Source organism: Mesorhizobium sp. P2_E9, assembly GCF_056403815.1.
Genome location: NZ_JBFUET010000003.1, coordinates 280007 through 392986, shown reverse-complemented (window position 1 = coordinate 392986; position 112980 = coordinate 280007). Strand labels below are relative to the sequence as shown.

The 112980-nt window shown below is 63.6% G+C and carries 105 protein-coding genes and 2 other RNA genes (2 of these 107 only partly in view); 72 read left to right on the top strand and 35 right to left on the bottom strand.

Annotation, left to right across the window (positions count from 1 at the left end):
- Nucleotides 1-11, top strand: partial view of an ArsR/SmtB family transcription factor gene (locus tag AC1D05_RS07910; RefSeq protein ID WP_477439761.1) — the 3' end only. The gene continues 1006 nt to the left of window position 1, outside the view; only the last 11 of its 1017 coding nucleotides appear in the window; its start codon lies beyond the left edge, outside the window; its stop codon occupies nt 9-11.
- The gene (gene metF / locus AC1D05_RS07905) at nt 11-928 is read left to right on the top strand and encodes a methylenetetrahydrofolate reductase [NAD(P)H] (protein WP_477439759.1); all 918 of its coding nucleotides are present in this window, start codon (nt 11-13) and stop codon (nt 926-928) included. Before AC1D05_RS07910 ends, metF begins: the two co-directional genes overlap by 1 nt.
- A 473-nt stretch (nt 929-1401) precedes the next feature.
- On the opposite strand, the gene AC1D05_RS07900 is transcribed toward metF, so the two are convergent.
- Nucleotides 1402-2319: a DMT family transporter gene (locus AC1D05_RS07900; RefSeq protein WP_477439757.1), complete on the bottom strand. Its 918-nt coding sequence runs from the start codon at nt 2317-2319 to the stop codon at nt 1402-1404.
- A gap of 209 nt (nt 2320-2528) precedes the next feature.
- On the opposite strand from AC1D05_RS07900, the gene AC1D05_RS07895 reads away from it, so the two are divergent.
- A complete protein-coding gene (locus AC1D05_RS07895) occupies nt 2529-3749 on the top strand; it encodes an alanine racemase (protein WP_477439755.1) in 1221 nt (406 codons plus the stop codon).
- On the opposite strand, the gene AC1D05_RS07890 is transcribed toward AC1D05_RS07895, so the two are convergent.
- The gene (locus AC1D05_RS07890; protein ID WP_477439753.1) at nt 3746-4477 is read right to left on the bottom strand and encodes an SDR family oxidoreductase; all 732 of its coding nucleotides are present in this window, start codon (nt 4475-4477) and stop codon (nt 3746-3748) included. The two genes, AC1D05_RS07895 and AC1D05_RS07890, sit on opposite strands and share 4 nt — an antisense overlap.
- 129 nt (nt 4478-4606) lie before the next feature.
- Between AC1D05_RS07890 and AC1D05_RS07885 the strand changes: the two genes are divergently transcribed.
- Nucleotides 4607-5515 carry a LysR family transcriptional regulator gene (locus tag AC1D05_RS07885; protein WP_477439751.1) on the top strand — a complete coding sequence of 303 codons (909 nt, stop codon included), beginning with the start codon at nt 4607-4609 and terminating at the stop codon, nt 5513-5515.
- A 41-nt stretch (nt 5516-5556) separates the two neighbouring features.
- Here the strand turns inward: AC1D05_RS07885 and AC1D05_RS07880 are convergent, their stop codons facing one another.
- A complete protein-coding gene (locus AC1D05_RS07880) occupies nt 5557-6735 on the bottom strand; it encodes a lytic murein transglycosylase (RefSeq protein ID WP_477439749.1) in 1179 nt (392 codons plus the stop codon).
- Nucleotides 6736-7031: 296 nt separating this feature from the next.
- On the bottom strand, nt 7032-7829 hold the full coding sequence (locus AC1D05_RS07875; protein WP_477439747.1) for a glycoside hydrolase family 25 protein: 798 nt from the start codon (nt 7827-7829) through the stop codon (nt 7032-7034).
- 220 nt (nt 7830-8049) lie between these two features.
- Between AC1D05_RS07875 and AC1D05_RS07870 the strand changes: the two genes are divergently transcribed.
- A complete protein-coding gene (locus tag AC1D05_RS07870; protein WP_477439745.1) occupies nt 8050-9429 on the top strand; it encodes a serine hydrolase domain-containing protein in 1380 nt (459 codons plus the stop codon).
- 16 nt (nt 9430-9445) lie between these two features.
- A complete protein-coding gene (locus AC1D05_RS07865) occupies nt 9446-9766 on the top strand; it encodes a hypothetical protein (protein ID WP_477439743.1) in 321 nt (106 codons plus the stop codon).
- Here the strand turns inward: AC1D05_RS07865 and AC1D05_RS07860 are convergent.
- Genes AC1D05_RS07860 through AC1D05_RS07850 form a run of 3 tightly spaced genes read right to left on the bottom strand, consistent with a single transcriptional unit; the run spans nt 9753 to nt 15627 of the window.
- A complete protein-coding gene (locus AC1D05_RS07860; RefSeq protein ID WP_477439741.1) occupies nt 9753-10427 on the bottom strand; it encodes a class I SAM-dependent methyltransferase in 675 nt (224 codons plus the stop codon). The two genes, AC1D05_RS07865 and AC1D05_RS07860, sit on opposite strands and share 14 nt — an antisense overlap.
- Entirely contained in the window at nt 10424-11722 is a 1299-nt protein-coding gene (locus tag AC1D05_RS07855) for a BtaA family protein (RefSeq protein ID WP_477439739.1), read from the bottom strand. The genes AC1D05_RS07860 and AC1D05_RS07855 overlap by 4 nt, the downstream gene beginning before the upstream one ends.
- A gap of 32 nt (nt 11723-11754) precedes the next feature.
- Nucleotides 11755-15627, bottom strand: a complete 3873-nt coding sequence (locus AC1D05_RS07850) for a hydantoinase B/oxoprolinase family protein (RefSeq protein ID WP_477439955.1) — start codon at nt 15625-15627, stop codon at nt 11755-11757.
- 180 nt (nt 15628-15807) lie between these two features.
- On the opposite strand from AC1D05_RS07850, the gene AC1D05_RS07845 reads away from it, so the two are divergent.
- The 7 genes from AC1D05_RS07845 (at nt 15808) to AC1D05_RS07815 (ending at nt 19791) form a co-directional block, all read left to right on the top strand.
- Complete coding sequence (locus tag AC1D05_RS07845) at nt 15808-16020, top strand: hypothetical protein (protein ID WP_477439737.1); 213 nt, start codon at nt 15808-15810, stop codon at nt 16018-16020.
- 163 nt (nt 16021-16183) lie between these two features.
- Nucleotides 16184-16903: a TerB family tellurite resistance protein gene (locus AC1D05_RS07840; RefSeq protein ID WP_477439735.1), complete on the top strand. Its 720-nt coding sequence runs from the start codon at nt 16184-16186 to the stop codon at nt 16901-16903.
- Nucleotides 16900-17655, top strand: a complete 756-nt coding sequence (locus AC1D05_RS07835; RefSeq protein WP_477439733.1) for a peptidoglycan recognition protein family protein — start codon at nt 16900-16902, stop codon at nt 17653-17655. Before AC1D05_RS07840 ends, AC1D05_RS07835 begins: the two co-directional genes overlap by 4 nt.
- Before the next feature lie 212 nt (nt 17656-17867).
- Nucleotides 17868-18575: a lytic transglycosylase domain-containing protein gene (locus AC1D05_RS07830; protein ID WP_477439731.1), complete on the top strand. Its 708-nt coding sequence runs from the start codon at nt 17868-17870 to the stop codon at nt 18573-18575.
- Between the two features lie 77 nt (nt 18576-18652).
- An RNA gene (gene rnpB / locus AC1D05_RS07825) (RNase P RNA component class A) lies at nt 18653-19052 on the top strand.
- 164 nt (nt 19053-19216) lie between these two features.
- Nucleotides 19217-19501 (top strand): type II toxin-antitoxin system ParD family antitoxin, encoded by a 285-nt coding sequence (locus AC1D05_RS07820; protein WP_477439729.1) that lies wholly within the window; start codon nt 19217-19219, stop codon nt 19499-19501.
- The gene (locus AC1D05_RS07815) at nt 19498-19791 is read left to right on the top strand and encodes a type II toxin-antitoxin system RelE/ParE family toxin (protein ID WP_477439728.1); all 294 of its coding nucleotides are present in this window, start codon (nt 19498-19500) and stop codon (nt 19789-19791) included. Before AC1D05_RS07820 ends, AC1D05_RS07815 begins: the two co-directional genes overlap by 4 nt.
- Before the next feature lie 9 nt (nt 19792-19800).
- On the opposite strand, the gene AC1D05_RS07810 is transcribed toward AC1D05_RS07815, so the two are convergent.
- Complete coding sequence (locus AC1D05_RS07810; RefSeq protein ID WP_477439726.1) at nt 19801-20916, bottom strand: cystathionine gamma-lyase; 1116 nt, start codon at nt 20914-20916, stop codon at nt 19801-19803.
- Between the two features lie 407 nt (nt 20917-21323).
- Here AC1D05_RS07810 and mraZ point away from each other — a divergent pair, with 407 nt between their 5' ends.
- From mraZ to AC1D05_RS07695, 23 genes are all read left to right on the top strand, one after another.
- A complete protein-coding gene (mraZ, locus tag AC1D05_RS07805) occupies nt 21324-21782 on the top strand; it encodes a division/cell wall cluster transcriptional repressor MraZ (RefSeq protein WP_477439724.1) in 459 nt (152 codons plus the stop codon).
- Nucleotides 21779-22795 (top strand): 16S rRNA (cytosine(1402)-N(4))-methyltransferase RsmH, encoded by a 1017-nt coding sequence (gene rsmH / locus AC1D05_RS07800; RefSeq protein WP_477439722.1) that lies wholly within the window; start codon nt 21779-21781, stop codon nt 22793-22795. The genes mraZ and rsmH overlap by 4 nt, the downstream gene beginning before the upstream one ends.
- 4 nt (nt 22796-22799) lie before the next feature.
- Nucleotides 22800-23195: a cell division protein FtsL gene (gene ftsL, locus AC1D05_RS07795; protein ID WP_027057937.1), complete on the top strand. Its 396-nt coding sequence runs from the start codon at nt 22800-22802 to the stop codon at nt 23193-23195.
- Complete coding sequence (locus tag AC1D05_RS07790; RefSeq protein ID WP_477439720.1) at nt 23192-24901, top strand: peptidoglycan D,D-transpeptidase FtsI family protein; 1710 nt, start codon at nt 23192-23194, stop codon at nt 24899-24901. Before ftsL ends, AC1D05_RS07790 begins: the two co-directional genes overlap by 4 nt.
- Before the next feature lie 54 nt (nt 24902-24955).
- Nucleotides 24956-26410, top strand: a complete 1455-nt coding sequence (locus tag AC1D05_RS07785) for a UDP-N-acetylmuramoyl-L-alanyl-D-glutamate--2,6-diaminopimelate ligase (RefSeq protein WP_477439718.1) — start codon at nt 24956-24958, stop codon at nt 26408-26410.
- Complete coding sequence (locus AC1D05_RS07780) at nt 26407-27840, top strand: UDP-N-acetylmuramoylalanyl-D-glutamyl-2,6-diaminopimelate--D-alanyl-D-alanine ligase (protein ID WP_477439716.1); 1434 nt, start codon at nt 26407-26409, stop codon at nt 27838-27840. Before AC1D05_RS07785 ends, AC1D05_RS07780 begins: the two co-directional genes overlap by 4 nt.
- A gap of 19 nt (nt 27841-27859) precedes the next feature.
- A complete protein-coding gene (gene mraY / locus AC1D05_RS07775) occupies nt 27860-28942 on the top strand; it encodes a phospho-N-acetylmuramoyl-pentapeptide-transferase (protein WP_477439714.1) in 1083 nt (360 codons plus the stop codon).
- 9 nt (nt 28943-28951) lie between these two features.
- A complete protein-coding gene (murD, locus tag AC1D05_RS07770; RefSeq protein ID WP_477439712.1) occupies nt 28952-30352 on the top strand; it encodes a UDP-N-acetylmuramoyl-L-alanine--D-glutamate ligase in 1401 nt (466 codons plus the stop codon).
- On the top strand, nt 30352-31503 hold the full coding sequence (ftsW, locus tag AC1D05_RS07765) for a putative lipid II flippase FtsW (protein ID WP_027044759.1): 1152 nt from the start codon (nt 30352-30354) through the stop codon (nt 31501-31503). Before murD ends, ftsW begins: the two co-directional genes overlap by 1 nt.
- 1 nt (nt 31504) lies before the next feature.
- A complete protein-coding gene (gene murG, locus AC1D05_RS07760) occupies nt 31505-32632 on the top strand; it encodes an undecaprenyldiphospho-muramoylpentapeptide beta-N-acetylglucosaminyltransferase (protein ID WP_477439710.1) in 1128 nt (375 codons plus the stop codon).
- Nucleotides 32629-34029 (top strand): UDP-N-acetylmuramate--L-alanine ligase, encoded by a 1401-nt coding sequence (gene murC / locus AC1D05_RS07755; RefSeq protein ID WP_477439708.1) that lies wholly within the window; start codon nt 32629-32631, stop codon nt 34027-34029. The genes murG and murC overlap by 4 nt, the downstream gene beginning before the upstream one ends.
- Nucleotides 34026-34991, top strand: a complete 966-nt coding sequence (gene murB, locus AC1D05_RS07750) for a UDP-N-acetylmuramate dehydrogenase (protein WP_477439706.1) — start codon at nt 34026-34028, stop codon at nt 34989-34991. The genes murC and murB overlap by 4 nt, the downstream gene beginning before the upstream one ends.
- A 301-nt stretch (nt 34992-35292) precedes the next feature.
- Nucleotides 35293-36219 (top strand): D-alanine--D-alanine ligase, encoded by a 927-nt coding sequence (locus tag AC1D05_RS07745; protein ID WP_027044763.1) that lies wholly within the window; start codon nt 35293-35295, stop codon nt 36217-36219.
- Nucleotides 36207-37148, top strand: a complete 942-nt coding sequence (locus AC1D05_RS07740) for a cell division protein FtsQ/DivIB (protein WP_477439704.1) — start codon at nt 36207-36209, stop codon at nt 37146-37148. The genes AC1D05_RS07745 and AC1D05_RS07740 overlap by 13 nt, the downstream gene beginning before the upstream one ends.
- Nucleotides 37145-38452, top strand: coding sequence for a cell division protein FtsA (gene ftsA / locus AC1D05_RS07735; RefSeq protein ID WP_064988167.1), 1308 nt, complete (start codon nt 37145-37147; stop codon nt 38450-38452). Before AC1D05_RS07740 ends, ftsA begins: the two co-directional genes overlap by 4 nt.
- Nucleotides 38453-38518: 66 nt before the next feature.
- The gene (ftsZ, locus tag AC1D05_RS07730; protein ID WP_477439702.1) at nt 38519-40207 is read left to right on the top strand and encodes a cell division protein FtsZ; all 1689 of its coding nucleotides are present in this window, start codon (nt 38519-38521) and stop codon (nt 40205-40207) included.
- Nucleotides 40208-40487: 280 nt separating this feature from the next.
- Entirely contained in the window at nt 40488-41438 is a 951-nt protein-coding gene (gene lpxC / locus AC1D05_RS07725) for a UDP-3-O-acyl-N-acetylglucosamine deacetylase (protein ID WP_477439700.1), read from the top strand.
- A gap of 263 nt (nt 41439-41701) precedes the next feature.
- On the top strand, nt 41702-42574 hold the full coding sequence (locus AC1D05_RS07720; protein ID WP_477439698.1) for an outer membrane protein assembly factor BamD: 873 nt from the start codon (nt 41702-41704) through the stop codon (nt 42572-42574).
- Nucleotides 42575-42850: 276 nt separating this feature from the next.
- The gene (recN, locus tag AC1D05_RS07715; protein ID WP_477439696.1) at nt 42851-44524 is read left to right on the top strand and encodes a DNA repair protein RecN; all 1674 of its coding nucleotides are present in this window, start codon (nt 42851-42853) and stop codon (nt 44522-44524) included.
- Nucleotides 44525-44653: 129 nt separating this feature from the next.
- Complete coding sequence (gene ligA, locus AC1D05_RS07710) at nt 44654-46858, top strand: NAD-dependent DNA ligase LigA (protein ID WP_477439694.1); 2205 nt, start codon at nt 44654-44656, stop codon at nt 46856-46858.
- The gene (locus AC1D05_RS07705; RefSeq protein WP_477439953.1) at nt 46855-47544 is read left to right on the top strand and encodes a DUF2461 domain-containing protein; all 690 of its coding nucleotides are present in this window, start codon (nt 46855-46857) and stop codon (nt 47542-47544) included. Before ligA ends, AC1D05_RS07705 begins: the two co-directional genes overlap by 4 nt.
- A gap of 167 nt (nt 47545-47711) precedes the next feature.
- The gene (locus AC1D05_RS07700; protein WP_477439692.1) at nt 47712-48440 is read left to right on the top strand and encodes an AzlC family ABC transporter permease; all 729 of its coding nucleotides are present in this window, start codon (nt 47712-47714) and stop codon (nt 48438-48440) included.
- Nucleotides 48437-48733 carry an AzlD family protein gene (locus AC1D05_RS07695; protein ID WP_027044773.1) on the top strand — a complete coding sequence of 99 codons (297 nt, stop codon included), beginning with the start codon at nt 48437-48439 and terminating at the stop codon, nt 48731-48733. The genes AC1D05_RS07700 and AC1D05_RS07695 overlap by 4 nt, the downstream gene beginning before the upstream one ends.
- A 36-nt stretch (nt 48734-48769) precedes the next feature.
- Here the strand turns inward: AC1D05_RS07695 and AC1D05_RS07690 are convergent, their stop codons facing one another.
- The gene (locus tag AC1D05_RS07690; RefSeq protein WP_477439690.1) at nt 48770-50614 is read right to left on the bottom strand and encodes an aminopeptidase P family protein; all 1845 of its coding nucleotides are present in this window, start codon (nt 50612-50614) and stop codon (nt 48770-48772) included.
- Nucleotides 50615-51253: 639 nt separating this feature from the next.
- Between AC1D05_RS07690 and AC1D05_RS07685 the strand changes: the two genes are divergently transcribed.
- The gene (locus AC1D05_RS07685; protein ID WP_477439688.1) at nt 51254-54289 is read left to right on the top strand and encodes an autotransporter outer membrane beta-barrel domain-containing protein; all 3036 of its coding nucleotides are present in this window, start codon (nt 51254-51256) and stop codon (nt 54287-54289) included.
- A gap of 71 nt (nt 54290-54360) precedes the next feature.
- Here AC1D05_RS07685 and AC1D05_RS07680 read toward each other — a convergent pair whose 3' ends face one another.
- Together AC1D05_RS07680 and AC1D05_RS07675 are read right to left on the bottom strand one after the other, a co-directional pair.
- A complete protein-coding gene (locus AC1D05_RS07680) occupies nt 54361-55233 on the bottom strand; it encodes a 50S ribosomal protein L11 methyltransferase (protein ID WP_477439686.1) in 873 nt (290 codons plus the stop codon).
- Nucleotides 55234-55243: 10 nt separating this feature from the next.
- Nucleotides 55244-55822 carry an SCO family protein gene (locus AC1D05_RS07675; RefSeq protein ID WP_477439684.1) on the bottom strand — a complete coding sequence of 193 codons (579 nt, stop codon included), beginning with the start codon at nt 55820-55822 and terminating at the stop codon, nt 55244-55246.
- Nucleotides 55823-56062: 240 nt separating this feature from the next.
- Between AC1D05_RS07675 and AC1D05_RS07670 the strand changes: the two genes are divergently transcribed.
- The 3 genes from AC1D05_RS07670 (at nt 56063) to AC1D05_RS07660 (ending at nt 58100) form a co-directional block, all read left to right on the top strand.
- Entirely contained in the window at nt 56063-56512 is a 450-nt protein-coding gene (locus tag AC1D05_RS07670) for a CreA family protein (RefSeq protein WP_477439951.1), read from the top strand.
- Between the two features lie 88 nt (nt 56513-56600).
- The gene (locus tag AC1D05_RS07665) at nt 56601-57242 is read left to right on the top strand and encodes a transferase hexapeptide repeat family protein (RefSeq protein ID WP_477439682.1); all 642 of its coding nucleotides are present in this window, start codon (nt 56601-56603) and stop codon (nt 57240-57242) included.
- A gap of 432 nt (nt 57243-57674) precedes the next feature.
- A complete protein-coding gene (locus AC1D05_RS07660) occupies nt 57675-58100 on the top strand; it encodes a low affinity iron permease family protein (RefSeq protein WP_477439680.1) in 426 nt (141 codons plus the stop codon).
- 11 nt (nt 58101-58111) lie between these two features.
- Here the strand turns inward: AC1D05_RS07660 and AC1D05_RS07655 are convergent, their stop codons facing one another.
- Nucleotides 58112-58978: an SDR family NAD(P)-dependent oxidoreductase gene (locus AC1D05_RS07655; RefSeq protein WP_477439678.1), complete on the bottom strand. Its 867-nt coding sequence runs from the start codon at nt 58976-58978 to the stop codon at nt 58112-58114.
- Nucleotides 58979-59147: 169 nt separating this feature from the next.
- On the opposite strand from AC1D05_RS07655, the gene AC1D05_RS07650 reads away from it, so the two are divergent.
- Nucleotides 59148-59429, top strand: a complete 282-nt coding sequence (locus tag AC1D05_RS07650) for a hypothetical protein (RefSeq protein ID WP_172227406.1) — start codon at nt 59148-59150, stop codon at nt 59427-59429.
- A 13-nt stretch (nt 59430-59442) separates the two neighbouring features.
- On the opposite strand, the gene AC1D05_RS07645 is transcribed toward AC1D05_RS07650, so the two are convergent.
- Both AC1D05_RS07645 and AC1D05_RS07640 read right to left on the bottom strand, forming a co-directional pair.
- Nucleotides 59443-60018 carry a TMEM175 family protein gene (locus AC1D05_RS07645; RefSeq protein ID WP_477439676.1) on the bottom strand — a complete coding sequence of 192 codons (576 nt, stop codon included), beginning with the start codon at nt 60016-60018 and terminating at the stop codon, nt 59443-59445.
- Between the two features lie 127 nt (nt 60019-60145).
- Entirely contained in the window at nt 60146-61618 is a 1473-nt protein-coding gene (locus tag AC1D05_RS07640) for an MATE family efflux transporter (RefSeq protein ID WP_477439674.1), read from the bottom strand.
- Between the two features lie 189 nt (nt 61619-61807).
- On the opposite strand from AC1D05_RS07640, the gene AC1D05_RS07635 reads away from it, so the two are divergent.
- On the top strand, nt 61808-62599 hold the full coding sequence (locus AC1D05_RS07635; RefSeq protein WP_477439672.1) for a L,D-transpeptidase: 792 nt from the start codon (nt 61808-61810) through the stop codon (nt 62597-62599).
- A gap of 116 nt (nt 62600-62715) precedes the next feature.
- Here AC1D05_RS07635 and AC1D05_RS07630 read toward each other — a convergent pair whose 3' ends face one another.
- A complete protein-coding gene (locus AC1D05_RS07630; protein WP_477439670.1) occupies nt 62716-64179 on the bottom strand; it encodes an esterase-like activity of phytase family protein in 1464 nt (487 codons plus the stop codon).
- A 294-nt stretch (nt 64180-64473) separates the two neighbouring features.
- Between AC1D05_RS07630 and AC1D05_RS07625 the strand changes: the two genes are divergently transcribed.
- From AC1D05_RS07625 to AC1D05_RS07610, 4 genes are all read left to right on the top strand, one after another.
- Complete coding sequence (locus tag AC1D05_RS07625) at nt 64474-66888, top strand: GcvT family protein (RefSeq protein ID WP_477439668.1); 2415 nt, start codon at nt 64474-64476, stop codon at nt 66886-66888.
- A 12-nt stretch (nt 66889-66900) separates the two neighbouring features.
- On the top strand, nt 66901-68454 hold the full coding sequence (locus AC1D05_RS07620; protein WP_477439666.1) for a trimethylamine methyltransferase family protein: 1554 nt from the start codon (nt 66901-66903) through the stop codon (nt 68452-68454).
- Nucleotides 68455-68556: 102 nt separating this feature from the next.
- A complete protein-coding gene (locus tag AC1D05_RS07615) occupies nt 68557-69312 on the top strand; it encodes a bestrophin-like domain (RefSeq protein WP_477439664.1) in 756 nt (251 codons plus the stop codon).
- A gap of 55 nt (nt 69313-69367) precedes the next feature.
- Entirely contained in the window at nt 69368-69682 is a 315-nt protein-coding gene (locus tag AC1D05_RS07610) for a ferritin family protein (protein WP_477439662.1), read from the top strand.
- Between the two features lie 19 nt (nt 69683-69701).
- On the opposite strand, the gene AC1D05_RS07605 is transcribed toward AC1D05_RS07610, so the two are convergent.
- Nucleotides 69702-70727: a LacI family DNA-binding transcriptional regulator gene (locus AC1D05_RS07605; RefSeq protein WP_477439660.1), complete on the bottom strand. Its 1026-nt coding sequence runs from the start codon at nt 70725-70727 to the stop codon at nt 69702-69704.
- A gap of 196 nt (nt 70728-70923) precedes the next feature.
- Between AC1D05_RS07605 and AC1D05_RS07600 the strand changes: the two genes are divergently transcribed.
- The 5 genes from AC1D05_RS07600 to AC1D05_RS07580 all read left to right on the top strand — a co-directional run bounded on the left by AC1D05_RS07600 (nt 70924) and on the right by AC1D05_RS07580 (nt 75896).
- Nucleotides 70924-71958, top strand: coding sequence for a Gfo/Idh/MocA family protein (locus AC1D05_RS07600; protein ID WP_477439658.1), 1035 nt, complete (start codon nt 70924-70926; stop codon nt 71956-71958).
- Complete coding sequence (locus AC1D05_RS07595; protein ID WP_477439656.1) at nt 71958-72863, top strand: sugar phosphate isomerase/epimerase family protein; 906 nt, start codon at nt 71958-71960, stop codon at nt 72861-72863. The genes AC1D05_RS07600 and AC1D05_RS07595 overlap by 1 nt, the downstream gene beginning before the upstream one ends.
- 98 nt (nt 72864-72961) lie before the next feature.
- A complete protein-coding gene (locus AC1D05_RS07590) occupies nt 72962-73969 on the top strand; it encodes a substrate-binding domain-containing protein (protein WP_477439654.1) in 1008 nt (335 codons plus the stop codon).
- Nucleotides 73970-74055: 86 nt separating this feature from the next.
- Nucleotides 74056-74853 carry an ATP-binding cassette domain-containing protein gene (locus tag AC1D05_RS07585; RefSeq protein WP_477439949.1) on the top strand — a complete coding sequence of 266 codons (798 nt, stop codon included), beginning with the start codon at nt 74056-74058 and terminating at the stop codon, nt 74851-74853.
- A complete protein-coding gene (locus AC1D05_RS07580; RefSeq protein WP_477439652.1) occupies nt 74850-75896 on the top strand; it encodes an ABC transporter permease in 1047 nt (348 codons plus the stop codon). Before AC1D05_RS07585 ends, AC1D05_RS07580 begins: the two co-directional genes overlap by 4 nt.
- Before the next feature lie 21 nt (nt 75897-75917).
- Here AC1D05_RS07580 and AC1D05_RS07575 read toward each other — a convergent pair whose 3' ends face one another.
- Both AC1D05_RS07575 and AC1D05_RS07570 read right to left on the bottom strand, forming a co-directional pair.
- Nucleotides 75918-78602 (bottom strand): ATP-dependent helicase, encoded by a 2685-nt coding sequence (locus tag AC1D05_RS07575; RefSeq protein ID WP_477439650.1) that lies wholly within the window; start codon nt 78600-78602, stop codon nt 75918-75920.
- A gap of 81 nt (nt 78603-78683) precedes the next feature.
- Nucleotides 78684-79520, bottom strand: coding sequence for a DUF2059 domain-containing protein (locus tag AC1D05_RS07570; RefSeq protein ID WP_477439648.1), 837 nt, complete (start codon nt 79518-79520; stop codon nt 78684-78686).
- Between the two features lie 156 nt (nt 79521-79676).
- On the opposite strand from AC1D05_RS07570, the gene AC1D05_RS07565 reads away from it, so the two are divergent.
- The gene (locus AC1D05_RS07565) at nt 79677-82034 is read left to right on the top strand and encodes a glucose/quinate/shikimate family membrane-bound PQQ-dependent dehydrogenase (protein ID WP_477439646.1); all 2358 of its coding nucleotides are present in this window, start codon (nt 79677-79679) and stop codon (nt 82032-82034) included.
- Between the two features lie 32 nt (nt 82035-82066).
- Here the strand turns inward: AC1D05_RS07565 and AC1D05_RS07560 are convergent, their stop codons facing one another.
- The gene (locus AC1D05_RS07560; protein WP_477439644.1) at nt 82067-82504 is read right to left on the bottom strand and encodes a hypothetical protein; all 438 of its coding nucleotides are present in this window, start codon (nt 82502-82504) and stop codon (nt 82067-82069) included.
- Between the two features lie 9 nt (nt 82505-82513).
- Nucleotides 82514-82942, bottom strand: coding sequence for a hypothetical protein (locus AC1D05_RS07555; RefSeq protein ID WP_477439642.1), 429 nt, complete (start codon nt 82940-82942; stop codon nt 82514-82516).
- Nucleotides 82943-82961: 19 nt separating this feature from the next.
- On the opposite strand from AC1D05_RS07555, the gene AC1D05_RS07550 reads away from it, so the two are divergent.
- Nucleotides 82962-83810, top strand: coding sequence for a dienelactone hydrolase family protein (locus tag AC1D05_RS07550; RefSeq protein WP_477439947.1), 849 nt, complete (start codon nt 82962-82964; stop codon nt 83808-83810).
- Nucleotides 83811-83819: 9 nt separating this feature from the next.
- Here the strand turns inward: AC1D05_RS07550 and AC1D05_RS07545 are convergent, their stop codons facing one another.
- Complete coding sequence (locus AC1D05_RS07545) at nt 83820-84743, bottom strand: EamA family transporter (RefSeq protein ID WP_477439640.1); 924 nt, start codon at nt 84741-84743, stop codon at nt 83820-83822.
- Between the two features lie 89 nt (nt 84744-84832).
- On the opposite strand from AC1D05_RS07545, the gene AC1D05_RS07540 reads away from it, so the two are divergent.
- Entirely contained in the window at nt 84833-85312 is a 480-nt protein-coding gene (locus tag AC1D05_RS07540; protein ID WP_477439638.1) for an Lrp/AsnC family transcriptional regulator, read from the top strand.
- Between the two features lie 42 nt (nt 85313-85354).
- On the opposite strand, the gene AC1D05_RS07535 is transcribed toward AC1D05_RS07540, so the two are convergent.
- Nucleotides 85355-85552, bottom strand: coding sequence for a hypothetical protein (locus tag AC1D05_RS07535; protein WP_013894716.1), 198 nt, complete (start codon nt 85550-85552; stop codon nt 85355-85357).
- 215 nt (nt 85553-85767) lie between these two features.
- Nucleotides 85768-86247: a thioesterase family protein gene (locus tag AC1D05_RS07530; RefSeq protein WP_477439636.1), complete on the bottom strand. Its 480-nt coding sequence runs from the start codon at nt 86245-86247 to the stop codon at nt 85768-85770.
- Nucleotides 86248-86408: 161 nt separating this feature from the next.
- Here AC1D05_RS07530 and AC1D05_RS07525 point away from each other — a divergent pair, with 161 nt between their 5' ends.
- From AC1D05_RS07525 to AC1D05_RS07515, 3 genes are all read left to right on the top strand, one after another.
- On the top strand, nt 86409-87827 hold the full coding sequence (locus AC1D05_RS07525; protein WP_477439634.1) for an FAD-binding oxidoreductase: 1419 nt from the start codon (nt 86409-86411) through the stop codon (nt 87825-87827).
- Nucleotides 87828-88223, top strand: a complete 396-nt coding sequence (locus AC1D05_RS07520) for a hypothetical protein (RefSeq protein WP_477439632.1) — start codon at nt 87828-87830, stop codon at nt 88221-88223.
- A gap of 277 nt (nt 88224-88500) precedes the next feature.
- Nucleotides 88501-89022: a hypothetical protein gene (locus tag AC1D05_RS07515; RefSeq protein WP_477439630.1), complete on the top strand. Its 522-nt coding sequence runs from the start codon at nt 88501-88503 to the stop codon at nt 89020-89022.
- Between the two features lie 30 nt (nt 89023-89052).
- Here the strand turns inward: AC1D05_RS07515 and AC1D05_RS07510 are convergent, their stop codons facing one another.
- Nucleotides 89053-90039 carry a Dyp-type peroxidase gene (locus AC1D05_RS07510; protein ID WP_477439628.1) on the bottom strand — a complete coding sequence of 329 codons (987 nt, stop codon included), beginning with the start codon at nt 90037-90039 and terminating at the stop codon, nt 89053-89055.
- Nucleotides 90040-90170: 131 nt separating this feature from the next.
- Here AC1D05_RS07510 and AC1D05_RS07505 point away from each other — a divergent pair, with 131 nt between their 5' ends.
- Nucleotides 90171-94181 carry an AsmA family protein gene (locus AC1D05_RS07505; protein ID WP_477439626.1) on the top strand — a complete coding sequence of 1337 codons (4011 nt, stop codon included), beginning with the start codon at nt 90171-90173 and terminating at the stop codon, nt 94179-94181.
- A gap of 35 nt (nt 94182-94216) precedes the next feature.
- On the opposite strand, the gene AC1D05_RS07500 is transcribed toward AC1D05_RS07505, so the two are convergent.
- From AC1D05_RS07500 to AC1D05_RS07490, 3 genes are all read right to left on the bottom strand, one after another.
- The gene (locus AC1D05_RS07500) at nt 94217-95104 is read right to left on the bottom strand and encodes a sigma-70 family RNA polymerase sigma factor (RefSeq protein WP_477439624.1); all 888 of its coding nucleotides are present in this window, start codon (nt 95102-95104) and stop codon (nt 94217-94219) included.
- 33 nt (nt 95105-95137) lie between these two features.
- Nucleotides 95138-95443, bottom strand: a complete 306-nt coding sequence (locus AC1D05_RS07495; protein WP_477439622.1) for a hypothetical protein — start codon at nt 95441-95443, stop codon at nt 95138-95140.
- Between the two features lie 128 nt (nt 95444-95571).
- Nucleotides 95572-96009 carry a MarR family winged helix-turn-helix transcriptional regulator gene (locus AC1D05_RS07490; RefSeq protein WP_477439620.1) on the bottom strand — a complete coding sequence of 146 codons (438 nt, stop codon included), beginning with the start codon at nt 96007-96009 and terminating at the stop codon, nt 95572-95574.
- Between the two features lie 149 nt (nt 96010-96158).
- On the opposite strand from AC1D05_RS07490, the gene AC1D05_RS07485 reads away from it, so the two are divergent.
- Nucleotides 96159-97961 carry a chloride channel protein gene (locus AC1D05_RS07485; protein WP_477439618.1) on the top strand — a complete coding sequence of 601 codons (1803 nt, stop codon included), beginning with the start codon at nt 96159-96161 and terminating at the stop codon, nt 97959-97961.
- On the opposite strand, the gene AC1D05_RS07480 is transcribed toward AC1D05_RS07485, so the two are convergent.
- From AC1D05_RS07480 to AC1D05_RS07465, 4 genes are all read right to left on the bottom strand, one after another.
- Nucleotides 97958-98188, bottom strand: coding sequence for a ribbon-helix-helix domain-containing protein (locus AC1D05_RS07480; RefSeq protein ID WP_477439616.1), 231 nt, complete (start codon nt 98186-98188; stop codon nt 97958-97960). The genes AC1D05_RS07485 and AC1D05_RS07480 overlap by 4 nt on opposite strands.
- 24 nt (nt 98189-98212) lie before the next feature.
- Nucleotides 98213-98407, bottom strand: coding sequence for a DUF4169 family protein (locus AC1D05_RS07475; RefSeq protein ID WP_477439614.1), 195 nt, complete (start codon nt 98405-98407; stop codon nt 98213-98215).
- A 17-nt stretch (nt 98408-98424) separates the two neighbouring features.
- Nucleotides 98425-98961: an SspB family protein gene (locus AC1D05_RS07470; RefSeq protein WP_095202208.1), complete on the bottom strand. Its 537-nt coding sequence runs from the start codon at nt 98959-98961 to the stop codon at nt 98425-98427.
- 167 nt (nt 98962-99128) lie between these two features.
- Entirely contained in the window at nt 99129-99818 is a 690-nt protein-coding gene (locus AC1D05_RS07465; protein WP_477439612.1) for a TetR/AcrR family transcriptional regulator, read from the bottom strand.
- A 187-nt stretch (nt 99819-100005) separates the two neighbouring features.
- Between AC1D05_RS07465 and AC1D05_RS07460 the strand changes: the two genes are divergently transcribed.
- A complete protein-coding gene (locus AC1D05_RS07460) occupies nt 100006-101211 on the top strand; it encodes a multidrug effflux MFS transporter (RefSeq protein ID WP_477439610.1) in 1206 nt (401 codons plus the stop codon).
- 46 nt (nt 101212-101257) lie between these two features.
- On the opposite strand, the gene AC1D05_RS07455 is transcribed toward AC1D05_RS07460, so the two are convergent.
- Together AC1D05_RS07455 and ssrA are read right to left on the bottom strand one after the other, a co-directional pair.
- The gene (locus AC1D05_RS07455) at nt 101258-101809 is read right to left on the bottom strand and encodes an AAA family ATPase (protein WP_477439608.1); all 552 of its coding nucleotides are present in this window, start codon (nt 101807-101809) and stop codon (nt 101258-101260) included.
- A gap of 118 nt (nt 101810-101927) precedes the next feature.
- Nucleotides 101928-102287: a transfer-messenger RNA gene (gene ssrA / locus AC1D05_RS07450) on the bottom strand.
- A gap of 168 nt (nt 102288-102455) precedes the next feature.
- Here ssrA and AC1D05_RS07445 point away from each other — a divergent pair.
- Both AC1D05_RS07445 and AC1D05_RS07440 read left to right on the top strand, forming a co-directional pair.
- The gene (locus AC1D05_RS07445) at nt 102456-102767 is read left to right on the top strand and encodes a DUF2853 family protein (RefSeq protein ID WP_477439606.1); all 312 of its coding nucleotides are present in this window, start codon (nt 102456-102458) and stop codon (nt 102765-102767) included.
- Nucleotides 102768-102946: 179 nt separating this feature from the next.
- A complete protein-coding gene (locus AC1D05_RS07440; RefSeq protein WP_477439604.1) occupies nt 102947-103741 on the top strand; it encodes a thymidylate synthase in 795 nt (264 codons plus the stop codon).
- A gap of 7 nt (nt 103742-103748) precedes the next feature.
- Here AC1D05_RS07440 and AC1D05_RS07435 read toward each other — a convergent pair whose 3' ends face one another.
- Nucleotides 103749-103955: a TOBE domain-containing protein gene (locus AC1D05_RS07435; RefSeq protein WP_477439602.1), complete on the bottom strand. Its 207-nt coding sequence runs from the start codon at nt 103953-103955 to the stop codon at nt 103749-103751.
- Nucleotides 103956-104126: 171 nt separating this feature from the next.
- On the opposite strand from AC1D05_RS07435, the gene modA reads away from it, so the two are divergent.
- From modA to AC1D05_RS07415, 4 genes are all read left to right on the top strand, one after another.
- A complete protein-coding gene (gene modA / locus AC1D05_RS07430) occupies nt 104127-104921 on the top strand; it encodes a molybdate ABC transporter substrate-binding protein (RefSeq protein WP_477439600.1) in 795 nt (264 codons plus the stop codon).
- A 19-nt stretch (nt 104922-104940) separates the two neighbouring features.
- The gene (gene modB / locus AC1D05_RS07425) at nt 104941-105645 is read left to right on the top strand and encodes a molybdate ABC transporter permease subunit (protein ID WP_477439598.1); all 705 of its coding nucleotides are present in this window, start codon (nt 104941-104943) and stop codon (nt 105643-105645) included.
- Nucleotides 105642-106754, top strand: a complete 1113-nt coding sequence (modC, locus tag AC1D05_RS07420) for a molybdenum ABC transporter ATP-binding protein (protein WP_477439596.1) — start codon at nt 105642-105644, stop codon at nt 106752-106754. The genes modB and modC overlap by 4 nt, the downstream gene beginning before the upstream one ends.
- A gap of 93 nt (nt 106755-106847) precedes the next feature.
- The gene (locus AC1D05_RS07415; protein ID WP_095202221.1) at nt 106848-107189 is read left to right on the top strand and encodes a winged helix-turn-helix domain-containing protein; all 342 of its coding nucleotides are present in this window, start codon (nt 106848-106850) and stop codon (nt 107187-107189) included.
- 64 nt (nt 107190-107253) lie between these two features.
- Here AC1D05_RS07415 and cobF read toward each other — a convergent pair whose 3' ends face one another.
- The gene (cobF, locus tag AC1D05_RS07410) at nt 107254-108024 is read right to left on the bottom strand and encodes a precorrin-6A synthase (deacetylating) (protein ID WP_477439594.1); all 771 of its coding nucleotides are present in this window, start codon (nt 108022-108024) and stop codon (nt 107254-107256) included.
- 184 nt (nt 108025-108208) lie between these two features.
- Here cobF and AC1D05_RS07405 point away from each other — a divergent pair, with 184 nt between their 5' ends.
- The 6 genes from AC1D05_RS07405 to AC1D05_RS07380 all read left to right on the top strand — a co-directional run.
- Nucleotides 108209-109228: a DUF4424 domain-containing protein gene (locus AC1D05_RS07405; protein ID WP_477439592.1), complete on the top strand. Its 1020-nt coding sequence runs from the start codon at nt 108209-108211 to the stop codon at nt 109226-109228.
- Complete coding sequence (locus tag AC1D05_RS07400) at nt 109228-109746, top strand: dihydrofolate reductase (RefSeq protein ID WP_477439590.1); 519 nt, start codon at nt 109228-109230, stop codon at nt 109744-109746. The genes AC1D05_RS07405 and AC1D05_RS07400 overlap by 1 nt, the downstream gene beginning before the upstream one ends.
- Nucleotides 109747-109915: 169 nt before the next feature.
- Nucleotides 109916-111034, top strand: a complete 1119-nt coding sequence (gene hflK / locus AC1D05_RS07395; protein WP_477222011.1) for an FtsH protease activity modulator HflK — start codon at nt 109916-109918, stop codon at nt 111032-111034.
- Nucleotides 111034-111984: a protease modulator HflC gene (gene hflC / locus AC1D05_RS07390; protein ID WP_477439588.1), complete on the top strand. Its 951-nt coding sequence runs from the start codon at nt 111034-111036 to the stop codon at nt 111982-111984. Before hflK ends, hflC begins: the two co-directional genes overlap by 1 nt.
- Before the next feature lie 3 nt (nt 111985-111987).
- Nucleotides 111988-112176 (top strand): DUF2065 domain-containing protein, encoded by a 189-nt coding sequence (locus AC1D05_RS07385; RefSeq protein WP_477439586.1) that lies wholly within the window; start codon nt 111988-111990, stop codon nt 112174-112176.
- Between the two features lie 150 nt (nt 112177-112326).
- On the top strand, nt 112327-112980 hold the beginning of the coding sequence (locus AC1D05_RS07380; protein WP_477439584.1) for a DegQ family serine endoprotease. 861 nt of this gene lie beyond the right edge of the window; only the first 654 of its 1515 coding nucleotides appear in the window; it begins with the start codon at nt 112327-112329; its stop codon lies off the right edge, out of view.

Sequence of the window (112980 nt, the reverse complement as noted above, 5' to 3'; positions counted from 1 at the left end):
AAATCGCCTGATGAACCAGTTCCGCTTTTCCCGCCGCCCCGACATTGGCGACAAGGTCAAGGTTTCCTTCGAATTCTTCCCGCCCAAGAACGACGAGATGGAGGCGCGGCTGTGGGACACGGTCACCCGGCTGGAGCCGCTGAAGCCGAAATTCGTCTCGGTGACCTATGGCGCCGGCGGTTCGACGCGTGAGCGCACGGCGCGTACCATCAGCCGCATCCTGAAGGAGACCAGCCTGACGCCGGCCGCGCACATGACCTGCGTCGACGCTGCCCGCCATCAGGTCGATGCGGTGATCCAGGAATTCGTCGGTATGGGCGTGAAGCGGTTCGTCGCCCTGCGCGGCGATCCGGCCGCGGGCGTCGGCACGGCCTATCGGCCGCATCCGGACGGCTACGCCAATGGCGCCGAGCTGGTCGGCGCGCTGAAAGACGCCGGCGATTTCGACATTTCGGTTTCGGCCTATCCGGAGAAGCATCCCGAAAGCCCGGACTTCGCCACCGATATCGATATGCTGAAGCGCAAGGTCGACAATGGCGCGACGCGGGCGATCACCCAGTTCTTCTTCGACAATGATCTCTACGAGCGCTATGTCGAGCGCGCGCGCCGCGCTGGCATTTACATCCCGATCGTGCCCGGCATCTTGCCGGTGCACAATTTCACCCAGGTCGCCAACTTCTCGGCGCGCTGCGGCGCGCTGGTGCCGGCATGGCTGGCCGAGCGCTTCGACGGCTTGCAGAACGACCCGCAGACGCATGCGCTGGTGGCATCGGCCGTGGCCGCCGAACAGGTGCTCGATCTGGTCGAGCGCGGGGTGGGCGATTTCCACTTCTACACGATGAACCGCGCCGATCTCGTCTTTGCCATCTGCCACATGATCGGCATCCGTTCGCACGAGGCGGAGGTGGCCGGATCGGCTGCGGCCTAAGGTTCTGCCAGACAAGCAAAAGGCCGGGTAAAAACCCGGCCCTTCGAATTGGTTGGACTATTTGGTGCTGGTCTTCCCCGTCTTGGCGGGTTCAGGGAAGGACGCCCATAATGAGGGCGCCGATGAAAGCAAACGCAGCACAAATCATCAATGCGTTGATTGGCCTCGTAAGTCCCATGACATAGCCTCCTCTTAAAGAGCTATGCCTAGAGTCTAGGTCCATTTGTGCCACAGGCAAGCGGAAAATGTGCTGCATTGCGACGTAAATGCTAGATTTGCGACCTCGCTTTTGCCGTTAGCCGTTGAAACTTCTCGGCAAAAACCCGCTTCAGGCCTGTGAATAAATTGTGGCGACCGCGTGTCGATCCTGTGTCATGGCAGCGCTACCACCACGAAAGTCGACTTCGAGTTTGGCGTCAATCGGAGGATCCAATCAAAGTGGTTGGAGCGCGTCCAATTGGACGCGCGGCTCTCTACCGTCTTCCAAGGACACGTCCGTCGATTGTGAGAAGACCAAGGCCGATCAGCACCACGCCGCCGATCTCGAACAGTTCCAGCCGCTCGCCAAGAAACAGGAAACCGAGCAGCATGGCGCTGGCCGGCACGATCAGCGTGACCAGCGAGGCGTTGGTGGCGCCGGCCGAGGCGACGAGGTTGAAATAGAGGATGTAGGCGAAGGCGGTGGACAAAAGCGCCAGTGCCAGCACCGCGGCCCAGACCGGCGGCGAGGCCGAGAACAGGCCGGCGGGTCCGTGCGCCAGCAGCACGACCGGAATCATGATGATGGTTGAAGCGGTCAACTGCCCGGTGGCGATGACCGGCGAGGGCACGCCCTTGAAGCGGCGGGCGACCATCAGCGCGATGCCATAAGACAAGGACGCGCCGATCAGTGCGAATTTCGCCCAGGCCGGGCCGCCTAGGCCGGCGAGCAGGCCGGGACCGATCATGACAGCTGTGCCGGCGACGCCGAGCGCTATGCCGGCGAGCTTGTTCCAGGACAGCTTCTCATCCGATGTCAGAGCGTTGGCGAGGATCAGCGTCCAGAACGGCGTCGTCGCGTTGAGCACCGAGGCGACACCGGCGCCAAGCTCGGTCTGGCCGGCGAAGATCAGCGAGAAGGGCACGACATTGTTGGTGAAGGCCAGCAGGAAGAACAGTCCGGCGTGCGGAAAGGCGAGGCGGAAGGATGGGCCGCGAATGGCCAGATAGAGCTGCAGCGCGATTGCGGCGATGGCGACGCGAAACAGCACCAGCACCAGCGGGTGAAGGTCGGCCACCGCAATGCGGGCGAAGAAGAACGAGCCGCCCCAGATCGCGCCGAGCAGCAGGAGCTGTCCCCAGTCCTTGAGCACCATCGGCCCGCGTGGCGCAGATGTCTCGGCTATTGCCATGTTGATCGCCCTCCCAGACGGCCTGAATGCCGGCCAGTCGGGTGAAGGGCATATCGGGTTTGCCAGCAAGGGCCACCCGAAACCTGATCGCTGGCAAACACTGCTGCCACAGAGCTAGCGCCGTTGCGTCAGGTACACGAGACACAGAATTGTTTTCATTAGCCGCTAGCTTGGATTAATTGTGCGCAGCTCAGGTCAAGGATTCGTCCATGCAGCGATTCGAAAATGCCCGCGAGGCGGCCCTGGCGCTTCGCCCGGACGATCCGGTCTATTGCTTCCGCCCGCAGGTGCTGATGGCCGACGCCCGGCAGTTCATGGGCATGTTCCCCGGCAAGACCGCCTATGCGGTCAAGACCAATGGCGAGCCGATCGTGCTGAAGGCGCTGGTCCAGGCCGGCGTCACTGCCTTCGACGTCGCTTCGCCCGGCGAGTTCGCCGCCGTGCGGGCCGTCTCGCCCGATGCCGAGATGCTCTACATGCATCCGGTCAAGGCGCAGTCCGATATCAAGCTGGCGCTGGAGAAATACGGCATCCGCGTCATCTCGCTCGACCATGAGGATGAGATCACCAAGGTGACCCGGGTGGTGCGGGCGCTCGACATCGATCCAGGCACGATCAGCGTGTTCGTGCGGGTGCAGACCAAGGGCCACGCCGCCTACGAGCTGTCGAAGAAATTCGGCGCCGGGCCGGCCTATGCCGTCGAACTCGCCGAGCGGCTGAACCGCACCGGCTACAAGGTCGGGCTTTGCTTCCATGTCGGCAGCCAGATCGAGGACCCCGACACCTATGAGCGGGCGCTGGCGTCGGCCGACTGGGTGCGCAACCGGCTGACCTTCGACATTGCCGGGCTCGATGTCGGCGGAGGCTTCCCGGCCGAATACGGGCACGATCCTAATCGCAAGCAGATCGAGATGCCGTCGCTCGGCCAGATCATGTCGCGGCTGTCCGGCGACCTGAAGGAATACCAGTTCGACCAGGTACCCTTGGTGGCCGAGCCGGGCAGGGTGATCGTGGCGCGTTGCCTGTCGCTGATCGTGCGCGTGCTGCTGCGCAAGGGCAAGCGGCTCTACATCAATGACGGCATCTGGGCGTCATTGTCGGATTCATGGACCGGCAAGATCACGCTGCCGGCCCGCTTCACTCCCGACCCGGCGATCCGGACCCGCAATGGGGACGAGAAGAACATCGTGCCGTTCAAGGTCTGTGGCGCGACCTGCGATTCCGTCGACATCCTGTCCAGGCCATTCTGGCTGCCGGAAACCGTCGACACCGGCGACTGGATCGAGATCGGCCATATCGGCGCCTATTCGCTGTCGCTCAGGACCCGCTTCAACGGCTTTTACCCCGACACATTCGTCGAGGTGACGACGCCCTTCGACGAGGGCGACGCGCCGCAGGGGTTTGCCAGCTTGGAGACGATGGCCGATTAGGCGACGCCACCGCCGGCCTGGATGTTCTCGCCGGTCAGCCAGCGGGCCTCGTCGCTGGCCAGGAAGACCGCGACATCGGCAACGTCGCGCGGCGCGCCGATCCTGCCGAACGGCGACATACCGGCAGCCACGGCGCGATCTCGTTCGGGAAGCAGGTCGGTGTCGGTGAAGCCCGGCGACAGCGCATTCACGGTAATGCCGCGCGTCCCGAGTTCACGCGAGAGCACGCGGATGAACTGTTCGACCGCGCCCTTGCTGCCGAGGTAAAGCGCTGTCTGCGTGAAGAACATCTTCGTGCCGCCGGTGGAGACGGCGATGATGCGGCCGCCATCCCGCACACGGCGCGCTGCTTCCTGAAGCGTGAGGAAGGTGCCCTTGGCATTGGTGCCGAAGACAAAGTCGAAATCGGCTTCGGTTGCCTCGATCAGCGGTTTGATGACGGCGACGCCGACATTGGCGACGACTATGTCGATTGCGCCGAGCTCACTCTCAGTCTCGTTAAACAGGCGGCGGACATCGGCGGGAGTGGAAATGTCGGCCTGAATGGCAATCGCTTTGCCGCCTTTGCCGACGATGGCGGCCACAACCTCATCAGCGGCTTTCTGGTTGCCGACATAGTTGACAACGACAGCAGCGCCCGTGGCCGCGAGGCCTTCGGCGATGGCCCGGCCGATGCCGCGCGAACTGCCGGTGACGATTGCGGTTTTGCCGTGCAGAGGCTGAGACATGATCAATTTCCTTCACCATTCCGGCCCGCAGTTTCGTATGCGATGTGGCCGATGGTTGAGAGATAGCGGCATGCAATTGATCAGATAATAGCCTATTATCTGATTAGGTTGTTAATCCATGGATACACAATGCGCGGAACCGAATTCACCGAACTCAAGGCATTTTCCGCAATCGTCGAGGAGGGCAGTTTCGTCCGTGCCGCCGCAAGACTGCGTGTGTCGCCGCCAGCGCTCAGCCAGTCTATCAGGCAATTGGAGACGCGTATCGGCGTCAGGCTCCTCAACCGCACGACGCGTAGTGTCTCTCCGACCGCGGCTGGCGACGCGCTTTTTTCGCGCCTCGCTGTTGCGTTTGGTGAACTGGAAAGCGCCATTACCGATGTTCATGCAGCGCGTGATCGGCCAGCGGGTTCGCTACGCATCAATGTGCCGCGTGTCGCCGCGATGCGGTTCATCGCGCCGATCCTCGGGGACTTTCAGCGCACCTATCCCGATATCGCGCTGACCATCATCGTCGACGACACGCTGGCCGACATTGTCGGAGGCCGGTTCGATGCAGGAATCCGGCTCGGCGAGCGGCTGGAGAAGGACATGGTGGCGGTGAAACTGAGCGAGGATTTGCAGATGGCCGCAGTCGCCGCTCCCGCTTACCTTGAAAACCGTGCCATACCTCGTCATCCGCAGGAGTTGCACCAGCACCAATGCATCAAATTCCAGTGGCCGGGCGGCGGTAACCTCTATCGATGGGAGTTTGCGCGCGGCAAACGGGCTCTGGAAATCGCTATTGAGGGCAGCCTGACCGTCAACGATACCGAACTGATGCTCAATGCCGTGCTGGATGGCGTGGGCATTGCCTACATGTTTGAATACCAGGTCCGGCCCTGGATCGAGCAAGGCAGGCTGGTCCGTTTTCTGGAGACCTGGTCGCCCGGCTTTCCCGGCTTTTATCTATACCACCCAAGTTCGCGGCATGTGCCGCCAGCCCTGCGGGCGTTCATCGATTTTGTGCGGGGGAGGAGAGTAGGCAGTAGTCGGTAGTCAGAGCCTCAAGAATGGCCAGTTACTGATCGCCACTCTCATTACAGTTTGGCCAAAAGCTCGGGCGTCGGCCAGCCATCCACAGGCAGCCCCAGCCGCATCTGCTCCTTGCGGATGGCTTCGCGGGTGTTGGTGCCCAGAATGCCGTCCACCGTGCCGACATCGTAGCCCCGGGCTTCGAGCTTGGTCTGCAGCGCCTTCATCTGCTCGTTGTTGAGGCCCGGCTCGGGGCCGCGCGGATCAAGCGGCGGCGCGCCGGCGAGCCGTGCGGCGAGGTTGGCCGCGGTCAGCGCGTAGGTGAAGGACTGGTTCCATTCGAGGTAGACGTCGAAATTGTCGTAGGTGAGGAAGGCCGGGCCCTTGCGGCCCATGGGTAGCGCCAGGCCGGCCTTCAGGCCCTTGTCGACCAGCGGCGAGCCGTCGGGATTGGTGACACCCCACTGCGCCCACTGCGTCAGCGGCAATTTGTTGGTGCGCCCGGTCTGGTCCCAGGGCATCTCGTCGGGCACACGCACTTCCTGGATCCAGGGCTCGTCGCGCTTCCAGCCGCGCGACAGCACCTTGTTGGCCGTGGTCATGATCACGTCCGGCACGCTTTTGCGCAGGTCGATCTTGCCGTCGCCGTCGCCGTCGACGCCGTGTGTCAGATAATCGGAAGGCAGGATCTGCGTCTGGCCGATCTCGCCAGCCCAGGCGCCAGTGACATCGGCCGGCAGCACGCCGCGATCGATCAGTTCCAGTAGTGGCACCAGCTGCTGGCGGAACAGCTGGGGACGCCGGCAATCATGCGAAAGCGTCACCAGCGCGCTCAGCGTGTGGAAATCGCCCTGCACGGCGCCGAAATCGGTCTCCAGCGCCCAGAAAGCGGTGATGACCGGCGCCTGGACGCCGAACTGCTGGTCGGCGCGGGCGAAGATATCGGCGTATTTCTTCATGTTCGCCGCACCTTGCTTCAGCCGGTAGGCCGAGATCATGCGGTTGGAAAATTCGACAAAGGTCTGGGTGAAGACGCCCTGAGCGCGGTCGCGCGCCAGCGCTCTCTCGTCAAAATTGGCATCTTCCAGCGCGTCGAGACCGACGGCGCCGACGCCGGCCGCCTTGGCTTCCGCCGCCACACCCTGTTTCCAGATTTCGAAATCGCCGCCGCATTGCTGCGCCATCGCCGGCAAGGCCGTGGCGCACAGGAATAGCGCCGCGAGGGCTTGGGAACGCAGTCGCATCAGCTTCCTTTCGAAACGAAGAGGGCATTGTCGTGCTTGGCTGGAAACCCAACGCCCTGAATTACCGGCGGTTGCACTTTTCACCGCTGGCTGTGTCGAAAAGCAGGCGGCAGGCCCGGTGTCAACGGTTCTTCTGCCGCAACCCCTTGTTGAAGGTGGTTCGCTGCCGTTGAACCCGGTTCAACGGAAGCTCTGCTGGAACAACTTGGTCCAAGGATTCGCTGCCGTTGAACCGGTTCAACGGAAGCTCTGCTGGAACAACTTGGTCCAAGGATTCGCTGCCGTTGAACATGACGTCAACGGGTGTTCTGCCGCAGCCACTTATTCCATGCGGCTTCCGAGCCGTTGAAGACGTTGATGTCAGACTTGCCCGTCATGCCGGGAACGATGCCGGTCCCGGTGTACTGCCAGAAGGTGAAGGGGTGGCTGCCATACTTCTCGCGCGGGTGGCCGGCGACGGAACGCAGCCAGTAGGGATAGCCGCGGAAACTCGACAGCTCATTGTCGTCGAAGAAGTCGACCGAGGTGTAGATGATCGGCTTCTTGCCGTAATGCCGCTCGACGATCTCGAGGAAGGTGGTCATCTCCGCGCGCACCGTGGCAGGGTCGGGGCGCAGCCTGCAGGTCGGCGATTTCGGGTTCCATTCCATGTCGAGGACCGGCGGCATGGCGGAGCGCTCGACGGGAACATTCTGGATGAACCAGCGCGCCTGCTGGGCGGCCGGCGTGCAGAAATAGAAGAAATGATAGGCCGCGCGCGGAACGCCGGCGGCTTTCGTGCGCGCCCAGTGCTCGCTAAAATACTCGTCGAAGCGGTCGCCGCCTTCGGTGGCCTTGATGAAGGCGAAGGAAATGCCGCTCGCCTTGGCCGCCGGCCAGTCGACCGAGGTCTGGTATTTGGAGACGTCGGTGCCGTGAACGGCATAGTTCCACGGCGCGCCGCTGTCCCATTCATGTGGCTTGGAATCGGCGAAGCGCGGCGCGCGCACCGCCACCGTCGGACTGCTGGAGGCGGATGGCGACAGCGAGAGATCGTCCACGGTCGAGCAGGCGCCAAGCAGCGTCAGCATGAAAAGGGCCGCAAGACGGCGCATCACAACTTCCAAGCCGGAATCAGCCGGTCGCTGATGGGTCTGTGAACTGATGGCCGGTCTGGCCCCTCCGAACGATCGCCCCACGCATCGTCCAGCATATCCTGTGATGGCCGATCATGGTTGATAATCCGTTGATGGCGCTCGACAGGAGCCCTGATTTGCGGAAGCAATGGCGGCAAATCGATGACATAAGGTTCGGGCGAGAGCCTGGAGGCAACGGATGCGGATCGTGGTCAAGATCGTCAAATGGCTGCTTGGCCTGATCGTGCTGGCGGTCGCCGCGCTGTTTGCGTGGCTCTATATCGCGCCGCCGGAACTGATCCGCGTCGGTTCCGGCTATTCGGCCAAGATCGTCTGCTCGAACGTCTTCATCACGGGGCGCGATGCTAACGAGGTGCTTGCAGTCGACGTGCAGGCGCCCGGACATCCGCTGCTGCGGCTGATGCGGGTCTCGGTCGACAAGAACAGGGGCACCGTCTCCGCCGGCCTGCTTGGCTTCCTTGGCAAGAGCGAGGCGGTTTCCCGCGACGGGCTGGGCTGCGCCTCGGTTCCCGACGGCGATGTCGGCAAGGCGCGACGCACGGCGGTCCATGCCGAGCCGTCGGCGACCAGCCAGGATACGCTGTGGCCCGAAGGCGAGCGGGTCGATGCGTCACAGGATCCGGTGCTTGCCAAACTGCTCGACGACGCGGCGCTGACCGGCTCCGGCATGCGTGCCGTGGTGGTGGTCAAGAACGGCCGCGTCGTTGCCGAACGTTATGGGGACGGCTTTTCGGCCAAGACGCCGCTGCTCGGCTGGTCGATGACCAAGACGGTCAATGCCGCGATCATCGGCACGCTGGTCAAGGACGGCAAGATGGCCGTCGACAACAAGGGCCTGTTCGCGCCGTGGAAGGCCGATGGCCGCGCCGCGATCAGCCTTGCCGACATGATGGCGATGTCGAGCGGGCTGGAGTTCAACGAGGATTATGGCGACGTCGCCGATGTCACGCGCATGCTCTATCTCGAGCCAGACATGGCGGGTTTTGCCGAATCAAAGCCGCTGACCGGCGAAGTCGGCAAGGTGTTTTCCTATTCGAGCGGCACGGCGGTGATGCTGTCGCGGCTCTGGCAGGACGCGATCGGCGACAAGGCCAAGGCGCTGACATGGCCGCGCAGCGCGCTGTTCGAGCCGCTCGGCATGCACAGCGCGGTGCTCGAAACCGACGAACAGGGCACGTTCGTCGGCTCGTCCTATCTCTACGCCACGGCGCATGATTGGGCCCGCTTCGGCCAGTTCCTGCTGCAGGGCGGGGTGTGGAACGGCAACCAGATCCTGCCGGCCGGCTTCGTCGACTGGATGCGCGAGCCAGCGCCGGCCTCGAAAGTCTACGGCAAGGGCCAGTTGTGGATCGAAGCGCCGGGCGATGAGGAAAAACCGGGCGCCGGCGTTGCCGCTGGCCTGCCCAAGGACACTTACTGGATGGAAGGGCATGACGGGCAGACGGTCACCATCATCCCCTCGGAGCAATTGGTGGTGGTGCGGCTCGGGCTGACGCCGGCCAAGCTCGGCTACCGGCCACAGACGATGGTGGGCGCGCTGGTGAAGGCGCTGCATTAGCGAGGGGAGGCCAGGGTTGGGCGTTCTAAGTGTCGGCGGTGAGCTGCCAGTATTGGGAGGCGGCAGACGAATAATCTATTCGATCATCGAGTACGCGATCGGCACGATCGGTGAAAAGCCTTACCTGGCCACACTCAAGGAGAGCTTCGACCGCGGATACAATCACGCTGATTTGGCCATATTGACCCGAGATGAGTTAAGCGAATTTCGGGACGCTGCAGCAAGCTATGCGCGAAACATTCACTGGAAGCGCGAAGGACTTAAAGACTGCGAAGAGCTGATGCAGGAGCTTCTAGGCCTCGTCGATGCACGGTTGGCACAACTCACGACGCATTGATGGGCTGCGCGATTACCGCCAGCCAGGCATAGCCGCGATAAAGCGTGCGGAAACGGAAGGTTGCGCCGGTTCGCCGCGATTCCGATTCCAGGACTTCGCGTAGCGATTCACGCGGCGAGACGTGGAATTTTCTGAGCCAGCCGCGCAGCAGGGTGCGGAACCAGCCCGGCAGACCTTCCTGCTGGCCGAAATCGACGATGTGCAGCGAACCGGTCGGAGCGAGAGCGCCAAGTGCCGCCGACACCGTCTTCTCCCAGTCGGGGATCATCGACAGCGAATAGGACACAAAGATGCGATCGAAGCGCGCGATGCCGTAAAGCGCGCCTGCGTCGAAATCGGTGGCATCGCCTCCTGCCAGCATGACGCGGCTGGACAAGCCTTCGCGGTCGATCGCCTTGCCGGCCGTCTCCAGCATTTCGGCCGAGATATCGAGGCCAAAGAAGCGGGCATCGGGATAGCGACGGGCGGCCAGAATAATGTTGCGGCCGGTGCCGCAGCCGAGTTCCAGAACGGTGCCGCCGGCCGGCACCTCCAGCCCCGCGATCAGCCGGTCGCGGCCGAGCAGGTAGTATTTACGGGTCAGGTCGTAGATGTGGCGCTGCCAGCGGTAGACACCGTCCATCAGCTCGGCATGGCTGGCCTGCAGCTCCGTCGCGCTCATGCCGCGCGCTTCACATAGAGGTGGAAGCCACCATAGATGGCGGAGCGGTCGCGGGCCGAGAATTCGCGCGACGCCTCGTCCTGATAGTCCCACTGGTCGAGCAGCGAGGTCGAGACACGGCCCGGCAACAGGCTCGGCTCGGCGGCGGTGCGGAAGATGACGCGGGCGCCGGCCGAGGCGGTGCGGCTGATTTCCGACCACAGCGCATTGAGCTGGTCATCGGTCATCCAGTCCTGCGCGTCGAGCAGGATGAAGCGGTCGACAGTGCCGGCATCCTTGGCGGCCAGGAACTCGATCAGATTGGCATGGTGGATGGCGACGCGGTCGATATTGCCGCGGATGGTGTCGTAGTTCTGCTTTTCCAGATAGGCGGGCAGGGCGGCTTCGCCGGGTTCGGGATAGCGGCGGGCAAAGGCCTGCCAGGCGAAGTAGTTGTTTTCCAGGGGAAAATCGCAGGCGAGCTTTTCCAGCCGGGCCTTCAGCACGCTCGCCATGGTGCCGTCGCCGGAGGTGATCAGCGAATCGTACTGCGCCGGCGGAATGCCGAGGCCGAACAACGAGGCCTTACGCGACGTCGCCCATTTCAGCAGCGGTTTGTCGAAGACCGGCGCCAGTTCCTCGTTGAAGAAGCGGCGTTGTTCGCCGATGTTCCTGGCTTCCATCATGCGGGCCGGATTGACGCCGAAGAACTTCGCCGTGCGGTGGCCCATGGCGATGAACAGACCGAGCAGGCCGGTCTGGTAGAAATTGCGGTCGAAGACACCGATGCGCCGGCGGCCGCGCCAGTTGCGGTGCTCCCAATAATGGCGGCTGACCGGATCGAGGTGCGGCGCGATAAAGCGGTCGTAGGCTTGCGAATTGTGGCTGGTGTCGGCGGCGCCGAAGAAGCGGAACAGGTCGCCCTGCGAGGGCAGGCGGCGCACCGCTTCCAGCTTCATGCGGTTCAGCGCGATGTGCGCGGCATTGAGGTCTACGGCGTCGACCCTTGCCGGCGAGCGGGTGAGGTAGGCCAGGATGTTGCAGCCGCCCGAGGCGATGGTGACGACGCGGTGGCCTTGGCCAAGCTGCATCGCCTCCATGTCGACATCGGGGTCTTCCCAGATCTGCGGATAGACGAGGCCGGAAAACAGGAAGGCGAACAGCCGCTCGGAAATGCCGGCTTTCGAAAGCGCGCGGTTCTGGTAGACCGCTTTTCCGACTTCCTTGCCGCGGCGAAAAACCAGATCTGCGGAGACGTCCGTCATGACAAAGTGATTCCCCATTTGCTTTGTCGCAAGCGGGTAGCGCAGGGTCATGACAGGCCGGTGACAGCCTGTTGACGTGTTCTTTACAGCTTGCCAAACCCGCCCGGCGTCGGTGTCGTCAGGATGACGGCATCGCCGGCGTCGAGCACGGTCTGGTCGCAGGCCTTCAGCACGTCGATCGAGCCGTCCTTGCGGCGGATTTTGGTCGAGCCGACCTCGCCGTCGCCGCCACCGTCCAGCCCCTGCGGCGGGCGGTTGCGGTGTGAGGATAGGATGGCGCATTCCATCTTTTCGAGGAAGCGGATGGTGCGTTTGGTGCCGTCGCCGGCGCTCCATTTGCCCTTGCCGCCGGATCCCTCGCGGATATGGAAATCCTCCAGCACCACGGGAAACCGCAGTTCCAGTACTTCCGGATCGGTGAGGCGCGAATTGGTCATATGGGTGTGCACGCCCGAGGTGCCGGCAAAGCCGCGGCCGGAGTTCATCTGGCCAGCCGGCGAGCCGGAACAGATGGTTTCGTAATACTGGTACTGCTTGTTGCCGAAGGTCAAATTGTTCATCGTGCCCTGCGCATTGGCCATGGCGCCCATGGCGCCGAACAGCGCATTGGTGACATGCTGCGAGGTCTCCACATTGCCGGCAACGACGGCGGCAGGGTAGGCGGGCTTCAGCATGCAGCCATCGGGAATGATGATGTTGATCGGTCGCAGGCATCCGGCATTCATCGGGATCATGTCCTCGACCATGACGCGGAAGGCATAGAGGACCGCCGCGCGCGCCACCGGCTCCGGCGCATTGAAATTGTTCTTCATGACAGGCGACGTGCCGGTGAAGTCGACCGTCGCCTCGCGCTTTTGCCGGTCGACCGTGATCTTCACCTTGATCACCTGGCCGGTGTCGGTGGGATATTCATAGGCCGATGTGTCCGGCAGCCGCTCAAGCACGCGGCGCACGCTTTCGGCGGCGTTGTCCTGGACATGGCCCATATAGGCCTCGACGACATCGAGGCCGAAATGCGCGACCATCTTGCGCAGTTCGGCGACGCCCTTTTCGTTGGCGGCGATCTGCGCCTTGAGGTCGGCGATGTTCTGATGCGGGTTGCGGGCCGGATAGCGGTGGTCGGTCAGCAGCGTATGCAGCTCTTTTTCGCGGAATTTACCGCGGTCGACGATGCGGAAATTGTCGAACAGCACGCCTTCCTCGTCGACCGTCGTGGCGAGCGGCGTCATCGAGCCAGGGGCGGTGCCGCCGATGTCGGCGTGGTGGCCGCGCGAGGCAACGTAGAAGAGAATTTCCTCCCCCCTCGAGGGGGAGGTGGCGGCGAAGCCGCCGGAGGGGGTCGGATCGACCGGGCTCGGCGCTCTTGCGGTGCCTTCTGAGAGGACCCCACCCGGCCGCTGCGCGGCCACCCTCCCCTCGAGGGGGAGGGAAAAGACGGGCGTCACCACGGTGATATCAGGCAGATGCGTGCCGCCATTATAGGGAGCGTTCAAGGCAAAGACGTCGCCGGGTTGGATGTCGCCGGAGTTCAGCCGGATGATGGTTTCGACCGAGCGGTCCATGGAGCCCAGATGCACCGGCATGTGCGGCGCGTTGGCCACCAGGGCGCCTGTGTGGTCGAAGACGGCACAGGAAAAATCCAGCCTTTCCTTGATGTTGACGGAGTAGGCGGTGTTCTGCAGCGTCACGCCCATCTGCTCGGCGATCGACATGAATAGATTGTTGAAGACTTCCAGCATGACCGGATCGGCTGATGTGCCGAGGGCAGCAGCGCGCGCTTTCCGTGCCGTGCGGCGGATCACGACGTGGTTGAGATTGGTGATTTCGGCCTGCCAGCCCGGTTCGACGACAATGGTCTGGTTGGGCTCGATGATGAGGGCGGGGCCGGCGACCAGATTGGATGGGCGCAGGTTTTCGCGACGATGGATGCCGGCTTCATGCGACCGGCCTTCGGTGTAGATGCGCCGCGTTCCGGAAGCGCCGGCTTCAACCCTCGCAGGCCCGGCTGGTGCATAGGCTTCGGCGCTGCTTTCGCCGATTTCGCTGCCCTCGACGCCGACCGTCTCGACAATCATCGGCTTGTCGTCATAGACGAAGCCGAATTGTGCCTTGTGGGCGATTTCGAAATCGCGCTTCGCCTGGAAAATTGAGTCGCTCTCGAAATTCACCGGCAGCGTCGTGTCGGTGCCATCATAGCGAATGTGCAGCACCGGCTTGGTGGCGACCACGTCCTCGGCGATGCCTTGCGCCGCCAGCTCGGCGATGACGGCCTTTCTCAAGATGGCGATGAGGTTGCCGATCTCGGTTCTCGACTCTTCGGCAAGCGGCTTGAGCAGCGCCTGCTGGCGTGAGGCAAAGACCGAGGCGAGGCCGATGCCATAGGCTGAAAGCAGGCCGGAGAACGGGTGGATCAGCACCGCCTCCATGCCAAGCGCGTCGGCGACAAGGCAGGCGTGCTGGCCACCGGCACCGCCGAAGCAGTTGAGCAGATATTCGGTGACGTCATAACCGCGCTGCACGGAAATCTTCTTGATGGCGTTGGCCATATTCTCGACGGCGATGGTGACAAAGCCCTCGGCGACGGCCTCCGGCGTTCGGCCATCGCCGATTTCGGCGGCCAGCGCGCTGAATTTCTTGCGCACGGTGCCGACATCGAGCGGTTCGTTCTGGCCGGGGCCAAAAATGGCCGGGAAGAAATCGGGCTGCAGCTTGCCGAGCATGACGTTGGCGTCGGTGACGGCCAGCGGCCCGCCGCGCCGGTAGGCGGCGGGGCCGGGATTGGCGCCCGCGGAGTCCGGTCCGGCGCGAAAACGGCCGGCCTCGTAATGCAGGACCGAACCGCCGCCGGCGGCGACGGTGTGGATGCGCATCATCGGCGCGCGCACGCGCACGCCGGCGACTTCGGTGTCGAAGGCGCGCTCATACTCGCCATCATAGTGGGCGACGTCGGTGGAGGTGCCGCCCATGTCGAAGCCGATGACTTTTTCGAAGCCGGCGAGCTTCGCCGTCTCGACCATGCCGACGACACCACCGGCCGGTCCCGACAACAGCGCGTCCTTGCCCTGGAACATGTCGGCGGCGGTGAGGCCGCCGGAGGACATCATGAACATGAGGCGAGGGGTTTCCCTCCCCCTCGAGGGGAGGGTGGCGGCAAAGCCGCCGGGTGGGGTCGGAACGACCGGGCTCGGCGTTTTAGCGGTGCTTTCTGAGAGGACCCCCTCTGGCCGCTTCGCGGCCATCTCCCCCTCGAGGGGGGAGAGGACGCCGAGCTCCTGTCCAACCCTTTGCACATAGCGCGACAGGATGGGCGAGAGATAGGCGTCGACCACGGTGGTGTCGCCGCGGCCGACCAGCTTGATCAGCGGCGAGACCTCATGGCTGACCGAGACTTGGGCGAAACCAAGCTTGCGGCAGACCTTGGCCACCGCCTTCTCGTGATCGGGGTATTTCCAGGCGTGCATGAAGACGATTGCCACGGCATCGATGCCGTCGGCTTTCGCCTGCTCGATCGCCGGCCGGCAAGCTGCGATGTCGAGCAGCCGTTCGACGCGGCCGTCCGCGAGCACGCGCTCGTCGATTTCGATGACGCGCTCATAGAGCTGCTCGGGAAGGATGATCTCCTTGGCGAAAATGTCGGGCCGCGCCTGGTAGGCGATCCTGAGCGCATCGCGAAACCCCTTGGTGATGAGCAGGAGCACGCGGTCGCCCTTGCGCTCAAGAAGCGCGTTGGTGGCGACCGTGGTGCCCATCTTGATGTCGCCGATCAGGCCGGACGGGATCGCGGCGCCCGGTTCAAGATCGAGCAGGTCGCGGATGCCTTGAATGGCGGCATCGGCATAGGCTTCGGGATTCTCCGAAAGCAGCTTGCGCGGATGCAATTCCCCTTGCGGGTCACGGCCGATGACATCGGTGAAGGTGCCGCCGCGATCGATCCAGAAATCCCATTTCGCGGCCATGGCTGTAGTCTCCGGCATTTTCGTTTCCAGCTTTCGTTGTTAATGCGCCAGCACGCCGGCAGCAACGCATCCCGTTGATGTTACATGCGGAAACGCAACGTTATGAAACTCATGGCCGCGTGGCGCATTTCCTCTGTAACCGTTCACTGCAACGTGAGCGTGTGTTGAAGGAGAGATATTATGAAAAAGCTCATTCTGGCTTCCGTGTCCGCCCTTGCCCTGCTGGGCGTCGCGGCCTGTAGCGACAGCGGCAAGGGCACTGACACCACCACCACGCAGAGCACGAATCCGCCGGCTGCTGAGCAGCCGATGAAGCCTGTGGCTCCGGCCGATAATTCGACCAAGCCCGCCGAGCCGGCTCCGGCAACACCTGCTCCTGCGCCCGCGCAGTAGTTTGTAAGCTGTAAAGCGTGTCTTGGGAGGAAGGGCCGGCGTCATGCCGGCCTTTTCTTGCAAAGGCAGCCACCGGGGCTGACAAGGTGCCTCTGGTTCTCGGACCTGACAGAGGCCGTTATTGGCTTGATAGCGGGGACCGGTTGGCTCTATGAAGCGGGCCATGTCGATTTGGGACCGCCTCGGCGAGTTTATCACACGGGTATCGTCTTCAGCGACGTCGGGCGTTGCCGATGTCGTCGAGGCTGTGCGCACTGTGTTCTCCGGCGATGCGGACCTGCGCCGCCGCGTCGCCTTTTCCGTGGCGATGATCGCGCTGTCGGCCAAGATGGCCAAGGCCGACGGCATCGTCACCCAGGATGAGGTGCGCGCCTTCCAGGAAATATTCGAAGTGCCGCCGAAGGAGACGCGCAACGTTGCGCGGCTGTTCGATCTCGCCCAGCAGGACGTGGCCGGTTTCGAAACCTATGCTGCGCGCATGGCACAGATGTGCGGTTCCGGGCATTCCAATTGCGCGATGCTGGAAGACATACTCGACGGCCTATTCCACATCGCCAAGGCCGATGGGCTGGTGCATGAGCGCGAAGGCATCTTCCTGCACCGTATCGCCGAGATCTTCCGCATCGACGAGGCGCATTACGAATCGATCCTGGCCCGGCACGTCAATCTGGGCGCCGGCGACCCTTATGTCGTGCTCGGCATCGAGCGCGGCAAGCCGTTCGAGGAAGTCAGGAAGCGGTACCGCAAGCTGGTGTCCGACAATCATCCCGACCGGCTGATCGCGCGTGGTCTGCCGCAGGAATTCATCAAGATAGCGACGACCAGGGTCGCGGCGATCAACGCCGCCTATGAGATGATCGAGCGGGGCCTGCGGCACGTATGAGCGGGTTCCTGCCCGACGAGCCGAGCGCCGAAGTCAGGGTATCGCCGAATTTCGGACCAAGGCGCGACACGCTGAAGCCCGACATGATCGTGCTGCACTATACCGGCATGGCGACGGGCGCCGGAGCGGAAGCCTGGCTGTGCGATCCGGCGAGCGAAGTCTCGTCGCACTATCTCGTCCATGAAAACGGCCACATCGTGCAGATGGTCAGGGAAAGCGACCGCGCCTGGCACGCCGGCAAGAGTTCCTGGTTCGGGCGCACCGACATCAATTCCTGCTCGATCGGCATCGAGATCGTCAATCCAGGCCATTCGCTGGGCTATCCCGGGTTCCCCCGGCGCCAGATCGGGGCGGTGATCGGCCTGTGCAAGGGGATTGCCGAACGGCATGCGATCGCCGCCACGCGGGTGCTGGCGCATTCCGATGTGGCACCGGGGCGCAAGATCGATCCGGGCGAGAAGTTCCCGTGGGCCGCCCTGTTCGAGGCGGGCGTCGGCCATCTCGTGCCGGCCGCCCCCATCAGGCGCGGAGCCGCGCTGACGCCCGGTGACAGCGGTGCCAATGTCGAGGCGTTGCAGTCGATGCTGGCGCTCTATGGCTATGGTGTCGAGATATCGGGCATTTTCGACCATCAGACACGGATCGTCGTCGAGGCCTTCCAACGCCATTTCCGGCGCAGGCTGGTCGACGGGCTGGCCGACGGCTCGACGATGCGTACGCTGCAAAAATTGCTTGCTTCCATGAGCCGCTGACCCGGGGTCAAGGCGCTGCCCAAGTAATCTTCTTCCTTCGCTAGGTTACAAACTGTCACTCAAAGTGACTTGCCCCGCCTTCATTGGCGCCAATTCGGGCTTCAAACGGCAATTCGTACAGTTTGTCGGACGTCTATCCCCCCGGATGTTCCGATATTAATCAAGCCGTGCCACGCGAAGATCTTCGCGTGGTCCAGATAGAACAGGATCACATGCAGAAATTGACCGTTGTAACGGCAGCTCTTGCTGCCGGCGTAATGACTTTTGCCTTCAACGCGGCCAACGCCGCGCCGGCAAGCCCACGGGCCGATCAGGCGCTCGTCGCGGTGACCGCCAAGGGCAAGGCCATTTCGGCCAAAAGCAGCAGGAGCACGAAGGCAACGGCGAAGCAGGCTTCCGCGAAGGTGGAAAAGGCCAGCTGGATCAAGGCGAAGAGATCCGGCGCCAAAAGGCAGACAAAGCGCGGCCGCAAGACCATCGACATGACGACAACGGCATCGATCGGCCTCAGGAATGTCGCGGCTTCAACGGCAGCGGTGGCCAGCAGCGGACAATATTCCGCGATCGTCGCCCGCTATGCGGCGAGCTATGGCGTTCCGGTCTCGCTGGCCCAGGCCGTCATCACGATCGAGAGCAACTACCGGCCGAACATGGTCGGCAGCGCCGGCGAGATCGGCCTGATGCAGATCAAGCCGGCGACGGCGCGGATGATGGGCTATAACGGCTCGGCCAAGGGTCTCTTCGATCCCGACACCAACATCAAATACGGCATGAAGTATCTCGCTTTGGCGCAGAACCTTGGCGGCGGCACGACCTGTGGCACGATCCTGAAATACAATGCCGGCCATGCCGCAACGCGGATGAACCCGATCTCGGCCGCCTACTGCAGCAAGGTCAAGGTGCAGATGGCGGCGCTTTGATTGCAAGTTGCGAGAGCCGGCGGACAAGCCGGCTTTTTCATTTGCGTTTTCCCGGCTGAACCCCTTTATACGCCTTGCCAGCTGGCTGGGCGGCCGCACTCGCAAACGCCGAAAGGCCGCGAGTGAGGAAAGTCCGGGCTCCATGGAGACACGGTGCCGGTTAATGGCCGGCGGGGGCGACCCCAGGGAAAGTGCCACAGAAAGCAAACCGCCACGACTTTGTCGGGGTAAGGGTGAAAGGGTGGGGTAAGAGCCCACCGCGCGACTGGCAACAGGAGCGGCACGGTAAACCCCACCGGGAGCAAAACCGAATAGGGGCGGTGCGAGGGGAAACCCTCGAGGGCTGTTTCCGGCTCACCGTCCGGGTAGGTTGCGTGAGGCGCATGGCAATATGCGCCCAAGATGAATGGCCGCCACGTTCTCGTCCCGCAAGGGGCGAGGGCCATACAGAACCCGGCTTACAGGCCAGCTGGCAGTTTCTCCCCGAAGAGAAATCCTTTGAGATCAGAAGGTTGCGCCCTCGGGCGCGCCTGTCGATTCAAGGCTTTTTCAGGTTGTCTGTACCAACCAGGCTCGGCCGCTGCTTGAAGCTGGTACGATTAAATCGTACCATGGTTCGACATCGATACCAGGAGCCTATCATGGGACAGGTCGACAAACGCAGCATCACGCTGTCGCCAGAACTGGCGCAGGCGGTGGACGATGTGGTCGCGGCAGGGGAGTACGCCTCGGCGAGCGAGGTGATCCGCGAGGCGCTGCGGCAATGGAAGGACCGACGCGATCTCTTCGGCTACACGGTCGAGGAATTGCGTAGGCTGGTGCAGGAAGGGATCGACAGCGGGCCGGCGCTGGAAGGACCGCCTATCCTCGAACGAGCGCGCGCCAAATATCTCAAGATGGCTGAGGCAAAAGGCCTTGAGGAGTGAAATACCGGCTGCTTCCCCAAGCAGTGGTCGACCTCGAAAGCATCGGTGACTACATCGCCGATCACGATCCGCGGGCCGCTGTCCGGTTCGTGGATGCGCTGGAACGACGTTGGGACTTGCTCACCCTCCATCCCTTCTCAGGCGCGCCACGCGATGATATCGCGCCCGGGATCCGTCATCTGGTCGTCGGCGACTATCTCACTTTGTATCGGGTTGGCGGCGACGCGATCGAAATTCTTCGCGTGCTGCACGGCCATCGCAACATCGAGGCCGACGACCTCGGGTCGTGATCGGTTCGGTTAGCCGCTGATCCTGTCCAGCGACGCCTCGATCGCCGCCCAAAGCTCTTCCACGGGTTCACAGCCTATCGAGAGTCGCACAAAGCCGGCAGGAACCGCATCGCCTCGCTTCATGCGCCGCTCGGCCGAAGTGTGGACGCCGCCAAAGGAGGTCGCGGCCTCGATCAGTTGGCAATTGTTGATGAAATCCTCGGCCTTGTCCTCCGAGGCGAGTTCGAACGAGATGAGGAAGCCGAAGCGCTCCATCTGGGCACGGGCGAGGTTGTGCGAGGGATCGCCATTCAGGCCGGGAAAACGCAGGCCACGCACCGCGCGATGTTCCTTCAGCCGTTGCGCGATGGTTTCGGCCGATGAGCACATGCGGTCGAAGCGCACCTCCAGTGTTTCGAGGCCGCGATGCACCAGCCAGGCTTCAAACGGTCCGGGAATGCCGCCAACAATGCTGCGCCAGTCCGCCACCTTGGTGACGATGTCGGCGTTGCGGCTGGCGACATGGCCGAACAGCACGTCCGAATGGCCGTTGACCGCCTTGGTGTCGGCGGAGACGACGACATCGGCGCCGAAGTCGAGCGGACGTTGGCCGAATGGCGTCATTGTCGTGTTGTCGACGACAAGGATCCCGCTTTGTTCGTGGACAGCCTTGGCGATCGCCGAGATATCGCAGATGTCCAGCCGCGGATTGGACGGGGTTTCCACGAAGACCAGCGAATAGCCTTCGAAGCCGCCGTCAAGGAAGGTCGGCGTCGGCCTGGTGTCGCAGGTGATGCCGAGCGGCTTCAGGAAGCGTTCGGCCATCGCGCGGGTGGCGTGATAGCCGTCCGCGGGCAGGAGCACGCGGTCGCCCGATTTCAGAAGCGCGAAAAACACCGACGAAATCGCGCCCATTCCTGAGGGAAAGCTCACGCATTGCGCATCCTCCAGATGGCCGAGCACATGTTCCACGGCGCGCCAGGTCGGATTGTCGTAGCGGCCGTATTGATCGACGCCGGTCTCGACGCCCGGCGTGTGAAATATCGAGGCCATGGTCAACGGCAAGGGGATCGGGTCGCCGGTGGCGAAATCGCGGCTGCGCAAATGGGATAATTCGGCGGCGCGTGACTTTGCCGTCTCGGACATGAGCTCGATCCTTGTTTTCTGGGCGGAAGACGTCGCTCGACGCTATGCGGGCGGGTGATCCGCGGCAAGTCGCGTCTTTTGGGCCAAGGGGGTCTAAACGCTTCGTTAGGCTTAATGATCCATAAAGACGAGACGTGCCGTAACGGCTGCTCGGATTGGTCGCGATGCGCGTGTTTGTGAAGCCTATTCCCGTTGACGCCCATAGTGCCCCATGATATCCCATTTCGACATCAAAGCCTTCGTTCCGTGTCAGGGTAAAGCGTACGCCAATCGGGCAGCCGCGGCGGCTGCGCGTTTGCCGCTTTTTGCCCGTGTGGACGAACTGGCTGTGGGGCAGGGAACGCGCTGCGGCGGCGCGTACGAGACGATGAAGAGGGGTGCGGCGGCGCAAGCGGCTGTAACGTTTAATGGACCGGTTTCTGTCGAACACGGTGAGCAGGATCGATGCGAAGGGGCGGGTGTCCGTTCCGGCGCATTTCCGCGCCGTCGTGCAGAAGCGCGGCTATTCGGAACTCTACGCATTGCGCTGCCTGGACCTGCCGGCGATGGATGTCGGCGGGCTCGATTTGCTCGACCGCTACGAGCAGCGCATCGCCCAGGAAGATCCCTTCCTGCAGACGGCGGACGACATGTCGTTCTTCTGCCATGGCGATGGAACCTTCCTGAAGCTCGATCAGGACGGCCGCATCACGATGAGCGATTTCGTCCGCGAGCACACCGGCATCTCGGCGGAGGTGGCCTTTGTCGGGCGCGGCAATTTCTTTCAGATCTGGGAGCCGGGACGGCTTGCGGCCTATGGGGCGCAGGCGCGGGCCAGGCTTTTGCAGCTTCGGCAGGGGACGAAGCCTGGGGAGCGACCGGAATGATGGTGGGCCACGGCGATGACATCCACGCCGTTGGCGGATCGGTCCGCCACATTCCGGTCCTCCTTGGCGAAGTGCTCGAGGCACTGGCGCCGGCGGAGGGCGACATCATCATCGACGGCACGTTCGGCGCCGGCGGCTACACCAAAGCCATTCTGGCGACCGGGGCTTCCGTCGTGGCGATCGACCGCGATCCCGACGCCATCACAGCCGGACGCGATCTCGAGGCGCAATCGGGCGGTCGGCTAAAACTGGTGCAGGCGCCGTTCTCGACACTGGACGAGCATGTCGAGAGTGCTGATGGCGTCGTGCTCGACATTGGCGTGTCCTCCATGCAGCTCGACCAGGCCGAGCGCGGCTTCTCGTTCCGCAATGACGGGCCGCTCGACATGCGCATGGCGCAGGCGGGCCTGAGTGCCGCCGATGTCGTCAACAGCTTCAAGCCTGGCGACCTTGCCCGTATCTTCGGTTTTCTCGGCGAGGAGCGTCACGCCGGCCGCATCGCCCGCATGATCGAGGCGCGCCGAGAGAAGCGGCCGTTCGAGCGCACGCTGGAGCTGGCCGATGCCATCGAGACGCATGTCGGCCGCGCACCGAAGGACAAGATCCATCCGGCCACCCGCGTCTTCCAGGCGCTGCGCATCTTCGTCAATGATGAGCTTGGCGAGCTGGCCAAGGCGCTGTTCGCGGCCGAACGTGCACTGAAGCCGGGCGGACGGCTCGCCGTGGTGACGTTCCACTCGCTGGAAGACCGGATCGTCAAGCGCTTCATCGCCGACCGGGCCGACGTCGCCACGGGATCACGTCACTTGCCCGAGGCGCATGCGCGTACCGCGACCTTCCGCAAGGCCGGTGGCGGCGTGACGGCTGATGATGCCGAGGTCGCGGCCAATCCGCGCGCCCGCTCGGCCAGGCTGCGCGCGGCAATCCGCACCGATGCGCCGGCGCGTGGCGGCGACTTTTCGATTTTCGGCCTTCCAAAGCTTCCCGGCATCAACCTGCCGGGGGAGAGGTAAGCACGTGTTCCGTACCAGCGACATTGTTCTGATCGCCGTCATGGTTTCGGCGGCGGCCCTGACCTACAAGACCAAGCGCGAGGCCGAGGATCAGCTGGCGGCGGTGCAGAAGATCCATACCCAGATACGCTACGAGGAGGAGACGATCGACCTGCTCAAGGCCGACTGGAGCCTGCTCACCCAGCCGTCGCGGCTGCAGAAGCTCGCCGAACTCTACAAGTCGCAGCTCGCACTCGAGCCGGTCAGTGCGCGCCAGATCGTCGGCTTGAGCGACCTGCCGGCCAAGGCCCTCGACATCCAGGACATCCTGAAAGGACGCCAGGACAGCATGGCCGACAATTCCGACAAGGCGCCGTCTGGCGACAAGGATCCCGTCGTGACCGGAGACATCGCCCAATGATCGGCAAACTGCTGAAGCGTCGTGCCAGGACGGCTGAGGACGGATCGATCGTCGTCGAAGGCGCCCGCAAGGCGACCGGCGGCAAGGGCAAGGCGCGCATCGTCATGACGATGGCGGTGTTCTTCGGCATCTTCTCGACCATTTCGGGGCGGCTGGTCTATCTCGGCTTCCAGACGCCTGATCTATCGGGCGGCCCGCAGAGCCGGATCACCGCCTCGCGGCCCGACATTGTCGACCGCAATGGCGAAGTGCTGGCGACCGACATCAAGACAGCGTCGCTGTTCGCCGAGCCACGCCGCATCGTCGATGCCGACGAGGCGATCGAGAAGCTATCGACCGTGCTGCCCGAGATCGATTACGAGCAGACCTACCACAAGCTCAAGAGCGGCGCCGGCTTCGTCTGGTTGCAGCGGCAGCTGACGCCCAAGCAGCAGGCCGACATCATGCAGCTCGGCATTCCCGGGTTCGGCTTCCGCACGGAGAAGCGCCGTTTCTATCCGAGCGGCGAAACCTCGTCCTATATTGTCGGCCTGACCAATATCGACAATCAGGGCATCTCCGGCATGGAGAAATATATCGATGAGCAGGGCCTGAGCGACCTGCAGGCGTCGGGCCTGGCGGTGGCCAAGGATCTCAAGCCGGTGAAGCTTTCGATCGATCTGCGCATCCAGCATGTGGTGCGCGACGAGATCGCCGCCGGCCTGGAGCGCTACCGCGCGCTCGGCGCCGGCGCCGTCGTGCTCAACGTCAAGACCGGCGAAGTGGTGGCCATGGCCTCGGTGCCGGATTTTGATCCGAACAATCCTTACAATGCACAGGAAAAGGACCGGCTGAACCGGATGTCGGCGGGCCTCTATGAGATGGGCTCGACCTTCAAGAGCTTCACCTCGGCCATGGCGCTCGATTCCGGCAAGGCGAACATGAATAGCCGCTTCGACGCTTCGCATCCAATCCGGGTCGGCCATCAGGCGATTCACGATTTCCACGGCAAGAACCGTGTGCTGTCGCTGCCGGAAGTGTTCCTATATTCGTCCAACATCGGGTCGGCCAGGGAGGCCGAACTGGTCGGCATCGAGGGGCATCGGGAATTCCTGCATCGCCTTGGCATTCTGGAGAGGATGCAAACCGAACTGCCTGAGGTCGCCCGCCCGACCGAACCGAAGGTCTGGAAACAGGTCAATTCCTTCACCATCGCCTTCGGCCACGGCGTGTCGACGACGCCGCTGCAAGCGGCTGTCGGCTGCGCCGCGTTGATGAATGGCGGCTTCCTGATGAACCCGACCTTCCTGGTGCGGACGCAAGAGGAAGCGATGGCCGCCGCCAAGAAGGTGGTGAGTGAAAAGACGGTCGAGGGCATGCGCTACCTCTATTCGCTCAACGCCGAGAAGGGCTCGGCCAGGAACGCCAGAGTTCCCGGCTACCGCGTTGGCGGCAAGACCGGAACGGCCGAGAAGGTCATCAACGGCCGTTACTCCAAGGAGTTGAATTTCAACACCTTTGTCGCCGCCTTCCCGATGGATGACCCGCAATATCTGGTGTTTACGATTGCCGACGCTCCGCACCCGGAAAAGCCAGGGATGACCGACGTCGCCGCCAACAATGCGGGGGTCATGGCAGGCAATATCATCCGGCGTTCGGCGGCCATGCTTGGCGTGAAGCCAGATTTCAGCCATGAAAATGGTGCAACGCTGGTTTCCTATCAGTGATTCTTGGGGCGCGCCGGCAACTGCGCGCTATTTTGTTGCGGTGAACGGGACTCGATGAAGCTCAGAGATTTAACCGGTATCCTGCCAGTCGAAGGAACAGCTTCCGCCGATCTGGAGGTTACCGGGATTTCGTCCGATTCCCGCCAGGTAAAACCCGGCGTCCTCTTCTTCGCGCTTGCCGGAACCAAGGCCGATGGCGCGGCTTATGCTGCCGATGCGGCCAAGCGTGGCGCGCTGGCGATCGTGACAGCCAAGGGCAGCTCCGTCGCAGGACTGCCGGTTCAGGTGCTGGCGGTCGATGACCCGCGTCTGGCGCTGGCGCTAAGTGCTTCCCGCTTTTTCGGCAAGCAGCCGCAGACCATGGTGGCGGTGACCGGCACCAGCGGCAAGACCTCGGTCGCCGCCTTCACCAGGCAGATATGGGGGCAGGCGGGCTATGCCGCGGCTTCGATCGGCACCACCGGCGTGGTGGCGCCCGGCCGCAACGAATATGGCTCGCTGACGACGCCCGATCCGGTCGCCCTGCACCAGTTGCTGCGGGAATTGGCCGATGCCGGTGTCACCCACGCCTCGATGGAAGCTTCCAGCCATGGGCTCGACCAGCGCCGGCTTGACGGCGTGAAGCTCGCCGCCGGCGGCTTCACCAATCTCGGCCGTGACCATATGGATTATCATCCGACGGTCGAGGATTATCACCGCGCCAAACTGCGCCTGTTCGACACGCTGCTGCCGAAAGGCGCGCCGGCCGTCGTCTTCGCCGACGATCCGTGGTCGGCGCCGACGATCCAGGCGGCGAAGGCCGCCGGGCTCAAGGTGCTGACTGTTGGCCGCCATGGCGATTTCCTCACGCTGAAGCGGGTCGAGCACGAGCGCCATCGCCAGCGCGCCGAAGTCGAGGTCGACGGCGTGCTTTACGAAATCGACCTGCCGCTGGCCGGCGATTTCCAGATTTCGAACGCGCTGGTCTCGGCGGGCCTTGCCATTTCCACGGGAACACCTGTCGCCAAGGCCTTGGCTGCATTGGAAAAATTGAAGGGCGCGCCGGGTAGGCTCGACCTCGTCGGCACCACCGCCGGCGGTGCGCCGGTCTATGTCGACTACGCCCACAAGCCTGATGCGCTGGAGAATGTGCTGGCCTCGGTGAGGCCGTTCACCACCGGTCGCGTGATGGTTGTGTTTGGCTGTGGCGGCGACCGCGACCGGGGAAAAAGGCCGATCATGGGCGAGATTGCGACCCGGCTTGCCGATGTCGTCATCGTCACCGACGACAATCCGCGCTCCGAAGTGCCTGAGACGATCCGCGCTGCCATTATGGCCGCTGCCCCTGGCGCCATCGAGATCGGCGACCGGCGCAAGGCGATCCATGAGGCTGTCGGCATGCTTCATGCCGGCGATACGCTGATCGTGGCCGGCAAGGGCCACGAGGAAGGCCAGACGATTGGCTCCGAGACCCTGCACTTTTCCGACCACGAGGAAGTCCGCGCCGCGTTGCAGGAGCGTGCCGCATGAGCCTCCTGTGGACCTCCGAGGCGCTGGTTGCCGCCATGGATGGGCGGCCGCTCGGGCCTATGCCCGACGGGATATCGGGGATTTCGATCGACAGTCGCAGCCTGCAGCCCGGTGACGCCTTCTTCGCCATCAAGGGCGAGGTGATGGACGGTCATGACTTCGCCACCGCGGCCATCAAGGCCGGTGCCGGCGTGCTGGTGGTGGCGGAGGGCAGGCTGCCGTCGCTTGGCCGGCTGACGGCGCCGATCATCGTCGTCGAGGACGTGCTGGCCGCGCTGGAAAAGCTCGGTGTCGCCTCGCGGACCCGCTCCCGGGCCAAAATCATCGCGGTCACTGGTTCGGCCGGCAAGACCACCACCAAGGAGGCGCTGCGGCATGTGCTGTCGGCGGTCGGCAAGGTGCATGCCTCGGCGCAGTCCTTCAACAACCATTGGGGCGTGCCGCTGACGCTGGCGCGCATGCCGGATGATTGCGACTACGCCGTGTTCGAGATCGGCATGAACCATCCCGACGAGATCCGGCCGCTGGTGAAGATGGTGCGGCCGCATGTCGCCATCGTCACCATGATCGCGGCCGCGCATCTCGGCTTCTTCCGCAATCTGGATGAGATCGCCAAGGCCAAGGCCGAGATTTTCGAAGGGCTGGAGCCCGAAGGCGCTGCCGTCCTGAACCGCGACGACGCGCGTTTCAAGCTTCTCGACAAGATGGCGCATGCCGCCGGCGTCGAGCATGTCTACGGTTTCGGTGAGAATGCGCGCTCGACCTTCAAGCTGGTCAAATGCGAGCTTCACGCGGACCATTCCGACATCGCCGCCAGGATCGGCGGCCATGATATGATCGCTCGTATCGGTGCGCCCGGCCGGCACATGGTGCAGAACGTGCTGGCGGTGCTGGGCGCGGCGCAACTGGTCGGCGCCGATCTCGACAAGGTAGCATTGGCGCTGGTTGATCTCTCGGCCGAGCGCGGCCGTGGCAAGCGCCATGTGCTGCGGCATCCCGGTGGACCGATCACGCTGATCGACGAGAGCTACAACGCCAATCCGGCCTCGATGGGAGCCGCCATGGCGCTGCTCAACGCCACGCCGGTGACGGGCGAGGGCCGCCGCATCGCTGTGCTCGGCGACATGCTGGAACTCGGTGATCACTCGGCCAAGCTGCACGCCGCCCTTGCCGATCTCATCGTCGGCACCGGCACGCAGACGGTCTTTCTCGGTGGTCCCGACATGCGGGCGCTGGCGGAAGCGCTGCCGGGCGATATCAAGACGGAATACCGCGCCGGCGTCGAGGAGCTGAAGCCGGTGCTGCTTGCCGCGCTGAAGCCGGGCGACGTGGTGATGATCAAATCGTCGAAGGGCATCGGTTTTGCAAAGCTGGTCGATGCGCTGCTGGGCAAGTTCCCGGCTCAATCAACAGCCAACAGTCAGACCTAACGTCGGGGGACGAAAGCGCATGTTTACACTGCTGGTCGATTTCGCGGACAAGATTTCGGTCTTCAATGTCTTCCGCTACATCACGTTCCGTACCGGCGGGGCGCTGATCACCTCGGCGCTGATCGTCTTCATCTTCGGGCCGACCATCATCAATTCGCTGCGGCTCAGGCAAGGCAAGGGCCAGCCGATCCGGGCCGACGGACCGCAGACGCATTTCAAGAAGGCCGGCACGCCGACCATGGGCGGGCTGATGATCCTGTCCGGCATTATCGGCTCATCGCTTTTATGGGCGAACCTGTCGAGCATCTATGTCTGGGTGGTGCTCCTGGTGACGCTGGGCTTCGGCTCGATCGGCTTCTATGACGACTATCTGAAGGTGACCAAGCAGTCGCATCTCGGTTTTTCCGGCAAGGCACGGCTGGCGCTTGAATTCGTCATTGCCGGCATCGCCGCCTGGGTGATCATGCATAACGGCCAGGCGCCGTTCTCGTCGTCGCTGACATTCCCCTTTGCCAAGGAATTCATCATCAATCTCGGCTGGTTCTTCATTCCGTTCTCCTGCTTCGTCATCGTCGGCGCCGGCAATGCGGTGAACCTGACGGACGGCCTCGACGGGCTGGCGATCGTGCCGATCATGATCGCGGCGGCGTCCTTCGGCGTCATCGCCTACCTCTCCGGCAACGCGGTGTTCGCCGAATATCTGCAGATCCATTTTGTTCCCGGCACCGGCGAACTGGCTGTCGTGCTGGGCTCCGTCATCGGCGCCGGCCTCGGGTTTCTCTGGTTCAACGCACCGCCGGCGGCGATCTTCATGGGCGACACCGGTTCGCTGGCCATGGGCGGCCTGATCGGCACGGTTGCGGTCGCCACCAAGCACGAGATCGTGCTGGTCATCGTCGGCGGATTGTTCGTGGTCGAGATTCTCTCGGTCATCATCCAGGTTGGCTACTTCAAGATGACCGGTAAGCGCGTGTTCCTGATGGCGCCGATCCACCATCATTTCGAAAAGCTCGGCTGGACCGAAAGCCAGGTGGTGATCCGCTTCTGGATCATTGCCGTCATCCTGGCGCTGGTCGGCCTCTCCACACTGAAGCTCAGATAGGAAACCTCCTTGATTCCCGCCGCATCCTTCACAGGCAAGCACGTTTCGCTCTTCGGGCTCGGTGGCTCGGGGATTGCGACCGCGCGGGCATTGATCGAGGGGGGGGCGGACGTTCTGGCCTGGGACGATAATCCCGACAGCGTCGCCAAGGCGGCCGCCACCGGCATCGCCACAGCCGATCTGCGCGGCGCCGACTGGGCGAAATTCTCGGCCTTCGTGCTGTCGCCCGGCGTGCCGCTGACGCATCCCAAGCCGCATTGGACGGTGGAACTGGCGAAGGGTGCCGGTGTCGAGGTGATCGGCGACATCGAACTTTTCTGCCGCGAGCGGATTTTGCAGGCGCCGACGGCGCCTTTCATCGCCATCACCGGCACCAACGGCAAGTCGACAACGACGGCGCTGACAGCGCATATCCTCAAATCGGCGGGCCGCGACACCCAGATGGGCGGCAATATCGGCCGCGCGGTGATGACGCTCGATCCGCCGAAGCCTGACCGGCACTATGTCGTCGAATGCTCGTCCTATCAGATCGATCTTGCGCCCTCGATCAACCCGACGGCCGGCATCCTGCTCAATCTGACGCCGGATCATCTCGACCGCCACGGCACCATGCAGCACTACGCTTCGATCAAGGAGCGGCTGGTGGCGGGGAGCGAGACGGCGATCATCGGCATCGACGATTCCTGGTGCGCGCAGATCGCCGAGCGGCTGGAGCGGGCAGGGCGACAGGTCATCCGCATTTCCAAGCGGCTGCCGCTGACCGATGGCTATTTCGCCGACGGCACCAATCTGATGGAAGCCGTGCACGGCCGCTACAGCAAGGTCGCCTTCCTCGAAGGCATCGGCTCGCTGCGCGGCCAGCACAATGCCCAGAACGCGCTTGCCGCGGTCGCCGCTTGCCTCAAAGTCGGGCTCGACCTCGGCGAAATCCAGTCTGGGCTCGAAAGCTTCCCGGGTCTCGCCCACCGCATGGAGCAGGTCGGCCGCAAGCACCATGTGCTGTTCGTCAACGATTCCAAGGCGACCAATGCCGATGCGGCGGCACCAGCCCTGTCGAGCTTTCCGCGCATCTACTGGATCGCCGGTGGTCTGCCCAAGGAAGGCGGCATCGAACCGTTGCGCGGCTTCTTCCCGCGCATCGCCAAGGCCTATCTGATCGGCGAGGCGGCGCCTGCCTTTTCGGCGACGCTGGGCGAGGCGGTGCCTTACGAGATATCGGGCACGCTGGCCGCGGCGGTCGAGCATGCCGCGCATGATGCGGCCAAGGACGACAGCGGCGAGGTGGTGGTGCTGCTGTCGCCGGCCTGCGCCAGTTTCGACCAGTTCAAGAATTTCGAAGTTCGCGGCGAAGCCTTCAGGCAAGCTGCGAATGCTATCGAGGGTGTGAAACCCATCGGAGGGGCACGATAATGCAGAGCCGTCTCGATAAAAGTCCTGTCGCAACCTGGTGGTGGACGATCGATCGCTGGTTCCTGGCGGCGTTCCTGTCGCTGATGGGGCTCGGCATCGTCTTGTCCTTCGCAGCCAGCCCGGCGGTGGCCGAACGCATCGGCCTCGACAGCTTCCACTTCGCCACCAGGCAGATCATCTTCACCGTGCCGGCGCTCGGTGTGATGCTCGCCGTCTCCTTCCTCGATTCCAGGCAGATCCGGCGCATGTCGTTGATCATGCTGTGCCTGATGCTGGTGCTGATGGTGGCGGTGCTTTACATCGGCGTCGAGGTGAAGGGCGCGCGGCGCTGGGTCTCGCTCGCCGGCCTGTCGATCCAGCCGTCGGAATTCCTGAAGCCGGCCTTCGTCATCATGTGCGCCTGGCTGTTCGCCGAGCACAAGCGCCAGCCCGACATTCCGGGCAATCTGTTCGCCATGCTGCTCCTGGTGCTGGTCGTGTCGCTGCTGGTGGCGCAGCCTGACCTCGGCCAGACCATGCTGACGACCGGCACCTGGGGCATCATGTTTTTCATGGCCGGGCTGCCATGGCTGTGGATCATCGTGCTGGGTGCCGCCGGCGTCGGCGGCGTTTTTGCCGCCTATACGGTGTTCCCGCACGTTGCCCTGCGCATCGACAAGTTCCTCACCGGCGAAGGCGACACCTTCCAGGTCGACATGGGGCGCGACGCGCTGATCAATGGCGGCTGGTTCGGCGTCGGGCCGGGCGAGGGCACGGTCAAGCGGGTCATCCCCGACAGCCATGCCGACTTCGTCTTCTCGGTCGCGGGCGAGGAGTTCGGGCTGATCATGTGCTTCTTCATCATGTCGATCTTCGCCTTCATCGTGCTGCGCGGCCTCAACACTGCGCTCAAGGAACATGATGATTTCACCCGCTATGCGGTCGGCGGCCTCGTCACCGTGTTCGGCCTGCAGGCCGTCATCAACATGTGCGTCAACCTGCAGCTGGTGCCGGCCAAGGGCATGACGCTGCCCTTCATCTCCTATGGCGGCTCCTCGCAGATCGCCATCGCCATTTCGATGGGCATGGTGCTGGCGCTGACACGCAAGCGGCCGGAAAAGCGCAAGCAGATGGGCTTCACCCTGCCGCAGCGCGCCATGCCGGCGGAGTGACATGGCGAGGGGTGTCATCCTTCTCGCGGCGGGCGGAACCGGCGGGCATCTGTTTCCGGCCGAGGCGCTGGCGCATGAGCTGATCGAGCGCGGCTGGTCGGTGCAACTGGCAACCGACGACCGCGCCGAGCGGTTTGCCGGCCACTTCCCGGCTGCCGCCATCCATCCGATCCAGTCGGCGACGATGGGTTCGAAAAATCCCATCGCCGTGCTTGGCGCCTTCTGGAAAATCTGGCGCGGTGTGCGCCAGGCCTCCGCCATTATCGGCCGGATCAAGCCGGATGCCGTGGTCGGCTTTGGCGGCTATCCGACCTTGCCGCCGCTCTATGCGGCGACACGGCGCAAGGTGCCGACGCTGATCCATGAGCAAAACGCGGTGATGGGGCGCGCCAACCGGGCGCTTGCCGGTCGCGTCGACGCCATCGCCGGCGGCTTCCTGCCGCAGGATACGAGTGCCATCGGTGAAAAGACGGTGACGACAGGCAATCCGGTCAGGCCGGCGGTGCTGGAGGCGGCCAAGACGCCTTACGCGGCGTCGACCGGCGAGGAGCCTTTCCGCCTGCTGGTGTTCGGTGGCAGCCAGGGCGCGCAATTCTTTTCCGATGCCATGCCGGGGGCCATCGGGCTGCTTTCCGATGCGCAGCGCAAGCGGCTGGTCATCACCCAACAGGCTCGCGCGGATGACGTGGCGCGGGTGAAGGCGGCCTATGCCACGCTTGGCGTCGCCGTCGAGGTCTCGCCCTTCTTCACCGACATGGCGGCGCGTATCGCCGCGGCGCATCTGGTGATCTCGCGTTCAGGCGCCTCGACCGTGTCGGAGATCGCCGTCATCGGCCGGCCGGCGCTGCTGGTGCCCTATCCCTATGCGCTCGACCACGACCAGGCGGCGAATGCTGCCGCCCTTGCTGCTGCCGGCGGCGGCGAAGTGCACCCGCAATCGACGCTGTCGCCCGAGCGCATTGCAACCCTCATTGGCGGGCTGATGGACAATCCCGGGCGGCTGGCGGCGATGGCCGCGGGCGCGAAGTCGGCCGGCAGGCCGGACGCGGCACGGTTGCTCGCCGATCTCACAGAGGCTATTGCGTCCAGAAAAACCGTTACGGATTTCAGGAAGGGGACGCACCCATGAAGATGCCGCAGACCATCGGCCTTGTGCATTTCATCGGCATTGGCGGCATCGGCATGAGCGGCATCGCCGAAGTGCTGCACAATCTCGGCTACAAGGTGCAAGGGTCCGACCAGGCCGACAGCGCCAATGTACAGCGGCTGCGCGACAAGGGCATCGAATGCTTCGTCGGCCACAAGGCCGAGAATCTCGGCGATGCCGAGGTGGTGGTCGTCTCGACGGCGATCAAGAAGACCAATCCGGAGTTGAAGGCCGCGCGCGAAAAGCTGCTGCCGATCGTGCGCCGTGCCGAGATGCTGGCCGAACTGATGCGCTTCCGCCAGGCCGTCGCCATCGGCGGCACGCACGGCAAGACGACGACGACCTCGATGGTGGCGACGCTGCTCGAAGCCGGCGGGCTCGACCCGACCGTCATCAATGGCGGCATCATCAACGCCTATGGCACCAATGCTCGCATGGGCGACGGCGAATGGATGGTGGTCGAGGCCGACGAGAGCGACGGCACTTTCCTGAAGCTGCCGGCGGAGATCGCCGTGGTCACCAACATCGATCCCGAGCATCTCGACCACTATGGCACCTTCGACAAGGTGCGCGAGGCGTTCCGCCAGTTCGTCGAGAACGTGCCGTTCTATGGCTTTGGCGTGATGTGCACCGACCACCCGGAAGTGCAGGCGCTGGTCGGCCGCATCGAGGACCGCCGCGTCATCACCTATGGCGAGAACGCGCAGGCCGATGTGCGCTTCACCAACCATCGCATGGCGGGCGCGACGTCCGAGTTCGACGTGGTGATCCGCGACCGCAAGACCGGCGCCCAGAAGACGATTTCGGATCTGCGCCTGCCGATGCCCGGCCGTCACAATGTCTCCAACGCAACGGCGGCGATAGCCGTCGCGCATGAGCTCGGCCTGTCCGCCGAGGCGATCAAGAAGGGCCTGTCGTCCTTCGCCGGCGTCAAGCGCCGTTTCACCCTGACCGGCTCGTGGAACGGTGTCGATGTGTTCGACGATTATGGCCACCATCCGGTCGAGATTTCGGCGGTGCTGAAGGCGGCGCGCAGCGCCACCAAGGGGCGCGTCATCGCCATTGCCCAGCCGCACCGCTTCACGCGGCTGCACGATTTGTTCAACGAGTTCTCCGCCTGCTTCAACGACGCCGACACGGTGATGGTCGCGCCGGTCTACGCGGCCGGCGAAGACCCGATCGACGGCGTCACCTCGGACGAACTGGTGTCGCGCATCCGCGCCGGCGGTCATCGCGACGCGCGCTACATCGAGGGTCCGGCGGCGATCGCGCCAATTATTCGCGACCTGGCCAAGCCCGGTGACTTCATCGTCTTCCTCGGTGCCGGCAACATCACCCAATGGGCCTACGCTCTGCCCAAGGAGCTTGCCGCCTCATGATGCACGGCCAGGCCTTGATCGACAAACTCGGCGACAAGCTTGCCGGCCTGCGCGGCCGGCTGACGCCGAATGCCGAGATGGACAAGATCACCTGGTTCCGCGCCGGCGGTTTGGCCGAGGTGCTGTTCCAGCCGGCGGACGAGGAAGACCTTGCCGCCTTCCTGCGCGCGGTTCCCGAAGAGATTCCGCTGACCATTGTCGGCGTCGGCTCCAACCTGCTGGTCAGGGATGGCGGCATTCCGGGCTTTGTCATCCGGCTTTCGGCCAAGGGCTTTGGCGAGGCCGAAATCGTTTCGCCGATCAGGATCAAGGCCGGCGCCGCGACGCCTGATAAGCGCGTGGCGGCCTTGGCGCTGGAAGCGGGCATTGGCGGCTTCCATTTCTATCACGGTATTCCGGGCGCCATTGGCGGGGCATTGAGGATGAATGCCGGCGCGAACGGCGTCGAGACGCGCGAGCGCGTCGTCGAGGTGCGTGCGCTCGACCGCAAGGGCAATGTCCAGACGCTGAGCAATGCCGAGATGGGCTACGCCTATCGCCATTCGGCGGCGCCGGCCGGCCTGATCTTCACCTCGGCGGTGTTCGAAGGCTTTGCCGAGGACAAAGCCACGATCAAGGCGGCGATGGATGCGGTGCAGAACCATCGTGAGACCGTGCAGCCGATCCGCGAGAAGACCGGCGGCTCGACCTTTAAGAATCCCGAGGGCACGTCGGCCTGGAAGGAGATCGACAAAGCAGGCTGCCGCGGCCTGATGATCGGTGGCGCGCAGATGTCGCCGATGCACTGCAACTTCATGATCAACACCGGCACCGCGACCGGCTACGACCTCGAATATCTCGGCGAGACGGTGCGCGCGCGCGTGCTCGAGCATTCGGGCATCCGGCTGCACTGGGAGATCAAGCGCATCGGCAATTTCCGGCCTGGACATGCCGTGCAGGAATTTCTGGGCCAACTGCTTTAGTGCCCGTTGAAGTTCATGTGATGCATGAACTTCAACGCGTTGCCAAAACGCGCAAAACCGTTGCTGCAAAGACTCAGCGAGGCGGTTTTCGCAGCCATTTTCTCACAAAGTGAATCTCTCGGAATCATAAGCACTTGCCAGTGAATCAACTCTCTGATTCTCTGCTCCAAAGCGTTTCCTGATTTGAGTCGTTCGACGCGTTACCCGCGTTTTCCGTCTGGGGGGCAACCTGCCGGGAGACTCGGACTCAATGTTGCGGAAATCTTGGTTTTTGGTCCGCCGTGAGAGGGGATGACGGGGAATGAAAAGCAAGCATGTGGCCGTCCTGCTGGGAGGTTTTTCGTCCGAGCGGCCCGTGTCCCTGTCTTCTGGAAAGGCTTGTGCCGATGCGCTCGAGCAGGAAGGCTACCAGGTCACTCGCGTCGATGTCGGGCGCGATGTCGGCTCCGTGCTTGCCGAGCTCAAGCCTGATGTCGCCTTCAACGCGCTGCATGGCCCGTTTGGCGAGGACGGCACCATCCAGGGCATCCTCGAATATCTCGGCATTCCCTACACCCATTCCGGCGTGCTCGCCTCGGCGCTCGCCATGAACAAGGAGCAGGCGAAGAAGATCGTCAAATCGGTCGGCGTTCCCGTCGCCGAATCGAAGGTCACCAATCGCTTCGCCATCCAGAACAAGCACCCGATGAAGCCGCCCTATGTGGTCAAGCCGGTCAATGAAGGGTCGAGCTTCGGCGTCGTCATCGTGTCCGAAGGACAGTCGCATCCGCCCCAGGTCGTTGGGTCGTCCGAGTGGAAATATGGCGATACCGTCATGGTCGAGCGCTACATCCATGGGCGCGAGCTGACCTGCGCCGTCATGGGCGATGTGGCGCTCGGCGTCTGCGAGATCATCCCGACGGGCCATTCCTTCTACGATTACGATTCAAAATATGTCGCGGGCGGATCAAAACACGAATGCCCCGCAAAAGTTTCACCGAATATTTACCAAAAAATACAGACACTGGCGCTCAAGGCTCACCAAGCTGTCGGCTGTCGGGGCGTTTCCCGGTCGGACTTCCGTTATGACGATCGTCACTCCGAAAATGGCGAGGTTGTATGGCTCGAGGTCAACACTCAGCCGGGCATGACGCCGACGTCTTTGGTGCCTGAAATCGCTGCCCAGGCCGGGCATTCGTTTGGTGAATTGTTGAGTTGGATGGTGGAGGACGCTTCGTGTCTGCGTTGAGATGGGGACAGGGCAAGGGGAAGGGCGCGGCCGTGCCGTCGCTGTTCGGCCTCTCATTGTCGTTTGACCATTTCGTGCTGCCGCGCGTGCTTCGCCGCCCGGTGCGCATCTTGGCGCGCCTGGGCGATGGCGACTTCGAGGCGCCGCGCTTCTCCGTCGCGATCATGTCGGCCGTGCTGCTCGCGTCGAGCGGGGCCTATGGCGCCTATCTCGGCGGCCATGCCGACGGCATTATCCAGAGCATCACCGCCCGAACCGGCTTTGCCGTCGATCAGGTCAAGGTGGTCGGCAACCGCCAGACCTCCGAGATCGACATTCTCGACAGGCTCGAACTCGACGGCTGGACCTCGCTGATCGGCTTCGATGCCGAGGCTGCGCGTGAGCGCATTTCCGGCCTGCCATGGATCGAGGTCGCGGCGGTGCGCAAGGTCTATCCACACACGCTGGAAGTGCGTGTCGAGGAGCGCGATGCCTTCGCGCTCTGGCAGCAGGGGAATGATCTCTCGGTCATCGAAAAGGATGGCGCCGTCATCGCGCCGTTCTCCGGCGGCAAGCAGGTGCTGCTGCCGCTGCTGATCGGCGACGGTGCGCCAGCCAAGGCGCCGGACTTCCTGGCCAAGATCGAAAAATATCCTGATCTCGCAAGTCGGGTCAAAGGCTATATTCGCGTTGGCGATCGGCGCTGGGACCTGAAGCTGGACAACGGCATCACCGTCAAGCTGCCTGAGGACGATGAGGACCAGGCACTCGCCGAACTCGTCAAGATGGACAAGGACAAAGGGCTTCTGTCGCGCGACATCGCTGCTGTCGACATGCGCCTTACAGACCGGCTGGTCGTGGAGTTGACGCCCGAAGCGGCGACTCAACGCGAGGCCGCGCTCAACGAGAAGCCGAAGACCCTCAAGCGCAAGTCGGAGACCAAAATATGAGCTGGCTTGGCGGTTCAGGCGATGCCTCGTCGCGCCGGTCCGGCACTCTGACGGTGCTGGATGTCGGCTCGAACAAGGTCTGCTGCATGGTGGCCAAGCTCAAGCCGAACGATGACGGCAAGCTGTTGCGCGGCCGCTCGCACCGGATCCAGGTGATCGGCATCGGCCATCAGAAGTCGCAAGGCGTGAAGTCGGGCGTGGTCGTTGATCTCGACCGCGCCGAACATGCCATCCGGCTATCCGTCGACGCCGCAGAGCGCATGGCGGGGCTGACGGTCGATTCGCTCATCGTCAACATGACCGCCGGCCGGCTGAAGAGCGAAAGCTTCTCGGCGACCATCAATCTTGGCGGCCACGAGGCCGACGAGGCCGACATCAAGCGCGTGCTCGGCGCCGGCGCCAAGCAGGCGCTCAAGGCCGAGCGCGAGGTGATCCATTCGCTGCCCGTCGGCTTCTCACTCGATGCTGAGCGCGGCGTGCGCGATCCGCGCGGCATGGTCGGCGATGCGCTTGGCGTCGATATGCATGTGCTGACCGGTGACGCAGCACCCATGCGCAACTTGGAACTCTCCATCAACCGCTCGCATCTGTCGGTCGAGCGCATGGTGGCGACGCCCTACGCCAGCGGGCTGGCGGCGCTTGTCGACGACGAGCTGGAACTGGGTGCTGCCTGCATCGACATGGGCGGCGGCACGACGACCATCTCGGTGTTTTCGGAAGGCAAGTTCGTTCATGGCGACGCCATCGCCATCGGCGGCAACCATGTCACGCTTGATATGGCCAAGGGGCTTTCGACGTCGCTCGACGCCGCCGAGCGGCTCAAGGTGATGCATGGTTCGGCGCTGCCGGGCAGTGCCGACGACCGCGACCTGGTCTCGATCCAGCCGATCGGCGATGACGGCGACGTGCCGCTGCAGATCCCGCGTTCTGTGATGACGCGCATAGTGCGCGCCCGCATCGACGAAACGCTCGAACTCTTGCGCGACCGGCTGAACAAGTCCGGCTACGGCAATGCCGTCGGCAAGCGCGTCGTGCTCACCGGCGGCGCCAGCCAGCTGGCCGGCCTGCCGGAGGCGGCTCGCCGCATCCTGGGACGCAATGTGCGCATCGGCCGCCCGCTAGGCGTGGCCGGCCTGCCCGAAGCGGCGAAGGGACCGGCTTTCTCGGCCGCCGTCGGGCTTCTGATCTATCCGCAGATGGCGAGTTTCGAGAGCCATCCGGCGAAAGGCATTTCCGGTCTCAGGATGACCGGAACGGGTGGAAAACTGCATCGCATGAGTCAGTGGTTGAGAGACAGTTTCTAATTGACGGGGACAGCCCCATAGGCGGCCGCGGCGGCGAAGCGGCGTGAAAGGCAAAGGACGGAGACAATGACCATCAATCTGCAGAAGCCGGACATCACCGAGCTTAAGCCGCGCATCACCGTTTTCGGTGTCGGCGGCGGCGGCGGCAATGCCGTGAACAACATGATCACCGCCGGTCTGCGCGGTGTCGAGTTCGTCGTGGCCAACACCGACGCGCAGGCGCTGACCATGTCGAAGGCCGCCCGGCTGATCCAGCTCGGCGCGCATGTCACCGAGGGGCTCGGTGCCGGATCGCAGCCGGAAGTCGGCCGCGCGGCGGCTGAAGAGTGCATCGATGAGATCCTCGATCATCTCACCAACACCCATATGTGCTTCGTCACCGCCGGCATGGGCGGCGGCACCGGCACAGGTGCTGCTCCGGTCGTTGCCCGCGCAGCGCGCGAAAAGGGCATCCTCACCGTCGGCGTCGTCACCAAGCCGTTCCACTTCGAGGGCCAGCGCCGCATGAAGACGGCCGATTTGGGCATCGAGGAACTGCAGAAATGCGTCGACACGCTGATCGTCATCCCCAACCAGAACCTGTTCCGGCTGGCCAATGACAAGACCACCTTCGCCGATGCCTTCGCCATGGCCGACCAGGTGCTCTATTCCGGTGTTGCCTGCATCACCGACCTGATGGTCAAGGAAGGCCTGATCAACCTCGACTTCGCCGACGTGCGTTCGGTGATGCGCGAGATGGGCAAGGCGATGATGGGCACCGGCGAAGCTTCGGGCGAGGGCCGTGCAATGGCCGCCGCCGAGGCAGCGATCGCCAACCCGCTGCTCGACGAGACCTCGATGAAGGGCGCCAAGGGCCTGCTGATCTCGATCACTGGCGGCCGCGACCTGACCCTGTTCGAGGTCGACGAAGCGGCGACCCGCATCCGCGAGGAAGTCGATCAGGACGCCAACATCATCCTGGGCGCCACCTTCGACGAGGAGCTCGAAGGCGTCATCCGCGTCTCGGTGGTTGCGACCGGCATCGACAAGTCGGCGGCTGAAATCGCCGCGGCACCCATCTCGATCCGTGCCGCTCCGCCGAAGCCGGCCGGCCGTCCAGCCGTGGCCGCCGTGGAAAGCCGCCCGGCACCGGTCCAGCAGCCTGTCTATGAGCCGCGGGCCGCCGACCCGGTCGCTGAAGCCATCCAGCTCGCCGAGGCAAACGCCGCGGCCATGGCGCAGGCTCGTCCGGCTCCGATCGCCCATGCGGACGATTTCCGCCCGCAGAGCAAGATCTTCCAGGCACCCCCGGCACAGCCGCAGCCAATGCCGCAGCCGGTCGTCCAGCAGATGATGCAGCCGGCCCCGCAGCCGCGCGAAATGCTGCGTGAGGTGCAGCAGCCGGTGGCGATGGCGCCGCAGCGCATGCCGCGCGTCGAGGACTTTCCGCCGGTCGTGAAGGCCGAGGTGGATGCCAAGAGCCGTCCGGTCGACCATGAGAACAATAGCGGACCGATGGGCCTCTTGAAGCGCCTGACCAATGGCCTGACCCGCCGCGAAGAGGAGCCTGCGCGGCTGCAGCCGGCGCAGCCGCGCGAGCCCAAGCTGCGCCAGGCCGCCCCCGAAGTGCGCCGTCTCGCCAGCCAGGACGCTCAGCTCTACGCGCCGCGTCGCGGCCAGCTGGATGACCAAGGCCGCCTGACGCCGCAGACCCGGGCGACTCAGGACGACGATCAGCTGGAGATTCCGGCGTTCCTGCGCCGCCAGGCCAACTGAGCGGTTAACGGACTGTAACATTTGTTAACAGGCAGGCAAGGAATTGCTTGCCTGTTAACATTTTAAATGGTGCAAAATCAAAGGGTTATAATATCGAGCTCGCTCCGGATTGCGGTTACAGAGGGTAAGAAACCGTGATTTGGAGTCTCCCTGCCAGGACACTATCTTCGCTGCCTACCATAGTCGGTGTGCCGGGATTTCGGGGGAAGTGACCCTGCCTGCCGATTTAACAAGAGCCGCGCCCTCGGGCTGGAGAAGCGGACCTAGGCATATCGGGCTTATGGGGATTGTCTTGCACGACTATCAGACGACAGTGAAGACGCGCGCGTCGCTTACGGGCACCGGCGTCCACAGTGGCAAAGAAGTTTCCATCAGTTTCCTGCCAGCGGATGCCGATACCGGCATCGTGTTCCAACTTGTCAACGGAGCAGAGCAGGGCCGCGAGTTCCGCGCCCTGGTTGCCGAGGTCGGCGCCACCGATTTGTGCACCATGCTTGGCGATCCCGCGGGCGAGCACATCGCCACGGTCGAGCACATCATGGCCGCGCTGTTCGGGCTCGGTATCGACAATGTCCTTATCGAGATCGACGGTTCCGAAGTTCCGATCTTCGATGGCAGCGCCATGGCGTTCGTGGAGGCCATCGATCAGGCGGGCATCGAGACGCTGTCGGTCAAGCGTCGCTACATCAGGGTCATCAAGCCGGTTCGTATCGAGAACGGCGCCTCGTGGGCTGAGTTCAGGCCCTATGACGGTACGCGTTTCGAGATCGAGATCGATTTCGAAAGCCCGGCAATCGGCCGCCAGCTGTTTGCCTCCGACCTCAATGCCGATATTTTCCGCCGCGACATCGCGCGGGCGCGCACCTTCGGCTTCATGAAGGATGTCGAGCGGCTGTGGGCCGCCGGCTATGCGCTTGGATCCTCGCTGGAAAATTCGCTGGTGATCGGGGACGACAACCGCGTCATCAACATGGGCGGCCTGCGCTATCCCAACGAATTCGTACGCCACAAGACGCTGGACGCCATGGGCGACCTGGCGCTGGCCGGAGCCCGTTTCATCGGCTGCTTCCGCTCCTATCGCGGTGGCCACAGGATGAACGCCGCGGCGCTGCGGCGCCTGCTGTCGGACCGCACGGCGTTCGAGATCGTCGAGACGACACGCCGCGAGCGTGGCCGCGCGGCAGAGATGAGCGCCGTCAATGCGCCGCTCTACGCGCCCTGGATGATCTGATTCCTTAACGTTTTTCGGATTCCATGCGGGATGGCAGGTGTGGCATCAATGCACCACCATCCAGCGAAATTGCATGGATTCTCCGGCTCTGTCCGACCGCCACAAAAATGTGCGATTGGCTAGACATAGCGTTGCCGGGCAAGGCGGTTATGGTTTATGGCTGCTGCCGTCGGTTAGTGCATGTCGCTCAAAAGTGGGGACCAGTTTTGGGACAACAGCATGCAAGAGGCATTAAAATAACGCCGAAAGGGCGCAATCCAATCATGTTCTTCAAGAGAGCCGGTCAATCGAAGGCGCCCCAGCGGTCTGTTATCCTGGCGCTTTCGCTGGTTGTTCCATCGCTCTTTCTGTCGGCCTGCATGTCGTCGCCGGAGAAAGACATCAACCTGTCGACCTATGTCGACCAGACCGAGCCGGCCGACGTTCTCTACAATGAGGGCCTCGCCAATCTGAATGCCGGCCGCCTGGACGAGGCGAGCAAGAAGTTCGACGCCGTCGACCGCCAGCATCCCTATTCGGAATGGGCCCGTAAATCGATGGTGATGGGCGCGTTCGCCGACTATCGAAAGGGCAGTTACGACGATGCGATCTCGTCGGCCAAGCGCTATCTGGCGCTTTACCCGTCCACGGATGACGCCGCCTATGCGCAGTACATCATCGGCCTGAGCTACTATCGCCAGATCAAGGACGTGACGCAGGATCAGAAGGAAGCACGCCAGACCGTGCAGACGATGCAGGATCTGGTGACGCGCTGGCCGACGTCGGAATATGTCGACGACGCCAAGGAGAAGATCCGCTTCGCCAACGACCAGCTCGCTGGCAAGGAAATGCAGATCGGCCGCTACTATCTGGAACGCCGCGAGTACATCGCCGCCGTCAAGCGGTTCCGCAACGTGGTGGAGAACTATTCCAACACGCGCCATGTCGAGGAAGCTCTGGCCCGCCTCACCGAAAGCTACTACGCGCTGGGGCTGACCTCGGAGGCCCAGACGGCCGCCGCGGTGCTCGGCACCAACTATCCCGACAGCCCATGGTACAAGGATTCCTACAAGCTGCTGCAGAGCAACGGGCTGGCGCCGCGCGAGAATGCCGGATCGTGGATATCCAAGGCCGGGAAGCTGATCACCGGTGCGTGACCCCTAAGGCGCGTCGCAGCGACGCGCTTTTTCGGATTGATCCGACGCTGAAACAAAAAGATAGTGCGGCGCTGCGACTCCGATTGGTCGCGTGCCGCTCCACAGCGGTTCAGTGGTTTGATTGAAGCGCTGAACCGTTCTATCTCTTGTTGACGCAATTCCGGACGGAAAACCGTTCACACTTTTCCTGGAATTGCTCTGGCTTTTTGTTCTACGCAATTCCTGTGGGAAAACCGTTACGCACTTTTCCTGGAATTGCTTGAGGTCCGGGTTCTGATGCTTTCCAGACTGTCGATCCGCGATATCGTCCTGATCGAGAAGCTGGATATCGACTTCCAGCCCGGCCTTTCCGTGCTGACCGGTGAAACCGGCGCCGGCAAATCCATCCTGCTCGATGCCTTGTCGCTGGCGCTCGGCGCGCGTGGTGACGCCTCTTTGGTGCGCCACGGCGCGGCACAGGGCCAGGTCATTGCCGTGTTCGACGTGCCGCGCAACCATCCGGTGCGCGCGCTGCTTGTCGAAAACGCCATCGAGGATGATGGCGACATCATCCTGCGCCGCGTGCAGACGGCGGACGGCCGCACCCGCGTCTTCGTCAACGATCAGCCATCCAGCGTCACCCTGATGCGCGATGTCGGCCGTGCGCTGGTCGAGATCCACGGCCAGCACGATGAGCGCGCTTTGGTCGATCCCGGCGCCCACCGCGACGTGCTCGACGCCTTTGGTGGTCATCTTGGCGCCGTTCGCTCGACCGGCGAGGCCTGGCGGCACTGGCGCGGCTGTGAACAGGAGCTTACACGCCACCGCGCAAAGGTGACGGCCGCTGCGCGCGAGGCCGACTATCTGCGTGCCGCGGTCGCGGAACTGACCAAGCTCGATCCGCAGCCCGGCGAGGAAACGGAACTGGCGGAATTGCGCGCTCACATGATGCGCGCCGAAAAGATCGCTTCCGAAATCCATGATGCGCAGGATGTGCTGTCCGGCCCGTCCTCACCCTTGCCGCAACTGGCCAGCCTGCTGCGACGGCTGCAGCGCAAGGCGACGGAGGCGCCCGGCCTGCTCGAGGATGTGGTCAAGTCGCTGGACGAGGCGATGTTGTCGCTCGACGCGGCGCAGTCGGGCGTGGAAGCGGCATTGCGCGCCACCGAATATGATCCGCAGCGGCTGGAGAAGGCGGAGGAGCGGCTGTTTTCGCTGCGCGCCGCCTCACGCAAGCACAGCGTCGCCGTCGACGATCTGGCGCAACTGCGCGACACGATGGTTGCCGATCTCGCCGATCTCGACGCTGGCGAGGAGCGCCTGCATGGGCTGGAAAAGCAGGCCACTGCCGCACGCGAAGCCTATGATAGTGCCGCCGCGCAGCTTTCCTCGCTTCGCCATGCGGCGGCCGTCGGCCTGACCAAGGCCGTGATGGCCGAACTGCCGGCGCTGAAGCTCGAACGCGCGGCCTTCATCGTCGAGATGAAGAGCGACGCCGAGACCCGCATGGAAGAGGGCATCGACCAGATCGAGTTCTGGGTGCGCACCAATCCCGGCACGCGGCCCGGGCCGATGATGAAGGTGGCGTCCGGCGGCGAGCTGTCACGCTTCCTGCTGGCGCTGAAGGTGGCGCTGGCCGACCGTGGCTCGGCGCCGACGCTGGTCTTCGACGAAATCGACACCGGCGTGGGTGGCGCCGTGGCGGATGCCATCGGCCAGAGGCTGGCGCGGTTGTCGAAGCGCGTGCAGGTGCTGTCGGTCACCCATGCGCCGCAGGTGGCGGCGCGCGCGGCGACGCATTTCCTGATATCCAAATCGGGCAGCACCGACCGCGTGGCGACCGGCATTGCCGAGATGGACAGGACGGCGCGGCAGGAAGAGATCGCCCGCATGCTGGCCGGCGCCACGATCACCGACGAGGCGCGCGCCGCCGCCGAGCGGCTGCTGCGTGAAAATACAAACGCGGCGTAAGAACATCCGGCGTCATGGCCGATTTAGGATATGGGACAGAGTCAGGATATGGCTCCATCCTGCTGTTCAGGAATGATTTTCCCAAAATCCTGATCTATTGTGACGTGCCACCGTTCGGGGGAGAAAAGCATGGCTGAAAAACCTGTCGATTCGCTCAGCGAAAGCGAGGCTGAAGCCGAGCTCCAGCGGCTGGCCGAGGAGATCGCCGGGCACGACCGACGCTACCATACGGAGGACGCGCCCACGATCACGGACGCGGACTATGATGCGCTGCGGCGTCGCAACCTTGCCATAGAGGAGCGCTTTCCTGGCCTGGTGCGCGAGGATTCGCCCTCGCTCCGGGTGGGTGCCGCACCGGCGGAAGGCTTTGCCAAGGTGCGCCATGCGGTGCCGATGCTCAGCCTTGCCAAGGCCTATACCGACGAGGACGTCACCGATTTCATCGACCGCGGCCGGCGGTTCTTCGACCGCGACAAGGATCTCGATATCGCCTTCACCGCCGAACCCAAGATCGACGGGCTGTCGGCATCGTTGCGCTATGAGAAGGGCGTGTTCGTGCAGGGTGCGACGCGCGGCGACGGCGCGGTTGGCGAAGACATCACCGCCAATCTGAGAACCATCGCCGACATCCCCGCGCGGCTGAAAGGCTCGGGCTGGCCCGATACCATCGAGATACGTGGCGAGGTCTACATGACCTATGCGGAGTTCGAGGCGCTCAAGGCGCGCTCGGCCGCGGCCGGCGGCCAGGACTACGTCAATCCACGCAATACGGCTGCCGGATCGCTGCGCCAGAAGGATGCCTCCGTCACCGCCAGCCGCAACCTCAAATTCTTCGCCTATGCCTGGGGCTTCACGACAGCAGATCCGGCGCCGACGCAGTACGAATCGGTGCAAAAATTCGCCGACTGGGGCTTCAAGATCAGCCCTTTGATGGTTCGGGCGAAGTCGGCCGAGGAACTGGTCGCGCATTACCATCTGATCGAGGAGCAGCGCTCGTCGCTTGGCTATGACATAGACGGCGTCGTCTACAAGGTCGACCAGTTGGAGCTGCAGCGCCGCTGGGGTTTCGTCACTGGCGAGCCGCGCTGGGCGGTTGCGCACAAATTCCCTGCCGAACAGGCAATGACGACCGTGCAGAAGATAGACATCCAGGTCGGCCGCACCGGCACGCTGGCGCCGGTCGCGCGGCTTGCCCCCGTCACCGTCGGCGGCGTCGTGGTCGAGAACGTGACGCTGCACAATGAGGACTACATCAAGGGTTTCGACAGCAACGGCCTGCCGATCCGCGACGGCATCGATGTGCGCATTGGTGACACGGTGGTGATCCAGCGGGCTGGGGATGTCATCCCGCAGATCGTCAGCGTCGTCGTCGACAAGCGTCCGGCTGATGCCGTGCCTTATGAATTCCCCCATACCTGTCCGGTTTGCGGGTCGCCGGCCACGCGCGAGATCAACGAGAAGACCGGCAAGGAAGACTCCCGCCGGCGCTGCACCGGCGAGCTGATCTGCGCCGCACAGGCCGTGGAACGGTTGCGCCATTTCGTCTCGCGCGGGGCGCTCGATATCGAGGGTCTGGGCGCCGAAAACATCGACACGTTCTTCAATGCCGGGCTGATCAAGACGGCCGCCGATATTTTCACGCTCAGGGATCGTCGTCCCGCCGTCACCAAGGCGCTGGCCGAGCGGCGCGAGGAGCAGGCGAGGCAGCGCGAGGCGGCATCCGGCAAGACGCGCAAGAATGTGCGCAGCGTCGAGGATCGCAACTATGAGGGCCTCGACAAGCTGTTTGCCGCCATCGATTCGCGCCGCGAGCCGGAACTCGACCGCTTCATCTTCGCGCTCGGCATCCGCCATATCGGCGAGACGACGGCGGCCGTGCTGGCCAAGACCTTTTCCACCATCGAGGAGTTGATCCGCGTCGGCAAGGAGACGGCGGCGGCAGAGGATCCGCACACCGTCTTCCCGTCGGTCAACGGCATTGGCGACACGGTGATCGATGCGCTGCGCGATTTCTTCGGCAACGAGCGCAATGACGACGTGCTCGACAAGCTGCTCGGAGAGGTCAAGCCGAAGCCTTATATCGTCACCGTCTCGGCCGACAGCGAGGTTGCCGGCAAGACCATCGTCTTCACCGGTTCGTTGGAGAAGATGACGCGTTCCGAAGCCAAGGCGATGGCCGAGCGTCTCGGCGCCAAGGTCGCCGGCTCGGTCTCGGCCAAGACCGATCTGCTGGTGGCCGGACCTGGTGCCGGCTCCAAGCTGAAGCTTGCCAGTCAACTCGGCGTCGAAGTCATCGACGAGGACACATGGCTGCAGCGGGTCGGCAAGGCGTGACGGCGTTCAAAGGCTTTGGCCAAAAGGCCATTCCGTTCCTGAAGGCACTGGACTTCCACCAGAGCCGGGAGTGGTTTTTGGAGAACCGCGACCTGTTCGAACAGGAATTGCGCGATCCTCTGGGTGATCTCGTCGACACGCTGACGCAGCGCTTTGCAGAGGCGGGACTCGGTTTGCGCGGCGACCGCAAGAAGTCACTGTTCCGCATCAATCGTGACGTGCGATTCGCCAAGGACAAGCGGCCCTACAACCGGCATGTCTCGGCGATCCTGTCGCCGGATGGCAGCAAGGCCGTGCAGGGCGTGTTCTACGTTCATATCGGGTTGGAGGGCTGCTTTGCCGGCGTCGCCTGGTGGCAGCCGGAGGCAGCGCTGCTGCTGGCGATGCGGCGGGCCATCGAGACGTGGCCCGACCGGTTTCGCGCGATGGTAAAGGCGTTGAAGAAGAACGGCCTCGAGCTTGACGCCGAGGACCGCATGAAGCGTACGCCGCGCGGCTTCGAGCATGTCACGGACGAGGACCTTGTCGCTGCTATCCGCAGCCGGCATTTTGCCGTTCGGCATGCGATTGATCCGGCGGATATTCATGGGCCGGAACTGGTCGAGGAACTCGTCGATTTCACCTTGCGCGCCAAGCCGTTGCTCGACTGGGGCCGGGCGATCGAGGGCAAAATCGCGAAGGACTAAGCCACAGTTCAAGCGCGGCAACGATCATTTCCGCTGATCGTTTGGCTCAAGCGAATTCGTGTGACAAGGCAAGGTACGCCGCCTACATACCGCCACTCCCTTGTTGTTGGGCATGTCGTTATCCCAAATCCCACGCACTTTTGGGCGACATGCAGCAGGAGTGGCCGATGGCGACTGACGTGATCTCAGAGAGCGGCGGCAGAAGCGACTTCTGGCAAGGCGTGCGGCTCTCCATGCCTGTCGTGGTGGCGTCGGCGCCGTTCGCGGTGCTGTTCGGAGCGCTTGCCGTCGATCAGGGCTTCTCGGTGTTCGAGGCCTTCCTGATGAGCGCGCTGGTGTTCGGCGGCGCCAGTCAAATGGTCGGCATCCAGCTGTTCGGCCAGCATGTGGCACCGTGGCTGATCGTGCTGTCGATCTTCGCCGTCAATTTCCGCCACGTGCTCTACTCCGCCGGCATCGGCCGGCGCATCGCGCACTGGCCTGTCATCCAACAGGCGCTCGGCTATTTCATCCTTGCCGATCCGCAATTTGCGGTGGCCGAGGCGCGGGCGCAATCCGGCCAGACCGTCGGCTTCGCCTGGTATCTGGGGCTTGGCCTGCCGGTCTATGTGTTCTGGGTGATCGAAAGCGCGCTCGGCGCGGTGTTCGGCAAGCTCATCCCCGACACGCATGCGCTGGGCATCGATTTCCTGCTGCCGATCTACTTCCTCGGCCTGGTGATGGGCTTCCGCAAGCGGCCGCTGTGGCTGCCGGTGGTCATCGCCAGTGCCTGTGCCTCGATCATCGCCTACAAGACGGTCGGCTCGCCCTGGCACGTCTCGATCGGCGCCATTGCCGGCGTGCTGCTCGCGGTCATCCTGCCGCCGCATCATAGCGGCGTGGGAGAACGGCCATGAGCACGACTTTCTGGATCATCATCGCCGGCGCGATCGCCACCTATCTCACGCGCATCGGCGGGCATCTGGTTATCTCCCGCTTCGACAACATCCATCCGCGCGTCGAGGCCGGCCTCAACGCTGTGCCGGCGGCGGTGCTGACGACGCTGGTGGCGCCGGAGCTGTTGAATGCCGGACCAGCGGAATGGGCGGCATTGGCCGTCACCGCCGTGGTTTCGCTGCGCGGCGGGCTGATGTCGATGTTTTTGGCCGGTGCGGCGGTGCTGATCGTGGCGCGGCAGTTCGTCGGGTAGGGCAGCGTCAGCCTTCCAAGCTGAATATCAGCGGCCTCAAATCTTCGCGTCGTGCGGCAGCGGCGCCGTTGCCTTTTCCAGCCAGGCCAGCGTTTCGCCGTCGAGCATCGGTCCGATCTCGGCCAGCACCCATGCATGGTATTGGTCGAGCCAATGCAGCTCCTCGCGCGTCAAAAGGTCTGACCGCACCAACCGCTTGTCGATCGGGGCGAGCGTCAGCGTCTCGAAGCCGTGCATGGCGATGTCGCCGCCCTCGATTTGTTCGGCCGGCGTCACCAGGATCAGGTTCTCGATGCGGATGCCGTAGGCGCCTTCCTTGTAGTAGCCGGGCTCGTTGGACAGCATCATGCCTTCGAGCAGCTTTTCGGTGCCAGTGCGGGCAATGCGTTGCGGCCCCTCGTGCACGGCGAGATACGAGCCGACGCCATGGCCGGTGCCATGGGCGAAGTCGCAGCCATGCTTCCACAGCGCCATGCGGGCGACGGCGTCGATTTCCGAACCGCGCGTGCCGGCAGGGAAGCGCAGCGTGGAAATGCCGATCATGCCTTTCAGCACCAGCGTGAAGCGTTCGCGCATCTCCTCGGTCGGCTGGCCGATCGGCACGGTGCGGGTGATGTCGGTGGTGCCATCCTGATATTGCGCGCCGGAATCGAGCAGGAACAGCTCGCCGGCCTGCAGCTTGCGGCTGGTGGCGCGCGACACGCGGTAATGCATGATGGCGCCGTTCGGGCCGGCGCCGGAAATGGTGTCGAAGGAGACGTCGCGCAGCGGCATCTGCGTTTCCTCGCCGGTCTGCCGGCGGCTCTCCTCCAGCCTGGTGACGACCGCGATCTCGTCAAGCGAGCCGGGTTTTTGCCGCTCCAGCCAGCACAGGAGCTTCGCCACCGCCGCACCGTCGCGGCGATGCGCGGCGCGCGAGCCGTTGATCTCGGCCTGGTTCTTGGTGGCGCGCGGAATGCGGGCAGGATCGGGCGCGGCAATCACCGTGCCGCCATTGTCCTCGACCAGCATGCGCAGCCGGTCGGCGGCCAGCACCGGGTCGAGCGCAATCTTGGCGCCACCCTTGGCAAGCGCTGCGATCGCCGCTTCGAATTCGCTGGGTTCATGCAAATCGGCGAGCTGTGTGAGATAGGCCGCGACCTGGCGCGGGAATTTGCGCTTGTCCATGAACAGCTGGTGCGAACCATCCGCGGCGAGGATGGCGAAGCCGAGCGCCAGCGGTGTGTGCGGCACGTCGCCACCACGGATGTTGAAGGCCCAGGCGATGGAGGAGGGGTCGGTCAGTACGGCATGGGTGGCGCCGTCCTTGCCGATCGCCGCCGCCAGCCGCGCCAGCTTGTCCTTGGCGAGTTCGCCGGCAAAGCCGATCGGGTGCAACTCGACCGGGGTCACCGGGGCCGCGGGCTGATCCTTCCAGATGATGTCGATCGGATTCCTGTCGAGCGGCACCAGAACGGCGCCGGTCTTGTCGGCCGAGGCCTGCAGCGCCTTGACCTCGCTGATCGTGTGCAGCCAAGGATCGAAGCCCAGCCGCGCGCCCTTGCCGATATTGTCCTTGAGCCAGACGGCGGGCGGGTTGTCGACCAGGCTTTCGATCGAGAAGATGTCGAGATCGACCTCGCCCCGCACCTGCAGTGTGTAGCGCCCGTCGACAAAGACGAAGGCGCGGTCGCGCAGTACGATGGCGACGCCGGCCGAGCCGCTGAAGCCGGTCAGCCATTTCAGCCGTGCCGAACGGTCGGCGACATACTCGCCCTGATGCTCGTCCGCGCGTGGCACGACAAAGCCATCGAGGCCATTCGCGGCCAGCCACTGGCGCAGCAGCGCCACGCGTGGCTTGCCGACTGCCGGGTCGCCGGCGGAATCGAAGGTCTGGAACATGAAGGGCCTCCCTGTCGTAGTGCGACCGTAGCGTATGGGCTCGAAAGTCGGAATCGATTTCCGGTTGGCGCAACCTGCTACAGCGCCGCCTGGCTGACAACCTAATGGAGCTGGTCCAGCAGCACGAAGGCTGCGTTGTCGCTATCCACCCCGAACACGACGCGGCATTGCTGCGCTGCCCGCCAGCACACGGGAATTGTAACCAGAAAAAGTCAGCAAAGGTTGCTTTTTGAGCGTGCGTCACTTCGTGCGGCAAGTTATCTGTTCCGGGTTTTCTTGTCTTGATCGCCGGGGGTGGGTCCTTCCGGTCAAGGTTGGTGTCAGGGAACCACTTCCGGCAAAGCCATGATGCTGGCCATGCGCCGCTTGCAGGATCGATGTTGAAAATGAGGACTGTATCCTGAGCCAGTCAGTCGGGAAAAATCGGGCTTGTTGGCAGTCCGGCATCTGGTGTCGCCAACTATTGGTTGACGCAAATGCGCAACGGATTTGCTCTGATTTCTTGTCGGGGCTCTGTGTTGCTTGGTTCCGGTAGTCTTTACGGCCTACATTCGCTTGTCTCTCGGCAGCGGGTTTCGTAGCGTCGCCATGGGCTTCAAGGGTCGATTCAGCCAAGGGATGGCTGGTCGGGGGATTTTCATGAGATATTCCGGTTCTACAGTGCGTGCTAAAGGCGATGGCGAGGTGACTGCGCGGCTTGCGGGCTCGCTTCTGTCGTCCACGTCGCTTCCGGCTCTGCTGATGGCGGGGCTGATTGCGGCCGCTGTAACGCCGATCATGTCCGGTGCCGCCGCGGCCGAGGATTTCGCTCACAACAGCGGCGATTGGGGTATAGCTGCGAACTGGACTCCCGAAACGATTCCCAACGGCGTCGATGCGGTCGCGAACTTCAACCATGATGCGCCGGACCAGGGGCTCGGCTATACCGTTTTCCTGACTGGCGGACCCTATACGGTCGGGACGCTCAACTTGAATGCCACGAGCACCTCCGGCGGTTACCGGTTTTCAAACGGTGTTTTGAATTTCCAGGCCTCTGGGCAGGCCGCGGTCAACGTGCAAACGAACAATTTCATTCCCGACCTGGACGCCGGCGGCAGTTTCAATCTCATCTCCGACACCGTTTTCACGGTTGCTGCCGGGGCTCATTTTACAGCGGATGGAACGATCTCAGGCGCAAGCCTCACAAAGAGCGGCGATGGCTTGCTGACCTTGAATGGCGCAAACACCTACACCGGCGGCACCAACCTCTTTGGTGGTAAGCTCAGCCTCGGCAACAACAATGCTCTGGGAACCGGCCTGCTTTCCGCCTTCAGTGGAACGGTGATCGATATCCAGGATGGCGTCACGATCCACAACGACCTGACCATCGATCTCAGCCAGACCATCAATGTCGGATCCGGGGCAACCGGAACCTATGCCGGCCAGATTTCGGACCTCAGCGATCCATCCGCGATCGTCAAGACCGGCGCCGGCACGCTCGTGCTGACCAACAACAACAGTTTCGGCTCCGGCGCCCGGATCGAGGAGGGAACGATCCGGGTCACGGCCGATCATGCTTTGGGTTTGGGGCCGATCACGCTCGACGGCGGCACGCTGCAGGCGGGTGCGAACCTCACCCTTGCCAATGTTTCGATCCTGTTCGGCTCCGCCGGCGGCACCATCGATACAAACGGCTTCGACGTCAGCACGACCGCCAGCATGGGAGACGACAGCACGCCGAGCGGGACATTCACCAAGACGGGGGCCGGAACGCTGACGGTGGACGGTTTCGCTGGCAACAACAACTATGCCACGGCCACCGATGTCGCCCAAGGCACGCTCAAGGCGGGCCTGTTCGCCGCCAACATTTTCAGCGCTAACAGCGCCTATACGATCGAAGGCGGTGCAACGCTTGATCTCAACAATTTCGACCAGGCGATCGGCTCGCTGGCCGGCGCCGGTGCGGTCAATGCCGGGACAGGCAAGCTGACGACCGGAGGCAACAACGGCTCGACGGTGTTTTCGGGCGTCATCACCGGCAGCAACGGGCTGATCAAGGACGGGACGGGAACTTTCGAACTGTCGGGTACGAACGCGTTGTCGGGCGGGACCGAGGTGAAGGCCGGTACCTTGCTGGTTTCGGGTTCCCTGATCGGTTCGGCCGTTACGGTCGACAGTGGCGCCACACTCGGCGGTGGTGGCTCGGTCGGTTCGCTTGCTGTTTCCGGCACGGTGGCGCCCGGCAAGAATGGCATCGGCACGCTGGCGGTCTATGGCGACGCCAGCTTCGCATCGGGCTCGACCTATGCGGTGGAACTGAATGCCGCCGGCGCAACAGATCGGATCATTGCCGTAGGCGCGGCAAGCATAGAATCAGGCGCCGGCTTGAGTGTGACCAATATTGGGCTGGACGACTTGGTGGCGGGCGCCCACTACATCGTGCTGGAAGCCGCCAGCGTGGCCGGAACCTTCACCCTGCTGGGCGATCCACAGGTCTCCGCCTTCGCCAGCCTGAGCACCCACTCCGGTCAGACGAATGTCTATGTCGACGTCACCCAGACGAACACCTTCGGCTCGGCTGGCGTGACGCCGAACCAGATCGCCACGGGCGAGGGGCTGGACAGCGCGGCCAGCAGCGCCTTGGTCAGTGCGGTGCTTGCCTTGCCGAGCGACGCGGCGGCACAAGCCGCCTTCGACCAGCTTTCCGGCGAAATCCATGCCTCGGCCAAGGGCATGCTGGTGCAGGACAGCCACTTGCTGCAAGACGCGGTGACGGCGCGCCTGCGTGCGGCCTTCGGTGACAGCGGCAAAACCGCCTCGCTGCCGGTCATGGCCTATGGCGAGGACGGCGTTCAGCCCGTCGCCGCCGACACCGACCGTTTCGCCATCTGGTCGCAGGGATTTGGTTCCTGGGGCAGCACCGACAGCGACGGCAATGCGGCCCGATTCGATCGTTCGACGGGCGGCCTGCTGGTCGGCGCCGACGGCCTGGCCGGCGACTGGCGCATCGGCGTGGTCGGCGGCTACAGCCGCATCAGCTTCGATGCCGATGACAGGAATTCTTCCGGCGACAGCGACAATTATCATCTCGGCCTCTATGGCGGGACCAATTGGGGCGCCGTCGCCTTCCGCACCGGTGCCGCCTACACCTGGCACCGGATCTCGACGTCGCGCTCCGTTGTGTTCCAGCGTTTTACCGACAGCCTGTCGGCCGACTATGACGCCGCGACCGCGCAGGCCTTCGGCGAACTGGCCTACAAGACCGATGCCGGGCCGTTTGCCTTCGAGCCCTTCGCCAACCTCGCCTATGTGAACCTGCACACGGATGGTTTTGCGGAGAGCGGCGGCGCCGCGGCGCTGACCAGCAGCAGTTCGACCACCGATGCGACCTTCACCACGCTGGGCGTCAGGGCGTCGACCGAGGTCACCCTTGGCGGCGTTGCGGCGACCGCGCGCGGCATGCTCGGCTGGCGCCATGCTTTCGGCGATGTGACGCCGCTGTCGACCGTTGCCTTCGCCAGTGGCGACAGCTTCACCATTGCCGGTGTGCCGATCGCCAGGGATGCGATGCTGGTCGAAGCCGGCTTCGATGTGCAACTGGCGCGCAACGCCACGCTTGGCCTGTCCTATGCCGGGCAGTTCGGGACGGATGCCTTCGATAATGGCTTCAAGGCAAATCTGGGCATCAGCTTCTAGCCAGTCGGCCTGACCTGAATCTCAACACACCTTGGCAATGCCGGGGAAAGACCGGTGGTGCCTTGCCGACCTCAATGCTTGAGGTGGATCGTCACCCAACCCTCGCGGTGCAAGGTGCGCACGTGCCGAAAATTCTGGCCGACATAGGCCGAGATGACGGCGTCGCGCTGGCGCTCGAGGATGCCTGACAGCACGATGGAGCCGCCAAGCGTGATGTGTCCGGCCATTTGCGGCGCCAGCCGCATCAGCGGCCGCGCCAATATGTTGGCGACGATGAGATCGAAGGGCGCACGCTTGCCGAAGATCGGGTGGTGGAAGCCCGGCGCGGTCACGGTTTCGATGAGTGCCTTGACGTGGTTGAGCCGCGCATTGGCGGCGGCCACCTTCACCGCCACCGGATCGATATCGGTGGCCAGCACCGGAATATGCGCCAGCTTGGCGACGGCAATCGCCAGCACGGCGCTGCCGGTGCCGAGGTCGAGCGCATTGCGCGGGTGCTCGCGCCGCACCACTTTCTCCAGCATTTCGAGGCAGCCGGCGGTGGTGCCGTGATGGCCGGTGCCGAAGGCAAGGCCGGCCTCGATCTCGATGGCAAGTTCGCCGCTGTGGCGCTTTGTGCGATCATGCCCGCCATGGACGAAGAAACGGCCGGCGCGCACCGGCTTCAGGCCTTCTAGAGAGCTGGCCACCCAGTCGATGTCGGGCAGCGCCTCGCGCCCGATCGGCTTCGACAGAGCGAGGCCGGCGAGAACGCCCTTCATCCGCGCCTCGACAGCATCGACGTCGCCATCGGTGTAAAGCGAGACTTCGTGGATATCCTGGTCCTCGTCGACCTCGATCACGGCGATCGGCAGGCCTTCATCCTCGAAGGCCATTTCGAGCGCCGCGAAGACGCGCTCCGCCTCGATCTTTCCGGTGGTGAAATGGAGCCGCGTCTGGGTCATTTAGTCAGTATCAACCCTTGGCCGCGAGGCGCTTCAGCTTTTCGACCGCGGTGCTGGCGCTTTCGCCATAGGCGATCGTGCCGGCAAAGTCGCCCTTGGGGTTGAGCAGCAGCACCGAGGCCGTGTGGTCCATCGTGTAGTCGCCGTCGCCGGTGTCGACCTTCTTCCAGTAGATGCCGAACGACTTGGCCATGGCATGGACCTTGTCCGGGTCGCCGGTGATACCGGTGATGCGGTCGGAGAAGTTGCTGACATAGGCGTTCATCACCGCCGGCGTATCACGCTCCGGATCGACCGAGACGAAATAGGCATGCAGGGTCTTGCCGTCGTCGCCGAGCGTCTTCAGCCAGCCGGAGAGTTCGAACAGTGTGGTCGGGCAGACTTCCGGGCAATGGGTGAAGCCGAAGAAGACGACGCTGGGCTGCCCACGGAAGGCGGCTTCGGTGATCGGTGCGCCTCTCTGGTCGACCAAAGTGAAGGGGGCGCCGAACGGCTCGCCGCCATAATGGCCGCGATACCAGTCGAAGGTCAGCCAGCCGATACCGGCCGCCATAAGGACGAGAATGCCGACCAAGATAGAACGCATCATCCGAAAAGTCCGTCTGCAGAAATCATCGCGCCGGCTCGATGCCGCGCCGGTGCGACAGTCTTAGCGGTTCGGGCCCGCGCAGGCAAAGCGCCGCGATGCCGCAACCGGTGGTGTTGACGCTTGTGCTTGCAAAGCCGCACAACTCGCCCCACCTGTGACCGGCAACTCAAACCGTTGGAGGCTTCCTTGCAGCGACTGATTGGGCGAAAACTGATCGGCGGCGCCGTGGCCGCGTGCGTCATGCTGGGCGCCGGTGCGGCCGTTGCCGATGAAGTCGGCAAGGTCGGCGTCGACTGGGTCGGCAACGACATCATCGTCGAAGCGATCAAGGACCCCAAGGTCGATGGCGTGACCTGCCATGTCTCCTATTTCGACCGCAGCATCATCGACCGCCTGCACAAGGGCAACTGGTTTGAGGATCCCTCCGATTCATCGATCTCCTGCCGTCAGACCGGCCCGATCACCATCGGCGATATCGATATGAGTGAGGGCGGCGAAGAGGTTTTCAAGCAAGGCATCAGCCTGATCTGGAAGAAGCAGGTGGTGAACCGCATCTACGACAAGACCAACGAGACGTTGATCTATCTCTCGCATTCGCGCCAGGTGCAGAACGGCTCGGCCAAGATGTCGGTTACGACAGTGCCGCTCTATGGCCAGAACGTGGTGTGGAGCAAAGGCCAGCCGAAATAGGCGGGTCTGGCGTCTTTTATGCTGATTGGCCCCACGGACAATTGCTCCTGCCTTGCAGGAGCAATTGCTCTGACGTAAAGCCGCCCGCATGGACCGTTCCGAAAACCTTGTCCTGAAAGATCCCGAGCCGCGCATCCATCCGACCGCGGAGCTGAAGGCGTGCAAGCTCGGCCGCTACGCCTCGATCGGCGAGCGGGTGGTGCTGCGCGAGGTGAGCGTCGGCGACTTCTCCTATTTTGAGCGCCATTCGGAAGCCATCTATACGAGCATCGGCAAATTCTGCTCGATCGCCGCCAACAGCCGCATCAACGCGCTGGAACATCCGATCGAACGGCTGACCCAGCACAAGGTCAGCTATCGGCCGAACGAGTATTTCCGCTGGCTGGGTGTCGATGCCACGTTCCGCGAGCGGCGGCGGGCGAAGGCCGTCACCATCGGCCATGACGTCTGGATTGGTCATGGCGCGGTGGTCATGCCTGGCATCACCATCGGCAATGGCGCCGTCATCGGCGCCAATGCGGTGGTGACGCAGGACGTGCCGTCCTACTCGATCGTCGCCGGCGTGCCGGCAAAGCCGCTGCGGCCGCGCTTTTCTGCTGAAGTCGCGGCGCGGATCGAAGTGCTCGCCTGGTGGGACTGGCCGGTTGAGAAACTCGCCAGGGCGGTTCCCGACATCCAGTCCATGCCGATCGAGGCCTTCCTCGATCGTTGGGAAAACGACGCCTTCTAAGCCGGCATCCACGCCTGCTGGCTCGCTTCCCGTTGTTCGAAGGGCCGCGCATACCATTGTACAAGAAGCTTTGACGGTAATCAGCAGGCTGAGAGCGGCGCTGCGAAACAAGTTGCGGGAAAGTGGAGCGATCGTCTGACTGGATGCCGGTCGGCGCTTTCGGGAACCCGTGCTCCGCGCAATCCGGACTGAAACCCCTTCCGCCATGCGGGGGTGGCGCAGCGGAAGGGGCTGGAGGTAAACCGCTGTGCAGCGGACGGAACAGGCTCTCTTGCCTGCACGGTCACCATGACACTAAACCGATAAGGTGTGTTTTCCACCGCATGCCCGCATTGCGTGTATTCAATTGCGCCTGATGTATTTGCTGCCGTGGGGAACCTGGAACGGCCGCCGGATGTTTCTGATCGTGGCAGAATTGAGGGATCTCGACAGATGGAAAAGCTTTTCACCAGGATTGCCAATTGGGTCGCCCACGTAACCGGCCTGCCGCTGACCTTTGCCGTGTGCTGCCTGATCGTCGTCGTCTGGGCGGCGACCGGACCGTTCTTCGGTTTCTCGGACACCTGGCAACTGGTGATCAACACGGGCACGACCATCATCACATTCCTGATGGTGTTTCTGATCCAGAACACCCAGAATCGCGACGGTGCGGCGATCCAGGCCAAACTCGATGAACTGATCCGGGTCAGCGAGGGTCACAACCGCTTCATCGGCATCGAGCACCTGACCGAATCCGAGGTCGAGGAAATCCGTGACAAATGCGAGCGGGCGGCGCGACGGCATGACGAGAAGATCGCCGCCATGGCCGCAAAGAAGGCCGTGGCGCAAAAGCGAGCTCCGAAAAAGCACGCGGCTTGAGGGTTTGAAGCTCAGCCTTTGATGAATTCGGCAAAGGCATCCTTGTGGTCCGGATGCCAGCGCGACAGGGCCGGGCGGTTTTCGATGATGTCGCCGATCGCCCAGGCCATGCGTTTCTCGTCCAGCGGCCGGGCCACATCATTGTCTGGGCACAGGATGTAGAAGTCGCCCCTGACCAGGGATTCCAGCATGAAATCAACGACCTGCTCGCCGGTCCAGGCGCCAGCCGGCTTTTCCGTCGCGCCTTCGGTGAGGCCGGTGTAGGTGAAGCCCGGGATCAGCAGATGCGCCGACAGGCGGGCGCCCGGTTCGTTGCGCAGCGCATGCGCCAGGCCCTCGGTGAATGTCTTCACGCCGGCCTTGGAGACATTGTAGGCCAGGTTACCAGGCGGCGTGGTGATGCCTTGTTTTGAACCGGTGTTGATGATCAGGCCCGGCTTGGCCGACGCCAGCATGCGCGGCGCGAAGGCTTCGACGCCATGCACGACGCCCCAGAAATTGATGTCGAGCAGCCGTTTCCAGGCATCGCGGTTTTCCCAGGGTTTTCCCGGGTTGTCGCCGACGCCGGCATTGTTCATCAGCAGCGAGACCTCGCCGAAGGCGCCGAATGCCCGGTCGGCGAGACGATCGACCTCATCGGCTTTCGAAACGTCCGATGCAACGGCAAGCACGGCGTCGTCGCCGGCAATGGCCGAGATGGCGCGGGAGGCATCGTCAAGGCGGGTGCCGCCAATATCGGCGAGCACGATCTTCATGCCCATCAGCGCAAGCCGCTTGGCGGCTGCCAGACCGATGCCGCTGGCGGCGCCGGTGATGACGGCGGTGTTACCCGGCCCAAGCGCGGGCAGGGCGGTCTGGATTTCGGCGTCGGTGATCATGAGCAACGGGTCCTTTTCTCGATGGCGCCGAACTTAGCGCCGGAACAGGCTTGCGCAAGCCTGCGTCAGCACGTGTTCGGGTTGACCAGTCCGGTCGAGGCTGCGCATGTTGCTTGGGCATTGCCGGGGCAAAAGGAGACTTTTGCCTGGGGAGAATGGAGATCTTCGATTGACGGACTGGGTTGCAATTCTGAAGGAGCAGACCGCCACCGGCGACCAGATGGGGCGCGAGGTGCCGCAGATGCTGGCCAACCCCGATATCAGCGAAGCCCAGGTGAAGACACTGTTCGCCGCGCTGGAAAAACAGGCCGAGTTCGTCGAGAAACTGCGCATGGCGCTGGAGAAGTTCGGCCATGATTTCTCGATCATCAAGGCAGCCGAACGGCTGGAGGAGCGCTACGCCGACCTTGCTGCGTCGGTAGCGGAAAAGCTGAAGGCGATGCGTAAATAGGGCTATTCCCGGGTTATTTTTCGAGAACGCGCGAAAACCGCGTATCCGGCACAAGCCACACCAGAGCAACGGCAACATAGAGCCCCACACCGATCCACCGGTCGACGAAGGTCAGCGCAACGGCCGTGATATACACGGCGAGCGAGAGCCTTCCCTTGCGGTCGTTGCCGATTGCCTTGGCGAAGGCGGTGTCATGACCATGCAGCCGGTGCAGCGTCAGGACCAGGATGGCGTAGGCGGCCGCGCACATTGCGAGATCGAAGCCGTAGACCGCGACGGGAACCGTGGCGAAATGGTTCTCGCCCATGAAGGCGGTCGTAACCGGCATCAGCGACAACCAGAACAACAGATGCAGGTTCGCCCAAAGGACCCGGCCATCGACGCGCTGCACGGTGTGGAACATGTTGTGCAGATTGTTCCAGTAGATGCCGACATTGATGAACGACAGCACGTAGCACAGGAAGATCGGCCACTGCGGCACAAGGGCCGAAAAGTCCTCGCCCTCCGGCACTTTCAGGTCCAGTACCATGATGGTGATGATGATGGCGACCACGCCGTCGGTGAATGCCTCGACCCTGCCTTTGCCCATGGAGCCCCCCGATTGTCTGGTAAAATCTACGCGATGGCTGGACGTGCGGCTACCCGCCATGTGGCTGGGCAAACGGTGGATGGCCCGCACCTTGTCCAGGCGACTCGCGAAAGGTGCGCCAAATCATTCAACCGTTTGGTGTCTCGGGTGCCATGTTGGCGCGCCCGCGCGGCACGCCAAGGCCGGTGTCCGGCGGTTCGCCGGCGGCCGGCCTGTTTTCGATCATGTGCAAGCTGCGCCAGCCGCCGAAGCGGTAATAGGCCCCGGCCAGGACCAGCGAAGTGATCGAGCCGGCCGGGAAACTCCACCACAGCGCTTCCTCGCCGATCACGCCACGCATGAAATAGGCAAAGCCGGTGCGCACGATGAGCACCGAGATCACCAGGATGATCAGCGGCGGCATCACCGCACCGGTGGCGCGCACGGTGGCAAACAGCACGATGGTGATACCGAACAGGATGAACGACCAGGACGCCGCAGAGTTGATGTGGGCCGCGATATCGATCGCCGCGCTGTCGCTGCTCAGGAACAGGCTGAGGATCGAGCGGTCGAAGAGCCACAGCAAGGCGACCAGGGCGCCCGTCAGAACAAGGTTGAAGCCGACGCCGGAGGCGGCGATGCGGCCGATCCGGTCCCAGCGGCCGGCGCCGACATTCTGCGCCGCCATCGAGGAGACCGCGGCACCGATGGCCAGCGCCGGCATCTGGATGTAGGTCCACAGCTGCGCGGCGATGCCGTAGGCGGCGGCGACCTGCGAACCGTAGGAATTGACGATGCCCATCACCGTCAGGGCCGCCGCCGAGATGACGATCATCTGCAGCCCCATCGGCACGCCCTTGAAGACGATTATGCGCAGCAAAGCCGGATCGGGGCGCAGCAGAGCGAGATTGGCGCCGGCCAGCCGCAACGGATGCTTGCGTACGTAGAGCACGACAAGAATGGCGATGACGCTCACCGTCTGGCCGATCAGCGTCGAAGTGGCGGAGCCCGCAATTCCGAGTTCCGGGAAGGGTCCGATGCCGCGGATGAGCAGCGGGTTGAGCACGATGTCGAGGACGACCGCCAGCGCCATGAATAAGAAGGGCGTGCGCGAATCGCCGGCACCGCGCAGCACGGTCATGACGAAGGACAGCAGGTTGATCATCGGCACGGCGACGAAGATGATGCGCAGATAGGAACGCGCCAGCGGCAAGGCGTCTGCCGGTGTGCCAAGCGTGTTGAGAATGGTGTCGACCCAGATCCAGCCGCAGACGGCGAAGACAATGGAGACGAGGAAGAAGAAGGTGGCGCTGGTGCCGACGATGCGGCGGGCCTCCGGCAGGTCGCGGGCGCCGACCGACTGCGCCACCAGGATGGTCGCCGCCATGCCGATGCCGAACACGGTGCCCAGGATCAGAAACAGCACGAGGTTGGCGTTGGAGGTGGCGGTCAGCGCCGATTCACCAAGGAAGCGGCCGACCCAGACGGCGTTGATCGACCCGTTGAGTGACTGCAGCACGTTGGAGCCCAGCACCGGCAAGGCAAACAAAAGCAGCGTGCGCGGGATCGGGCCGCTGGTCAGGTCGCCGGTGCGTCGGCGCGTGGGCATTTTTTCGGTCATGGCTGAAGGCCTGTCTCGGTCCGGTCCGTGATGATTGCCGATTCAACGAGACAGGTCGATGCGGCGTCGGAAAATTCCGCAGGCGTGTGTTGATCTAATCATGTTCTCAAAGGTCCCGGAATGGGCTATTGATCCCGGGGGCGTGGGGCCCGCATTGCTTACCAGATCTTATCAATAGCCGGGGGGTTCATGTCCGATAGTCCGCTGTTTTCCGAGCGCCTGAACCGGCGCGAGTTTCTGGGTGCATCCGCTTTCGGTGCGGCCGCGGTAGCTCTTTCAGCCTGCACCACGACGGAGGTGGTGACGCCGCCGCCGGTGGCCTCTGCTCCGCCCGAGCCGGCGCTCGGCGATACCGCAACAATGTATACCGCGCGCACCGATGAGGGCTTTCAGCTGCCGGCCATCCCGGTGGCCAAGCTCGATCCGAAATTCGTGCGCCAGATCGTGGCCGACCCGACCGGTGAAAAACCCGGCACGATCGTCGTCGATGTCTCCGAGCACTTCCTCTATCTGGTGCGCGATGGCGGCAAGGCTATCCGTTACGGCGTCAGCCTCGGTAAGGCCGGCTTCGGCTGGACCGGCAGCGCCGTGATCCAGGCGCGGAAGAAGTGGCCGGTGTGGACGCCGCCGCCGGAAATGATCAAGCGCCGGCCGGAACTGGCGAAATTCAAGGATGGCATGCCGCCCGGTCCGCAGAGCCCGCTCGGCGCCCGCGCGCTCTATCTCTTCCGCGACGGCAAGGACACGATGTACCGGCTGCACGGCACGCCGGAGTGGGATTCCATCGGCAAGAACGCATCGTCGGGCTGCGTGCGTTTCATGAACCAGGACATCATCGACCTCTACAGCCGGGTTAACGGCCCCGCCCAGGTTTTCGTGCGTCCCAATTTGTCGGCTGCCGGCAAGATCATGGCCGTGTCGAGCAGGACGGCGGAACCGATCGATGCGGGCGTGCCGAAGGACGCGGAGTTCTTGAAGTAGCCTTCACGACCTGCCTGGAGCAATTCCAGGAAAAGTGTGAAGCGGTTTTCCGTCCGGAATTGCGTAAAACAAGAGATAGGCGGACGCGCCAAGCGCGCCCGCCTGGATAGGGGTGACTACTTCTTTGCGAGGCCGGGAAGCGTGACCTGATAGACCAGGAACATGGTGTCGACATTCGCGCCGTCATCGGCCTTGTAGGGGGCGCCGACCTGGAAGCCGTCCTGGGCAAGGAAGTCGTTGTCATTGGCGACGAACAGGAAGTAGTCGTCGGGCAGCTTCGGGTCGAGCACGCTGGCCAGCGACATCGCTTCCCACTTCTCGGACAGATTGTTGTGGTCGTTCGGCGCGCCATTGTGCAAGCCGAAGCGATTGAGCTGCGCATTGTCGTTGATGTCGATGAACGGCGTCAGCTTAGCCGGCGTCACCGACGGATCGAGCACGCCCTTGGGGGCGACCGGCTTGTCGGCGGCATCGAAGGCGCCGCCGGCGATGTCGGTCGCGGTCGAAACGTCGACGACGAAGATCTGGCGCAGAAGCGAGGTGTCGCCCTTCACCCCCTGGCCGTTGCCGCTGTCGCGCGCCAGCATCAGGAAGGATGTGTCCGACAGCGCCACGATCTCGCTTTGCGCGGCGATCTTGGTCTTGCCCTTGGCGTCCTTGAACACTGGCAGAGGCACGACATATTCATGCGCCAGCTTGAGATGGGCGAGGTCGGAGGCGTCATAGACCAGCGCCCGTGTGTTCTGCCGGGTCGAGCCCGAATCGCCGCCATCCTGCCTGGTCGCCGACTGCAGCACGGCGATCAGGAACTTGCCGTCCGGCGTCATCGCCATGCCTTCCAGGCCCTGGTTGTTCTGGCGGCCGGTATCGGGATCCTTCGGATCGGGCTCGGCAGCACCTGGACCGGGATTGTCCGAGGAGAAATTCGGCGTGCCTTTGCGCGTTGGTACGAGGGCCGCCGGCGGCTGCGTCGCCGACAGCAGGCGGCCTTGCGCCGAGAACCGGTAGATGTTGGGGCCATATTCGTCGGAGATGAACATCGAGCCCTCAGGCAGCCGCACGATCGCCTCGTTGTCGAGGGCGAGCTTGCCATTGGTGGCGGCGGGCAGCATCGGCATGTCGCCGGCAGCGGCGCGCACATCCGACAGCGGATCGAGGCCGGTGGCGTCGGCGCCCTTGTCGTCGGTCAGAAGCATGGTGTCGGCCAGCGTCGCCTTGACTTCGGTCTGCTCCTGGCCGGCGGCGCCTGGTGCCGCCGGGGTGAATTCGATGCCGATCGTGTTGATGCGCGGCCGGTAATCGGTGGTGCCGGCGACATTGTAGCCGCGATCCGGCAGCAGCCAGAGCGACCCCTTGTAGGTGCCCGCGTCATGCGTCCAGCCAGCTGTGTCGATCGCCATGCCGGAACCTGAGCCGAAGGTCTCGCCGAACTTGTCGCGCTGCGCGGCCGGGATGCGGCCGACGCCGACCAGGCCCTTGTTGACGAGGACGGTCGCGGTGCTGTCGGCGAGCGTCGGCGTCAAGGCGGTGAACAGGGCCAGCGCGACGCCGAGCGAGGCGGTTCGGTAAAGCTGTTTCATGGACAATCCTCTTTCTGACAGATGTGCCGGAGCGGCCGAAGGACGAAAAGCTGAAAGAGGCGATACATCGATGATGCCGCGCGCCCCCCAAAGGCGGTCTAAGGCGCGAACATGATGCTTGCGTGACAGTGCGGCATGCATGCCCGCCGGCTTGTTCGCAGGTCGAGAAAAGCATGCGCTCGGGCGACGGAATTGATGGTCCTTCGCACATGCATTCGGGTGTCCAAGCTCCGCACTAGACACTTATGTACAGCGCGTATATGGTGCGGCCTCTGACAGATCGGGAGGGAAGCCTTGAAGCCGCATTATCGCGCAGTGGTTATCGGGGGTGGGGTGGTCGGCGCCTCGGTGCTCTACCACCTGACGCGGTTCGGCTGGTCCGACGTGGCGCTGATCGAGCGCGCCGAATTGACGGCCGGCTCGACCTGGCACGCGGCGGCCGGTTTCCATGCGCTCAACGCCGATCCCAATGTCGCGGCGCTGCAGGATTACACCATCAACCTCTACCGCGAGATCGAGGCCGAATCCGGCCAGGACATCGGCCTGCATATGACCGGCGGCGTCAACATCGCTAGCGATCCCCAGCGCTGGGAATGGCTGAAATCGGCCTGGGCGGTGTTCCAGTCGGTCGGCATCGAGACCGCCCGGCTGGTGACCCCGGAAGAGATCAAACAGATCTGCCCGATCGTCGATGTCACCGGTGTGCTGGGCGGCCTGCATGATTCCAACGAAGGCCATCTCGACCCCTACGGCACGACACATGCCTATGCCGGTGCCGCGAAGAAGCGCGGCGCCGATATCATCCTGCGCAACCGCGTCGTCGAGCTGAAGGCCCGCGCCGATGGCCATTGGGACGTCGTCACCGAGCAAGGCACTATCGTCGCCGAGCACGTCGTCAACGCCGGTGGCTTGTGGGCAAAGCAGCTCGGCCGCATGGCCGGTGTCGACCTGCCGGTGACGCCGATGGAGCATCACTATTTCATCACCGAGGACATTCCGGAGATCGCGGCACTGGACCGGGAGATCGGCATCGCCGTCGATCTCGACGGTTTTTCCTACCTGCGGCAAGAGCGCAAGGGCGTGCTGCTCGGCGTCTATGAGCAGAACCCGAAGCACTGGAACATGGATGGCGCGCCATGGGACTACGGCATCGAGCTGATCCCGGAAGACATCGACCGCATCAGTCCGGAGCTCGCCAAGGCGCATGAGCGCTTTCCGTGCCTGGCGACGGCCGGCATCCGCAAATGGGTCAACGGCGCCTTCACCTTTACCCCCGACGGCAACCCGATCGTCGGACCGGTGCGCGGGCTGAAAAACTACTGGGTCGCCTGTGGCGTCATGGCCGGTTTCAGCCAGGGCGGTGGCGTCGGCAAATCGCTGGCCGAGTGGATGATTTATGGCGAGCCGCAGGCCGACATTTTCGGCATGGACATTGCCCGCTACGGCGCCTTTGCCACCAACCGGGAATATCTCAAGCAGACGACGCGGCAATTCTATTCACGCCGTTTCGTCATGACCTTTCCCAATGAGCGGCTGCCGGCGGGCCGGCCTTTGAAACGCCCCGGCGCCTATGACGGCATGAGTGCGGCGGGCTGCGAATGGACGGCGTCGTGGGGGCTGGAAATCCCGGCCTATTTCGCGCCGATGGGATTTCGCGAGAACACCACGCTCAAGCGCTCCAACGCCTTCGATATCGTCGGCGACGAGGCGTTGCAGGTCCGGCGTGCCGCCGGTCTCGTCGATATCTCGGCCTATGCGCGCTATGCGGTGTCGGGGCCAGGCGCCGAGGCATGGCTCGACCGGCTGCTTGCCTGCAGGCTGCCGAAGGCGGGCCAAGCGCGGCTGGCGCCGATGCTCGGGCCGGACGGGCGGCTGAAGGGCGACCTTACCGTGATCAACTGGGGCGACGACGACGGCTATTGGCTGATGGGCTCCTACTATCTCAGGGAATTCCATATGCGCTGGTTCGAGAGCCAGGCAGGAGATGACGTCGCGGTCACCGACATTTCCGACGCGATGAGCGGCTTCCTGCTGACCGGCCCGAATGCCCGCAAGATACTCGAACGCACCACGCATCAGGATGTCTCCAGCGCGGCACTTCCATTCATGGCCTGCGGCGCGTTCGATATCGGCATGGTGGAGGCGCGGGTCGCCCGCCTCTCCATCGCAGGTGAACTCGGCTTCGAGATCAGTTGCCCGGTGGCCATGCATGCCACACTGCGCGACACGCTGCTTGCTGCCGGCGAGGATCTTGGTCTCGCCGAGATCGGCTATTGCGCGCTGAATGCGCTCAGGCTGGAGAAAAGCTTCGGCATCTGGTCGCGCGAATTCACGCAGGGCTACACGTCCTGCCAGACCGGCCTCGACCGTTTCATTGCCTTCGACAAGGGCGATTTCATCGGCCGCGAGGCGGCGCTGAAGGAGCGCAAGGCGGTCACCTCGCAACGGATGGTGACTCTGGAGATCGATGCGCTCGACGCCGACGCCAGCGGCTTCGAGCCGGTCTGGCGTGATGGCCGGCGCGTCGGCTTCGTCACTTCGGGCGGATTTGGCTACACGATTGGCAAGAGCGTCGCGCTGGCGTTGGTGGAGGACGATTTTGCCGAGGAGGGGACCGCACTTTCGGTGCACATTGTCGGCGTCGAACGGCCGGCGCGGATCATCGCGGCCTCGCCCTACGATCCCTCGGGCAAGGCGATGCGGCAATGAGGAGGATTTTCGATGGTCGATGACGCGGCACGAGACAGCAGGCGCGAACGCCGGCGTGGACGCACGGGCGAGGCCGGCAGCGAAAGCAGCCGCCGGCCCAATTACCGCTCGCTGAAGAACCCGTTCCTGCCGCAGCCGATCTTTTCGGACGATCAGGTCGCCGCGATCCACGATACGGCGCTGCGCGTGCTGGAAGAACTCGGGATCAAGGTGCTGCTGCCGCAGGCACGAGAGCTTTTCGCCAGCGCCGGCGCCCTGGTCGACCCGGACACCGACATGGTGCGCATCGGCCGTGACATGGTGGTGGCGGCATTGGCCTCGGCGCCGAAGTCGATCCAAGCGCAAGCCGGCGACCGCTCCCGCGACCTGACGCTGGAGCTCGGGTCGATGACCTTCCTGGCCGGATGCGGCGCACCGAACGTCACCGATCTCGAACGCGGCCGTAGGCCGGGGACGCTGGCCGATTTCGAGGATCTGCTGCGGCTGGTGCAGCATTTCGACGTGCTGCATATGCTTGGCCCCTGCATAGAACCACAGGACGTCGACAACCGCTTTCGCCACTACGCCGTCAACCTTGCGCAGCTGACGCTGTCCGACAAGTTTCCGTTCGTTTTCGCGCGCGGCACGCCGCAGGTCGAGGACGGTTTTGAGATGATCCGGCTGGCGCGCGGCCTGTCGCAGGACGAGTTCCTGGCGAACGCGCATTGCTACACTGTCATCAACACCAACTCGCCGCGCCAGCTCGACATTCCGATGGCGCAAGGCATCATCGATTTCGCCAAGGCAGGGCAGGTCTCCGTCATCACACCGTTTTGCCTAGCGGGTGCGATGGCGCCGATCACGGTGGCCGGCGCGCTGGCGCTGCAGCATGCCGAGGCGCTGGCGGGCCTGACGCTGGCGCAGATCGTGCGGCCCGGTGCGCCGGTCGTCTACGGCTCCTTCTCCTCCAATGTCGACATGAAATCCGGAGCGCCGGCCTTCGGCACGCCGGAGCATGTCAAGGCGACGCTTGGCGCCGGCCAGCTGGCGCGCTTCACCGGACTGCCGTGGCGGTCCGGCGGCGGCAGTGCGGCCAACATCTCGGACGCGCAGGCAGCCCATGAGACGCAGTTCGCGCTGTGGGGTTCGGTGCTGGCCGGGGCGACGATGTGCATCCACGCCGCCGGCTGGCTGGAAGGCGGCTTGAGCGTCTCCTTCGAGAAGATGATCACCGATATCGAGGCGCTGCAGACGGTCGCGGAACTGTGCGCCGCGACGCCCGGCGACGACGATTCCATCGGCTTCGAGGCGATCGCCGAAGTGCAGCCGGGCGGTCATTTCTTTTCCGCCGGCCATACGATGGCGCGCTACCGCACCGCCTTCTACGAACCGCTCGTGGCCGACTGGTCGAACTTCGGCAACTGGACGCAAAGCGGATCGAAGACGGCGAGCGAACGCGCCACCGGCGTCTGGCGGCGCGCGGTCGCCGATTTCGAGCCACCCGCATCGGCTGCCGCGACCGCCGGCGTGCTCGACGCGTTCATCGCGCGGCGCACCGAAGAGGGCGGGGCGGCGCCGGTATCGTGAGATGTGAGAGAGGGGCGGGAGACGCCTGACGCCGTCGCAACTTTTGCTGTGTGACCGGCGCCGTGCCATTGGCAATTGGCGTGTCCCGTGCAGAGATGAGCGATGCTCGAAGCTTTCATCGCAATGGTGATCTTCCTGTGCCTGGCGGCGTCGGCGTTCGCCAGCATGGCGATATGGCCGAGATTGCCGGCCAGACATCGTGATGACGATACGAACACCGTGGTTCGGCTAGCCGCCAATCTGTTCGGGGTCATGACCTCGCTGATGCTCGGCCTGATGATCAATTCGGCCAAGAACACCTTCGAATCGATCGATCACAACGTGCACGCCTATGCGACGGAACTGATCCTGCTCGACAGGACATTGCGTCAATATGGCCCGGAAACCGACGCGGTGCGGCAGCCGCTGGTCGCCTATGTCCAGCGGGTGGTGACCACCTCGTCACAGAACAGCGAAACGACTATCGCCGCCAACCAGCTGTCCGAACATCTGCTGACGGAGATCGGCTCACGGCTGAATGCGCTGACGCCGGCCGACGCTGTACGTGGTTCCCTCCTGCAGGATGGACGCCAGCGCCTGCAGAAAGTGCTGGAACTGCGGTGGATCCTGGTCGAGCAGTCGGAGGGCGCTATCCCCTGGCCGCTGATCGCCATGCTGGTTACGTGGCTGGCACTGATCTTTGCCAGTTTCGGGTTCAGGGCGCCGAAGAATGCGATCACGCTCGCGACCTTGGTGATTTCCGCCGCGCTGATCGCCGGGGCGCTCTATTTGATCCTCGATATGGATGTGCCGTTCTCCGGTCCGATCCAGATTTCGCCGGCGCCGCTGGAAAGGGCGTTGGCGGAATTGCAGCGATGAGGCGGAACCGGCGGCGGCTCCGGGGCATTCATGGGAATGGCTCACGGAGGACGACATGGGTTTCGACCAGTATCACGAACCGCCTGAGGAACTGTCGCAGAAGGTGCGGACCTTTGCCCGCATGATCACCTCGCTGATCGAGGAGGCGGAAGCGATCGGCTGGTACGAGCAGCGCATCTCGGTGGAGAAGGACCCGCAGGCCCGCGCGATCATGAAGAATGCGCAGGGCGAGGAGTTCAAGCATTTCGGCATGGATCTGGAATTCCTGCTGCGCCAGAAGAAGGACTGGCGCGCGGAATTGAAGCAAATCCTGTTCACCACGGGCGACATCGTCAAGGCCGGCGAGCGAGGCGAGAAGAAGGTGGATTGAGCGGCTTACGCCGGCCACATCAATCGCTGTCGCGCGCGATCAGCTCCAGCGGCCAGACTTCCCTGATGATACGTGGGCCATCCGGGCCGGCAAAGGCGGGAAGCGAAGCCAGCAGCATTTCGGCCAGCCGCCGGCCCATCGGCTCCAGCGCCGGGCGGAAGGCGGTCAGCGCCGGGGAAAAATAGCGGCAGAGCGGCGTGTCGACGATGACGTTCACGGCAATGTCGTGGCCAGGCCGGATACCCATCTCGGCCAGCGCCTTGCAGCCGCCAAGCGCCATGGCGTCATTGTTGAATATGATGGCCGTCGGTGGGGCCTTGGAGCGCATGACTTGCGGCGTCACCTCGTAGCCGCCGGCCTCGTTGATGAAGCCATCGGCGATCAACGCGGGATCGACCTCGATGCCATGCCTCCGCAGGGCCTTGCGATAGCCGTCGAGGAACAGATAGCCGAAGTTGAGATCATGCGAAGGGCGGATGGCGGCAATGCGGCGGTGGCCGCGCGCCACCAGGCGGTCAACGGCTTCATCACCGGCTCTCTCGAAATCGATATCGAGCGAAGGATGGGTGTCGTCGCCGGACTGACTTCGGCCAAGTGTGGCGAAGGGAAAGCCGGCCTTGCTGAGATAGTCGATCCGATCGTCTGCTCGTCGCGTATTGGCCAACACGACCGCATCGACTAGGCGCGTCTCAACCACGCGGCGCAACCGCTCCTGCTGATATTGGCCGGGCTCACCCATGACGACCATCAGGTCGAGACCATGCTCGGCAAGCTTCGCCTGCAGTCCGATCAGGAAGGGGATGAAGAACGGTTCGCCATATTGCTGGTCGCCCGGATGCGGCTGCAGCATGAAGGCAATCGAATGGGTGGCGCCTTGCCTGAGACTGCGGCCGGACTGGTTGGGTGAATAGTTCAGCTTCTTGGCCGCGTCGAGCACGCGCTGGCGGGTATCGGCATTGACGTCGGCGCGGCCGTTCAGCGCCCGCGACACGGTGCCGATCGAAATGTTCAGGTGACGCGCAAGGTCGTGGATGCTGGACGCCAAGGACAGTTCTCCCCCGACCCTTGGCTAGCACCGGCTGCCGCTCAGGCCAAGGCTTCGGGATGATTTTCGCAGGCAGCCGATTGACATTCTACGCTATCGGGTGTGTTCTCGTAAACGTTTACGGAAAAACGTTTACGGTGATGCCGTGGATGCCGTGAACATTCGGTCTGGAGGGACCGGACGGGAGGAATGCCGGATGATGAATGTCGTCCTCGTCGGCTGTGGTGCGATGAGCAGGCAGTGGCTTGATGCCGCGAGGCAGATCGACGGGCTTGCCATTGTCGGCCTTGTCGACCTCGACGCCGAGCGGGCGAAGGCGAGGGCGGACGAATACGATCTCACCGGTGCCGTCATCGGCACCAGCCTCGATGCGGTGCTCGACCAGACCAGGCCCGACGCGGTGTTCGATGTCGTGGTCCCCGCCGCCCGCCGCGAGGTCGCGCTCTCCGCCTTTGCCCACAATTGTCATCTCCTGACCGAAAAGCCGCTGGCCGACAGTCCTGAGAATGCGCGTGCCATCATCGAGGCGGCGCACCGGGCAGGGCGTGTCCATGCCGTCGTGCAGAACCGGCGCTATGTCGCCAATGTCAGGCGCATTCGCCGTTTTCTCGATTCCGGCGCCATCGGCGCGGCGACCTCGATCCATGCCGACTTCTTCGTCGCGCCGCATTTCGGCGGCTTTCGCGAGGAGATGGCGCATGTGCTGCTGCTCGACATGGCGATCCACACTTTCGACGCCGCCCGCTACATGGCTGCGGGCGAGCCGGCCAGCGTCTATTGCCAGGAATGGGAGCCGGCCAGTTCCTGGTACCGGCAGGGATCGTCGGCGAGCGCCGTCTTCGATCTCGGCGGCGGCAAGGTCTTCACCTATGCCGGCTCCTGGTGCGCCGACGGTTTTCGCACCAGCTGGGAAGGCAGCTGGCGCATTGTCGCCGAGCGCGGCAGCCTCATTTGGGACGGCCATGACGTGTTGAAGGCGGAAGTGGTGGCGCCGGGCCGCGATGGCCTGATCGACAAGACCCAGCCGATCGACGTGCCGCCGCTCGATCCGGCCGACCGCATCGGCGGTCATCTCGGCATCATCAGGGATTTCATGCACGCCATCGAGACCGGCATCGAGCCGGAAACGCGCGGCGCCGACAACATCAAGAGCCTGGCCATGGTTTTCAGCGCCATCGAGAGCGCCGAGACCGGACGCCGCGTGGCGATCACTGCGCAGGAAGAGAAATAATGCCAAACCCGCTTCTCGACATCAGGATCGGCACCATGGTGCGGGCCAATCTCGACGACCCGGCAGCCTACATCAAGCAGATCCTGCCGCTCGGCTTCGAGAGCATCCAGCCCTTCTTCTGGCAGACGCTGGGTGGCAAGGATCTGCCGCGGCTGGCCGGCCAGATCCGCGAGGCGATCGGTGATGCCGATGTCATCGTGTCTTCCCTGGGCGTGTTCGGCAATCCGCTGGAGAGCGGAGAAGTCGATCGCGGTGTGCTTGCGGCTTGGGAAGCGGCCATCGACAATGCGCATCTGTTCGGCACTTCCATGGTCAGCGGCTTCACCGGGCGCCTGCGCGGCAAGACGCTGACCGACAGCCTGCCGCGCTTTCGCGAAGTGTGGGGACCGCTGGCCAAGCGCGCCGCCGACAAGGGCGTGCGCATCGCCTTCGAGAACTGCGCCATGGACGGCAACTGGGCCACCGGCGACTGGAACATTGCCCACAATCCGGACGCCTGGGAGCTGATGTTCAATGAATTGCCTGATGACAATCTCGGGCTGGAATGGGAGCCCTGCCATCAGCTCGTCTATCTGATCGATCCGATGCCGCAGATCCGCAAATGGGCGCAGCGCATCTTCCATGTCCACGGCAAGGACGCCACGGTGCGCTGGGACGTCATCCGCGAGCATGGCGTGTTCGGCCGGCTGCCCTTCGTGCAGATGCGAACGCCGGGCTTCGGCGACAGCGACTGGACGCGGGTGATCAGCGAATTGCGGCTGGCCGGCTACAAGGGCGCCATCGACATCGAGGGCTGGCACGATCCGGTCTATCGCGGCGATCTCGAAATTACCGGCCAGGTGCGGGGGCTGGAGTACCTCAAGCAATGCCGGGGAGGTGCCAGCTATCTGCCAAATCCGACGTGAGAAGCGGCCGGCAGGAGGAGCCGGCCGGTAAGTCGTACTGCCGTAGCAATCGTCAAAAGCCCCTCGGCTGACGAGGGAAACAATGGGAGGACAAGTGCATGAGCATCGCGATCAGAACGACACTTCTGCGCACGACCGTCGTGGCCGCCGCCACGGCGCTGTGCGCCGCCATCTCGACCTTGCCGGCACAGGCGCTCGACGCGCAATGGTGCAAGGATGTCCATATCCGGTTCTTCGTCGGCGGCGCCGAGGGCGACGCTTTCGGCACCATCGTCTACAACGGCGCCAAGCAGGCGGCGGCCGATCTCGGGCCGAAGGTCGACTACATCTTCTCGGGCTGGGACGTCGAAAAGATGGTGCAGCAATTGCGTGAGGCGGTTGCGGTCAAGCCCGGCGGCATCGCCATGATGGGCCATCCCGGCGACGACGCGATCATGCCGCTGGCCGAGCAGGCGCATAAGGACGGCATCAAGATGATGTACCAGAACGTGCCGGTGCCGAAGGTGACGGCGGCGTTCGGCGGCGGCTATGTCGGCGCGCAGCAGGAGCAGCAGGGCCGCGCGCTCGGCGCAGAGGCGTTCAAGCTGGCCGGGCTGAAATCCGGCGACAAGGCGATCATGATCGGCCCGTTCGACAATGAGAGCCGGGGCGCACGCGAGCGTGGGACAGTCGCCGCATTGAAAGAGGCGGGCGTCGATGTCGTTCAAATCAATTCTGTCCCTGAGTGGGCAGCCGATCCGAATCTCGCCATCCCGGTGATCACCGCGGCGTTGCTCAACAATCCCACCGTCAAGGCGGTCGGCTATCCCGGTGGGCAGATGCTCGGCAATGTGCCGACATACATGCAGGCCGCTGGAAGGAAGCCCGGCGACATCTTCAATTTCGGCTTCGACACCAGCCCGCAGATCGTCGAGGGCTTCAAGGGCGGCTGGGTGCAACTGACGGCCGACCAGCAGCCGTTCATGCAAGGCTATCTGCCGATCCTCAGCCTTTGCCAGCAGGTGGTGCTGGGTCTGGCGCCGATGAATGTCGACACCGGTGCCGGCTTCGTCACGCCGCAGAATTATGAGATCGTCTCAGAGCTCGCCAAGCAGGCGCTGCGCTGACCTCCCAAGGCTGCCGGCCGGGTTGACCCGGCCGGCAGGACCGCCGGCTAAGAGGCCGGCAAGCGACAATGACAAGCGAGGATCCGATGGCCGAACGCATCATCGAACTGCGCGATATCAAGAAATCCTATGGTCAGGTCTATGCGCTGGGCGGGGTCAATCTCAGCGTCGACCGCGGCGAGGTGGTCGGCCTGATCGGCGACAATGGCGCCGGCAAGTCGACGCTGATCAAGATCCTCTCCGGCGTGGTCAGGCCGACCAGCGGCGAGATCCTCGTGCGCGACAAGCCGGTGACCGGCTGGAGCGCGGCACGCTCGCGCGACGCCGGCATCGAGACGGTGTTCCAGGACCGCGCGCTCGCCGTGCAGCAGACCATCGTGCGCAACATCTTCATGGGTCGCGAGCTGACCGGCTTCATGGGTTGGCTGAAGGTCAACAAGGAGATCGAGGAGGCGAGCCGGCTGATGCGCGAGATCGGCTTCACCTCGAAAGTGTTCACGCCGCATTCGATCGTCGGCCAGCTGTCGGGTGGCGAACGCCAGGGTGTGGCGATCGCGCGCGCCATCTACAAGCAGGCCGAGCTGATCATCCTCGACGAGCCGACGACAGCGCTGTCGCTGACCGAGACCGCCAAGGTGTTTCACTTCGTGCGCCAGGTGCGGGCGGGCGGGCGATCGATCCTGTTCATTGGCCACAACATCCATCACGTGTTCGACATTGCAGACCGCTTCGTGGTGCTCGATCGCGGCAAGGTGGCGCTGACCGCCGACCGCAGCCAGGTCAAATCGGCGGAAGAGCTGATCAATTTCATGGAAGACGTCGCGCATCCCGGCGGATTGCCTGGACTGCACGAGGCCGGCGAAGCGGAGCAGCGAGCGCGATGAGCAAGACCATGGAACCCGATCTCGAAACGCCTCTGCGCGCGCATGGCGGGGCCGCCCGCAAAGAGTGGAAACATCCATCCGATCACTGGCTGCGCGGCTTCGTCCTCGACAACCGCGCCTCGCTTGGCACGCTTGCCGTGTTCATCGTCATGATGGCGGTATTCATGGTCGCCAACCCGACCGTGTTCACCACCTGGTATCTCTACAGTTCCGTGCTGACGACGCTTCCTGTAGCGCTGTTCGTGGTGGTGCCGCTGGTCTTCGTCGTCACCTGCGGCGAGATCGACCTGTCGTTTCCGGCCACGATGGGTTTTGCCTCCTGGGTGTTCGCGCTGGTGGTGCAGGCCGGCTACGATCCGTTCCTCGGCATTGCCGCCGCACTCGTCACCGGCATGCTGCTCGGCTTCCTCGTCGGGTCACTGGTCGTCTATGGCGGGCTGTCGTCGCTGATCGCCACGCTCGGCATGAACTTTTTGCTGCGCGGCCTGATCCAGATCATCAACGAAGGCAAGTCGATGGCGCTGACCGGCCTTGCCGACACCCCAGCCTACAAGATCTTCTCCAGCCAGGTTTTTGGAATCCCGGTGCAGATCTTCTGGGCCATCGCCTTCGTCGTGCTGTCGGCGATGCTCTACAACCGCCACCGCTTCGGCGCGCAGGTGAAGGTGGTCGGCGACAATCCCGACAGCGCCCAGCAGATGGGCATCGACGTCAAGCGCGTGCGGGTGAAAGTGTTCGTCTTCGTCGGCATTGGCGCGGCGATCGCCGGAACGTTTTCGGTGATGATCAACTTCACCTGGTGGCCGACGGCCGGCGACGGCTATCTCCTACCGGTGCTGGCCTCGGTGTTCGTCGGCGGCACCCCGACCTGGGGCGGCATCGGCACGGTGGCCGGCGGCGCCATCGGCGCCGTCACCGTGTCGTTCATCCAGACCGGTGTCGTGGCGGCGGGATTGAGCGGCTTCTACGTGCAGTTCTTCAACGGGCTGATCATCATCCTGTCGCTGCTGGGGCATAAATGGAACCAGGCGCGGTATCGGTGAGCTGCGGGTAAATCCGGCAGCTCACACCGCCGCGACAAACCCGTCCAGCACGCGTTTCTGGCCGGCCTTGTCGAAGTCGATGGTCAGCTTGTTGCCTTCGATGGCGGAGATGTTGCCGTTGCCGAATTTCTGGTGGAAGACGCGGTCGCCGACGCTGAAGGCGGATGGCGTGTCGGAGACGGATTTGGCAACCAGCTCACCGTCGATGGTGCGGCCTTTGACCGAGGTGCGGCCGGCGCCGTAGCCGCTGTCGGTCTCGCCATAGCCGATGCGCTCGACCTGATGGCCGGAGCGCGTGCCCCAGTTGCGGTCGGTCGCTTCGGTGCGGTTGGCCTGCGCGCGCTGCCAGCCGGGCGTCGAATAGGTGTTGGAGAAGGCGCCGGATTTTTCGGTGTTGGCGCCGACATTGTCGAAGCGCGAGGCGCCGTAGGGGTTCTGCCGGCCGCCACGGCCCGACGCGAACGAGCCGCCGCCATAGGAATTGCCGTAGCCGCCGTAGGAATTGCCGCTTTCGGCGATCTCGACATGGGATTCCGGCAGTTCCTCGAGGAAACGCGACGGGATGGTCGATTGCCAGAGCCCATGGATGAGGCGGTTGGAGACGAACCAGATATGCAGGTTCTTCTTGGCTCGCGTCAGGCCGACATAGGCGAGCCGGCGCTCTTCCTCCAGGCCTGAGCGGCCGCCTTCATCGAGCGCGCGCTGGTGGGGAAAGAGGCCTTCCTCCCAGCCGGGGAGAAAAACGGTCTCGAATTCGAGGCCTTTGGCCGAATGCAGCGTCATGATCGAGACGGCGTCCTGCCCGGCATTCTGCTCGGCATCCATGACCAGCGCCACATGTTCGAGGAAGGAGCGCAGTGACTCGTACTCCTCCATCGAGCGGATCAGTTCCTTGAGGTTCTCCAGCCGGCCCGGCGCCTCGGCCGAGCGGTCGTTCTTCCACATGTCGGTGTAGCCGCTCTCCTCGAGAATGGTCTCGGCGAGCTCGGTGTGGGGCTTGGTTTCCAGCGCCTTTTGCCAGCGTTCGAAATTGGCGGCCACTTCGCGCAGCGCGGCGCGCGGTTTCGGCTTCAACTCGTCGCTTTCGGCGAGGTTGGCGGCCGCCTCCAGCATCGGGATGCGCAGCGCGCGCGCCGTGTCGTGGATCTGGCGGATGGTGGCTTCGCCCAGCCCGCGCTTCGGCACATTGACGATGCGCTCGAAGGCGAGGTCATCGCCGCTGTTGGCGACGACGCGGAAGAAGGCCAGCGCGTCGCGGATTTCCATGCGCTCGTAAAAACGCGGGCCGCCGATGACGCGGTAGTTGAGGCCGAGCGTGATGAAGCGGTCCTCGAAGGCGCGCATTTGGAAGGACGCGCGGACAAGGATCGCCATATCGTTGAGGTTGTGCTTCTCGCGCTGATAGGCCTCGATGGTCTCGCCGATGGCGCGGGCTTCCTCTTCGGAATCCCAGGAGGCGTGGACGTTGACCTTGCTGTCCTCCGGCTCGTTGCGGTCGGTGAACAGCGTCTTGCCGAAGCGGCCCTCATTGTGGGCGATGAGGTGGGAGGCGGCGCCAAGGATGTGCGCGGTGGAGCGGTAGTTGCGTTCCAGCCGGATGATGGTGGCGCCCGGGAAATCCTTGTCGAAGCGCAGGATGTTGTCGACCTCGGCTCCGCGCCAGCCATAGATGGACTGGTCGTCATCGCCGACGCAGCAGATGTTGACGGTGGCCGGGCGCTGATATCCCTCCCCCTTGAGGGGAGGGTGGCCGGGCGAAGCCCGGTCGGGTGGGGTCCTCGCGGCAGTGCGCGACGCCGCAGCGGTGCCTTCTGCGGCGACCCCCTCCGCCCGCTTCGCGGGCACCTCCCCCTCAAGGGGGGAGGATTGCGGGCGTTGCGCCAGCAGGCGCAGCCACATGTACTGGGCGGTGTTGGTGTCCTGGTATTCGTCGACGAGGATGTATTTGAAGCGCCTGTGGTAGTCCTTCAGCACATCCGGATTGGCGCGGAAGATGCGGATGGGGTGGCAGAGCAGGTCGCCGAAGTCGCAGGCGTTCAGCGTCTGCAGGCGCTCCTGATAGGCCTTGTAGAGTTCGCGGCCCTTGCCGTTGGCGAAGCTGCGCGCGTCGCCCTCGGCGATATCGGCCGGGCCTTGCCCCTTGTTCTTCCAGCCATCGATCATCTGGGCGAACTGCTTGGCCGGCCAGCGTTTGTCGTCCAGCCCTTCGGCCTGGATCAATTGCTTGATCAGCCGTACGACGTCGTCGGTGTCGAGGATGGTGAAATCGGATTTCAGGCCGGCAAGCTCGGCATGACGGCGCAAAAGCTTCACGCCGATCGAGTGGAAGGTGCCGAGCCAGGGCATGCCTTCGACATTGCCTTCGCCGATCAGGATGCCGATGCGCTGCTTCATCTCGCGCGCGGCCTTGTTGGTGAAGGTGACGGCGAGAATCTGCGACGGGAACGCCTTGCCGGTGGCAAGGATGTGGGCGATGCGGGTGGTCAAGACACGGGTCTTGCCGGTTCCGGCGCCGGCCAGCACCAGAACCGGGCCTTCGGTGGTCTCCACCGCCAGCCTTTGTTCCGGATTCAACCCCTTGAGATAGTCGGGCGCACTGGTCTGGCCGCTGCGGGCAGCCATGGCGCGCGCGGCAATGCCCGACGGGGCCGTGGGCCGCGCATTGGGTTCGTCGAAAAAGGGCATGTCTTCCGAAAAGCCGGACATCTCCCCCGAATGTAGTGATTCGGTGGGGAAAGACCAGAACCGTCTACGTTTTGTTCCCGGTAAAGTGCCCGGTATGGCGGTTCAGGCCTTGCGGTAACCGAGGGCGACGAAGAATCGATGGCCGAACGAGCGCGCCTCGTCCGTCATCACCGCGCCCAGGGCGACCTGCATCTGGTCGTAATAGCGGCCGCCGGCGGGTGAGGCGAGGAAGGCCTCATAAAGCCTGAGGTCGGCCATGGACATATCCCGGTAGATGTAGGCTGAGGATTCCATGGCATCGCTGTCGATGTCACGGCGAAGCCCTTCGGTTTGCTTGCGCAGCAGGGCCATCACCTGGTCGTCGGGCAGGGGCTTTCCGGCCGCGCCCAGCATTTCGGTGAGCATCGCATAGCCCATGTTCAAGGCGACGGCTTCGCCAGTGTCGACGGCGCTGATATCGTCCATCATCTTCCTGTACAATGCGAGCCGGGCCGGATCCCTGGATGGAAGCTCGCCGAGGATTTTGGCGCCCTCGATCTTCTTGGCCTCCTTTGCTTCCGGTGCGGAAGCCTGGATCTCCAGCGCCGTGACCTGTTTGCCCAAGGGCGAAGAATAGAACGCAGCGAGGTCGGACAGGTCCTTGGCGGACAGCTTGCCATCCATTCGCGCTTCGATGGCTGTCTCCATCTTGTTGGGGTCAAAGGCTCCTTCCATGGCGGCGGCAAGCGCGTCCTGGACTTTTTGCGCCGGGATTCCCGGTGCCGATTTCACGGCCGCGGTGAAACCCGGGCCGATGCCCATCAGCATCTCGTGAAAGCCGTTCGCCTTGTTGATCTCGCTGATTGTCTGCGCCGGCGCGGCCACGGTGCCGGCCATAAGCGCGACGAGGCAGTAGAGCACAAGCGCCAAGCGCGTCAGTGGCGGAACGAATGACGGCATTTTGCTTGCTCCACGGGAGAGACGATCAATAGAGACTGCTGGAAAACCCGACTGCAGGCAAGATGAATTGCCACCTTGGCGTGTGGGCCAACTTGACAGGCGAGGCAGGCAGGAGAAAGCTGTGCACAGGGGCAGGAACGGTGCATCGGGCTGTCCATGGGCGTCGCAAAGCGCAACAGTCGAAGGAGTATCATCTTGGCTGTCACCATCACCTCCCTCGTCCTCTTCCTCATCGGCCTGGCGCTTGGCGCGGGCGGTATCTGGTTGGCCTCGCTGGGTGGCAGCTGGTACTACATCGTCGTCGGTCTGGCGTTCCTGATCACCGCCTGGCTGCTCTACCGGCGCCGCACCACGGCGCTGTGGCTCTACGCGGCGATCGTGCTCGGCACGCTGGCCTGGGCGGTCTGGGAAACCGGCTTCGACTGGTGGGAACTCGGCCCGCGCGGCGGCATCATCGTGCTGATGGCGCTGTGGCTTTTGACGCCATGGGCGAGGCGCGGCCTTGCCGGTCCTGACGCGCGCGCGCCGCTGATCCTGGCCGTGCTGGCGTCGCTGGCTGTGGCCGGCTATTCGATGACCACTGACCCGAAGGACATTGGAGGCGCACTCGACACCGACAAGGTTATCCCCAACGCCAACCTCGGCAACGACGTGCCGGCAGGCGAATGGCACTTCTATGGCCGCACGCAATTCGGCCAGCGTTATTCGCCGCTCGACCAGATCACGCCGGACAATGTCGCCAATCTGCAGCCGGCATGGACCTACCGTACGGGCGACGTGAAGGGGCCGGACGACGTCGGTGAGACCACCTATCAGGTGACGCCGCTGAAGATCGGCGACACGCTCTACATCTGCACGCCGCACAATTTCGCCATCGCCGTCGATGCCGCGACCGGCAAGGAGAAGTGGCGCTACGATCCCAAGATCAAGCTCGACAAGGACCGCCAGCACCAGACCTGCCGCGGCGTGTCCTATTATGCCGATGCCGCGATTGCTGCCGGCCAACCCTGCGGAAGCCGTGTCTACCTGCCGACGTCTGACGCGCGGCTGATCGCGCTCGACGCCGCCAACGGGCAGGTCTGTCCCGCCTTTGCCGAGGCCGGCACGCTCAATCTGTTGACCGGCATGCCCTATCCGAAGTCGGGCTATTACTATTCGACCTCGGCGCCGCTGATATCAGGCGGCAAGATCATCGTCGGCGGCGCGGTCAACGACAATTATTCGACGCAGGAGCCGTCCGGCGTCATCCGCGCCTATGATGCGAGCACCGGCAAGCTGATCTGGAACTGGGATTCCGGCAATCCGGACCAGACGACGCCGCTGCCGGCCGGCCAGACCTACACGGCCAACTCGCCCAATATGTGGTCGACGCCGAGCGCCGACGAGAAGCTCGGCCTGCTCTACGTGCCGCTCGGCAACCAGACGCCGGACCAGCTCGGCGCCGGGCGCAGCGCCAATGTCGAGAAGTTTTCCTCGTCGATCACCGCGCTCGACCTCAACACCGGGCAGTTGAAATGGGTGCGGCAGACCGTGCATCACGATCTGTGGGACATGGATGTGCCGGCGCAGCCGAGCCTGATCGACATCACCAAGGCAGACGGCACGATCGTGCCGGCGCTGGTCGGGCCGACCAAGCAGGGCGACCTCTATGTGCTCGACCGGCGCACCGGCGAGCCGGTGATCGCGGTCAAGGACGTGCCGGCGCCCGGCGGCGCCATTGAGGGCGACAAGGCCTCGCCGACGCAGCCTTCCTCCGATCTCTCCTTCAACCCGAAGCCGCTGACCGATGCCGACATGTGGGGCATCACCATGTTCGACCAGCTGGCCTGCCGCATTGCCTTCCACAAATTGCGCTATGAAGGCCGCTACACGCCGCCCTCGCTGCAGGGATCGCTGATCTATCCCGGCAATTTCGGTGTCTTCAACTGGGGCGGGGTGGCGGTCGATCCGGTGCGGCAGGTGATGTTCGGTATGCCGACCTATCTGGCCTTCACATCCAAGCTTATTCCCCGCGCGGACGTGCCGGCGCCGGGCGACGACACCAAGGGCAGCGAACAGGGGCTGAACCGCAATGAGGGTGCACCCTATGCGGTGGTGATGGGCCCGTTCCTGTCGCCGTTCGGCATTCCCTGCCAGGCGCCGCCCTGGGGATATGTCGCAGGCGTCGACCTCAGGACCGGCGCGATCGCCTACAAGCACCGCAACGGCACCATCTACGACATGACGCCGCTGCCGCTGCCGCTCAAAGTCGGGGTGCCCGGCATTGGCGGGCCTATGATCACCGCCGGCGGCGTCGCTTTCCTGGGTGCCGCGGTCGACGACTATCTGCGCGCCTATGACCTGACATCAGGCAAGCAGCTCTGGCGGGCCCGATTGCCGGCCGGCGGGCAATCGACGCCGATGACCTATACGGTGGCCGACGGACGCCAGTTCGTGGTCATCGTCGCCGGCGGCCATGGCTCGGTCGGCACCAAGCCGGGGGATTACGTGATGGCCTACGCGCTGCCGAAATAGCTGGGTCGCGCTAGCGGAAAACAGTTTCGGCGCTAGCCGAGGCCCAGATGGCTCTTCAGGCTGGGCACAGAGCCCAGCACCTGGTTGGTCAAATCGGGACCGGCGGCGGCTTCGGCCTGCTGGACCAGCGCCTCGCCGGCCTTCTGGATCTGCGCAATGTCGAGCCCGGATGCCTTGAGCGCGGCGAGGCCGTTGACCAGCGCGCCGGCCTTCTCGCCGAGAACGCCGCCAAGCGCGCCCTGCAGCGAAGACAGGAAGCCGCCACCCCCGCCTGCCGGGGCCGCGGCCATGACGTCATACTGGTGGGCAAGGTCGTCGGCGCCGGGAATCTTGGCGAAAAACGACGAGGCGCTGGTGCCTTCGGCCTCGTGTTCCAGAACCGAGAAAATGGTGCCGACGACCTTTTCCGTCGTCGCCTGGTCGAGGCCCGCCTTTTGGCTGACGGTATTGACGATATCCTGGACGTTCATGATCTCACCTCAACCTTGGGTTTTCGTGTTTGCCGGATGGCGCTGGCGGCTGCGCACCTTGACCATGGACTTGCCGGTCACAGCGACAACGGTCGCGCGCATCGCCAGAAGGGCGGCTGCGGCAACCATGAAGGCGGTTGCCAGGATCGGCGAGGGCATGGTCATCGGCGTTTCCCTTTTCAGATCGGCCTTTAAGGTCAGATCGGGCCTTTCAGGACCGTGGCCGCGCCATGGGGCGGCCGGATAGTCAGTTTCCCCTACTATTGTGGCGGCGCCATCAAGATTTGTCGCCGATGACAAGAATGTGATGATGATGGCCGCCGATCGCCGGGGAACGGGAGCGTCACCGAGCCGTGACTGGACGATGCGAGGCTCGCCCCTATCTTGCGAACGGCAAGGACCTTGATCGAGGAGCGCGCCCGTGACGAAATCCACCAAGCCTGCCATCACCCAGGCGATGATCGACGCCTATGACGAGTACACGCATCTGACGCTCGACCGCCGCCGCTTCATGGAGCAATTGACCAGGCTTGCCGGATCGGGTGCGGCAGCGGCGGCCATTGCGCCGATGCTGGCGGCGAACGCCGCCCAGGCGGCGATCGTCGCCGAAAACGATATCAGGGTGAAGGGCGAGGACATCACCTATCCCGGCAGCGGCGGTGAGATGAAGGGCTATCTGGTCAAGCCGGCAAACCAGGCCGGCAAGCTCGGCACCGTGATCGTCATCCATGAAAACAGGGGGCTTAACCCGCATATACGCGATGTCGCGAGGCGCGTGGCGCTGGAGGGGTTCGTGGCGCTTGCGCCGGATTTCCTGTCGCCGCTCGGCGGTACGCCCGGTGACGAGGACAAAGCGCGCGACATGTTCACCAAACTCGATCCGGCGCAGACGGTCGCCAACGCCGTGGCGACCGTCGCCTTCCTCAAGGCCCACAAGGATGGCAACGGCAAGGTCGGCGCCGTCGGCTTCTGCTGGGGAGGCGGCACGGCCAATATGCTGGCCGTCAATGCGCCCGACCTCGCTGCCAGCGTCGCCTATTACGGCATGCAGCCAAAGGCCGCCGACGCGTCGAAGATCAAGGCCGCACTGCTGTTGCACTATGCCGGGCTCGACGAGCGCACCAATGCCGGCATCGACGCCTTCAAGAAGGAGCTCGATGCCGCGCATGTCGAATACACGGTCTATGTCTATGAAGGCGCCAACCATGCCTTCAACAACGACACCTCGGCGGCGCGCTACGACAAGAAGGCGGCCGATCTCGCCTGGGGCAGGACGATCGCTTTCCTGAAGCAGAAGCTGGCGTAGGCGGTTTGCCTAATCTGTGGCCGCCGGCTTGTGGAAGGCAACGCCAGCGACCACCAGCGCGATCCCCAGGCAATCGCCGAGACTTGGGATCTGGCGCAGCACGATGACGCCGATGAGCGTTGCGGTGACCGGCAGCAGCGACAGCATGAGCGCAAAACTCGAGCGCGGCAATCGCGACATGGCAAGCTGGTCGCAGACATATGGAATGACCGAGGAGCAGATGCCGACACCGATGGCGGCGATGAGCAGCGGTGGTGAGAAAAAGGCGGGCAGGACATCAGTGAAGCCGATCGGCAGCACGACGATGAAGGCGATCGTCATGGCCGCACCCAGGCCGGCGATGCCATCGCCGGCGCCCGCGCGGGCAACGCGGTGGCCAAGCACGATGTAGCCAACGAACAGCGCGCCGTTGAGGAAGGCCCAGAACAGGCCGACCGGATCGCTGGACCATTTGACGTCGATGAGCAGCAGCGTGCCGGTGACGGCGATGGCAAGGGCGACGAGATTGCGTGGGCTCCTCAAGCCGACCACCGCAACGCCGATGGTGCCGACGAATTCGATTGCCGCCACCAGCGAGATCGGCAAGCGGTCGAGCGCGAGATAGAAGGAACAGTTCATCACCGCCAGGCAGGCACCCAGAGCGACGAGCAGGAGCCGGGTCGAGCGCTCGGCGCGGGCAAAGGTTTGCCACGGACGGGTCAGCGGCGCGAAGACCAGCGCGGCGGTGGCGATGCGCAGCCACGCCATGCCGAGCACGCCGACATGCGGGAACAGCAGCACGGCGAAAGCCGGACCGAGATAGTGGAAGACGGCGCTGACGCCGAACCAGACATGCGGCGGCAATTTTGTCGCTAGCTTGCCCAGGCCAGGGCCGGAGGAGGCGGGGACAGCAAGGACAGGGCCTGCTGCGGGAACTTGCGTTTGATCATCCATCGGATCAGTATCGCAGGCAGTTTCTGCTGGATATATGGATGATGATCGGCTGATTTTATCATCTCTATCCCTAAAGCAAGGAGTTTTCAGTGAAGCGCCTTCGAACCGAAAATATCGATCTCGATGCGGCCGACATGAAAATCCTGCGCCTGCTGGAAAAGGATGCACGCACCAGCACGGCAGAGCTGGCGCGCTCGGTTGGCCTGTCGGCGCCAAGCGTCGCCGAGCGCATCAAGCGGCTGCAGGAGAATGGTGTGATCGAAGCCTATTCGGTCAGGATCAATCCCGCCGCACTTGGCCTGAAGCTGTCGGCGTGGCTGCGCATTCGGCCGGTGCCCGGGCAACTGGCCGTGGTGGCCGAGATCATCCGCGAGCTGCCGGAAATCGCGCAATGCGACCGGGTGACCGGTGAGGACTGCTTCATTGCGCTGGCGCATGTCGGGTCGGTGACCGAACTCGAACGGGTGATCGACCGCATCATCCCCTATGCGATGACCAATACGGCCATCATCCAGTCGTCACCCGTGGTGGCGCGCTCGCCGCTGGCAGCGGTGAAGCGTCAGGCGTAAGTGCTGTACAATTCGATGTGTTTGCTCAAGAGAAAGCGCCGCTCACGCGTGGCCGCGCTTCAGGCGGGCGCGCTTCAAAATGCTGCGCCAGCGGATCATATCGAACGGGATCGGCTCGTTGTTGTTGGCGATGTGAAAGATCTCGTTGTCGACGTTCTTGAGCGAACGCCAGAAATCATAGTCAGTGATACGCGGATCAGCGGCCAGCCTGTCCACCTCGACCTTGATGTCGGTTTTCATGCACGTCCCTCGAACCGGCTTCGCCCCGCCGCCCGTTTAACAACCCTGTGCGGACCTTTTCTGCCGCTCCGCTGAGTCGTTCAACGGCTCAATTGGCTTGTTCCCGTTAAAACCTCAGTAAGGTTAACGCGGGCACCAGGCCGCTTCAAGCACGGGTGCCCGCCGATTTGAGGGTTTTGCGATTTTGGATGGCCGGTGTGGCTTTGAGGTCCGCTCTATTTGCGTTTGATGCCGATCGAGCGGCCGGCCCGCTCCGGCATCGGCAGCACCGAATGGGCAGCGCGCATGGCTTCGATTTTGGTCAGCACGTCGGCGGGGAAGGGCGCGACCTTCGGCCCTGACATGTCGACATGCAGCGACAGCGTCTCGGAGGTGGCGGCGAGCCAGCCATCGACATGGCGGATTTCCTGGTAAGCCCTCAGCCGCTTCGCATCGTGGTCTATGAGCTGGAAGGAGACCGTGACCTTATGGTCGAGATGCAGTTCCTGGACGTAGCAGACATGGACTTCGGCGGTGTAGATGGTGAGCCGCCGCTCTCTCACATAGTCCAGCCCCATGCCCATTGCCTCGAAAGCCTCGTCCGAGCAGCGATCGAACAGCACGTTGTAATAGGCCATGTTGAGATGGCCGTTGTAATCGATCCAGTCCTTCTCGATGTCCATGGGCCTGGAGACGAAGGGGGCGGGGATGGACATCGAAACTTCCTTGTTCTGGTGCTGGACACGGCGTAGCCGGTGAGACTTTTTGTTCTGACGCAATTCCGGACAGAAAACCGCTTCACACTTTTCCTGGAATTGCTTTAGGCATTCATAATCGCAGAACAAGCGTGGGCGCTGGTCCATTCGCGGAGGAATTCATGGCTCTGAGCGACCTCAATCCGGTCGAACGCAACGAGGAAGGCATCGCCGCGGTGCTCGACATCCTCAAGCAACAGCTCGGCGAGCGTTTTCAGACCGGCCAGGCTATCCGCGCGCAGCACGCGCATACAACCACCTACATTCCGACACAGGCGCCCGATGGCGTCGCTTTCCCGGAGACGACGGTCGAGGTGCAGGAGATCGTGCGCGCCTGTGCGGCGCACCGCGTGCCGGTGATCGCCTTTGGCGTCGGTTCCTCGCTGGAAGGCCACACCAACGCGCCCGGCGGCGGCATCTCGGTCGACACCTCGCGCATGAACCGCATCCTTGCGGTCAATCCGCAAGATCTCGACTGCACGGTCGAGCCCGGCGTGACCCGCGAGGACCTCAACCGTCACCTGCGCGACACCGGCCTGTTCTTCCCGATCGACCCAGGCGCCAATGCCTCGCTCGGCGGCATGGCGGCGACGCGGGCGTCCGGCACCAACGCCGTGCGCTACGGCACGATGCGCGAGAACGTGCTGTCGCTGACGGCCGTCATGGCCGACGGCGAGACGGTGACGACCGGCAAGCGGGCGAAGAAGAGCTCGGCCGGTTACGATTTGACCAGGCTGCTGGTCGGCTCGGAAGGCACGCTCGGCATCATCACGTCGCTGACGTTGAAGCTGCAAGGCATTCCACAGGCAATCTCCGGCGGCGTCTGTCCGTTCCCGAGCGTCGAAGCGGCCTGCAACGCCGTCATCGCGACGATCCAGATGGGCATTCCGGTGGCGCGCATCGAACTGGTCAACGCGCTGCAGATGCGGGCGATGAAGACTTATTCCAAGCTCGACTATCCCGAGAGCCCATGCCTGTTCGTCGAGTTCCACGGCAGCGATGCCGGCGTGGCCGAACAGGCCGAGACTTTTGGCATGATCGCCGAGGAAAATGGTGGCGGGCCGTTCCTGTGGACCAGTGTCGCCGAAGAGCGCACCAAACTGTGGAAAGCCAGGCACGACGCCTACTGGGCCTCGCTCACACTGCGGCCCGGCGCCAAGGGTCTGTCGACCGATGTCTGCGTGCCGATCTCGCGTTTTGCCGAATGCGTCATGGAAACCGAAGCCGATATCGCCGAGATGGGCCTGATCGCGCCGATCGTCGGCCATGCCGGCGACGGCAATTTCCACGTGCTGGTGCTGATGGATGTGAATGATCCCAAGGAGATCGCGCTGTCGGAAAAATTCGTCGCGCGGCTCAACATGCGGGCGATCGCCATGGACGGCACCTGCACCGGCGAGCACGGCATCGGCCAGGGCAAGATCGGCTTCCTGCGCAGCGAACTCGGCCACGGCGTTGACATCATGCGCACCATCAAGCAGGCGCTCGACCCGCAAAACATCATGAATCCTGGCAAGATATTGCCGGCCGTGGGCCATTAGATGTCGGCTGCCGAGGCACTGGTATCGATCGAGGTGCCGCCGTCGTCCGCTGGCGCGCCGCTGCCTCATCTGTTTGCGGATGAAGGCAGGTTGCTGGTCGCCTACATCGCCAATGCTCCTGGTCCGTCCTTCGATGGCACGAATCCGCGCTCGATTTCGCCGGCAACAGGCAACCAGTCCATCGCCATCCTGACGGCGGACCCTTATCTGGCATTTCAATTCGGCCAGCCGAATGACGAAGCCATCAGCGGGCACCGTCTTTATGCGGTGGGCTTGCAGCCTTATGAGCTTTCGAAGTCCACAACTCGTCTTGGATCGCGTCCCTGGAGGAGGCAAATCGGGTTCATTCGTCCCACAGTCCTGAACTATTTTCAGACTATCGGCATTTCATCCTGACGTTCCATGATTCGACGCTCGAGTTCATTGCCAAGAGTTTCTCGACCAGCCTTCACAACGGAGCGGTTTTGACGGTGCTCATGGAGGCTGTCGGACAGCGCGCCTGAACTTCATAGGCAAAGGTCTCGCAATCTCGTTGTGGGCGACGCAGGCTCGGCCTGGTGTCCGTGAACATGTCGGGACGAAAAAGGCGCGTCTTGACCGCGCCACCATTCGGGTCGAGGCTCCTCCGACGGCAAGCCTGAAAAAACAAGCGTGCCGGCTGAGGAGGACTGTCATGGCCATTTCACGCAAGGAAGAAGCTCGCGCGCTGAGCGCCGATGAAACGGAATTGGTGGAGAAATCGCACCATCCGGCAGTGCAGGACCTTTCCGACGCCGACCTTTCCGGTCTGGTCAAGCTGCTGCGCGAGCGGCGCGACAAGGCGCAGAGCGAAGCGCACCGGCGCCGGCGCGAGATACGCGGCAAGGGCGCGGCGAGGGGCGCTGCGCCCTCAAAGGCCGATGGTGGCTCACAGGTCAAGCTCGCGGTGCTGGCCATGGCGATGCGGCGGCTGAATGGCGAGGCCGAACGGCGGCGCCAACTGGCGGCTCGCGTTTCGCTGGTCGGGAATGCACACAAGGCGCTGGCCATGAAGAAAAATGCGCCGGCGGACGGTCCCGCGCACAATTCGCGGACGGCTCACAAAGGCATGCGGGCCGTGGCCAACGAGCGGGCGCCGAAGCTGGTCCGGCCGGCGGAACTCGGCCGGCAGCGCAAGGCGGGCAAAGTGGCGCAAGCGAAGCGCGACGCACGCTGATCCTCGCGGATAGGGGCCGTCGGCCGCCGCTTACCGTGCTGCGGGAAGCTGCTGCTGCGCGCCCTCGACGAGGGCCTGCAGCAAGGGCCGCGTCGGCGCGAAGAAGGTCGTGCCGGTCTGCGGCGTCGAGACATCGAGCAGCCGGTCGTAGGCGCCCGGCGGGTCGCCGACATACATGCGCTGCAGCATCTTTTCGGTGACCCAGAGATACCTGGAATAGCCGATGAAGTAGGTTCCGAACTCATTTTGCCCGGGCCGGCCGAACGGCATGTTGTCGCGCAAAATGTCGTACTCGTTGCCGTCGGCGTCCTCGATCGTGGCCAGCGACTTGTGCGATTTGCGCGGCGCGTCGTCATCGTCGATCTCGATGTTGTCGATCTTGGTGCGGCCGATGATCGCCTCCTGCTCGGGCGTCGGAATGCGCGCCCAGGCTTGCATATCGTGCAGATATTTCTGCACGACGACATAGGAGCCGCCGGCAAAGTCGGCATCCTCGTCGCCGACCAGCGCCGAGGCGGGCAGGTCTAGGCCGGTCGGGTTGGCGGTGCCGTCGACAAAACCGAGCAGGTCGCGGGCATCGAAATAGCGAAAGCCCGTCACTTCGTCGACGACGGTCACATCAGGACCGAGCCGGTCGAGCAGGATACGCTCGAACTCGAAGCACATATCGGGCCGCTCGGCCCGGATATGGAAGAGAAGGTCGCCTGCTGTCGACGGCGCCGAATGCACCGCTCCCTTGATCGGTGCGAACGGTTTCAGCTCCAGCGGCCGCCGGCCGGGGCTGAGCCGGTCCCAGAGATCGCGGCCGATGCCGGCAATGCAGGACAGGCGACCACCAAGGTCGCGGAACCCGACAGTCTTGACCAGATCGTCAAGCTCGCCGAGCACGGAGCAAACCTTGGCCAGGGCCGGTTGGCCGCCGGCGACGGTGACGACAAGGAAAATCGCCGACTGCGAAAGCGGCGCATCCACGCTCTGCGCGTCGATCGGCACGCGGTCCCAGTTCTTGCCTGACATCCGAAAATCTCCGCTTTTCCCGGATTTGTTTCAGATCGCCCGAGATGACGCAATACGCGATGAATTGCCTCTTTATCGACACGCGGATGCGGGTAGAGTGCGGCAGATTTCAATCAACCTGTTCGGAGCTGATGCTCGCACGCCTGTTCGTGATCTTTGGTGGCCTGTTTGTGCTGGTGCTGTGCGCGGCGCTGGTGGTGCCGTATTTTGTCGACTGGACCGACTACCGCGCCGAATTCGAGCGCGAGGCGAGCGCCATCCTCGGCCGCAAGGTGACGGTTCAGGGCGACGCCACGGCAAGGCTGTTGCCATTCCCCTCGGTGACGTTCTCCGACGTTGCCGTCGCCGGTGGTCCCAACGGCCAGCCGGCCATGACCGTCGAGACGTTTTCGATGGATGCGGAACTCGCGCCCTTCCTGCGCGGCGAAGTGCTGATCTTCGATATGCGACTGGTGCGGCCGAAGGCGACGATCGACATTGCCAATGACGGAACCGTCGACTGGGCGATGCGGCCGTCCTCGCCTTTCGACCTTAACCAGATCGCGATCGAGAAGCTGACCGTGACGGAGGGGCAGATCGAACTGCGCCATGCCGCGGGCGGACGCAGCCATATCTTTTCCGAGATCAACTCGACCATTTCAGCCAAGTCGCTGGCCGGCCCGTGGCGCATGGACGGCACGCTGCGGCTGGACGGGTTGCGCACCACGGTCGCGGCGTCGACCGGCAAGGCCGAAGGCAACGGCCAGATGCGGCTTCGGCTGAAGGCAGATCCCGATGCCTATCCGCTGGTCATCGAGACCGACGGCAATGCCGGCATCGTCAACGGTGCCGCCATCTATTCCGGCCAGTTCAAGATTTCCGGCGCCGACAAAAACAGCGCCGAGCTGCGCGGTACCGATGGCGAGACGGTGAAGGTCAGCACCGGTAAACCCGATCCGGGCTTCCGGCTGAACGGCAAGTTCTCGCTCGACCATCAGAAGCTTGGCGTCGATGAATTCCGTTTCGAGACCGGCCCGCTGAACAATCCCTACACCGCCGACGGCAAGGCGTCTGTCGATCTCGGGCTGAAGCCGAACTTCGCCATCGAAGCCAATGGCGCGCAGGTGCAGTTGGACGAGGCGGTGGGTGCGCCGGCCGGCGCCGGCCTGACACTGGATCAGCGTATTGCGGGGCTGGAGCAGGCGTTGCTCGATCTGCCGAAGCCGACCATTCCCGGCACTGTCGAGGTCAAGCTGCCGGCGGTGGTGGCCGGCGATACCACGGTGCGTGACGTGCATCTCTCCGCCGAGCCGGTCGACGGTGGTTGGTCGGTGAAATCGCTCGCCGCGACACTGCCAGGCCGCACCACGCTGGAAGCAAGCGGCATGCTGGTGCTCAACGTGCAGAGCCATTTCGGCTTCACCGGCTCGTTGCTGTTGGCCGTGGCGCAACCTTCGGGTTTTGCAGCGTGGCTGTCGAAGGATGTCGACGAGGCGATCCGCCGTCTGCCCGCCGCCGGCTTCAAAGCCAAGGTCGACCTTTCGGAAAACCACCAGGCCTTCAGTGACCTCGAATTGATCCTCGGCAAGGCGAAGTTTTCCGGACGCATCGATTCCAGCCAGCCCGACGACGCGAGGCCTTCGGTGCTGATGCGGCTCGAGGGCGGTGAACTCGACGTCGACGGGCTGGCGGCCTTCGCCTCGATCTTCGTCAGCGACAAGGGCGCCAACCGTTTTGCCAACAGCGACCTCGATTTTCAGATCAAGGCCGGGCCGGTCAGCGCCGGCGGGCTCACGGCCGATACGGTCGACACCGCGCTGAGGTTGCGCGACGGGTTGCTTGAAGTCGACCGGCTCTCGGTTGGCGGGCTGGCCGGCGCCTCGATCAGCGCCACGGGCCGGATCAAGGACTTTCCCGCGAGCCCCACCGGCAAGCTCGATGCATCAATCGTCGCTGTCGACCTGAAGCCGCTGATCGACGTTGCCGCACAGCATTATCCAGACAATGGCGTGCTGAAAGGGCTGGCGAGCCGAGCAGCGGCCTATCCCGACCTGTTCCAGGACGCACGCATCGACCTTGTGGCAAGCGCCGCCGACAATGGCGACGGCACGACGGGCCTGGCGGTGAGCGGACAAGGCAAGGCCGGCGGATCAGCCTTCTCCGCCTCGCTCTCGGGGAAAGGGGCGCCGGACAAGCTTCTCGACGCGCCGGTAACGCTGACCTTCAACGCCAAAAACCCCGATGCCACGGCGCTGCTCGCGCTTTACGGCCTGCCGGCGCTGCCGCTCGGCATGCTGGGCGAGGCAACGACTGATATTTCGGCCAAGGGCACATTTGGCGGTGGTCTGACGACAAGTTTCAACCTCGCCGGCAATGACTTCAAGGCTGGCTTCGAAGGCACGATCGCCGATACGCCGCAAGGCCCTACCGCCAAGGGCAAGATCAACCTCGATGCCGTCGATATCGAACCCTGGCTGATGACATCAGGCATCGGCCTGCCGGGCATGGGGGCAGGCATGTCGACCTCGCTCTCGGCACAAGGCGACTATGGCAACGGGCTACTGGTGCTGGACAATGTCAGCGGCGCTATCAACGAGGCGGCCGTGTCCGGTGATGTCAACATCGACGCCAAGGACGGCGTGCCGCACCTGGCCGGCGCGCTGGCACTCGACGAACTCGACCTCGATCCAATGGCCGTGGCGCTGTTTGGCGATTCGGCTTTCCTTTCCGACAAGAATGGGGCCGACAAGAATGGGGCTGACAAAAATGGGGCTGACAAGAGCGCGAGCGACAAGGGCGGCGCCTGGCCGGCAGCACCCTTCAGCCAGAAATCCAGCCTGCCGTTCACCGCTGACCTCGACCTGACTACGGCGGCACTGGCTGCCGGGCCGTTGGCCACCGCCTATGATGCGTCCTTTGCGTTGAAGCTCGACCAGGAGGGCATCCGCGTTTCGGATCTCAAGGCAAAATTCCTTGGTGGCGCACTGACCGGCCTGTTCGAGTTGAAGAACAATGACGGCACCGGGCTTTTCACCGGCCAGATGAAACTGGCGGGTGCCGATCTGGCAAACGTGTTGCCGGACGCCGGCATTGGCGGCATCAGCGATTTCTCGACGACGCTGTCGACCAGCGGCAAGTCGGTTGATGCGATGATCGCCGCACTATCGGGTTCCGGCACGGCAGCGCTCAGGGGGCTGCGGGTCGCCGGCGTCAACCCCGATGCGTTCAGCACTTTGCTGGCCAAGGCGGATGCGATCGGGCGCGACATCGATGCGGCCAAGACCGCGGGCTTCGCGCCTGCCATTGCCGCCGATGGCAGCTTTGCCGCCGGGGATGCCGACATCGCTTTCACGATTGCCGGCGGCACGCTCAGGGTGCCGCCGATCAGCCTCGAAAACCCGGCGGCGACCTTGTCCGCCGATATCATCGCCGATCTCAACACAAGCACGGTTTCCGCCAAGGGCGCGATCACCTACAAGCCCGGCGACGAGGCGCTGGTCGGCTCTGATCCGATCATGAATTTCGCCGCCGAAGGGCCGTTTGGCGCCGTCAAAAGGCAGTTCGACAGCGAGCCTTTGGCGCAGTTCCTGACCCAGCGCGCGCTGGAAAAGGAACAGCAGCGCGTCGAGGCGATGCAGGCGGCTCTACTGGAGAAGCAGCGGCTGCGGCGTGAGGTGCGCTATTACGCAGCGCTGCAGGACGCGCGCGACAAGGCCGCCGAGGAATTGCGCCAACAGGAGGAAGCGGCGCGGCTGAAAGCCGAGGCGGATGCCAAGGCGAAAGCGGAAGCTGACGCCCAGGCAAAGGCCGAAGCCGATGCCAAAGCTCAGGCCGACGCGGACGCTAAAGCCAAGGCGGATGCTGACGCCAAAGCCAAGGCTGATGCCGACGCGAAGGCCAAGGCTGACGCTGATGCAAAGGCCGCGGCCGAGCAGCAGGCCGCCGACGAGGCAGCCAAGGCGCAGGCCGATGAAGAACAGCGGCAGAAGGCCGAAGAGGCGAAGCGTATCGCTTCGCAGGAAAAAGCGCGACTAGAGGCCGAACGCAAGGCTGCCGAGTCGAAGGTCGAGCGCGCGCCGCTGCCGGAGGCCAGCGACAATCCGCCGGCCAAGCCGAAGGCCAATCCGTTCACGATCGACAATCTGATGAAGTCGTTGCAGTAGGGCAGTAGGGCGAGGCCTTTCCGCCCCGGGTCGTTTCAAAGAACAAGCAGCTCGGCGCCGTCGGCGGCATAGCGGGCGTGACGAAAATCGCGGATGACGGCAAGTCTGCCGTCCTGCCAGGCCAGCAGGATGAAATAGGTCGGCCGCGCCGTCGGGTCGTTGGGGTCACAGACGAGGATTGCCGGCCTGTTTTCGACAAAGCCGGGCATAAGACGCCAATCCTGCACGCGGGAATAGTTGCCGAAATAGGTGGCGACCTCCTTGCGACCGTTGAGCCGTGTCCTGGCCACCAGTTCCAGCCGTACCTCTTGCGCCAGCATGTCGCGCACCGCGTCGAAATCACGGGCATTGAAGCGATCTATGTAGGCGTTGAGCAACAGACGCTCGGCGGCGCTTAGTCTGGGGAGAGGGCGGTCGTCAGGTTCGTCGGCAATCTCGCGCAGCCGGTCGCGGCCACGATGCAGCGCCGCCTTGACCGCGGGGATGCTGGTGTCGAGCGTGGCGCTGATCTCCTTCAGCGAGTAGCCGAGAACATCCATCATGATGACGCTGCTTCGTTGCGCAACGGGAAGACGCATGAAGGTGTGCAGCCCGGCAGAAGCGGCCTGACGGTCGATGATGGCATTTACCGGGTCGACGATCATGTCCGGATCCTCATCGGCGGAGGTTTTTTCGCGGGCGCGGCGGCGCAGAAAGTCGAGCGCTGTATTGTGCGCGATGCGAAACAGCCAGCCTTCCGGATTGGCGATCAGGCCGGCGTTGGGCAAGGCCTCGAATGCCTTGGCCAGCGCCTCTTGCAGCACATCCTCGCCATCGATGACCGAGCCCGTCATGCGGGCGCAGTAGCGGTGCAGCTTGGGGCGCAGTTCCCCAAACAGGCGCTCAAAAATCCCGTGCTGCTCGCCCCGAATGGGAATGGTCATAGGCCTCCCGTTCCGCGACCTCGTCTTTCTCGATTACTCATCCAGCATCCGGTAGCTGCCCACCACGGCCATCTCGTCGCGTTGCGGAGGTTCGCTGCAGCGATCCCTGAAACCGTCTTGAAATGCCTGGAATGCCGCCAGTCCGGTGATGAGGTCAGAATGCGCATCGGTCTCCGTCTCGATCAGATGGACGAATGTCCCGTCGCCGGCGCGCAAGGTCATGTAGCGAACGCCGTCCGGCGATTTGTCGCGCAATTCCTGGAAAACGATCTTGATCAACTGCTCGTTCTCATCGGCCCGTTCTGGTTTCATCTTGTAGCGTATCAGCTGACGTTTCATCTCTGGTCTTCCTTTTGACTGCCCTTGCGTCCTTCGAGGCGTTCATCCGCTAGACGTTGCGGAAAGGCCAAAGGATTCGAGCGCCGCAAAAAAACGATCGGTACCATCCAGCGCAAGACGCCTGAGCGTCACTCGCGGCCCTGATCGAGCAGGCGTCTCAGCATCGGTTCTATGCGCGAAAGCTCGTCGAGATGCGTTGCCGAGAGTTCGGCCAAGCAATCGTCTGCACGCTCGGTCAGCCGCAGCAGCACACGGCGATGGTCGTCCTTGTCCTGATCCCGCACGACCAGTCCCGCCTCGCCGAGGCGGTTGACCAGTTCGACGGCGCTGTGGTGGCGGATGCGCAGGCGCTCGGCCAGGTCGCCGATCGTCACCGGTCCGCCGCCTGGGAAACCCTTGATCGCCAGCAGCGCCTGGTGCTGGCGCGGTGTCAGCCCGGCGTCTTCCGCCTGGATCTGGCTGAATTCGAGGAAGCGGCGGATCAGATAGCGGAACTCGGACAGCCGCTGGTAGTCGGCCTGTTTGATGGCGGGGCGTGATTTCCGGGGCTGCGTCATTCCAGACATTTGTTCCATTCCGGTCAAAGGCTCAAACGGTTTTGATGCAAAACCAGCTTGAATTTATATCGTGTTACGATACATAGCGAGCCGACAAAGCCGCCGGCGTCTTCGCCGTGCCGCAAATCCGAGATCCGGCCGCCGCCAGAAAGCCAGCCATGAAGCCCCATCATTCCGAAAACGGCCATCTCAGGGATTTCACCACCGACGCGCGCGTGCTGACCATTGCCACCATAGCCGTGGTGGTCGCCACGGCGGCGCTGTTCGCCGGCATCGTGCTGTTGAAGCTGATCCGGCTTGCCACCAACATTGCCTATTTCGGCCAGTTCTCGCTTGCCGATCTGAAATTGCAGGATACGCCGCTTGGGCTTGCCGCCGTCATCGTCCCCGTCATCGGTGCGCTGATCATCGGCCTGATGGCACGCTACGGCAGCGAGAAAATCCGCGGCCACGGCATTCCCGAAGCGATCGAAGCGATCCTGCTTGGGCGTTCAAAACTCGGCGCCAAGGTGGCGATCCTGAAGCCGCTGTCGTCGGCGATCTCCATCGGCTCCGGCGGACCGTTCGGCGCCGAAGGGCCGATCATCATGACCGGCGGCGCGATAGGCTCACTGATCGCGCAGATGCTGCCGGTCAGCGACAACGAACGCAAGACGCTGCTGGTGGCGGGTGCGGCGGCCGGCATGACCACCGTGTTCGGCACGCCGATCGCGGCCATCATGCTGGCTGTGGAACTGCTGCTCTTCGAATGGACGCCGCGCTCCTTCATCCCCGTGGCGGTTGCGGCGATCATTGCCGAGGTCGAGCGCACCGTGCTGCACTTGCCCGGGCCGATCTTTCCGTTTCAGGGCGGCATGGCGGTGTCGTTCGTCGGGCTTGGCGGCTGGGTTCTGGTCGGTATCTGCGCCGGCCTGCTGTCGGGGCTGCTCACCCAGATGGTCTACGCCTGCGAGGACGCTTTCCAGAAATTGCCCATCCACTGGATGTGGTGGCCGATGATTGGTGGCCTGGTGGTCGGCATCGGCGGACTGATCGAGCCGCGGGCGCTCGGCGTCGGCTATGACAACATCGCCGACATGCTGGATGGCCGTACGCTTGCCACTGCGGCGCTGATGCTGTTGGTGGTCAAGGCCATCATCTGGTCGGTGGCGCTCGGTTCGGGAACGTCGGGAGGCGTGTTGGCGCCGCTGCTGATCATGGGTGGCGCGATGGGCGCCGTGCTTGGCGGATTCCTGCCGACGGCGGATCCGGGTTTCTGGGCTCTGCTGGCCATGTCGGCGACCATGGGCGGCACGATGCGGGCGCCGCTGACGGCGACGTTCTTCGCCGTGGAACTGACCGGCAACACGCATGTCCTTGTTCCCTTGATCGCAGCCTGCGCGACGGCGCATGCCGTGACCGTGCTTTTGATGAAACGCTCGATCCTGACCGAAAAGGTTGCAAGGCGAGGGCATCATTTGGTGCGGGAATATCGCGTCGATCCGTTCGCGCTGACGAGGGTGCGCGAGGTGATGACGTCGCAGGTCGAGAGCGTGCCGGCGACGATGACACTGCATGGCGCGGCGGCCTTCCTGACCGCGCCGGAGACGCGGCACCCGAGCTTCCCGGTGGTCGACGAGAACAGGCAGGTGCTCGGCCTCATCGATCCGCCGGCAATCCTGCGCTGGCGCCGCGCCGGCAAGCACAGGACGACGACGCTCGGCGAACTGCTTGCCGGAAGCAAGGTGACGCTCGCCTTTCCCGACGAATATCTCGAAGGCCTGTCGGACAAATTGCTGATGGCCAATGTCTCGCATCTGCCGGTCGTAACCCGCGAAGGCCTGCAACTGATCGGCTATGTCGGCTGGAAGGATCTGATGCGCGTGCGGTCGCGGAAGCAGGCCGAGGAGCGCGACCGCTCGACCTTGCTTGGCTTCGGCGCCAGGCGCAGGACGGAGAAGGACGCTGTCGAGGGCATCTAGTTCAGGGAATTCGCCCCGCGCTTCGCCCACTCCAGCACATGGAGCCGCAGCGCCGAGGACAGGTTGGTGTCGCGGGGCCGGGTCTCATCGACTTCGGCCACGAGTGCGGCAAGCGTCAGCTTTCGCGCCGCTGCGATGGCGACGAGATCGTCATAGAAGGGCTTTTCGAGGGAATAGCTGGTGCGATGGCCGCGAATGGTCACCGAGCGCTTTTCGACGACGCTCATTGCCGAACGCTCATTGCCGAAAACTCATTGCTTGTCCTTGCCGGACGGTTCGAGGCGATGGCCGGCGACAAACTTTTCGGCCTTGTCGGCGATCAGGCGGTCGCGTTGCTTGTCCGCCTTGGAACGGCCGTGCAGGGCCCGGTTCTGTTCAGCGGCGCGCAGTTTCTCGTCCCGCGCCTTCTGCTTGCGAGCCTGGCGGAGGTTGACGATGTCAGCCATGGCGCGGACCGCCGAGCCTATTTCTTGCGGAAGGCGTCGAGCGAAACCACTTCGGCGCCCTTGGTGCCGGCCTCTGCCGCGGCGGGTTTCTTCTCCGCTTCGGCCGCGGCCTTCTTCTCGGCCTTCGGCTTCTTCTCGGAGACGATGGTCAGCGGCTCGGGCGCCGGCTGGGCCGGTTCCTCCTCGGGCTGAGCGTCGGTCTTGACGTCGAACTCGAGTTCGAAGTTGACCGAAGGATCATAGAAGCCGCGCACGGCCGAGAACGGGATTTCCAGTTTCTCCGGCACGTCGGAGAAGGACAGGCCAACTTCGAAGCCGGTGTCGGTTACCTTCAGGTCCCAATACTGGAACTGGATGACGATGGTCATCTGCTCGGGATAGCGCTCGCGCAGCCGCGACGACACACGCACACCGGGCGCGCCCGTCAGGAAGGTGATGAAGAAATGATGGTTGCCGGGGAGGCCGGTGCGTGCGACTTCGGCCAGGACCTTGCGCATGACGCCGCGCAACGCCTCCTGGGCCAGAATGTCGTAGCGGATGTGGTCGTCGGCCATGTGGTGGTCGGGTTCCGTTGAATCGTCCGCATAGCTGTAATCAAGCTTGAGCGCGGCGTAAACCTGATATAGCCCACCGTCGCGTCGAAGCGAGGACTATTGCAAACGATTTGATCGGCAAGGCGGCCTGTTTGATCGGGAAGGCAGCTTGGCGGCAAGCGCAAATGTTATGCGTTAGCCAGTGCAGTGTGTTTTTTGGTGCTGCTCGGGGCATGGCGCTTGCCGAAAGCGCGCAAGAAGGTACGCACGCCATTCGTCGCCGACTGCACCACCTCGTCCTCGCGCGGCGTGCCGCCGAGCATGAAGGTGGTCTGCAATTCGGCATTGACCAGGCCGAGGAACTGGCGCGCCGCCACGTCGGGGTCGTCGATGGTGAGGTAGCCGCCATAGGCGAGGCGGGCGAAGCGGGCGGCGATTGCCGGCCATGTCCTGCCCGGACCCTGTTCGCGCCATTCGGCGAACAATTCGGGGTAGCGCTCGCCTTCGGTCTGGATCAGCTTGCGCAGGAATTTTCCGTCGCGGTTGCAGATGCAGTTCTGGTTCAGGCGCACGGCAAAGCCGATCAAATCCGCTTCGAGGTCGCCTGGCTGGTCGGGGAAGGTGGCGATGGTGGCGAAAGTGCCGGCATTGCAGCGCTCGGTGAGGTCGCGCACCACTGCCATGAAAAGCTTTTCCTTGTCGCCATGGTGGTTGTAGACGGTCTGGCGCGAGACGCCGGCCTCCGCGGCGATCAGGTCGATATTGGCGCCGGCAAAGCCTTCGCGGCAGAACACGCCGGCAGCGGCGTCGACGATCGACAGGCGCTTGGCCTCGTGGCCACGTGGCGGGAAAATGTCAGGAGAAACGTTCGCTCTCATGAAAATCTATATAGAGGTGATTGACGATTTGGACAAGAGTGTCTAAATTTGTGGACATACGATAAAGAGATTTCGCACTGGGGACGAGTAGAATTCGCTCCTGAGTGTCGGTGTCTCATGGGATGGAACGTCCTAGGGTTAGACGTCGCCTGGCGGCGGCAACCAGATTTCGAAAGAAGCCAATATCATGAGTCCCAAATTCCTCCGCATCGCGGTCGTGCTCGGCCTGTTGTCCGCCATCGGCCCGTTCGCCATCGACATGTACCTTCCCGCCTTGCCGTCGATCGGCGCGGATCTGCACGCCGGCACCGCCGCCGTGCAGATGAGCCTGCTGATCTTCTTCCTGTCGATGGGTTTCGGCCAGATTGTCGTCGGGCCGATCTCCGACATGGTCGGCCGCAAGCTGCCGCTCTATGGCGGGCTTGCGCTGTTCATGGTCGGCGGCATCGGTTCGGCCATGGCGCCGACCATCGAGTGGCTGATCGCTTTCCGCTTCCTGCAGGGTCTTGGCGCCAGTGCCGGCATGGCCGTGCCGCGCGCCATCGTGCGCGACCTGCACACCGGCAATGAGGCCGCCAAGCTGATGTCCTTGCTGATGCTGGTGTTTTCGGTGTCGCCAATCCTGGCGCCGCTGACCGGCAGCCAGATCATCGAGAATTTCGGCTGGCGCGCCGTGTTCTGGACGGTGACCGGTGCGGCAGCCCTTGCCACCATCCTGCTCGCGACCTCGCTCAAGGAGACGCGGCCGGCGGAAGAACGCGTCGGGTCCTCCTTCGGCACAGCGCTTGCCGGTTACCGCTTGCTGATGGGTGACCGCAATTTCCTCGGCCTGGTGGCGATTGCCGGCTTCGGCATTGCGAGCTTCTTCGTCTATCTGTCGAGCTCGTCCTTCATCCTGATCGACCATTACGGGCTGTCGCCTTCGGTCTACAGCGTGTTCTTCTCAATCAATGCAGTGGCCTTCATCGGCATGTCGCAGATGACGGGATTGTTGGCCGAGCGTTTTGGGCTGCGCCGCGTGGTGCGCGTCGCGGTGACCGGCTATGCCTCGACGATGGTGGTGCTGTTGGCGATCATGGCGACGGGCGTCGATCGGCTCGACGTGATGGCGGCGTTGCTGTTCGTCGGCTACGGCTTCCTCGGCCTGGTCATCCCGACCACCTCGGTGCTGGCCATGGAAGAGCATGGCGAGATCGCCGGCACGGCTTCGGCCTTGATGGGCACGCTGCACTTCGCCATCGGCGCGCTCGCCATGGGTGTTGCCGGCGTGTTCTTCGACGGCACGCCGCTGCCGATGGTCGCCGGCATCACGCTCTGCGCGGTGATCTCGTTCACGCTGGCCAAGGTCACGCTCGGCCGTTCGCGCGAGGCTATCGAAGCGCCGGCGGAGTAGGCACCGCTTGCAAGCCCATGAAAAGGCCGGGTTTTCCCGGCCTTTTTCATTTCAGCCCTGCCTCGGCCAGTACGAAACGCAGCCGTGTCTCGACCGGCGCCAGGGGCAACGGAACCAACTCGTAGCCCAGCTCCGTATAGACGCCGGCCAGCGCGTGATAGGTGCGCTCGGCCTCGTCGAGCGTCTGCTTGCGTTCTTCATCCTGCGCGAAGATGTCAGGCCAGGGCGGCGCGATGAACACGCGCGGATTGTAGCGGAAGCGCTTGGCGGCGGCTTTGACGTGCTCCGCCACGGGCAGGCCGCTCAGCCTGACATAGCCAAGTGTGTCCGGCACGCCGCGATCGAAAAAGACCAGTCCTCTGTGTTCGATCGCGTTCTGATACGAGCGCATTTCCCACGACAGTATCAGTTCGGCGAACAATGCACGATCCTTCCAGGGCAGAGCAGATCCGCCAATAGTGCCCTGGTGACGGATGATGCCGCGTCCGGCTTCGACTGAAGTCGCAAAGCCCTCCCGGCGCAAGGCTTCGACCAGGGTGGTCTTGCCGGAGCCCGGACCACCGGTCAGCACGAAGAATCGATCGGAATCGTTTTGCATTGTTTGCCCATGGAGAAAGAGACACGCGCGACGCGGCTGCTTCGCGGCCCACGGGCCGCGCGAAGTCCGGACGGCAAAAACCTGCCGTTACGCATGATGCAGATTGGAGGAGGGGAGAAGTGGAGGTTTCTGTTGCCAGGTACCTCCGAACCCCGCCTAGAAGTGCGAACCCCTAGGACTTGATTTGAAGCTATCGCACTGCATTAAGCAGCGAGACGTGCTTCCGCATAGTTGTCGTTTGCAACTACAGGTTTAGCCCGATGACGGTGGTACCATGCCGGGCAAAAGTACGATCTTTACACCTTCGTCGATCCTATTTCGCCCCCAGCAAAAACCGCTCTGTCGTCAAAGCGGCTTTTGGTGGAGGCGCCGGGTACCGCCCCCGGGTCCGAACGGCTTATTACATCGCCCATTTATCGCCATAGTCGGTCGAGCCGACGAAACGAATATAGGGGGCCGGCGTGAGAAATGAAAGGCCGCAATGGTGCTTTGTCCCTGTGTCAAATTGCGACGCCGAGGGTTGACTTGGGCGCGGTCTCAACTCAAGCTTTGCCAGCGGTGAGGAGTTACCGACCTAGCGCACAGATTGCGAAGCGCGCTACAGCCCTCATCGATCGGATCCGTGGCGCCGACGAGGGGAATTTTGATGGCCGACTATCTTGCAGACGTGAAGAAATACGACGCGGCCGCCAGCGCCGACGTGGTCGAAAAGATCGTCAAGCATCTGGGCATTGCGCTCAGAAACCGCGATTCCTCGCTGGTCTCCTGCACGGACCCGAAGGAGCTCGAGCGCGTCAAGGAGAGCTGGGTGGCCAAGAAGCTCGGCATCAGCGACGGGGCGAAAGCCGACGCCTCGATCCAGAAGACCTGCACGGCGATGCACGCCGACAACACCAAGAGCCGCGTGACCTTCTATTACCTGGTGGCCAAGGATCTGGGCAAACTCGGCTCCCTCTGAGTTCTCTGATAATTATCCACTCTGGCGGCCGACCGGTGCGGTTTTCTGCGCTTTCGGCCGCCGGAGCGGGTTCTGAAGAGAGGCCCGCTCCCTATCCGGGTGGGGAAGACTTCAGACAGGCGTGGCGTCAGCGCGTACATGCGCTATGATTGGTGAAATCTCGAATCGAGCCGGAACCGATGCGCCAGTATCTTGACCTCTTGCAGCATGTGCTGGACAACGGCGCCGATCGCGGCGACCGCACCGGCACCGGCACGCGCTCCGTCTTCGGCTACCAGATGCGTTTCGACCTGGCGCGCGGCTTTCCGGTCACCACCACCAAGAAGCTGCATCTGAAGTCGATCATCCATGAACTCCTGTGGTTCCTGGCCGGCGACACCAACACCAAGTATCTCACCGACCACGGCGTTACGATCTGGGACGAATGGGCCGACGAAAATGGCGATCTTGGCCCGGTCTATGGCAAGCAATGGCGCTCCTGGCCGGATGGGCATGGCGGCTCGATCGACCAGATCGCAGGCCTTCTCAAGGAGATACGCCGAAATCCTCAATCTCGGCGGCTGATCGTTTCGGCCTGGAATCCGGCCGAGGTGGAAGCCATGGCGCTGCCGCCCTGCCACTGCCTGTTCCAGTTCTACGTGTCGGAAGGCCGGCTTTCCTGCCAGCTTTACCAACGATCCGCCGACATCTTCCTTGGCGTGCCGTTCAACATTGCGTCCTATGCGCTGCTGACGCTGATGGTGGCGCAAGTGACCGGGCTGAAGCCGGGCGATTTCGTCCACACGCTGGGTGACGCGCATCTCTACTCGAACCATTTCGAACAGGCGCGCGAGCAGTTGCGGCGCACGCCAAGAGCGCTGCCGACGATGTGGATCAACCCGGAAGTGAAGGACCTGTTTTCTTTCCGCTTCGAGGATTTCCGGCTGGAAAACTACGTCGCCGACGCGTCGATCAAGGCGCCAATCGCGGTCTGAGTAAGCTTCAGTCGATGCCGACCATCACATCCGAAGCCTTGACCACGGCATAGGCTTGCTTGCCTTTTTCAAGCTTGAGATCAGCGACGGCCTCGTTGGTAATCGAGGCGGTGACGACGGCGCCGCCAATGTCGATCCTGACATGCGAGGTGGTGGCTCCCTTGACGATTTCGACGATGGTGCCTTTCAGGATGTTGCGGGCGCTGATTTTCATTGGGCGTCTCCTGTTATCTTTCGCTGTAGCCAGCCTGGTTCATCGTAGGCCGCGATGACATCGAGACACAATGCCGGCGTCGGGCAAAAAGTCTTCCCTTGTTATGTTCATACGGATATATCGGTCGACAGGCTTCGGGCCGGTCGGATTTCAAACCCAGGGAGATTTTGCATGACGCGCAAAGGTTTTGGATTGAGGGCGATCGCCATTGGCGGTTTTGCGGCGGCGTTGATGGCGGTAGCACCGGCCGCACATGCGGAGGACAAGGTGGTCGTATTCGCCGCTGCCAGCCTGAAGGACGCGCTCGATGCGGTGAACAAGGCCTGCGAGGCCGATGTCGGCGAGGCCGCGACCATCTCCTATGCCGCGAGTTCCGCGCTGGCCAAGCAGATCGAGGGCGGAGCGCCGGCCGACGTCTTCATCTCGGCCGACCTCGACTGGATGAAATATCTCTCCGACAAGAAGCTGACCAAGCCGGACACCGAGGTGAAGCTGCTCGGCAACGAGATCGTGCTGGTGGCTCCGAAAGATTCGACGGTTGAAACCAAGATCGAGAAGGGTTTCGACCTCGCCAAGCTGATTGGCGACGGCAAGCTCGCCATGGGCGACTTCAAGGCGGTGCCGGCTGGCAAGTACGGCAAGGCGGCGCTGGAATCGCTCGGCGTCTGGTCCTCGGTCGAGGGCAAGGTGGCGCAGGCCGAAAACGTCCGCGCGGCGCTCAAGCTGGTTTCAACAGGGGAGGCCGCTCTCGGCATCGTCTATGCCACCGACGCGCATGCCGAAAAGGGCGTCAAGGTGGTCGGCACCTTCCCGGAGGATTCGCATCCGCCGATCATCTATCCGGTTGCCCAGACCGCCGATTCGAAGGACAAGGATACGCCTGCCTTCCTGAAATGCCTGCAGTCCGCCAAGGCCGGCGCGCTCTTCAAGGACCAGGGTTTTACCGTGCTCACGCCGAGCAACTGAAAAGGCCTGATAGCGCAATATGACCTGGCTGCTGGACCTCACTCCCGACGAATGGAATGCGGTTCGGCTGTCGATCAAGGTGGCGACGGTGGCGATGCTTTTCAGCCTGCCACCCGGCATCCTGATCGCGCTGCTGCTTGCCCGCGGAAAATTCTGGGGCAAGACGCTGCTCAACGGCGTGGTGCACCTGCCGCTGATCCTGCCGCCTGTGGTGACCGGTTATTTGCTGCTGCTGACCTTCGGCAAACGCGGCCCGGCCGGCGCCTTCCTGGCTGAGCATTTCGGCATTGTCTTCTCGTTTCGCTGGACCGGTGCGGCACTTGCCTGCGGCGTCATGGGTTTTCCCCTGATGGTGCGGGCGATCCGGCTGTCGATCGAAGCGGTGGACCGCAAGATGGAAGCGGCGGCGGGCACGCTCGGCGCCAATCCTCTGTGGGTGTTTGGCACCATCACGCTGCCGCTGATCCTGCCGGGGCTGATCGCCGGTGCCATCCTGGCCTTCGCCAAGGCGATGGGCGAGTTTGGTGCGACGATCACGTTCGTCTCCAACATCCCCAACGAGACGCAAACATTGCCTTCGGCGATCTACACTTTTACGCAGGTGCCGGGTGGCGATGAGGGCGCACTGCGCCTGACATTGATCTCGATCGTCATCTCGATGGCGGCACTGGTCGCATCGGAGGTGCTGGCGCGGCGGGTCGGTCGGCGGATGGACATCGAATGAGCGTCCTCGTCGATATCAGCCACCGGCTCGGCGATGTCGCCATCGAGGCGCGCTTCGAGAGCGCCGGCCGGCTGACAGCGCTGTTCGGACCCTCGGGGTCCGGCAAGACGACGCTGATCAACATGATCGCCGGGCTGATCCGGCCCGACAAGGGCCGCATCGCGGTCGATGGCCGCGTGCTGGTCGACACAAGCGCCGGCATTTTCGTGCCCAAGCACAAGCGCCGTATCGGCATGGTGTTCCAGGACGCGCGCCTGTTTCCGCATATGAGCGTGGCCAGCAATCTGCGCTACGGCCGCTGGTTCACGCCGGCGGCGGAGCGTTACGCGGAGATGGATTCGGTTGTCGAACTGCTCGGCATCGGCTCGCTGCTCGGGCGGCGCCCGGCAAAGCTGTCGGGCGGCGAGAAGCAGCGCGTGGCGATCGGCCGGGCGCTGCTGGCCAGTCCCAAGCTTCTGCTCATGGACGAGCCGCTGGCCTCGCTGGACGAGGCGCGCAAGGCCGAGATCCTGCCCTATATCGAACGGCTGCGCGACGAGACAAAAATCCCGATCGTCTATGTCAGCCATTCCGTCGCCGAGGTGGCACGGCTCGCCAGCGACGTGGTGATGCTGGCGCAAGGCAAGGTCGTCGCCAACGGACCGACCGAGGCTGTCATGCAAAGGCTCGACCTGTTGCCGGCCGAAGAGCGCGGCGAGGGCGGTGCGGTACTGGATACGAAAGTGCTGCGTCACGACGAGGTGTTCGGCATGACCGTGCTGGACTCCGCCGCCGGCGAGATTCGCGTGCCGCGCCTTGCAATGAAGACCGGGGCACGCGTGCGTATCCGCATCCGCGCCCGTGACGTGATGATCGCCACGGAGAAACCCACGGGTCTCAGCGCGCTCAACATCCTGCCCGGCACGATCGTCGCGATCAGCCCGGGCGAGGGGCCGGCGGTCGAGATTGGCATCGACTGCAATGGCGCAACCGTTCTGGCCCGCATCACCGAACAGTCGCGGCATGCGCTGAAGCTGCGGCTCGGCGGCAAGGTTTTCGCGGTGGTCAAGACAGTGAGCTTCGACCGGGCCAACACCGGCGCAGGCCTGCCGCTCGAGGTCGATGGCTGATGCATTCGGTAATCGACGCTATATCGTTTTGGAATAGCGGTATCGCGCAGGAAGCTCTAACATGGAGGCGGACATGACCGCGGAGAAGCAAAAATGCCGTCTCTAAGCTTGCGGATAAATCTCGATCCAGACGGGCGGATCGGTCCGGGCAAGATCGAGCTTCTGGAGCACATCGCCACCTTCGGCTCGATCTCGGCCGCCGCGCGCGGCATGGAGATGTCCTACAAGCATGCCTGGGATCTGGTCGAGGACATGAACCGGGTGTTCGGCAAGCCGCTGGTTGCGGCGCAGACCGGAGGCCGCAAGGGTGGCGGCGCGCAATTGACAGCCATCGGCCTGGCGGTGGTCAGCCGTTTCCGCGCCATCGAGCGCGCGGCCACCGCCGCGGCGGCAACGCATATGGATGCGCTGCAGGCGGAGATCGACGCGGGGTGAGACAGGGCAGTAGGGCAGTAGGGCGGTAGGGCGGTAGGGCGGTAGGGCGGTAGGGCGGTAGGGCCTAATCCTCTTCGCCGGGCTTGCGAAGCAGATAGGTGTCCATGATCCAGCCCTTCTTCTTGCGGGCTTCCTCACGCACGTTCTCGATCTCTTCGCCGACATCGCCGAGGCGGCCCGAGATAAGGATCTCGTCCGGTGTGCCGAGATAGGCGCCCCAATGGATGACGACATCCTGGTCGGCCAGCGTGTTGAAGGCGCATTTGCCGTCCAGCATGACGACCGTGCTGCCGGCATTGCTGGCCAGGCCCTCTTCGGTCAGCCTGCGACCGGTGGTGACCAGGATGGAATCGCCGATGCGGTTCAGCGCCATTTTATGGCCGGCGGCAAGCGCCTGGATGGCGGTGATGCCGGGGATGACCTCCAGCTCGAAGGCGACATTGTCTCGCAGGCGCACCCGCTCGAGAATACGCAGCGCGCTGTCGTAGAGCGAAGGATCGCCCCAGATCAGGAAGGCGCCGCAGCCATCCTCGGCAAGCTCGTCGCGGATCAGGGCCTCGTAGATGGCGGCGATGGCTTCGTGCCAGTCGTCGACGGTCGAGCGGTAGGAAGGCGCTGGTTCGGCGCGCACCGGTACGTCGAATTCGACGCGGCGCGATTTCGGATTGGTGACGAAGCGGTCGCAGATTTCACGCCGCAGTTCGGCAAGGTCGTTCTTCTTGGCGCCCTTGTCGGGGATGAACAGCACGTCGGCGCGGTTCAGGCCTGATATGGCCTGAACCGTCATGTGGTCGGGATTGCCGGCGCCGATGCCGATGACGAGAAGCTTGCGCATGGGGCGAACTCCTGCCCGATCGCAACCTGTTAGTCCAGACCGCTCGCGTGTCCAGACCGCTCGCGTGTCCAGACCGCAGCTAGCGTGTTCAGACCGTCCGGACGGTCCCGTGAGACGGAAGGGCTTTGAAACGCCACATTGAAACGGCTAGGGTCGTCAGGGCATTCCAGCCGAGGGGGCTTCGATGTTGCGATATGTTCTGACTGTGGCGTTGGCGCTTTCGGCCGCGCCGGCACTGGCCAATGACTCGACTGCCGAACTCGGCACCGGTGGCCTCATTCTGTCGCGTAACGATGCCGTGGCGATGCAGAGTGAGGATCTCTTCATTTCGCCCGAGAAAGTTACGGTCGACTACGTCTTCCACAACAACACCGACAAGGATGTCAGCGCGATCGTGGCCTTTCCGATGCCCGACATTTCGGGCGATCCCGAAGAGATGCCGGCGATTCCGGAAAACCAGAGCGATAATTTCCTCGGCTTCGAGGTGACGATCGACGGCGTGCCGGCAAAGCCGCAGCTCGAGCAGAAGGTGTTCGCGCTCGGCATCGACATCAGTGCCGACCTCAAGGCGCAGAATGTCCCGTTCAACCCGTTCGGCGATGCGGCCAAGGCGGCATTGGCGAAACTGCCAAAGGCGGTGGCCGATGACTGGGTCAGCCGCGGCATCATCATCGAGGATCCGGAAGCAGACGCCGGCCCGAGCCTCGCTCCAGCCTACGCGCCATGGTGGCAGTTGCGCTCGACCTATTGGTGGCGCTCGACCTTTCCGGCCAACAAGGACGTCCATGTTTCGCACCGCTACAAGCCGAGCGTCGGCGGCACGTCCTCGGTCAGTTTTTTCAACGAGGGCCAGTTCCAGGGCTCATACGCCGCTTACAAGACACGCTATTGCATGGACGACACATTCGAGAACGCGGTGCGCAAGGCGGCGAAGGACAATCCGGACGGGTACCCGAAATATTACGAAAGCCGCATCGCCTATATACTGACAACAGGCGGCAACTGGGCGGCGGGCACCATCGGCAAGTTCAAGCTGACCGTCGACAAGGGCAATCCCAAAGCCCTGGTCTCGTTCTGCGGCGACAACGTCAAAAAGGTCGGGCCGACGAGTTTCGAGATGACGGCGAACGACTTCTATCCCGAGCATGACATCGATATCTTGCTGCTCGAACCGTCGGACAGCAATGGCGGGGACGCGAACTGATGCATGTCGCGATCTATGTCGCCATCGCCGAGAACGGCGTGATCGGGCGGGACGGAGGATTGCCCTGGCGGCTCTCCACCGACCTCAAGCGTTTCAAGGCCGACACGATGGGCAAGCCTATCATCATGGGCCGCAAGACCTATGAAGGCATTGGCCGTCCGCTGCCAGGCCGGCTGAACCTCGTCGTCACCCGCGACAAGGCCTGGCGCGCCGAGGGCGTCGAGGTGGCGCATACGCTGGAGGCCGCGATTCAGCTGGCAACGGTGCGCGGACGCTGCATGACAGGTGTGGACGAGGTCTGCGTCATTGGCGGTGGCGAAATCTATGCGCAGGCGCTGCCGCTGGCTGACCGGCTGCACGTCACCCATGTGCTGGCCGCCGTCGACGGCGATGCGCATTTCCCGCCGATCGACCCTCAGACATGGCGCCTGGTCAGTTCGCAGGAGGTGCCGGCCGGCGAAAAGGACAGCCACGCAACGCGCTATTCGGTTTACGAGCGCCGCCGCGAGATACATTGAAAGACAAAAAAGGTATTGAAAGACGACAAAGGGTCGCGACCGACCCAAAACGGATGATGTCGGCGGGGCATCGCGTTGAAAGCGTGCTGCCACATCCCTATAGAAGAACAACACTGGATTTTGCGCCGTAACAGCGGCGCTTGAGGGAATTCCAAGCGAAAGGACATTCATGCCCTGGAACGACAAGAGCGGCGGTGGCGGCGGCCCATGGGGCGGCGGCGGCGGCAACAATCAGGGGCCCTGGGGGCAGGGACCAAAGGGACCGAGCGGGCCACAGGGCTCGCCTCCCGATCTCGAGGACATCATCCGCCGCGGTCAGGACCGTCTGCGGCGCGCGCTGCCCGGCGGTGGCGGCGCCAGTCCGGCGGTGTTCGGGCTGATCGCCGCGGTGCTGGTCGTTCTCTGGGCGTTCCAGGCGGTCTATACCGTGCAGCCCGACGAGGTCGCGGTCGAACTGCGCTTCGGCAAGCCGAAGCCCGAGCTCTCCCAGCCCGGCCTGCATTTCCATTGGTGGCCGCTTGAAACCGTCGAGACGGCCAAGATTTCCGAGCAGCTCGTCGACATTGGCGGTGGCAACACCAGCGGCAATGGCCTGATGCTGTCGGGCGACCAGAACATCGTCAACGTGCAGTTTTCGGTGGCCTATCAGGTCTCCGATCCCCGCGCCTATCTGTTCGACGTCTCCGACCCGGACGGCATGCTGCGGCAGGTCGCCGAAAGCGCCATGCGTGAAGCCGTCGGCCGCCGGCCGGCGCAGGACATTTTTCGCGATGACCGTCAGGGCATAGCGGCCTCGGTGCGTGAGATTATCCAGACGACGCTGGACGGCTACAAGGCCGGCCTCAACATCAACGCCGTCTCCATCGAGGATGCAGCACCGCCACGTGAAGTGGCCGATGCGTTCGACGAAGTGCAGCGTGCCGAGCAGGACGAGGACAAGTTCGTCGAGCAGGCCAACCAGTACTCCAACCAGAAGCTCGGCCAGGCGCGTGGCGAGGCGGCACAGGTCCGCGAAGACGCCGCCGCCTACAAGAACCGTGTGGTGCAGGAAGCCGAAGGTGAGGCCCAGCGCTTCATCTCGGTCTATGACGAATACGTCAAAGCCCCCGATGTCACGCGCAAACGGCTTTATCTGGAAACCATGGAGAAGGTTCTGAAGGACTCGAGCAAGGTCATCGTCGAGCAGGGCAACGGACAAGGTGTCGTACCCTATCTGCCACTCCCGGCATTGCAGCCCAAACCGCCGGCTCCGGCCGCGCCTGCCGCGAATACGGGAGGTACCCAGTGATGGCCAACCGTCTTCCCATCTTCGTCGTCGTCGCGGCGGTCATCCTGTTCCTGGTCTATTCCTCGGTCTTCGTGGTCAATGCCCGCCAGCAGGCGCTGGTGCTGCGGTTCGGCGAGATCGTCGACGTCAAGAGCGAGCCCGGCATCTACTTCAAGGCGCCGTTCTCGTTCTTCGACGCCGATACGGTGCAACTGATCGAAAACAGGGTGCTGCGCTTCGACCTCGACAACATCCGTGTCCAGGTGTCGGGCGGCAAGTTCTACGAGGTTGATGCCTTCATCGCCTATCGCATCTCGGATCCGCGCGTCTTCCGTGCCGCCGTGTCCGGTCAGATCGAACTGGCCGAAGCGCGCCTGCGGACCCGTCTCGATGCTGCCTTGCGCCGCGTCTACGGTCTGCGCGACTTCGAGGCCGCGCTCTCGGAAGAGCGTGCGGTGATGATGCGTGAAGTGCGCGATCAGCTTCGGCCCGACGCCACCTCGCTCGGCCTGCAGATCGAGGATGTCCGCATCCGTCGCACCGACCTCACGGCCGAGGTTTCACAGCAGACCTACGACCGCATGAAGGCGGAACGTCTGGCCGAGGCGGCTCGACTGCGGGCACGTGGCAACGAAGCGGCACAGCGCATCACGGCCCGTGCCGATCGTGAAGTGGTCGAGATCGTTGCCGAAGCGCAGAAGGAGTCCGAGATCCTGCGCGGCGAGGGCGAAGCCCAGCGCAGTGCCACCTTCGCCGGAGCCTATCAGCGCGATCCGGCCTTCTTCGATTTCTACCGGTCGATGAATGCCTATGGCACGGCGTTGGACAACACCGGGACGACCATGGTGCTGTCGCCGAATTCGGAGTTCTTCCGCTTCTTCCGCGATCCGGAAGGAAAGGAAGGGCCGGCGAAGCCGACGCCGACGGCTCCCGCCGCACCGGCGACACAGCCCAGCACCGGCCAGCAATAGCCGGTGCAGGACTTATTCGCGGCGATAGGCCTGGTCCTCGTCATAGAGGGCCTGGTCTATGGCGGCTTTCCCAGCTTGGCGAGGAAGCTCGCGGGTGAGGTGCTGTCGATGCCGGAGAATGCATTGCGGATCGCCGGGCTGGCCGCGATTGCCATTGGTGTCGGCATCGTCTGGCTGGTCCGGGGCGGATGAGAACGTCAGGTTTTCGCCTTCGGCATAATGGAGGATTTATCCTCTGCCGGTAGTCGTAGCCGCAAACGTGCCGTATTTTTTGCCAACATGGCGCAACACGGTGTTTTCACCGTTGCGCTTTCTCTTTCAGAAAGACCGGGAGGCTTCTCGATGACATCCACACTCCTTTTGCGCGCGGCACGGCGGACGTTCATCGCTGGCACGGCAGCGCTTCTCGTCGGCACCGTCGCCGTCCCATCCTTCGTGACGCCGACCTTCGCTGCGGACGGACCTGCTTCGGTGGCCGACCTGGCGCAAGGCGTGCTCGGCGCCGTGGTCAACATCTCGACCTCGCAGACGGTGAAGGGCACGGAAGGGCCGGGCGCGGTGCCAATGCCGCAGCTTCCCGAAGGCTCACCGTTCCAGGACTTCTTCGACGATTTCTTCAAGAACCGCGGCGGCGACAAGGACAATAGCGCGCAGAAGGTGCAGTCGCTGGGATCCGGTTTCGTCATCGACGCCGAACAAGGCATCGTTGTCACCAACAACCACGTGATTGCGGACGCCGACGATATCGAGGTCAATTTCTCCGATGGCGTGACGCTGAAGGCGACGCTGGTCGGCACCGATACCAAGACCGACGTCGCGGTGCTGAAGGTCGATCCGAAAGGCCACAAGCTCACCGCTGTGAAGTTCGGCGATTCCACCAAGATGCGCGTCGGCGACTGGGTCATGGCGGTCGGCAATCCGTTCGGCCTTGGCGGCACGGTCACGGTCGGCATCGTCTCGGCCCGCAACCGCGACATCAATTCCGGTCCCTATGAC

Excerpts from the sequence above, each read along its gene's own strand:
- mraY (WP_477439714.1), top strand. The coding sequence starts at position 27,860 with ATGTTTACACTGCTGGTCGATTTCGCGGACAAGATTTCGGTCTTCAAT.
- AC1D05_RS07550 (WP_477439947.1), top strand. The coding sequence starts at position 82,962 with ATGATCGACGCCTATGACGAGTACACGCATCTGACGCTCGACCGCCGC.
- AC1D05_RS07545 (WP_477439640.1), bottom strand. The coding sequence starts at position 84,743 with ATGGATGATCAAACGCAAGTTCCCGCAGCAGGCCCTGTCCTTGCTGTC.
- AC1D05_RS07860 (WP_477439741.1), bottom strand. The coding sequence starts at position 10,427 with ATGAGCGCGACGGAGCTGCAGGCCAGCCATGCCGAGCTGATGGACGGT.
- AC1D05_RS07900 (WP_477439757.1), bottom strand. The coding sequence starts at position 2,319 with ATGGCAATAGCCGAGACATCTGCGCCACGCGGGCCGATGGTGCTCAAG.
- AC1D05_RS07485 (WP_477439618.1), top strand. The coding sequence starts at position 96,159 with ATGAAGCCCCATCATTCCGAAAACGGCCATCTCAGGGATTTCACCACC.
- AC1D05_RS07400 (WP_477439590.1), top strand. The coding sequence starts at position 109,228 with ATGCATGTCGCGATCTATGTCGCCATCGCCGAGAACGGCGTGATCGGG.
- AC1D05_RS07590 (WP_477439654.1), top strand. The coding sequence starts at position 72,962 with ATGAGCATCGCGATCAGAACGACACTTCTGCGCACGACCGTCGTGGCC.
- AC1D05_RS07580 (WP_477439652.1), top strand. The coding sequence starts at position 74,850 with ATGAGCAAGACCATGGAACCCGATCTCGAAACGCCTCTGCGCGCGCAT.
- AC1D05_RS07475 (WP_477439614.1), bottom strand. The coding sequence starts at position 98,407 with ATGGCTGACATCGTCAACCTCCGCCAGGCTCGCAAGCAGAAGGCGCGG.
- AC1D05_RS07595 (WP_477439656.1), top strand. The coding sequence starts at position 71,958 with ATGCCAAACCCGCTTCTCGACATCAGGATCGGCACCATGGTGCGGGCC.
- ligA (WP_477439694.1), top strand. The coding sequence starts at position 44,654 with ATGGCTGAAAAACCTGTCGATTCGCTCAGCGAAAGCGAGGCTGAAGCC.
- AC1D05_RS07535 (WP_013894716.1), bottom strand. The coding sequence starts at position 85,552 with ATGAAAACCGACATCAAGGTCGAGGTGGACAGGCTGGCCGCTGATCCG.
- AC1D05_RS07675 (WP_477439684.1), bottom strand. The coding sequence starts at position 55,822 with ATGATGCGTTCTATCTTGGTCGGCATTCTCGTCCTTATGGCGGCCGGT.
- ftsA (WP_064988167.1), top strand. The coding sequence starts at position 37,145 with ATGAGCTGGCTTGGCGGTTCAGGCGATGCCTCGTCGCGCCGGTCCGGC.
- AC1D05_RS07850 (WP_477439955.1), bottom strand. The coding sequence starts at position 15,627 with ATGGCCGCGAAATGGGATTTCTGGATCGATCGCGGCGGCACCTTCACC.
- rsmH (WP_477439722.1), top strand. The coding sequence starts at position 21,779 with ATGATGGTGGGCCACGGCGATGACATCCACGCCGTTGGCGGATCGGTC.
- AC1D05_RS07720 (WP_477439698.1), top strand. The coding sequence starts at position 41,702 with ATGTTCTTCAAGAGAGCCGGTCAATCGAAGGCGCCCCAGCGGTCTGTT.
- AC1D05_RS07895 (WP_477439755.1), top strand. The coding sequence starts at position 2,529 with ATGCAGCGATTCGAAAATGCCCGCGAGGCGGCCCTGGCGCTTCGCCCG.
- AC1D05_RS07875 (WP_477439747.1), bottom strand. The coding sequence starts at position 7,829 with ATGCGCCGTCTTGCGGCCCTTTTCATGCTGACGCTGCTTGGCGCCTGC.
- AC1D05_RS07645 (WP_477439676.1), bottom strand. The coding sequence starts at position 60,018 with ATGGGCAAAGGCAGGGTCGAGGCATTCACCGACGGCGTGGTCGCCATC.
- AC1D05_RS07570 (WP_477439648.1), bottom strand. The coding sequence starts at position 79,520 with ATGCCGTCATTCGTTCCGCCACTGACGCGCTTGGCGCTTGTGCTCTAC.
- cobF (WP_477439594.1), bottom strand. The coding sequence starts at position 108,024 with ATGCGCAAGCTTCTCGTCATCGGCATCGGCGCCGGCAATCCCGACCAC.
- AC1D05_RS07870 (WP_477439745.1), top strand. The coding sequence starts at position 8,050 with ATGCGGATCGTGGTCAAGATCGTCAAATGGCTGCTTGGCCTGATCGTG.
- modB (WP_477439598.1), top strand. The coding sequence starts at position 104,941 with ATGACCTGGCTGCTGGACCTCACTCCCGACGAATGGAATGCGGTTCGG.
- AC1D05_RS07615 (WP_477439664.1), top strand. The coding sequence starts at position 68,557 with ATGCTCGAAGCTTTCATCGCAATGGTGATCTTCCTGTGCCTGGCGGCG.
- AC1D05_RS07685 (WP_477439688.1), top strand. The coding sequence starts at position 51,254 with ATGAGATATTCCGGTTCTACAGTGCGTGCTAAAGGCGATGGCGAGGTG.
- AC1D05_RS07845 (WP_477439737.1), top strand. The coding sequence starts at position 15,808 with ATGAAAAAGCTCATTCTGGCTTCCGTGTCCGCCCTTGCCCTGCTGGGC.
- AC1D05_RS07680 (WP_477439686.1), bottom strand. The coding sequence starts at position 55,233 with ATGACCCAGACGCGGCTCCATTTCACCACCGGAAAGATCGAGGCGGAG.
- AC1D05_RS07630 (WP_477439670.1), bottom strand. The coding sequence starts at position 64,179 with ATGAAACAGCTTTACCGAACCGCCTCGCTCGGCGTCGCGCTGGCCCTG.
- AC1D05_RS07885 (WP_477439751.1), top strand. The coding sequence starts at position 4,607 with ATGCGCGGAACCGAATTCACCGAACTCAAGGCATTTTCCGCAATCGTC.
- AC1D05_RS07660 (WP_477439680.1), top strand. The coding sequence starts at position 57,675 with ATGGAAAAGCTTTTCACCAGGATTGCCAATTGGGTCGCCCACGTAACC.
- AC1D05_RS07440 (WP_477439604.1), top strand. The coding sequence starts at position 102,947 with ATGCGCCAGTATCTTGACCTCTTGCAGCATGTGCTGGACAACGGCGCC.
- AC1D05_RS07820 (WP_477439729.1), top strand. The coding sequence starts at position 19,217 with ATGGGACAGGTCGACAAACGCAGCATCACGCTGTCGCCAGAACTGGCG.
- AC1D05_RS07600 (WP_477439658.1), top strand. The coding sequence starts at position 70,924 with ATGATGAATGTCGTCCTCGTCGGCTGTGGTGCGATGAGCAGGCAGTGG.
- AC1D05_RS07690 (WP_477439690.1), bottom strand. The coding sequence starts at position 50,614 with ATGTTCCAGACCTTCGATTCCGCCGGCGACCCGGCAGTCGGCAAGCCA.
- modA (WP_477439600.1), top strand. The coding sequence starts at position 104,127 with ATGACGCGCAAAGGTTTTGGATTGAGGGCGATCGCCATTGGCGGTTTT.
- ftsW (WP_027044759.1), top strand. The coding sequence starts at position 30,352 with ATGCAGAGCCGTCTCGATAAAAGTCCTGTCGCAACCTGGTGGTGGACG.
- AC1D05_RS07745 (WP_027044763.1), top strand. The coding sequence starts at position 35,293 with ATGAAAAGCAAGCATGTGGCCGTCCTGCTGGGAGGTTTTTCGTCCGAG.
- AC1D05_RS07470 (WP_095202208.1), bottom strand. The coding sequence starts at position 98,961 with ATGGCCGACGACCACATCCGCTACGACATTCTGGCCCAGGAGGCGTTG.
- AC1D05_RS07455 (WP_477439608.1), bottom strand. The coding sequence starts at position 101,809 with ATGCAAAACGATTCCGATCGATTCTTCGTGCTGACCGGTGGTCCGGGC.
- metF (WP_477439759.1), top strand. The coding sequence starts at position 11 with ATGAACCAGTTCCGCTTTTCCCGCCGCCCCGACATTGGCGACAAGGTC.
- AC1D05_RS07515 (WP_477439630.1), top strand. The coding sequence starts at position 88,501 with ATGGCCATTTCACGCAAGGAAGAAGCTCGCGCGCTGAGCGCCGATGAA.
- murB (WP_477439706.1), top strand. The coding sequence starts at position 34,026 with ATGATGCACGGCCAGGCCTTGATCGACAAACTCGGCGACAAGCTTGCC.
- murG (WP_477439710.1), top strand. The coding sequence starts at position 31,505 with ATGGCGAGGGGTGTCATCCTTCTCGCGGCGGGCGGAACCGGCGGGCAT.
- hflC (WP_477439588.1), top strand. The coding sequence starts at position 111,034 with ATGGCCAACCGTCTTCCCATCTTCGTCGTCGTCGCGGCGGTCATCCTG.
- AC1D05_RS07780 (WP_477439716.1), top strand. The coding sequence starts at position 26,407 with ATGAGCCTCCTGTGGACCTCCGAGGCGCTGGTTGCCGCCATGGATGGG.
- recN (WP_477439696.1), top strand. The coding sequence starts at position 42,851 with ATGCTTTCCAGACTGTCGATCCGCGATATCGTCCTGATCGAGAAGCTG.
- AC1D05_RS07500 (WP_477439624.1), bottom strand. The coding sequence starts at position 95,104 with ATGACCATTCCCATTCGGGGCGAGCAGCACGGGATTTTTGAGCGCCTG.
- AC1D05_RS07565 (WP_477439646.1), top strand. The coding sequence starts at position 79,677 with ATGGGCGTCGCAAAGCGCAACAGTCGAAGGAGTATCATCTTGGCTGTC.
- AC1D05_RS07880 (WP_477439749.1), bottom strand. The coding sequence starts at position 6,735 with ATGCGACTGCGTTCCCAAGCCCTCGCGGCGCTATTCCTGTGCGCCACG.
- AC1D05_RS07435 (WP_477439602.1), bottom strand. The coding sequence starts at position 103,955 with ATGAAAATCAGCGCCCGCAACATCCTGAAAGGCACCATCGTCGAAATC.
- AC1D05_RS07530 (WP_477439636.1), bottom strand. The coding sequence starts at position 86,247 with ATGTCCATCCCCGCCCCCTTCGTCTCCAGGCCCATGGACATCGAGAAG.
- AC1D05_RS07790 (WP_477439720.1), top strand. The coding sequence starts at position 23,192 with ATGATCGGCAAACTGCTGAAGCGTCGTGCCAGGACGGCTGAGGACGGA.
- AC1D05_RS07655 (WP_477439678.1), bottom strand. The coding sequence starts at position 58,978 with ATGATCACCGACGCCGAAATCCAGACCGCCCTGCCCGCGCTTGGGCCG.
- AC1D05_RS07610 (WP_477439662.1), top strand. The coding sequence starts at position 69,368 with ATGGGTTTCGACCAGTATCACGAACCGCCTGAGGAACTGTCGCAGAAG.
- AC1D05_RS07785 (WP_477439718.1), top strand. The coding sequence starts at position 24,956 with ATGAAGCTCAGAGATTTAACCGGTATCCTGCCAGTCGAAGGAACAGCT.
- AC1D05_RS07835 (WP_477439733.1), top strand. The coding sequence starts at position 16,900 with ATGAGCGGGTTCCTGCCCGACGAGCCGAGCGCCGAAGTCAGGGTATCG.
- AC1D05_RS07670 (WP_477439951.1), top strand. The coding sequence starts at position 56,063 with ATGCTGGGCGCCGGTGCGGCCGTTGCCGATGAAGTCGGCAAGGTCGGC.
- AC1D05_RS07700 (WP_477439692.1), top strand. The coding sequence starts at position 47,712 with ATGGCGACTGACGTGATCTCAGAGAGCGGCGGCAGAAGCGACTTCTGG.
- AC1D05_RS07810 (WP_477439726.1), bottom strand. The coding sequence starts at position 20,916 with ATGTCCGAGACGGCAAAGTCACGCGCCGCCGAATTATCCCATTTGCGC.
- ftsZ (WP_477439702.1), top strand. The coding sequence starts at position 38,519 with ATGACCATCAATCTGCAGAAGCCGGACATCACCGAGCTTAAGCCGCGC.
- hflK (WP_477222011.1), top strand. The coding sequence starts at position 109,916 with ATGCCCTGGAACGACAAGAGCGGCGGTGGCGGCGGCCCATGGGGCGGC.
- AC1D05_RS07890 (WP_477439753.1), bottom strand. The coding sequence starts at position 4,477 with ATGTCTCAGCCTCTGCACGGCAAAACCGCAATCGTCACCGGCAGTTCG.
- AC1D05_RS07830 (WP_477439731.1), top strand. The coding sequence starts at position 17,868 with ATGCAGAAATTGACCGTTGTAACGGCAGCTCTTGCTGCCGGCGTAATG.
- AC1D05_RS07510 (WP_477439628.1), bottom strand. The coding sequence starts at position 90,039 with ATGTCAGGCAAGAACTGGGACCGCGTGCCGATCGACGCGCAGAGCGTG.
- AC1D05_RS07495 (WP_477439622.1), bottom strand. The coding sequence starts at position 95,443 with ATGAAACGTCAGCTGATACGCTACAAGATGAAACCAGAACGGGCCGAT.
- AC1D05_RS07575 (WP_477439650.1), bottom strand. The coding sequence starts at position 78,602 with ATGTCCGGCTTTTCGGAAGACATGCCCTTTTTCGACGAACCCAATGCG.
- modC (WP_477439596.1), top strand. The coding sequence starts at position 105,642 with ATGAGCGTCCTCGTCGATATCAGCCACCGGCTCGGCGATGTCGCCATC.
- AC1D05_RS07840 (WP_477439735.1), top strand. The coding sequence starts at position 16,184 with ATGTCGATTTGGGACCGCCTCGGCGAGTTTATCACACGGGTATCGTCT.
- lpxC (WP_477439700.1), top strand. The coding sequence starts at position 40,488 with ATGGGGATTGTCTTGCACGACTATCAGACGACAGTGAAGACGCGCGCG.
- AC1D05_RS07620 (WP_477439666.1), top strand. The coding sequence starts at position 66,901 with ATGGTCGATGACGCGGCACGAGACAGCAGGCGCGAACGCCGGCGTGGA.
- AC1D05_RS07505 (WP_477439626.1), top strand. The coding sequence starts at position 90,171 with ATGCTCGCACGCCTGTTCGTGATCTTTGGTGGCCTGTTTGTGCTGGTG.
- AC1D05_RS07855 (WP_477439739.1), bottom strand. The coding sequence starts at position 11,722 with ATGACCCTGCGCTACCCGCTTGCGACAAAGCAAATGGGGAATCACTTT.
- AC1D05_RS07525 (WP_477439634.1), top strand. The coding sequence starts at position 86,409 with ATGGCTCTGAGCGACCTCAATCCGGTCGAACGCAACGAGGAAGGCATC.
- AC1D05_RS07480 (WP_477439616.1), bottom strand. The coding sequence starts at position 98,188 with ATGAGCGTCGTCGAAAAGCGCTCGGTGACCATTCGCGGCCATCGCACC.
- AC1D05_RS07520 (WP_477439632.1), top strand. The coding sequence starts at position 87,828 with ATGTCGGCTGCCGAGGCACTGGTATCGATCGAGGTGCCGCCGTCGTCC.
- AC1D05_RS07490 (WP_477439620.1), bottom strand. The coding sequence starts at position 96,009 with ATGTCTGGAATGACGCAGCCCCGGAAATCACGCCCCGCCATCAAACAG.
- AC1D05_RS07560 (WP_477439644.1), bottom strand. The coding sequence starts at position 82,504 with ATGAACGTCCAGGATATCGTCAATACCGTCAGCCAAAAGGCGGGCCTC.
- mraZ (WP_477439724.1), top strand. The coding sequence starts at position 21,324 with ATGGACCGGTTTCTGTCGAACACGGTGAGCAGGATCGATGCGAAGGGG.
- AC1D05_RS07585 (WP_477439949.1), top strand. The coding sequence starts at position 74,056 with ATGGCCGAACGCATCATCGAACTGCGCGATATCAAGAAATCCTATGGT.
- AC1D05_RS07665 (WP_477439682.1), top strand. The coding sequence starts at position 56,601 with ATGGACCGTTCCGAAAACCTTGTCCTGAAAGATCCCGAGCCGCGCATC.
- AC1D05_RS07415 (WP_095202221.1), top strand. The coding sequence starts at position 106,848 with ATGCCGTCTCTAAGCTTGCGGATAAATCTCGATCCAGACGGGCGGATC.
- AC1D05_RS07640 (WP_477439674.1), bottom strand. The coding sequence starts at position 61,618 with ATGACCGAAAAAATGCCCACGCGCCGACGCACCGGCGACCTGACCAGC.
- AC1D05_RS07635 (WP_477439672.1), top strand. The coding sequence starts at position 61,808 with ATGTCCGATAGTCCGCTGTTTTCCGAGCGCCTGAACCGGCGCGAGTTT.
- AC1D05_RS07405 (WP_477439592.1), top strand. The coding sequence starts at position 108,209 with ATGTTGCGATATGTTCTGACTGTGGCGTTGGCGCTTTCGGCCGCGCCG.
- AC1D05_RS07465 (WP_477439612.1), bottom strand. The coding sequence starts at position 99,818 with ATGAGAGCGAACGTTTCTCCTGACATTTTCCCGCCACGTGGCCACGAG.
- AC1D05_RS07445 (WP_477439606.1), top strand. The coding sequence starts at position 102,456 with ATGGCCGACTATCTTGCAGACGTGAAGAAATACGACGCGGCCGCCAGC.
- AC1D05_RS07695 (WP_027044773.1), top strand. The coding sequence starts at position 48,437 with ATGAGCACGACTTTCTGGATCATCATCGCCGGCGCGATCGCCACCTAT.
- murC (WP_477439708.1), top strand. The coding sequence starts at position 32,629 with ATGAAGATGCCGCAGACCATCGGCCTTGTGCATTTCATCGGCATTGGC.
- AC1D05_RS07460 (WP_477439610.1), top strand. The coding sequence starts at position 100,006 with ATGAGTCCCAAATTCCTCCGCATCGCGGTCGTGCTCGGCCTGTTGTCC.